Source organism: Spirillospora sp. NPDC047418 (assembly GCF_040643275.1).
Classification (GTDB): Bacteria; Actinomycetota; Actinomycetes; order Streptosporangiales; family Streptosporangiaceae; genus Spirillospora.
The window spans coordinates 1-115,055 of record NZ_JBEYTW010000007.1 but is presented as its reverse complement, the minus strand read 5'-3'; the positions used below and the strand labels follow the sequence as shown (position 1 = coordinate 115,055).

Sequence of the window (115,055 nt, the reverse complement as noted above, 5' to 3'; positions counted from 1 at the left end):
ACTGCCACAGCAGGAAGTTGGACGTGCGCTGCTCCCCCGACGAGCGCAGGAACAGGTCGACGTCCGGGATGCCGGGCTCGTCCAGGTAGCGGGCGAAGACCTTCTCGCTGATCTTGTCCGGGTTGAGCCGCCCGTCGCGGACGTCGCGCGCGATCGCCGCGGCCGCGTCCGCGATCTCGGCCCGGCCGCCGTAGTTGACGCAGAACTGCAGCGTGAGGACGTCGTTGCCGCGGGTCATCTCCTCGGCCGTCTCCAGCTCGCTGATGACGCTGCGCCACAGCCGCGGCCGCCGGCCCGCCCACCGGACCCGGACGCCCATCGCGTGGAGCTGGTCGCGGCGGCGGCGGATCACGTCCCGGTTGAAGCCCATGAGGAAGCGGACCTCGTCCGGCGAGCGCTTCCAGTTCTCGGTGGAGAACGCGTACGCCGACAGGTAGGGGACGCCCAGCTCGATCGCCCCCATGATCACGTCGAAGAGCGAGTCCTCGCCGCGCTTGTGCCCCTCGGTGCGCGGCAGCCCGCGCTCCTTCGCCCAGCGGCCGTTGCCGTCCATGACGATGGCGATGTGCCGCGGCACGAGGTCCGCGGGGATCGCGGGCGGGGTGGCGCCGTCGCGGTGCGGCTCCGGCGGCGATACGGCCCTTCTCAAACTCGCTCCCTGTCGGTGTCGTCGGTGCTCGGCGCGGGATGCGCGTCCCGCTCCACATGGCGCAGGGAGCGGATCCCGTGCTCCAGATGCCACTGGAGGTAGGCGGCGACCAGGCCGCTCGTCTCGGCCCGGTGGCGCTGCTCGCTGCCGTCGGCGTACTCCCAGTCGCCGCGCAGCAGCGCCAGCATCAGCGCGAACGTCGGCGGCGCCGGGGTCGCGGCGCCCGGCTGCCGGCAGTTCGCGCAGACCGCGCCGCCCGCCGCGATCGCGAACCCGCGCAGCCCGCCGCGGGTGCCGCAGCGGCAGCACTCGTCCAGCGCGGGCGCCCAGCCGGCGACCGACAGCGAGCGCAGCAGGAACGCGTCCAGGACGAGCCGGGCGTCGTGGCCGCGCTCGGCGAGCGTGCGCAGCCCGCCGACCAGCAGCAGGAACTGCCGCAGCGCGGGCTCGCCCTCCTCGCTCGTCAGCTTCTCCGCCGTCTCCAGCATCGCCGTCCCGGCCGTGTAGCGGGGGTAGTCGGCGACGAGGGCCTCCCCGTAGGGGCGGATGGTCTCGGCCTGCGTGACGAGGTCGAGGGACCGCCGCTCGTACAGCTGGAGGTCCACGTGCGTGAACGGCTCCAGCCGCGCGCCGAACCTGGACCTGGTCTTGCGGACCCCCTTCGCCGCGGCGCGGATCCGGCCGGTCCGCCGGGTCAGCACCGTCACGATGCGATCGGCCTCGCCCAGCTTCTGGGTGCGCAGGACGATACCTTCGTCGCGGTAGAGGGTCACCCGTTCATTCTGGCGCACGCGGCGCGATGCCTCGGCGCGGTAGCCGGACATCTCCCCAGTGTCTCCATATAACGCCCGAACGGTGCCGCTGCGCTGTGCTGCCATCACCTACCGTGACCGGATTCGGCCGTGCCGTCCTGCCGAAAGCTGTGGCCCGGACCCTACCGAGCTGGCAGCGTTGGGGCATGAGATGCCACATCGTGCCACCGCACATGCTGGAGCGGCTCGCCCGCGACGCCGATGACCCGGCGCTCCGCGCCCGGGCCCGCCGTACGCTGGCGCTCACCTCGGCGCAGTTCACCGACCGGGCGACGACCGCGGCCGGGGCCCCCGCCCCGTCGCAGGACTACGTCCCCGCCCGGACGATCGGCGACGCCGGAGGGCGCGAGGAGCTGCCCGGCCGCACCGTCCGCGCCGAGGGCGCCCCCGCCTGCGGCGACGAGGCCGCCGACCAGGTCTACGACTGGCTCGGCGCGACGTTCGACTTCTTCGAGGCCGCGTACCGGCGCAACTCGATCGACGGCGCCGGGCTGCCGATGGTGTCGACCGTCCACTACGGCGAGCGGTACGACAACGCCTTCTGGAACGGCGAGCAGATGGTGTACGGGGACGGCGACGGCGTCATCTTCACCTCGTTCACCAGTTGTCTCGACGTCACCGGGCACGAACTCGCCCACGGCGTCACCCAGCACACCGCGAACCTGGAGTACTACGGACAGGCGGGCGCGCTCAACGAGTCCGTGTCGGACGTGTTCGGCTCGCTGGTCAAGCAGTGGCATCTCGGGCAGGCCGCCGACCGCGCCGACTGGCTCATCGGGCAGGGCCTGCTCGCCCCCGGCGTCGGCGGCGTCGCGCTCCGCTCGATGAAGGAGCCCGGCACCGCCTACGACGACCCCCGGCTCGGCAAGGACCCGCAGCCCGCCCACATGGACCACTACGTCGACACCTACCGCGACAACGGCGGCGTCCACATCAACTCGGGCATCCCCAACCACGCCTTCTACCTCGCGGCCACCGCCATCGGCGGCAACGCCTGGGAGAGGGCGGGGCGCGTCTGGTACGACACGCTCACCGGCGGCTCGCTGGCCGCCGACGCCGACTTCGCGGGGTTCGCCGCCGCGACCGTCCAGGCCGCGACCCGGCTGTACGGCGCCGGCTCCGTCGAGGAGAAGGCGGTGAGCCGCGGCTGGACGGGGGTGGGGATCCCCACGGAGGCGAACGGATAGCGCAGTGAGAGTGACAGTCGTCCGCAGCGGAGGGTTCGCGGGGATCGAGCGGCGCGCTCAGTCCGACAGCGCCAGCGACCCCATGCTGACGAGGCTCGTCCACCGGGTGGACCTGAAGACGGTGCCGCCACCGGGCCGGATCCCCGATCAGTTCCTGTACGAGATCGACATCGACGGCGACCGGACCACCGTCGGCGAGGCCCAGCTCCACGGCCCCCTCCGCGAGCTGGTCCACCACGTCCTCGGCCCTTGAGCCCGCCCCGTCGCCCCCGGCCCACCGCCGGCCGGGGGCGACGGGCCGGTGCCGGAGGCAACGGGCCAGTGCTGGAGGTCAGGGCCGGGGGCGTCGGGAGGCTAGGGCGTCGGGGCGTCCTTGATGGAGACGATTCCGTCCATCCCGGCCAGGTGGGCCGGGTCCAGCGGGGCGTAGCCGAACCAGGGCGATGCGCGGAGCGCGGGCTGTGCGGCGCCGAGGGCGATGGCCAGCCGCGGGGCGTCGATGAGGCAGCGGTCCTCCGGCAGCGCGTACAGGAGTCCTTCGAGGGTGTCCGGGGGCGGCGTGTCCACGCCGTGGTGCCGAATCGTGCCGAGGGCCGTGGCCAGGAAGGCGTAGTCCCGGCCGAGGCGGGCGCCGGCGAGCGCGCCGGCGCTCCACCACTCCAGCCGCCGCCCACCCATCCGCATCGAGCTCTCGGCGCGCTGGAGGTGGCCGTTGTGCGCGTGCACCAGTGTCGGGCCCCGGTCGGCCGCCGCCAGGAGGTTCCCGGCCATCATCGCGTCCCGGATGCTCACCAGCCACGTCAGGCGGGCCTGCGAGGTGTCGGCCATCCAGTGGTGGTAGCGCAGCAGGCCGGTGGCGGTGCGGCCGTACAGGCGCGCCCGTGCGTCGTCGTCCCCCGAGGTCTGCGGCTGCGCGTCGAGCAGCGCCGCGAGGTCGTCCGCCAGCAGCCGCAGTTCCCCGGCGTCGGGTGACCGCCCCACGGACTGGGACGGGTCCATCATCGCCGCCGGATTCGTCCAGCGGGCGTCGTCGCCGATCAGGCGGTCCAGGGCTTCGGCGGTGCAGGGCAGGAGAGCCGCGTCCACCCGGGAGGCGAGGTACTCGTGGAGCGCGGTGAGCACCTGCCGGGGGCTCGCGGCGTGGGTCATCTCCAGCGGGCCGTCGAATCCGGCGAAGCGGACCCGGTCGGACGTCGGCCGGCCCTCGTTGTACGCGCGCATCCAGCGGACGAGCTCGCGGTTGGCCGCGGAGGCGCCCCACCCGTGGCTGAACCCGCGCTCCATGACATCGTCGAGAGTGCCCCTGCCCGAGGCGACGTAGTCGTCCACGGCCAGGCCCATCAGGCAGTCGCTCTCGATCGCGATCGTCCGGTAGCCCTCCTGCTCGACGAGCTGCCGGAAGAGGTCGTTGCGGACCTCCAGCAGGACGTCCTCGCCATGGGTGGGCTCGCCCAGCGCGAGCATCCTGGGCCGGTTCGGGAGGAGGCTCATGACGGCGGCGGCCTCGACGGCGTGCACGGTGTCCTTGATGCCAGTAACAACCATGACTTGAACAGTATCTTTGAACAGACGAGTGAAGCTTTGTAGCAATATTGGGTGCTTAGAGAAGCAAAAGCTTCAAATGCGGAGATGAGCCACGCCGGTTGACCTGGTACGGGGGCGGGGACCGCGGGCGCCTCCCAACACCCGCGGTCCCCGGTCCTCGGTCAGTTGCGGTCGATGGTGAACGTGGTGGTGGTGTTCTTGATGTCCTGGTAGTTGTCGTGCAGGTCCAGGCCGTTGAAGGTCACCGAGCCGACGGCCGGGCCCTGGCCGGCTTCGGGCTGCTCGTTGACCCAGATTCCGAAGCCGGACTTGGCGTCGAACTCGTCACCGCTCTTGCGCGCGCCGGAGATGCCGACGTTCGTCAGAACGGTGTCGGTGATGGGGTTGAGCGGCTGCCCTCCGGTGTACTTGGTCTGGAACATGATTCCGGAGTAGGTCGGGTCGACGATGTCGACGTCGTTGATGCGGATACCGCGGAACGGGAATTCGCCGGAGAACAGCCACAGGGCCGGGAACGTCTGCTGTCCCCAGAAATGGCCGCCGTCCCGGACGAGGGAGATGTTCTCGAACTTCGTCTGCGGGTCCGATTCGAAGCCGAGGGCCGGAATGCCCCCGAACTGCAGCGTCCCGACCGTGATGCCGGAGTAGACGAGGGTGTCGGCGATGTGGATGTTGCGGAACGTGTTGCCGCCTCCTCCGTAGACGGCCAGGCCGGCGGCCCGCCAGGTCAGCAGCGAGGTCAGGTCCTCGAAGACGTTGCCGGTCTCCTGCTCGTTGTGGTTGTCGATCGCGGGGAACAGCGCGAAACTGTCGTCGCCGGTCGTGCGGGTCTCGACGTTCGCGACGTGGTTGCCGCTGCTGCCGTTGGTGAAGTTGAGGCCGTCCGCCCAGGTGTCCCGGATCCGCGAGTTCCTGATCGTGGAATCGTCGACGTTGGTGCCCCAGAACAGGCAGACGACGTGCTCGACCCAGATGTCGTCGATCGTCATGTCGCCGACGTTCGAGAAGTCGAACACCTTTCCCGGCCCGTCGATGCGGGACGTGTAGTTGCCGAAGAACCCGAACCCGGAGAACGTCGAGCCGTTCGCGGACGCCTCCGTCCGGAATCCGGCGTCGGTGTTCTGCTGGTTCGGCGGCGTGCGGAAGCGGGTGAACCACGGCCCCGCCCCGACGACCTTCACGGCCTTTCCGTAGACCTGGAACTTCTGCGCGGTGTCGTAGGTCCCGGGCGGAAGGTAGACGCCGGTCAGGGTGGAGTCCTGGCGCACCTTGTCGAGCGCGTTCTGGACGTCCTGGTGCGTGAACCCGGCGGGCACCGCGTAGGTGGCGGGGTCGGGGTTCGGCGCGGCCGCCGCCAGTTCGGTGTTGACGAAGTCGATCGCGTAGGTGGTGGTGTTGGCGGCGTCCTTCCGCAGTTTGATCTTGTGGCCGGCCGGCACGGTCGTGCCGAGCATCAGGTTCGCCTCGTCGTAGATGTGCCGGGCCGGTCCGGCGCCCGGCGAGTCGCTCGGGCTCGCCTCGGCCCCGTACACCCACGTGTACCGGGACGTCAGGTCGATGGCCTTGAGGAACGTCCCGTCGACGTAGACGTTGAGCGTCGAGTCGATGCCGCCGCCGCCCGCCGCGTCCGGGATGGAGTACCGGGCCACGAGCGTGTTGGTGGCCGCCTTGGTCGTGAACTCGACGCTGCTGCCGGTGGAGTCGAGCGTGACCGCGCGGCGCCCGGACGCCTCCCCCGCCAGGTCGCCGATCGTGCGGTTGGGCCCGACGACGGACGCGCCGCCCGCGAGCACGCCGTCCTCCGCCTCGTACATGTCGAACGGCAGATGTGCCCCGCGACCGACGAACAGGGCCTGCGTGGACGTGTTGTTCCCGCGTTTGACCGGCACCTCGTTGGCGTCGTCCGCGATGACGGTCTGCACGGTGTACCGGCCGTTCGCCGCCGTCCACGTGCCCAGGCCGATCGGGGTGGTGGTGGCGCCGGGCGCGAGTGAACCGCTGTAGGAGCCGGTCAGCGTCTTCACCGTGGCGTCGCCGTCGAGCACCTTCAGCGTGATCCCGTGCTCGCCGCTAGCGGTCGGCTGCGTCCCGTTGTTGCGCAGGGCCACCGAGAAGGTCACGGTGTCGCCCTGCCTCGGGTTGCCGGGACTCCACGTGACGGCCTGCGCCACCAGGTCGGAGCTGGGCACCTGGCCGACGTTCAGCGTGGCACTCGCCGTGTTGTTGGTCTCGTTGAGCTCGATGTCGTCGCCACCGGCGTCCGCCTTGGCGGCGACGGTGCAGGAGCCCGCGCCGCGCGTCCCGATCGACGCGGACACGGTCGTGGACGCACCGGCGGCCAGCTCGCCGACCTGCGCGGACGCCGCCTTCTGGGTGCCGACCAGGAAGTCGAGGCCGCTCGGGTCGGCCGTGCCCGTCCCGATGTTCTCGACGGTCGCGCGCAGCGTGACGTCGTCCGTCTCGTCCGGGGACGCCGGCGTCCAGGCGAGATCGGTGACGGTCAGGTCGGGTGTCGGCGCGGGAGTGCCGATGACCTGGAACTCGGCGGCCTGCCCCCCGGGCGCGCCCGAGTTGGACGTGAACTCCAGCCGCACCTCGGCGGCGGTCGCCACGACCGGGATCGTCACGGTGTTCCCGCCGGACGGGTCGAACGTGTACGTCGCGGACGGCTTGATCGTCGTGAAGGAGCCCTTGGGGCTGCTGCGTCCGAGCACTTCGATCGTCTGGGTGCGCGTCGCCCATGCCGGGTCCGGGTTCAGCTTCACCACGACGAACGTCAGGTCTGCCTTAGCGCCGAGGTTGACGGTGAGCGCGGCCGGATAGGCGCCCGACCCCGATTCCCAGTACGTCGCCACGTCGTTGTCGTTGGCGTTGGTCTCGGCGAATGTGTACACGTGCGACGAAGCGGTGATCGGTTTCCCTGCGGCCAGGTTCGTTCCGCCGCCTCGGCCCTGCCGGGTCACGACGTTGCTGTCGGACGAGACATTGCCGGCCGCGTCCCGTGCCCGCACGTAGTAGGAGACGGTCGCCGTGTCCGGCTGGCCGTCGGTGTAGGTGAGCACGCCGCCCGCGACGCTCGCGCGCTTCTCGCCGTTGGCGTAGATGTCGTACCCGGTCACGCCCACCGCGTCGGACGAGGCGTTCCAGGTCAGCCTGACCTTTCCGGCGGACGGCTCGCTGAACGCCAGCCCGGCCGGCGCGGTCGGCGGCGTCCGGTCCCCGGTGGCCGGCCCGTAGACCTCCAGCTCCGACAGCTGCCCGGCGGGCCATCCGGTGTTGGCGGTGATGCGGACCCGCAGGTAGCGGGTGGGCGTGGACGCGTAGGTCAGCGTCACGGTGTTCCGCGCCGCCGGGTCGAACACGCGCCCGGCGGAGCCGGCCAGGTCGGTGTAGGCCGTCCCGTCCGTGCTGCCCTGCACGGAGAGCGTCTGGGTGCGGGTCCCCCAGTTCGCGGCCGGGAGCTTGAGGACGACCTTGCTCGTGCCGACGGAGGCGCCGAGGTCGACCTGGATCCACTGCGGGAACGCGTTGTTCGCGCTCTCCCAGTAGGTGGCCTGGTCGCCGTCGTTGACGTTCGGCGCGGCGTACCGGCCGTTGGAACTGCTCGCGGAGACGGTCCTGCCTGCGGCCAGGTTCGGCTCGGCCGCCGCCGCGGGCGCCGCCGCCGGGCCGGTCAGCCCGGCGGCGGCGAGTGCGGCGGCCAGTGCGGCGGCCGGCAGGATGCGGAGGGACTTCGGTCTCATCGCTGGTGATCTCCCTACTGGTGGGGGTGGGGGCACCTGCCTGGGAGGAGCGGCAGAGATCTGGGGTCAGCGCAGCCAGGCGGCCGTGTCGGGCGGGAGCAGGCCGCCCGGCAGCGGGCCGCTCGCCAGCAGCACCTCGCCGGTGAGCGGGACGGGTCCGGCGCCGAGGTTCACCACGCAGGTCAGGCCGGAGTCGCGGGTGAACGCCAGGACGCCGTCATCGGACGGGAGCCAGGTGAGGGAGCCGTCGCCGAGGTGCTCGCGGCGGAGCGCGAGGGCGTCCCGGTAGAGGTTCAGCATCGAGCCGGGGTCGGCGTCCTGCGCCTCGGCGGTGAGGTCCTTCCAGTCGGGCGGCTGCGGCAGCCACGGGTCGCCGCCGAACCCGAACGGCGGCTCGTCGCCCGACCACGGGAGCGGGACGCGGCAGCCGTCGCGGCCGGGGTCGGTGTGGCCGGATCGGCTCCAGATGGGGTCCTGGCGCAGGTCGTCCGGTAGGTCCTCGACCTCCGGGAGCCCGAGCTCCTCGCCCTGGTAGATGTAGACGGCGCCGGGCAGCGCCATCGCCAGGAGCGCGGCCGCCCGTGCCCGCCGGACGCCGAGGGCGCGGTCGGTCGGCGCGCCGTGCCGCCGGTCCTGCAGGTCGAACGAGGTGTCGGCGCGCCCGTACCGGGTCACCGGGCGGACGACGTCGTGGTTCGACAGCACCCACGTGGGCGGCGCGCCGAGCGGGACGTGCGTCGCGAGCGTCGTGTCGATGACCCGCCGCAGCGCGTCCGGTTCGAGCGCGCAGTTCAGGAAGTCGAAGTTGAACGCGGTGTGCATCTCGTCCGGGCGCAGGTAGCGGGCGAACCGCTCCTGGTCGGGCAGCCACACCTCGCCGACGAGCATCCGGCCCGGGTAGGCGTCGGTGACCTTCCGCCAGCCCCGGTAGATCTCGTGGACGCCGTCCCGGTCGGTGAACGGGTCGAGGCCGTCGGGTTCGGCGTCGGGGTCCTTGACCAGCAGCGCCGCCGAGTCGATGCGGATGCCGTCCACGCCCCGCCCGTACCAGAACCGCAGGACGTCGTGGAACTCCTCGGCGACGTCGGCGGAGTTCCAGTTGAAGTCGGGCTGCTCGGGCGCGAACAGGTGCAGGTACCAGTCGCCGTCCGGCAGCGGGGTCCACGCCGGCCCGCCGAAGATCGACTGCCAGTCGTTGGGCGGGCCGCCGTCCCGGCCGTGGCGGAACCAGAACCGCTCCCGCTCCGGCGAGCCCGGCCCGGCCGCGACCGCCTCCCGGAACCAGGCCGACGCGTGCGAGGTGTGGTTCGGCACCACGTCCAGGATGATCCGCAAGCCGGCGGCGTGCGCCGCCCCGATCAGCGACTCGGCCTCGGCGAGCGTGCCGAACACCGCCGCGACGTCCCGGTAGTCGGCGACGTCGTAGCCGCCGTCCGCCATCGGGGACGGGTACCACGGGTTCAGCCACAGCGCGTCCACGCCGAGCCCGGCGAGGTAGGGCAGGCGGTCGCGCAGGCCGGCGAGGTCGCCGACGCCGTCGCCGTTCCCGTCGGCGAAACTGCGCGGGTAGACCTGGTAGATCACCGCGCCGCGCCACCACGTTTCGGGCATGCTGACAACTCCTTAGAGAGAAAGGTGCGGGACGGGGAAGGGGGTCAGCCCTTCAGCCCGCCCGCCGTGAGACCGGCCATGATGTGCCGCTGGAAGGCGAAGAAGACGACGATGGTGGGCAGGCTCGCGATCACCAGCGAGCCGATCAGCACGTTCTGCGGGACCTGGACGGCGAGCGAGGAGATCGCGACGCTGATCGTCGTGCGGCCGGTGTCGGGCAGCACGAGCAGCGGCCACACGAAGTCGCGCCACACGTTCACCACCGTGAAGATCGACACGACGCCGAGGATGGGCCGCGACACCGGCAGCACGATCGCCCACAGGATCCGGGCGGGCGAGGCGCCGTCCACCTCGGCCGCGTCCAGCAGCTCGGCGGGGATCGAGTCGAAGAACCGCTTCAGCAGGAAGATGTTGAACGCGTTCGCGGCGGCCGGCAGCCAGATCGCCCACGGGGTGTTGAGCAGGTTGACGTGGAGGATCGGCAGGTCCTTCACGGTCAGGTAGGCGGGCAGCAGGATGACCATCGGCGGGATCATCAGCGTCGCCAGCATCCCGCCGAGGATCGCCTTGCCGAGGATCGGCCGCAGCTTCGACAGCGCGTACGCGGCGGTGACGTCCACGCCGAGCGTGAACAGCCATGCCCCGAACGCGTACACGGTCGTGTTCCACAGGTATCTGCCGAGGTCGAGCTGCCGCCACGCCTCCCGGTACCCGCTCAGGTCGATGCCGTGCGGGAACAGGCTCGGCGGGACGCCGGCCAGCTCGTCCGGCGACTTCATCGCGCCGGTGACCATCCAGTAGAGCGGGAAGACGAACACGAACGTGAACGTCACGAACACGGTGCCGAACACCGTCCAGTAGACGGCCTTCCCGCGCCGGGTGCCGAGGGTGTGCGGCGAGACGAGCGTCCGCGTCTCCGACATGGCGCCTACCTCGCTTCCTCGCGCGAGACGCGCAGGTAGATGACGGAGAACACCATCAGGACGAGCATGAGCATCAGCCCGAGCGCGCCGCCTCCGCCGAAGTTGGTGAAGTTGAACGCGTACTGGTACATCAGGTACGCGACGGTGACGGTGGCGTCCTCGGGCCCGCCGCCGGTGAGCAGGAACGGCTCGATGAACACCTGCATCGTCGCGATGATCTGGAGCAGGAGCATGACGAGCAGGATCAGCCTCGTCTGCGGGACCGTGATGTGCCTGATCCGGCGGAACAGCCCGGCCCCGTCCAGCTCCGCCGCCTCGTACAGCTCGCCGGGGATCGTCTGCAGGGCGGCCAGGTAGATCAGCGTGCCGCTGCCGAGGTTCATCCACGTCGACACGATCACGAGGGAGACCAGCGCGGTGCCGGTCGAGTCGAGCCAGCTCAGCCCCGGCAGCTGGAAGAACCCGAGGATCTGGTTGAACAGGCCCGGCCCCGGGTCGTAGAACCACTTGAACAGCAGCACCGCGACCGCCGGCGGCAGCATCACCGGCAGGTAGACGACGAACCGCAGGTAGCCGCGGGCGTGCTTCAGCTCGTTCAGGACGATCGCGACGGCGAACGGGACCACGTACCCGATCACCAGCGCGAGCAGCGTGAAGATCGCCGTGTTGACCCAGGCGTCCACGAACACCGGGTCCGCGATCACCGTGCGGAAGTTGTCCAGGCCGACCCAGCGGGCGTCCCCGACGAAGTTCGTCTGCTGGAAGCTGAGCAGGACCTCCCGGACGATCGGGTACCAGGAGAAGAACGCGAAGCAGATCAGCGCCCCGCACAGGAACCCGTAGGCGGTCAGGTTGCGCCGCGCGGTCCGGCGCCGGCGGGTGGGCGCCGGGCGCCGCGGCTCCGCGGGCCGCGGGCGCGTCCGCGCAGTGATCATGGTCGGTGTCCCCTCGGTCGGGCGGTCCCGGGGCGGCGGCGCGGCCGGCGCCGGCGCCCCGGGCGGGCGGGCGGGCGTCAGGTTCCGGACCGGGCGAGCACCGCGTCGGCCTTCTTCTGCGCGTCCGCCAGCAGGTCGTCGACGTTGGCGTCGCGCCTGGTCAGCACCGCCGACACGACCGAGTCGAGGATGGCGTAGAGCTGCTGCGCCTGCGGCGGCTCCAGCTTCCCGGGGACCGAGGTGTAGGCGTCCTCGTACGGCTTGAAGTTCTGGACCGGCAGGTTCGCGGACGCGGCGCGCAGCTCCCGGTCCCGCTGCCCGACCGCGTTCTGCCCGAACAGCTTCGGCTGCGGGATCCCGACCGGGCGGCCGTCCTTCGCGGCCCGCGCGTAGTTCAGCTGCCCCTGCCCGGGTGTGAGGGCGTAGTACTCCAGCCACATCAGCCCGGCCTTGATCTTCTCCGGCGGCGCCTTCGGGTTGACCATGTAGCCGTCACCGCCGAGCAGCGTGCCCGTCCCGCCGGGGATCGGGCCCATGCCGTAGTCCGCGTAGTCGCCCCTGAACTGGTCGACGAGCGCGGTCGCGTTGTCGGGGGCACCGAGGTACATGCCGAGCTTGCCGGACGCCATCATCCGCTGGATGTCGGCGTCGACGAGGAGCTGCTTGGCGCCCATCGAGTCGTCCGTCCAGCGCATGTCCTTGAGGTTCTGCAGGACGGCCCTGCCCTGCGGGCCGTTGAACGCCGACTTCCTGCCGTCGGGGGCGACCATCGCGCCGCCCTGGCTGTAGAGCGAGGTGGTGAAGTGCCAGCCGCCCTGGTTCTTGGCGCTCAGCTCGGCGTACCCGACGACGCCGTCGCCGAGCGCGCTGATCTTCTTGGCCGCGTCGCGGACCTCGGCCCACGTCTTCGGCGGCGCGTCCGGGTTCAGGCCGGCCTTCGTGAACAGCTTCCGGTTGTAGAACAGGCCCATCGTGTAGTTCTGCCGGGGCAGCCCGTACACCTTGCCGCCGTTCTTGAAGACCTTCATGACGGTCGGGTCGAGGCTCGGGTACTGCCCGACCCGGCCGATGTAGGGGGTGAGGTCGGCGGCCTGGCCGCGCCGGACGACGTTCTGGACGTCGGTGAAGTAGACGTAGAAGACGTCCTCCATCTGCCCGCCGGCCAGCTTCGCCTGGAAGGTCTGCGGGTCGATGCAGGGGAAGGCGTCCTTGCCCTCGACCGTGATGTTGGGGTGCAGCTTCTGGAACGCGGCGACGTCCTCGTTCCACTCCTTGCGCTGGGCCTCCTGGCTCTTGGCCGGCATGCAGCCGACCGTGATCGACACCTTGGTGCCGGCGTCCAGGGGTGCGCTGTCCTTGCCGTCCGGGCCGTCCCCGCCGCAGCCGGCGGCGGTCGCGCCGAGAACGGCCGTGAGCAGGGTGGCCAGAATCCGGGATCTCATGGGGGTTCCTCCTGGGCCGTCGGGTCGGCCAATTGCGAGGAACATACATAGCCCGACAACTCAATGCAATAGCTGAATTAAGATACGCAAGAACTCGACAATAGGAACGGTCCTGGACGTAAGCCGAGGTCGGAAACGCGAAAGCCGCCTTGCGCGAAGGCGGCTTCCGGACGGTCCGGAGTCAGGCGGGGCGCACGGGCGCGGTCGAGGCGCGGACGACCAGCTCCGGCTCGTACAGCAGTTCCTCGGCGGTCACCGAGCCGCCCTCCACCTGGCTCACCAGCAGCATCACCGCCGCGCGGCCGATGGCCTCGATCGGCTGCCGGACGGTGGTCAGCGGCGGGTTCACGCAATTCATGAACGCCGAGTCGTCGTAACCGACGACCGAAACGTCGCCGGGCACCGACTTCCCGAGCCGCCGGACCGCGCGGATCACCCCGAGGGCGAGCGGGTCGCTGGCGCAGATGATGCCGGTGACACCGTCCCGGATCAGCCGCCCGGTGACGGCCTGGCCGCCCTCCAGCGAGAACATGCTGCGCCTGATCCAGGCGTCCGGCAGCTCGACGCCCGCGCGCTCGGCGGCGGCGCGGACGGCGGCGAGCTTGCGGCTGGACGGCACGTGGTCGGCCGGGCCGAGGACGGCCCCGATCCGCTCGTGCCCGAGCGACAGCAGGTGCGCGAACGCCTGCTCGGCGGCCACCGCGTCGTCGGTGGAGACCTGCGGGAAGCCGAGCTCGGCGGCGGCCGCGTTGACCAGCACCACCGGCAGCCGGACGTCCAGCAGCCGGTGGTAGTGGTCGTGCGGCGCGTCCGCCTCGGCGTACAGCCCGCCGGCGAACACCACCCCGGACGCCTGCTGCTGCAGCAGCATCTCGACGTAGTCGGCCTCCGACAGCCCGCCCGGGGTGAGCGTGCACAGCACCGGGGTGAACCCGCGCTGGGCGAGGGCGCCGCCGACGACCTCGGCCAGCGCGGGGAAGATCGGGTTGCCGAGCTCGGGCAGCACGAGGCCGACCAGCCGGGCCCGCTCGCCCCGCAGCTGGGTGGGGCGCTCGTAGCCGAGCACGTCGAGGGCGGTGAGGACGGCCGCGCGGGTCGCGTCCGACACGCCGGGCTTGTCGTTCAGGACCCGGCTGACGGTGGCCTCGCTGACCCCGACCTTCTTGGCGACCTCGGCCAGTCGACGTGTCATGCCGCAACTATACGACGGGACCGCGCAAGCGGCTTACGCTTCTTGCGTCCGGGACACCCGGTTCACGGCGGACAGGATGGCCTTGAGGGAGGCGGTCACGATGTTGCCGTCGATGCCGACGCCCCATACCGTCGCGCCGTTCACGTCGCACTCGACGTAGGCGGCGGCGCGGGCGTCGCCGCCGGCGCTCATCGCGTGCTCGGCGTAGTCCAGCACCCGGACGTCGACGCCGACCGTGGCGAGCGCGTCCTCGAACGCCGAGACGGGGCCGTTGCCGACGCCCTCGATCTCGCGGATCTCGCCGTCGATGCGGACGTCGCAGCTGAGCGCGTCCTTCTCGTCCACCCGGGACGTGGTGCGGTGCGCCAGCAGCCCGGCGCGCGGCCCGTTGCCGAGGAACTCGGCGTCGAAGATCTCCCACATGCGCTCGGGCGTGACCTCGCCGCCGGCGCTGTCGGTGTGCTCCTGCACCACCCGGGAGAACTCGATCTGCAGCCGGCGCGGCAGCTCCAGGGAGTGCTCGGTCTTCATGACGTAGGCGACGCCGCCCTTGCCGGACTGGCTGTTGACCCGGATGACGGCCTCGTACGTCCGGCCGACGTCGTGCGGGTCGATCGGCAGGTACGGGACCTCCCAGCGGTACTCCTCCACCGGCGTCCCGGCGGCCTCGGCGTCGCGCCGCAGGTGGTCGAAGCCCTTGTTGATGGCGTCCTGGTGGGAACCGGAGAACGCGGTGTAGACCAGGTCGCCGCCGTAGGGGTGCCGCTCGTGGACGGGCAGCTGATTGCAGTACTCGACGGTCCGCCGGACCTCGTCGATGTCGGAGAAGTCGATCTGCGGGTCGACGCCCTGGGTGAACAGGTTCAGGCCCAGGGTGACCAGGCAGACGTTGCCGGTGCGCTCGCCGTTGCCGAACAGGCAGCCCTCGATGCGGTCGGCGCCCGCCATGTAGCCCAGCTCGGCGGCGGCGACGGCGGTGCCGCGGTCGTTGTGCGGGTGCAGCGACAGGACGACCGAGTCGCGGTAGGCGAGGTTGCGGTGCATCCACTCGATCTGGTCGGCGTACACGTTCGGCGTCGCCATCTCGACGGTCGCCGGCAGGTTGACGATGACCTTCCGGTCCGGGGTCGGCTTCCACACGTCGTTCACGGCGTTGCAGACCTCGACGGCGTACTCCAGCTCGGTGCCGGTGAACGACTCCGGCGAGTACTGGAAGTAGATCTCGGTGTCGCCCATGTCCTCGGCGAGCTTGGCGCACAGCTTGGCGCCCTCGACGGCGATCGCGGTGATGCCGTCCCTGTCCTGGCCGAACACGACGCGGCGCTGCAGCGTGCTGGTCGAGTTGTACAGGTGGACGATCGCCTGCTTGGCGCCGCGCACCGACTCGAAGGTCCGCTCGATCAGCTCGGGGCGGGCCTGCGTCAGGACCTGGATCACGACGTCGTCGGGGATCCGGCCCTCGTCGATGATCTGCCGGACGAAGTCGAAGTCGGTCTGGCTGGCCGCCGGGAACCCGACCTCGATCTCCTTGTAGCCCATCCGTACCAGCAGCTCGAACATCTGCAGCTTGCGGTGGGCGTCCATCGGGTCGATCAGGGCCTGGTTGCCGTCGCGCAGGTCGACCGCGCACCAGCGCGGCGCCTCGGTGGTCACCTGGCCGGGCCAGGTCCGGTCGGGCAGGGTGACCGGCGCGAACGGCCGGTAGCGCTGGAAGGGCATGCCCGAAGACTGCTGTTGCGGATACATCCGTTGAGATCTCTCTGCTCGAACCTCGCGGCCGACGTCCACGTCAAAGTCCCGCAGCGAGGGAGCCGACCTGTCTTACAGGCCCCCGCTGCGGCCGCTAAGGAGGAGCAGCTCACGCAACACGTTCGCCACGTTAACAGATGCCATCCGGGTTCCGGAAACAAGCGTCCGGATGATGAGACGACAAGGGCCTCCTCCGTCTCATCGAACGCGCCGCGGCGCCGCCGGCATTCCCCTCCGGGATCAGGGGACGAGCACGGACAGGCAGGTCACACAGCCGTCGAGCGCCTCGAACTCGCCGATGTCGACGCTCGTGACGCGCAGGCCGTCCGCCGCCAGCTGGGCCGCCGTGCGCGGCGCCGAGGCCGCCATCAGCACGTGGCCGGGGCCGAGCGGGACCACGTGCGCGCCCGCCGGCTCGGGCGCGACCCGCAGGCTCGGCAGCGCGGAGGTGTCCACCAGCTCGGGCAGCCCGATGAGGTCGCCGTCCGGCAGCGCGGTCAGCGCCGACTTCAGGTGCAGGCAGCCGCGGGTGTCGACCGGGACCACCTTCCGCCCGCCGAGCAGGTGCGCGAGCTGGCAGATGCCCTCCTCGTTCGTGCGGGCGCCGCGGCCCACGTAGACGGTGTCGCCGACGCTCAGTACGTCGCCGCCGTCCAGGGTGCCCGGGTCCTTGATCCGCTCGACTCGCAGGCCGAGGCCGCGCGCCGCCCGCTCCGCCCCCGGCAGCTCCCCGCGGCGGCGCTCGGCCCCCGACCGGCACACGATCGCGAGGTCGCCGGCGACGACCAGCGCGTCCTCGACGAACACGGCGTCGGGGCAGTCGTCGGCGGGCGGCACCGCCCGGACCCGCCAGCCCGCCGAGCGCAGCGCCCCGACGTAGGCCGCGTGCTGGCGCGCCGCGAGCGCGGCGTCCACGGGGCGGCGGGCGGCGTGCGTGACGATGCCGCCGGCGATCCGCGGGCCGGGTGCGCGGACGAGTGCCGTTCCGGCTGCGGCGGTCATGTCAGCGCGACGCCCCCTCGGTGGTCACGATCACGCCGAGCGCGTAGGCGGGCGACATGCCGAGCAGGTCGGCGACGCCGTGCAGGGCCTGCCGCTCGCCGTCGCCGAGGGGCCCGTCCGCCAGCCCGATCCGGACGGCCTGCGCGAGGAACCACTCCTTGGCCTCCACCGCGAGCTGCGCGCCCGCCCGCACGACCTCCTGCTCCAGGAAGACGCGGCGCAGCGCGAGGTCGGCGTCCACGGCGGCGTCGTCGTAGCCGGGCTCGCCGTATCCGGTGACCGTCGCGATCGCGCGGGCGCGGGCCGCCGCGTCGGACGGGTCGCCGGCGCGCAGCACCAGCGCGGCCGCCGCCCGCATGCCCGCCGCGAGGGTCTCGGCCATCTGCTGCGCGGTCGGCGTCCGCAGCGCGGAGACGGGGAGGCGGCCCCGGCAGGTCCGGCACACCACGGCGTCGCCGAGCCGCCACAGCGGCACCATCGGGACGAAGAACACCGAGAGCCAGCGTCGCCCGGCGCGCCTGCGGTAGGCGCGGTCGCCGCCGCACTGCGGGCAGTGGAACGTCCCCTCGCTGACCGTACGGAACACCGCCGTGAGGCCGAAAACGAGCAACACCGGGGTTCTCCTCCCATAACGGACTTCGTCCAAAGTACCCATCCGCGGACCCCGACGTGGCCGTCCCGGTCAATGCCGCTCCTGCCTTTACGCTGGGTTCATGACCGGTGACCTGGGTTCCGACGCGGGCCGCGCGCGCTCGCGCCCGTCCTTCCTGCCGCCCGTCGACGGCTACCCGCCGCCGGCCGGCGAACCGGCCGCGACCGCCCCGCAGCCGCCCGCCGCGGCCCCGGCCCGGCGCGGCGTCCCCTGGATCCTCGCCGTGCTCGCCGCCGCCTCGCTGCTGCTCGTGTCGGCGTTCCTGCCGTGGGCGCACGCCGAGGTCGTCGCCGAGCTGTTCGGCCGCACGCTCAGCCGCGACCTCGGCAGCGTCGCCGGGATCGACGCCGACGACATGGTGCTCGCCGTCCCGGTGCTCGCCGTCATCGCGATCGCGCTGGCCTGCTGGGACCTGATCGGCCGGGACGCGCGGATCGGCGGGCTCGCCGCCGTGCCCGGCGCGCTCGCCCTGCTGGTCTGCGGCATCTTCATCCTGCGGCTCGGCGACGTCCGCGACGACCTGCCCGACACGGGGCTGGACCTCGGCTACCAGATCACCGTCCGCTACGGCTGGTACCTCGCGGTGGTCGCGTCCCTGTTCGTGATCGGCTTCAGCCTCGCCCGCCCCATCGGCGCGCGGGTCGCGCGGCCGCGGCGGCCGGAAGGCTACGGGTACGAGCCGCAGTACGCCTATCCCGACCAGCCCGGCGGGGGCGCCGCCTGGCCCGACCAGTCCGGCGGTGGCGCCGCCTGGCCCGACGAGGACCGGGCCTGGGGCCGCACGCCGGACGACCCGCAGGCGCCACCTGGACCTGAGCCCGAGCCGAAGCCCGAACCGGAGCCCGAGCCCAAGCGGGATCAGTCGTAAAAACCCAGGCGGCGCAGCTGCTTCGGGTCGCGCTGCCAGTCCTTGAGGACGCTGACGCGCAGGTCGAGGAAGACCTTGGTGCCGAGCAGCGCCTCGATCTGCCGCCGCGCCGCGGCGCCGACCTCGCGGAGCCGCGAGCCCTTGTGCCCGATGATGATGCCCTTCTGGCTCGACCGCTCGACGTACAGGTGGGCGTAGACGTCGACGAGGTCGTCGCGGCCCGCGCGCGGCGCCATCTCGTCCACCACCACGGCGATCGAGTGGGGCAGCTCGTCCCGGACGCCCTCCAGTGCCGCCTCTCGGATCAGCTCGCCGATCATGACCTGCTCGGGCTCGTCGGTGAGGTCGCCCTCCGGGTACAGCGGCATGCCCGCGGGCAGGCGGGAGATCAGCAGGTCGCCGACGAGGCCGACCTGGAAGCCGCTCTCGGCCGAGCACGGCACGATGTCGGCGAACTCCCCCAGCCGGCCGACGGCGAGGAGCTGCTCGGCGACCTGCTCGGGCGCGGCCAGGTCGGTCTTCGTCACGATCGCCACCACGGGGGTCTTCTTCACCCCGGCCAGCTCGCGCGCGATGTACTTGTCGCCGGGCCCGACCGGCTGGTCGGCGGGCACGCAGAAGCCGATCACGTCGACCTCGGTCAGCGTCGACCGGACGAGGCTGTCGAGGCGCTCACCGAGCAGCGTCCGGGGCTTGTGCAGGCCGGGCGTGTCGACGACGACCAGCTGCGCGTCCGGCCGGTGCACGATCCCCCGGATGGCCCGCCGCGTCGTCTGCGGGCGGCTGCTGGTGATCGCGACCTTGGTCCCCACCAGGGCGTTCATCAGCGTCGACTTGCCCACATTGGGCCGCCCGATGAAGCACGCGAACCCCGCGCGGTGGCCCTCAGGCGTCTCATTCCCCAGACTCGTCACCCCCCAATTGTCGCCCACCCGGCCGTGCGCCTCGGCACGCCCGCTCACGCGGCGGGGGTGCCGAGGCGGGCGGCGGCCTCGCTCGCCTGCTCGGCCCAGCGGGCGGCGCCGAGGCGCTCTGCCACCTCGGCGGCCTTGCGGTAGTGGGCGGCGGCGGTCTCGGCGGGGCGTTCCAGGAAGGCGGCCAGGTCGCCGAGGACGTGCGCCACGGGCCCGAGGGTCGCGACGGCGGTGGCACCGCCGCTGACGTGTCCCTCATACGGCAGGAGCGCCGTGTAGGTCTGCTCCGCGAGGTCGCGGTCGCCGAGGGCGGTCGCGCGCAGCGCCCGGATCGCCAGGGTGAGGTCGTGGAAGTAGTCGAGCCGGACGGGACCGGCGCCGGCGGCGACGCGCCGCGCCTCCGCCGTGCGCCCGGCGGCGGCGAGCGCGAGGGCGTACACGTCGGCGGTGGCCTCGACGTGGCCCCACTGCCGGTGCAGCCACGCGGCGCCGTCCACCAGCTCCGCCGCGCGGCCCTGGGCGAGCCGCAGGCAGAACAGCCCGACGAACACCATGCCGCGCTCGCTGAACCAGATGCCGGTGCGGCCGATGGCGCCGCCGACCTCCTCGTAGGCGCGTTCGGCCTCCTCGAAGCGGGCGGCGAAGGCGTGCGTCAGCGCGGCGTGCCAGCCGGCGATCTGGGCGAGCAGCGGCAGGCCGTACTGCTCGGCGAGCCGGCGTCCCTCGGCCAGGTGGCGGCGCGCGGCCGGCGGGTCGAGCGCGGCGACGGCGACCTGCTGGAGCTGCAGGTGCGCGAGGACCAGGTAGGTGCCGAGGTCGTGCCCGGCGGCGAGGTCCAGCAACTCGGCGGCGAGCCGGTGCCGACGGTGCAGGCCGTCCGCGCCGCGGTAGCCGTTGACGTAGCCGCCGTTCAGCGCGGCGGCGAGCAGCTCGGGGGCGCCCAGGCCGCGGGCCGTCGCGATGGCCTCGTCGGATGCGGTGAGGCCGCGGTCGTGCTGCTCGCCCTCCAGCTCCATGGCGAGCGTGGTCAGCAGCCGGACGCGCAACTCCGGCTCGCCGTCCGGGAGCAGTGCGAGCGCCTCGTCGGTGGCCTCGACGACGAGGTGGTCGACGGTGCCGTACTCGCGGCTCGTCCACAGCGTCGGGACGTCGAAGCTCGCGATGACGCGGGCCAGCAGCCGGACGTCGCCGAACGCACGGGCGTCGGCGATGGCGGCGAGCCGCCGCTCCCGCGCGGCGACGACCTGCCCGGCGAGCGCGCCCGCCCGGATCGCGGCGATCTCCGCCTCCAGCCGGTCGCGGGTCGCGCCGGGCCCCTGCGCGCGGAGCGTCTCTACGGCGCGGGCCCACAGCTCGGCCGCGGCGCCGTGCGCGAAACGAGCCTCGGCCGCCGCGGCGGCGCGGCGCGCGTAGCGGACGGCGCCGTCCGGATCGGTGCCCGATTCCAGGTGGTGGTGCGCGATCGCGGCGACCTCGCCGGGCGTGTGCCGTTCGAGGGCGGCGGCGACGCGGCCGTGCAGCCGGGTGCGGCGGGCCCGGGACAGGCCCGCGTAGAGGGTGTCGCGGACGAGGGCGTGCGCGAACCGCATCCGGCCGGGCGCGGGCTCGGTGACCAGGCCGCTGGCCAGCCCGGCCTCGACGGCGTCGATCACCGTCTCCTCGTCCCCGGCCAGCTCGGCCAGCACGCGCAGGTCGGCGTCCCGGCCGAGGACGGCGGCGTCCCGCAGCACGGCCCGGGCGGGCTCCGGCAGCCGCGCGATCCGGCGGCGCAGCACGTCGCCGACGCCGGCGGGCACCCGGCGGGTGGCGGCGGGCAGGCCCTCGGCGTCCAGGAGGCGGGCCGTCTCGCGGGTGAAGAACGGGTTGCCGCCGGTCCGCTCGGCGATGGCGGACAGCTCCGCGTCGTCCAGGCGGGTGGCGCAGGTGGCGCGGACCAGGGCGGCGACCTCGTCCGGTGACAGCCCGCCGAGGTCGATCCGCGCGGGCTCGTGCCGGGCGAGGGCGGCCAGCGCGGCGCCGAGGCCGTCGGCGACCTCGGTCCGCCGGAACGTGGCCAGCAGCAGGACGGGGCGGTCGCGCAGCCGCCCGGCGAGCCGGACCAGCAGCGCGAGGGTCTCCTCGTCCGCCCAGTGCAGGTCGTCGAGGACGAGCAGGAGCGGCGCCGTGCCGGCGAGCCCGGTGAGGTAGTCGCCGGCGGCGAGGTGGAGCCGGAACCGTCCCGTGCGGACGTCGGCGCCGCCGATTCCGGTGGCGGCGTCGTCCAGCAGCGGGGCGAGGCGGCCGGCGAGTTCGGGCGCGGGCGGCGCGCCGGCGGCCAGTTCGCGCAGGATCTCTGCCCAGGGCCAGGCCGCGGGCGCGCCGCCGGTCTCGGCCGCCCGCCCCCACGCCGACGTCCAGCCCTGCTCGGCGAGGCCGGCGGCGAACCGCTCGGCGAGCGCGGTCTTGCCCATGCCCGCGTCGCCGCCGACGAGGACGAGGCCGCCGCGTCCGGCCGCGGCGGCGCGGGCCGCCTCCGCCAGCCGGGCGAGTTCACCGACGCGTCCGACGAAGCCGGAATGCTCCACGGGGACGGGCGCGACCCGCAGGACGGGCCGCACGGGCTCCGGCTCCCCGAGCGCGGGCGCCTGGGCCAGGATGTCGGCTTCCAGGCGGCGCAGGCCGGGGCCGGGGTCCACGCCGAGTTCCTCGGTGAGGGCCGCGCGGGCGCGGCGCAGCGCGCCGAGGGCGTCGCCCTGCCGTCCGGCGCGGTAGAGGGCGAGCGCGAGCAGCCGCCACGCCTCCTCGCGCAGCGGGTCGGCGGCGGCGTGCGCCTCCAGGTCCGGGACGACCTCGGCGGCGGCCCCGAGCCGCAGCGCGGCCTCGGCGCGGCGCTCCACGGCGAGGCGGCGGCGCTCGTCCAGCCGGGCGGCCTCGGCGGCGGCCCACGGCAGGCCGGCGAACTCGGCGTAGGCGGGCCCGCGCCACTCGGCCAGGGCGGCGTCCGCGCTGCGCCGGGCGCCCGCCGGGTCGGCCGCCAGCAGCGCGCCGGCCGCGTCGATCAGCGCGTCGAACCGCCACGCGTCGACGGCGCCGTCCGGCAGCCGGAGCGCGTAGCCGGGCGGCTCGGTGACCAGGACCCGCGCGGGCGTGCGGGGCGGGCGGTCCGGTTCGAGGGCGCGGCGCAGGTGCGACACGAACGACTGGAGGCCGGCGGCGGCGCGCGGCGGGGCCACCGCCGCCCAGAGGTCCGCGACGAGCCGGTCGGCGGGCACCATCCGGCCCCGCGCGGCGGCGAGCCGCGCCAGCACCGAGCGCTGCCGGGGCCCGCCGAGGTCGGCGGGCTCCCCCGCCACCTCGGCGCCGAACGAGCCGAGCACGCGTACGACAGGCGACATATCCCGGTCAGCCTAACCGGGACATGTCCGACCATCGTGATCACTCCCGCCCTAGGCGCGGCTGGGTTCGGGCTCCCGCTCGGCCACCGCGGCGGGCTCGGCGCCGCCGTGCAGGTCGATCTCCGGCAGGACGCGGGCGAGCGGCTTCGGCAGCCACCAGTTGGCCCGTCCGAGCAGCGCCATCGTGGCGGGCACCAGCACCAGCCGGACGACGGTGGCGTCCAGCGCCACCGCGACCGCGAGCCCCACCCCCATCTGCTTGATCACCAGGCCGGGGTCGGCGGCGAAGCCGAGGAACACCGCGACCATGATCAGCGCGGCGCTGGAGATGACCCGGCCGGTCGCGGCGAGGCCGGAGGTGACCGCACCCCTCGCGTCACCGTGCCGCAGCCACTCCTCCCTGACCCGCGACAGCAGGAAGACCTCGTAGTCCATCGACACGCCGAACAGGACCGCGAACAGGAGCAGCAGGATGAACGACGACACCGGAACGCTGTGCGGGAGCCCGAGCAGCTCCGCGCCCCAGCCCCACTGGAACACGGCCGTCAGCACCCCGTACGCGGCGGCGATCGACAGCAGGTTCATCGCGGCGGCCTTCAGCGGCGCCAGCAGCGACCGGAAGACGATCATCAGCATGACGAAGGACGTGGCGACGACCACGCCGATCACCGGCCACAGCCGGTCGGACAGCATCCGGGACAGGTCCACGTAGGTGGCGGTCAGCCCGGTGATCTCCGCGCCGGGCGGCAGCGCGCCGGCGCGGATCCGGTCGACGAGGCCGGTGACCCGCTCGTCCTGCGGCCCGTACTCCGGGGTGACCATGATCACCGCGGCGTCGCGGTGCGGGGACGGCAGCGGCGGCGCGACGGCCGCGACGCCATCGGTCCGGGCCAGCCGCTCCCCGAGCCCCGGCAGCACGCCCTGATCCGCCTTCTCCAGGTCGACGGCGACGAGCAGCGGCCCGTTCGCGCCGGGCCCGTAGGCGTCCGCGACCAGGTCGTACGCCTGCCTGACCGTGTTGGACGCCGGCTCGCTGCTGGCGTCGCTCGGCCAGGTCCGCATGCCGAGCGCGGGCGCGGCCAGCGCGAGCATCAGCACCGACGCGGCGAGCAGCCACGGCCACGGGTGCCGCCCGACGTGCCCGGCCCACCGCCGCACCCGCGGCGACTCGACCGTGATCGTGGTGCCTTCGGCGCGGTCGCGGCGGCGCAGCACCCGCCGCCCGGCGAGGCCCAGCACCGCCGGCAGCAGGGTGAGCGCGCTCAGCACGGTCGCCGCGACGACGAGGCCCGTCGTGAACCCCATGGTCATGAAGACCGGGATGCGGGACAGCACCAGCCCGCACAGCGCCAGCAGCACGGTGAACCCGGCGAAGAGCACCGACAGGCCCGCCGTGGCGATGGCCCGGCCCGCCGCCTCGGGCACGTCCAGCCCCGCCGCGAGCCCCTCCCGGTGCCGGGTGAGGATGAACAGCGCGTAGTCGATGCCGACGCCGAGGCCGACCATGGTCGCCAGCGTCGGCGCGGTCGTCGCGACGTCGGTGACCGCGGCCACCAGCGTGATGCCCGACACGCCCGCGCCGAGCCCGGCCAGCGCCACCGCCAGCGGCAGCCCCGCCGCCACCACCGACCCGAACGCCAGGAAGAGGATCACCAGCGCGGCCACGATCCCGATGGCCTCGGCGACGCCGCCGGGCGCCGTGACGTTCTCGGGCACCTGCCCGCCGAACTCCACCTGGTATCCGGCCAGCCCCTCCGTCGCCGACCGCAGCCGGTCGAGCGTCTCGCCGGGGGCGAGATCCGTGACGGGCACCGAGTACCGGACGGTCATCAGCGCGGTCGCCCCGTCCGGGCTCGGCTGCGCCGGGCTCACCTCGCTCACGTGCGGCAGCTTCCGCAGCTCCCCCGCCGCCGCGGCCAGCCTCGCCCGGTCGACCGTGCCGGACTCCGCGTGGACGACCACCCGCGCGTCCGCGCCCGACAGCGCCGGGAACCGCTCCCGCAGCAGGTCGGTGGCCTGCTGCGACCCCGTCCCGGCCATCGTGTAGTTGTCGTGCAGGGAGCCCCCGGCCACCCCCGCGAATCCGGCGGCCGCCGCGACGAGCACCAGCCACACCACGACGAACCGCCAGGGCCGCGCGGCGGCGGCCCTGCCCAGGCGGTACAGCAGACGGGACATCACTTCTCCCCCGGATCGGCACTCTGACCGTCCGAGGATCGCCCCGGCCCCTTGGCACCCACTTGCCGGTGACTTGCGGCCCGCCCCGTACGCTGGGCGGCGTGAGCGAGCTGAACGCCGAGGACGCGAAGATCATCACCCTGGCCAGGTCGGCGCGGGCCCGCACGGGCGCCGCCGAGGGCGCGGCCGTGCGCGACGAGACGGGCCGCACCTACAACGCCGTGAGCGTGGACCTGCCGTCCCTCAAGCTCTCGGCCCTCAAGGTCGCGGTGGCCATGGCGGTCTCCAGCGGCGCCGGCGACCTGGAGGCCGCCGCCGTCGTCACGGCCGCCGAGACCCCCGACCCGTCCGACGTCCAGGCCGTCCGGGACCTGGGCCCCAAGGCCCCCGTCCTGGTCGCCGCCCCCGACGGCAGTGTTCATGGCGTCATCGGTGTGTGAGGCGCCTGGGGGCGCCTGACACACCGACAACGCGTGCGATCGCTGGCATCGCTCCGACTCGCCCAGAGGCTCGCTGCGCGATCAGATTCTCGCAAGCTCGAATCCGGCTTCGCACGCGATCGCGACGGCTCAGGTCGCTGACGGCCGAGATGCAGGCAGGGCTCAGCGGGTCTTGTCAGAGTTGCCAGTTGCGGGCACATCCGCTGCGCTGGCGCGGAGCCTAGTCACCAGCACCGTGCCGATTCTGTTGCGGCGGCCGGCGATGGTCTCGGCCTTCAGGGTGAGGACGGGGGCGTCGTCGCCGCCGGAGCCGACCTCGGCGGTGGAGCCCTCGATCGGGACGCGGCCGAGGGCGTGGGCGAGGAGGCCGCCGACCGTCTCGACGTCCTCGGCGTCGAGTTCGACGTCGAACAGCTCGGCGAGGTCCTCGACGGGGAGCCGGGCGGTGACGCGGGCGGCGCCGTCCGGGAGCCAGGTGACCGGCGGGATCTCGCGGTCGTACTCGTCGGTGATCTCGCCGACGATCTCCTCCAGGATGTCCTCGATGGTGACGAGGCCGGCGGTGCCGCCGTACTCGTCGATGACGATCGCGACGTGGATCTGCCGGGCCTGCATCTCGCGCAGCAGCTCGTCGATCGGCTTGCTGTCGGGCACGTAGGTGGCCGGGCGCATGACCGAGTCGACCGTCTCGACAGATTCGCCCTCGTGGTGCTCCTGGGAACGGCGGACGACGTCCTTCAGGTAGGCGATGCCGACGACGTCGTCCTCGTTCTCGCCGACGACGGGGATGCGGGAGAAGCCGCTGCGCAGCGCGAGCGACATCGCCTGCCGCAGCGTCTTGGTCCGCTCGACGAACACGATGTCGGTGCGCGGCACCATCACCTCGCGGACGAGCGTGTCGCCCAGCTCGAACACCGAGTGGATCATCTCCCGCTCGACCGGCTCGATCAGGTCGCGCTGCTCGGCGAGGTCGACCAGGTCGCGCAGCTCCGCCTCGGAGGCGAACGGGCCCTCCCGGAACCCCTTGCCGGGCGTCAGCGCGTTGCCGAGCGCGATCAGCAGCGCCGGCAGCGGCCCGAGCACCCGGGTCACCGGGTGGATCACCGCGGCGCCGGCCAGCGCGATCCGGTCGGCGTGCTGGATGCCGAGCGTGCGGGGGCCGACGCCGATCACCACGTAGCTGACCACGATCATGATCGCGGCGGCGGTGACGTAGGCGCGCCACGTCTCGTCCAGCCAGGAGATGCACAGGTCCGCCACGATCACGGTCGCGACGAGCTCGCAGCCGATCCGCAGCAGCAGCACCATGTTCACGTAGCGGGCCGGGTCGGCGACGACCTCGGCGAGCCGCTTCGCGCCGCGCCGACCCTCCCGGACGACCTCGTCGACGGTCACCCGCGACACCCGGGCGAGCGCCGTCTCGGTGCCGGCCAGCAGGCCCGCCAAGAGGACCAGGCCCACCGCCAGGGCCGACAGCCACGCCTGCGCGGTGCTCATCAGCCCCCGCGTTTCTCCCGCCAGGAGCCGAGGAGCTCGGCCTGCAGGCCGAACATCTCCTTGTGCTCGTCGGGCTCGGCGTGGTCGTAGCCGAGGAGGTGGAGGATGCCGTGCGCGCACAGCAGCTCCAGCTCGTCCGCGGTGCTGTGCCCCGCCGTCCGCGCCTGCCGCTCGGCGACCGGCGGGCACAGCACGACGTCGCCGAGCAGCCCCGGGTCGGTCTCGCCGTCCTCGTCGGCGCCGCCCGACATGTGGCCGGGGCGCAGCTCGTCCATGGGGAACGACAGCACGTCGGTCGGGCCGGGCTCGTCCATCCACTTCTCGTGCAGCTCGGTCATCGCGGCCTCGTCGACCAGCAGGATCGACAGCTCCGCCAGCGGGTGCACGCGCATCCCGTCCAGGACGTGCCGCGCCAGCCGCGCGACGGCCTGCTCGTCGACCGCGGCGCCCGACTCGTTCAGCACCTCGATGCTCACTGCCGCCCCCGCTTGCGGGACCCGCCGCGCGCGCCCTGCTTGAGGTCCGGCACGCGCGTTTCGTCCCAGCGGTTGTAGGCGTCGACGATGTCGGTGACGAGCTTGTGCCGGACGACGTCGCGGCTGTTCAGCCGGCAGAAGTCGATGTCCTCGACGCCCTCCAGGATGTCCTGGACGACGCGCAGCCCGCTGCTCTGCCCGCTCGGCAGGTCGACCTGGGTGACGTCGCCGGTCACGACGACCTTCGACCCGAAGCCGAGCCGGGTGAGGAACATCTTCATCTGCTCGGGCGAGGTGTTCTGCGCCTCGTCCAGGATGATGAACGAGTCGTTCAGCGTCCGGCCGCGCATGTACGCCAGAGGGGCGACCTCGATGGTGCCGGCGGCCATCAGCCGCGGGATCGAGTCGGGGTCGACCATGTCGTGCAGCGCGTCGTACAGCGGCCGCAGGTACGGGTCGATCTTCTCGTAGAGCGTTCCGGGCAGGAACCCGAGCCGCTCCCCCGCCTCGACCGCGGGACGCGTCAGGATGATGCGGTTGACCTGCTTGTCCTGCAGCGCGCGGACGGCCTTGGCCATCGCCAGGTACGTCTTTCCGGTGCCGGCGGGCCCGATCCCGAACACGATCGTGTGCTTGTCGATCGCGTCGACGTAGCGCCGCTGGTTCAGCGTCTTCGGGCGGATCGTGCGGCCCCGGCTGGACAGCACGTCCAGGGTCAGGACCTCCGCCGGGCGCGCGTCGCCCTCGCCGCGCAGCATCGCGAGGCTGCGCTCGACCGCGTCGGGGGTGAGCTGGGTGCCGCCCTTCAGCAGCTCCAGCATCTCGGTGAAGAGCCGGGACGCGAGATCGGTGTCGGCCCGCGGGCCGGTCACGGTGATCTCGTTGCCGCGGACGTGGAAGTCGATACCGCTGCCGAACGCCTGCTCGATCGCGTGGAGCAGCTCATCCCGGGAGCCCAGCAGGCTCACCATCGAATGGTCGTCCGGCACCACGATCTTGATCTGCGAGCGCGAGTCGTCGCGCCCGGTGCGCGCTGCCCTCGTGTGAGTTGATTCGACCATCAGCCGGGCCTTGCGGCCTCTCGGACCTGCCTTCTGTGTGCTCCGGGTGTCCAGGTATGCCGGTTCCATGGTACCGACCACCCCCGGCGGAGCGGCGAAAGGTTTTTCGCGTGGCGCGATGCCCGGCCGGGACCCGGCGGGCGGCTCAGCCGGGAGGCCAGTTGAGGCCGCGTCCGCCCAGCACGTGCGCGTGCACGTGGAAGACGGTCTGGCCGGCCTGCGCGCCGGTGTTGAACACCACCCGGTAGCCGGCCTCGGCGACGCCCTCGTCGACGGCGACCTGGTGCGCCTCGCGGACGACCTCGGCGAGCAGCCCGGCATCGGCCGCGGCGAGCTCGGCGGCGGTCGGGTGGTGGTCGCGCGGGATGACCAGCACGTGCGTGGGCGCCTGCGGGTTGATGTCGCGGAACGCCACCGTCCCCGCGGACTCGCGGACGATCGTGGCGGGCACGTCCCCGGAAACGATCTTGCAGAACAGGCAGTCGGTCATCTGTCTCCCCTCGCGGCGGCCCCGGACCGTCCCGGCAGCCTATCGGGGCCGGGCGGCCGTGGCCCGCCGAGCCCCGCGCTGGATAGGGTTTCCGGGTGATCAACCTCCCGTTGCCGGCACCATCGCGGGCGGTCACTGGTTATGGTTGTCAGCTCAAGGCGACCCCCCGGTCCGCACGGCGCTGCGGCGCGCCATCGGCCGGGCGGGGCGCCGGATCATGCCACCCCGAGGGCGCCCGTCCGTGTGGACGGCCGGGGCCGGCGAAGGCGGCGGACAGGTGACCGAGGCAGACCAGGACATGCCCCTTCGTAAACCGGGCGAGGAGGGCGCGCGTCGAACTGACGTGACCGAGACCCTCGTGGCCAGGGGCGCGGCAGGGGCGGTGGCCGTCGCCTGGGACGCCGACCAGGCGGTGACGGCGCTCTACAGCGCCAACTACCGCTCGCTGGTGCGCCTGGCGGCCATGCTCGTGCGGGACGCCGGGACGGCCGAAGAGGTCGTCCAGGACGCCTTCGTCGCGATGCACGGCGGATGGCGCCGCCTGCGCGACCCCGACAAGGCCCTGTCGTACCTGCGCCAGTCCGTGGTGAACCGGTCGCGATCGGTGCTCCGGCACCGCGCCGTCGTCGAGAAGTACGCCCCGAAGGGCCTGCCGGACGCGCCGAGCGCGGAGGCCGGGGCCATCGGGGAGCTGGAGCGCTCGGCCGTCATCGACGCGCTGTCCCGGCTTCCCGCCCGCCAGCGGGAGGCACTCGTCCTGCGCTACTACGCCGACCTCTCCGAAGCGGAGATCGCGGGCGCGATGGGCATCTCCCGCGGTGCCGTGAAAAGCCATACGGCGCGCGGGATGACCGCGCTCCGCAACGTCCTGGAGCAGTTCACATGACCACCGACCCCCACGACGAGCACGGCGAGATCCTCCGCCGCGCCCTGCACGCGGAGGCGGACTCGGTCGACCCCGCGGGCGACGGCCTGCAGCGCATCCGGGCCCGCATAGCCGACGGCCAGAGCCGCCGGTCCGGCCTCGGGCGGTTCACCGGCCCCGCCCGGTTCGGGGTGGACCGGTTCACCGTCGGCTGGGCGCGGCCCGTCCTCGCCGTGGCCGCCGCCGTGCTGATCGCGGCGCTCGGCGTGACGGCGCCGCAGACCATGAACCTCATCCAGCAGACGGTCGGGAACAACGGCCCGTCGGACACGGGGCGGAACGACACCGACGGCGACCGCGCCCACGCCCAGGGCAATCCGGAGTTCCCCGACCCGTCGTCACCGGGGGCCAGCACGTCCGGCTCGCCGTCGCCGTCCTCGACCGCGAGCCCCAGTTCCTCGCCCGGCCTGTCGTCGTGCAGCATCCCGCGGCCGGGCGCCGCCTCGGCCTCGCCCGGCACCACGGCGACCCCGACCCCGTCGACCGCGCCGTGCCCGAGCCAGACGCCGACCACGGCGCCGACCTCCCCGCCGCCGGCGACGCCGAGCAGCCCGCCGGCCTCGCCGAAGCCCTCCGACACGCCCTCGCAGACGCCGACGAGCGAGTCGGTGAACACCGCCGAGCAGGGCGCCGGAACCGCGCCCTGACGGGCGGCGCTACCAGCGCCCGGTGGCGGCCAGCAGCACGGCCGCCGCCGCGACCCCGGCCGTCGACGTGCGCAGCACGGTCGGGCCGAGCCGGGCGGGGCGACCGCCGGCCGCGGCGAACCGGGCCAGCTCCGCGTCGGTGATCCCGCCCTCGGGGCCGACGACGAGCACGATGTCGCCGCCCGCGGGCGGCTCGGCGGCGCTCAGCGGCGCGTCCGCCTCCTCGTGCAGGACCAGCGCCAGGGACGCGGCGCCGAGCCGCGCGGCGACGTCCTCGGTGGACGCCAGGTCCGGCACCTCGGGCAGCCTGCTCCGGCGCGCCTGCTTGGCGGCCTCCCGGGCGGTCGTCCGCCAGCGTCCGAGGGCCTTGTCGCGGCGCTCCGGGCGCCAGCGGGTGACGCAGCGGTCCGCGGCCCACGGGACGATCACGTCCACGCCGACCTCGGTCATGGTCTCGACGGCGAGCTCGCCCCGGTCGCCCTTCGGCAGCGCCTGGACGACCACGAGCCGCGGCGCCGGCGGCGGCTCCCGGTGCCGGGCCCGGACGTCCAGCGTGAGGGACGCCCGGTCGGCGGCGGTGACCACGCACTCGGCCAGCAGCCCCGCGCCGTCGGTCAGGTCGACGCGCTCACCGGGCCGCAGCCGCCGCACGGCCGCCGCGTGCCGGCCCTCGGCCCCGTCCAGGACGACGACATCCCGCTCCAGCGCGTCCGCCCCCGCAAGGAACACCGGCGGACTCACACCCCCACCCCCGGGTTCGCTGCGCTCATGCGTGCACCCTGTGGGAGGCGACCCCCCACACCCCCCGGTTCGCTGCGCTCATGCGTGCACCCTGTGGGAGGCGACCCCCCACACCCCCCGGTTCGCTGCGCTCATGCCTGCGTTGTCCTCCCGGGTCACCCATGCTCGTCGCCGTCGCCGCGGCGGCCTTCCTGATAGGCCGCCGCCACGGCGCTTCAGTGCTGGTTGAAGACGTCCTTGATGCGGGAGAACATGCCGTTGCGCTGCCCGGGGGCGAACTTGCCGGGCGGGCGCTCCTCGCCGCGCAGGACCGAGAGGCGGCGCAGCAGCTCCTCCTGCTCCTCGTCCAGCCGGTTCGGCGTCTCCACGTTCACGTGGATCATCAGGTCGCCGCGGCCGCTCTCGTTGAGGTGCCGGACGCCCCGGTTGTAGAGCGTGATGACCTGCCCGGACTGCGTGCCCGGCTTGATGTCGACGCTCTCGGCCGCGTCCAGCGTCTCGATGGTGACGCTGGTGCCGAGCGCCGCCGCGGTCATCGGGATCTCGACCGTGCAGTGCAGGTCGTCGCCCTCCCGCTCGAAGATCGGGTGCGGCTTCTCCACGATCTCCAGGAACAGGTCGCCGGGCGGGCCGCCGCCCGGGCCGACCTCGCCCTCGCCGGCGAGCTGGATGTGGATGCCGTTCTCCACCCCGGCCGGGATCTTGACCTTGACGGTGCGCCGGGTGCGGACCCGGCCGTCGCCGGAGCACTCGGTGCACGGGTTGCGGATCACCGACCCGAAACCGCCGCACGCCGGGCACGCCCGCGCCGTCATGACCTGGCCGAGGAACGAGCGCTGCACCTGCTGCACCTCGCCCCGCCCGTGGCACGTCTCGCACGTGTCCGGGTGGGTGCCGGGCGCGCAGCCCGACCCCTCGCAGGCCGCGCAGGCGACCGCGGTGTCGATGGACAGCTCGCGGGTCGTGCCGAACGCGGTCTCGCCGAGGTCGAGCTCGACCCGCAGCGTCGCGTTCCGGCCGCGCCGCGCCCGCGACCGCGGGCCGCGCGACGTCGACGTCCCGAAGAAGGCGTCCATGATGTCGCTGAACGGGAACCCGGCGCCGCCGAACCCGCCGGCGCCCGCACCGGCCCCGGACGCGAACGGGTCCGCGCCGAGGTCGTACATCTCCCGCTTCTTGGGGTCGGAGAGCACCTCGTACGCCTGGGTGATCTCCTTGAACTTCTCCTGGGTCTCCGGATCCGGGTTGACGTCCGGGTGGAGCTCGCGCGCGAGCCGGCGGTAGGCCTTCTTCACCTCGTCGGCGCTGGCGTCGCGCCGGACGCCCAGGGTCGCGTAGTAGTCGTTCGCCACTTTCACGACCCCGCCAGGATCTGTCCCACGTAGCGTGCCACTGCCCGTACCGCTCCCATCGTGCTGGGGTAATCCATGCGTGTAGGCCCGAGCACTCCAAGCCGGGCCAAGGTGAGGTCGCCCACCCCGTAGTCCGCGGCGACGACCGAAGTCGATCTGAGGCCCAGGTCGGGATTCTCGGTGCCGATCCGCACCGTAACTGTAGAGGAGTCTCCGGTCTCGCCGAGCAGCCGCATGAGGACGACCTGTTCCTCAAGGGCCACCAGCACCTCCCGCAGGCTCGCGGAGAAGTCCACGGCGGCGAGGTTGGCCGCCCCGGCGAAAACGATCTTCTCCTCGTGGTTCTCGACGAGCGTCTCCAGCAGGACCGACAGCACCGACGCCGCGACCGGCCGCTCGTCCGGGCCCACCTTGTCCGGCAGGTCCGCGACGGCGGTCGGCACGTCGCCGAGGCCGAGTCCGTCCAGGCATGTGTTGAGCAACGCCCGCAGGTGCCCGATCGATTCCTCGGAGATGCCGGCGGGCGTCTCGATGACCCGCTGCTCGACCCGGCCCGTGTTGGTGATCAGCACGAGCAGCAGCCGCTGCTCGGCGACCGGGACGAGCTCGACGTGCCGCACCGACGAGCGCGTCAGCGACGGGTACTGGACGACGGCGACCTGCCGGGTGAGCTGCGCGAGCAGCCGCACCGTGCGGCCGACGACGTCGTCGAGGTCGTAGGCGCCGGACAGGAACGTCTCGATCGCGCGCCGCTCGGCGACCGACAGCGGCTTGATCGTCGACAGCCGGTCGACGAACAGCCGGTAGCCCTTGTCGGTGGGGACGCGCCCGGCGCTGGTGTGCGGCTGGGCGATGTAGCCCTGCTCCTCCAGCACCGCCATGTCGTTGCGGATGGTCGCCGGCGACACCCCGAGGTTGTGCCGGTCCGTCAGGGCCTTCGACCCCACCGGCTCGTTGGTGGAGACGAAGTCCTCGACGATGGCGCGCAGGACCGCGAGTTTCCGGTCGTCCAGCACGGCGTCACCTCCCTCGTCCGGCCGGCCTCCCGCCGCTGGCACTCCTTACTCCTGAGTGCCAAGTGTACGGCCCCGGAGGCCGATCGGCGTGCCCGCGCACTCCCCGCACGGCTGCGTGATCCTATCCACATCGGGCGCGGGCGCCACGCCGAGGGACGAGGGGCGACGCCGCGCGGCCGCCGCGCCGGGTTAATGTGCGGACCCGTGCGCAGTAAGAACTACGGAAACGACGTGCTCGCCGGCGACTGGCGCAGGCCCCGCAAGGGCCAGATCCCCGAGATCCCGGCCGAACCCGGGCTGGTCGCGGAGGACCCCGGCAGCGGCTTCTGCGGCGCCGTGGTCGGCTGCGACAAGTTCGGCGTCACCCTGGAGGACCGGCTCGGCAAGCGCCGCGTCTTCCCGCTCACCAAGGCGGGCTTCCTCATCGACGGCACGCCGGTCACGCTGGTCAGGCCGGCCGCCGGGCCGCAGGGGCCGGCGCGGTCGGCGTCCGGCTCCGTCGCCGTCCGGGGCCTGCGCGCCCAGGTGGCCAAGGAGAGCCGCATCTACGTGGAGGGCCTCCACGACGCCGAGCTGGTCGAGAAGATCTGGGGCCACGACCTGCGCGTGGAGGGCGTCGTCGTGGAGTACCTCGAAGGCGTCGACGACCTGCCCGCCATCGTCGAGGAGTTCGGCCCGGACGAGGACCGCCGCCTCGGCGTCCTCGTCGACCACCTGGTGGAGGGCTCCAAGGAGTCCCGGATCGCCGCCCGGGTGTCGTCGCCGCACGTCCTCGTCACCGGGCACCCGTTCATCGACATCTGGGAGGCCGTCAAGCCCGCCGCCGTCGGCATCCGCGCCTGGCCGCGCATCCCGCGCGGCGTCCCCTGGAAGGAGGGCGTCATCGCCGAGCTCGGCTGGGGCGACAACACCGGCGCCGCCTGGAAGCGGATCCTGAACTCGGTGAACACCTACACCGACCTGGAACCCGCCCTCCTGGGCCGGGTAGAGGAGCTCATCGACTTCGTCACGGTCTAGGTCAGGTCGCGGACGACGGCGTCTCCCAGGAGGCGGCCCTTGAGGGTCAGGACGGCTCGGCCCTCGGCGTAGTGGGCCGGGTCCAGCAGGCCCTCGTCTACTGCTCTGCGGGCCGGCTTGTCGGCCAGGAGGTCGGTGGGGCAGCCCTGGGCCAGGCGCAGTTCGAGCATGATGCGCTCGATGTGGCGGTCTTCGTCGGTGAGGATCTCCCTGGCGTGGGCGGGCGTCGTGCCCCCGGCCAGGCGGGAGGCGTAGGCGGCGGGGTGCTTGACGTTCCACCAGCGGGTTCCGCCGACGTGGCTGTGCGCCCCCGGGCCGACGCCCCACCAGTCGGCGCCCGTCCAGTAGAGCATGTTGTGGCGGCAGGCGGCGGAGGGGTCGGCGGCCCAGTTGGAGATCTCGTACCAGTGCAGGCCGCGGGCGCTCAGCGTCTCGTCCGCGATGAGGTAGCGGTCGGCCATGGCGTCGTCGTCGGGGGCCGTCAGTTCGCCGCGCCGCACCTGGGCGGCCAGCCGGGTGCCCTCCTCGACGATGAGCGCGTAGGCCGAGACGTGGTCGGGTTCGCAGGCCAGGGCCGCCTCCAGGGAGGCCCTCCAGTCGTCGTCGGATTCGCCCGGCGCGCCGTAGATCAGGTCGAGGTTGACGTGCTCGAAGCCCGCCCTGCGCGTCCAGTCGACGACCTGCGGGACGCGTCCGGGGGTGTGCGTGCGCTCCAGGACGGCCAGGACGTGCTCGCGCGCGCTCTGCATCCCGTACGAGATCCGGGTGAACCCGGCCTCGCGGAGCCCCGCGATGGAGGACTCGTCCACCGACTCGGGGTTCGCCTCGGTGGTGACCTCCGCGCCCTTCGCGAGCCCGAACTCGGCGTCGACGGCGGCCAGGATCCGGCCGAGATCGCCCGGCGGGAGCAGCGTCGGGGTACCGCCGCCCACGAAGACCGTGTCGACCGGCAGGTCGGCGTCCCCGAGGACGCGCCGCGCCATCCGCACCTCGCCGATGGCGGTGTCGGCGTAGGAGTCGCGGCTCGCGCCGGGGCCCAGTTCCGTCGCCGTGTAGGTGTTGAAGTCGCAGTAGCCGCACCGGGTCACGCAGAAGGGCACGTGGACGTAGAAGGCGAAGGGCCGGCTCCCCAGGCCGGTCAGGGCACTGGCGGGCAGCGCGCCGTCGAGGGGGACGGGATCACCGTCGGGAAGCGTGGAGGGCACCCGTCAAGTCTGCCCCCTCCCGGCGCCTGCTCAGACCTCGTCGAGCTTCGCGCGGAGCCAGGCGGGGATGTGGGCCTCCGTGCGGGGGAAGCGGTCGAGGTCCAGGGCGTAGGCGGACGGGGTGAGGGGCGGGTTGAAGTCCGGTTCCCCGTCGTAGTCGAACTCGGCGCTGAACCGGCCCGAGCGCTCGATCTGCAGGCGCGCGGTGAACCAGGCGCCCTTGCCGCCGCGGTACATGACGCGGCGCAGCTCGTCCATCCGGCCGATGGCCTGCCCCGGCGGGATGGCGGTGCGGCGCCCGCCGGCGGCGTCCTCGACCTCGAACGAGGCGCTGTCGATGCCGACGGTCGCGCGGAACTCGAAGTCCAGCCGCTCCCAGCCGTCGGGGGCGGCGGAGCGCAGCGCGCGGACGGCGCCGTTCACCGTCTCCCGCTCCTTCGCGGAACGCAGAACCTGCTCGGGGTGGGTCACGCTACCTCCGGGAGGTCGGGTCGGGACCGGCTGGCCGCTGCCTCCGACCGTACCGACATGAGGGCCGAGGTCGAGCAACCCCCGCCGTGTCGTCCGGAAACGGGCCCCCGGGCGGCCGGAATGGAGCGTGCCGACCCTCTTGGGCGGATAGTGTCGTCGTGATGGTGGACGAGGGCGGGACGGAGCGGGGACGCGCACCGGCGCGGGTGCTGCTGCAGGGCGAGCCGGACGGCTGGCACTGCGTGGTGGTCGACGGCGCGGGCGGCGAGCGGCGTGCGGACCTCCCCGGCGCGGGGACCCGCTGGTCGACGGGCGGGCGCGCCGACCCGGAGCCGCCGTGGTGGTACCGCAGGCTCGCCGAGACGGCCGAGGGGCTGCGGGAGGCGGTCGCCGAGCGGCTGACCGACACCACGTTCCGGACGCTCGGCGTCGAGGCCGTGATCACCTGGTTCGCGGTGGACGAGCCGGTCGTCTGGGAGGGGCTCGTCACACTGCGGGAGGCCGATCCCGCGCGGTTCCCCGGCCGCGTCGCCCCGTTCGTGATCACACTGGAGCCGGGCCGCGGGGCGCTGCTGCCGGACGCGAGCCTGCTGTTCTCCACGCAGGCCCCCGACACCTGGACGACGCTCGCCGCGGTCGCCGAGCGCTGCGGCACCGGCGCGCCGAAGGCGTCGCTGCTGTGCGGCTGGGCCGACCACCGCAGCGTGCGGGTGGGGCGCGGGTCGCTGGCCCTGTCCACGGACCGCGGCGAGGACGGCGTGGAACGGCTCGCCGAGATCTGCGGGACGCGCTCGCCCGGCTGGAGCGGCAACCCGGAGATGCGGTTCCGCCTCGACGGCGTCGACCTGCTCGACGAGCCCGCCGGCGACGTGGTCGCGCTGCTGCGGGAACTGGGGCACGAGGTGGTGCGGCGGGGCCGCACGGTCCGGCTGGCGGACTCGGGCCTCACGCTGTACGGGCCCGACCGGACGCTGCATGGGCCCGGCCGGCCCGGTGACACGGACCCGCCGGGTGGCGCGGAGCGGTTCACGGCCGTGTCGCTGCAGCCGCCGGCCGCGCTCGCCGCGCTCCGGACCCCGCACCGCAGCCGCGCCTGACGCTCACGAAGCCGACGCCCAGCGGCTATCGCGCCGTCACCCGAACGCGACCCCGCGGCCCTAGGTTCCCCGATCATGAGAAGCCGTGCGCGTCATGCCGTGCTCGCCGTGACCGGCGCCGCCCTCGCCGGCGCTCCCCTCGCCCTCACCGCTCTCACCGCCGCTCCCGCCCGCGCCGCCACGGGGTCGATCACCGTCCACCGCGGCGGACCCGCCAGGTCGCTCCCGTTCACCGCCGGCCGCGACGGGGAGGCCGTGATCTCCTTCGCCGCGTCCGCGCCCGGCGTCTCGTGGGTGCGCGCGGGCGCCGAGTCCGCCGTCGTGTCGATCGCGGTGGACGGGCGCCACGCCACCGACCTCGTCGTCCCCTCGTCCGACCCGATCCCCCGGAGCCTCGGTCTCGGGCATGTCGGGAAGGGGCGCCACACGGTGGCGCTGCGCTTCGCGAAGGGCAGCGCGGCGGACGCCCGCAGCGTCACACTCCAAGACGCCGGGGTCCGGATGTCGGACGCGGTCGCGTTACGGCACGCGCCGATCGTCGTCGGCCGGACGGGCTGGCCCTTCGGCGACCCTTACCAGAACGCCACCACCGACACCCCGCTGGTGGCCTGGCACGAGACGCGGCCGGCCGCCACTCCGGGGCACAGCGTCATCGAGTACTCGCTGGTGTGGAGCAACGAGGACGGCGGCACCGACACGCCCGCGCTCATGGCCCGCTGGGGCCGCACCACCGACATCGAGTGGGTCTACCGGGTCGAGGTGGACGCGTCCGGGAACCGGGTGGACGGAACCGCCGTGTACCAGGCGCCCCTGCACCTCACACTCGGCTTCACCGGACGGTACGAGGGCGACCATCCGGTCCTCCAGACGTGCACGTCCAACAACAACATGTGCGACGTCGTCTCCCCCGAGCCGCCGCTGCGCTTCCTCCTGGACGCGTCCGCGACCCGGCCGGGCGGGCGTGCCCGCGAGATCGTCATGGACCGCGAGCCGTGGACGTACCGGGTCGCGGCCCAGGAGATGGTGCGGGAGGGGAAGATCGAGGACCCGTCCGATCCGGCGACGCGGGAGGTCGGCGACCAGCGCTCCTACCTGTTCGTGGAGTTCGCCAAGACCACGGGTGCCGCGACCGCCTGGGGGGCGGTGCCGGGTGTGGCGCTGGGGGTCAGGCTGAAGGACGACCCGTCCACGCTGTACCGGTCCGACCATGACGAGCCGACCTGGTCGATCGACCGGGACGGCGCCGTCGCCACCACCGTCGAACTGCCGCGGGGGACGAAGGTCTCCGATATCGCGAGCATCGAGGCGATTCGCCGTCCGACCGGGTTCGGGGACAACGGCGCGCCCGCCACGGTCACGTCGATCAACCGGGGGTTCTTCCTGGACGAGTCGTTCCTGCCGCAGCCGTCGTCCATCGGCTGGACGGGCTCGGTCACGCTCACCCGGGCGAGCCCATCCGCCGTCATCTGGCGTCCCTGACCCGCGTATCGCGGTCCGTGGCGCGAAACGGCCACGGACCGGGCGGATGAACGGAACCCGTCCGAACTTCTCACGCGTCGAAGGAGTCATACACTTCGCGCAATAGCTCGCACGGCGAACGCGCAGCGAACTACTGGAGAGGACGTCCGCCATGGCCTACGGGCCTCCCCCGTCGCCCGGCCAAGGGCAGCAGCCTGGATGGCAGGCGCAGCCGCAGCAGCAGTCCCCCTGGCAGCAGCCGGGGAACATGTGGCAGCAACCCCAGCAGCCTCAGCAGGCGCAGCCTCCGCAGGCGCCGCAGCCCAACGCGGGCTGGCAGCAGCCCCAGCAGGACCAGCAGGGCGGGGGCACCTCGCAGATGCCCGGCCACTACGGACCCGTCAGCGACGACGACCGCACCTGGTCGCTGATGGCGTACGTGGGCCAGTTCCTCGTCGGCGCGGTGGCACCGGCCATCGTCTACTTCGGCAAGGCGGGGTCGCCGTTCGTCCGCCGGCACGCCGCGCAGGGCCTCAACATGGGCATCGCGGCGATCGCCGTGTGGTTCGTGTTCGGCCTGCTGTCCCTGGCCGTCGAGATCCTCGTCTGGGTACCGCTGCTGTTCACGGCCGCCGTGATGTTCTTCCTCGTCTACGCGGGACGGGCCGCCAACCGCGGCGAGTTCCGTCGCGTCCCCGCCGTAGTGGCGTGGCCCATCCTCAAGTAGCGGTCCCCGGGCGGGTCTACTTCTTGCCCTTGTCGGCGTCGCCGCCGCCGCCACTGGTGGAGAGGGCGGCGACGAAGGCCTCCTGCGGGACGTCCACCCGCCCGATGGTCTTCATCCGCTTCTTGCCCTCCTTCTGCTTCTCCAGCAGCTTGCGCTTACGGGAGATGTCGCCGCCGTAGCACTTGGCGAGGACGTCCTTGCGGATCGCGCGGATGTTCTCCCGCGCGATGATCCGGGCGCCGATCGCGGCCTGGATCGGCACCTCGTACTGCTGCCGCGGGATGAGCTCCTTGAGCTTGGACGTCATCATCAGCCCGTACTCGCGGGACTTCTCCTTGTGGACGATCTGGCTGAACGCGTCCACCGACTCGCCCTGCAGCAGGATGTCGACCTTCACGAGGTCGGACTCCTGCTCGCCGCTGGGCTCGTAGTCGAGCGAGGCGTACCCGCGGGTCCGCGACTTCAGCTGGTCGAAGAAGTCGAAGATGATCTCGGCGAGCGGCAGCGTGTAGCGGATCTCGACGCGGTCCTCGGAGAGGTAGTCCATGCCGAGCAGCACGCCGCGGCGGCCCTGGCACAGCTCCATGATCGCGCCGATGTGCTCGGACGGCGACAGCAGCGTCGCCCGCACCACCGGCTCGTACACGGTGCCGATCTTGCCCTCGGGGAACTCGCTGGGGTTGGTGACGGTGTGCTCGGTCCCGTCCTCCATGACGACCCGGTACACGACGTTCGGCGCGGTCGAGATCAGCGACAGGTTGAACTCGCGCTCCAGCCGCTCCCGGACGATCTCCATGTGCAGCAGGCCGAGGAACCCGCAGCGGAACCCGAACCCGAGCGCCGCCGACGTCTCCGGCTCGTAGACCAGCGCGGCGTCGTTCAGCCGCAGCTTGTCGAGCGCGTCCCGCAGCTCCGGGTACTGGTCGCCGTCCACCGGGTAGAGGCCGGAGAACACCATCGGCCTCGGGTCGCGGTAGCCGCCGAGCGCCTCGGTGGCCGCCCGGGACGCACCGGTCACGGTGTCGCCGACCCGCGCCTGCCGGACGTCCTTCACCCCGGTGATCAGGTACCCGACCTCGCCGACGCCGAGGCCCTGCACGGGCTTCGGCTCCGGGGCGATCACGCCGACCTCCAGGGTCTCGTGCGCGGCCCCGGTCGACATCATCAGGCTCTTCTCGCGGCGCGACAGCCGCCCGTCGATGATCCGGACATAGGTGACGACGCCCCGGTAGGTGTCGTACACCGAGTCGAAGATCAGCGCGCGGGCCGGGCCGTCCGGGTCGCCGACCGGCGCCGGCACCTCGGCGACGATCTTGTCGAGCAGCTCGCGGACGCCCTCGCCGGTCTTGCCCGACACGCGCAGCACGTCCGACGGGTCGCAGCCGATGATCCCGGCCAGCTCCTCGGCGTACTTGTCCGGCTGCGCCGCGGGCAGGTCGATCTTGTTCAGCACCGGGATGAGGTGCAGGTCGGCCTCGAGCGCCAGGTACAGGTTCGCCAGCGTCTGCGCCTCGATGCCCTGCGCCGCGTCCACCAGCAGGACCGCGCCCTCGCACGCCGCCAGCGACCGCGACACCTCGTAGGAGAAGTCGACGTGGCCGGGGGTGTCGATCAGGTTGAGGACGTGGTCGGCGCCGCCGGACGTCCAGGGCAGCCGGACGGCCTGGCTCTTGATCGTGATGCCGCGCTCGCGCTCGATGTCCATGCGGTCGAGGTACTGGGCGCGCATCTGGCGGTCCTCGACCACGCCCGTCAGCTGCAGCATCCGGTCCGCGAGGGTCGACTTGCCGTGGTCGATGTGCGCGATGATGCAGAAGTTGCGGATCATCGCGGGATCGGTCTTGTCGGGCTGAGGCGCTGGCACCGGGGTCCGTTCGCAAAACTCACTGGTGGGCATGGATAGGTGTGCTTCCATAGTCCCATGCCGTGCTCCGTGCTCCGTGCACGGCCCGGTTTGGGGCAGGCCCCGGTGATTGGTAGGCTGTGCGACTGCGTGTGGCGTAGCGTCGTGCCCCGGGGGCACCGTCCCGCCCCCGTTCAGACATTCCGTTGGAGCCTGCCGGTGAGCAGGCGTGGATCGCAACCAAGCTGAGGCACTACGACGTGGCTAACATCAAGTCCCAGATCAAGCGCAACAAGCAGAACGAGAAGGCCCGGCTGCGCAACAAGGCCGTCAAGTCCGAGCTGAAGACGGCGATCCGCAAGTTCCGGGAGGCCGCCGAGGCCGGCAACGCGGACGACGCCGCCGCCGCGCAGCGCACCGCCGCCCGCAAGCTGGACAAGGCCGTCAGCAAGGGCGTCATCCACAAGAACCAGGCCGCCAACCGCAAGTCGGCGATCGCCAAGCAGGCCGCCGCCCTGCAGGCCAAGTAGCACCGCACGCCCGGGGCCGGCCGTCTCGCGCCGGCCCCGACGCATGTCCGGGCCCATGCCCATGGACGAGCGCCGCGTGGTGAAGATCTCGAAGTATCTCGCCAGGCACCTGCGGCACCGCCCCGAGCGGATCGGCCTCGCCCTCTCGCCGGAGGGCTGGGCGGACGTCACCGAACTCCTCGCCGCCGCGTCGCGGCACGGCTTCGCGTTGACCCGTTCCGAACTGGAACACGTGGTGGACGTCAACGACAAGAAGCGCTACGAAATGGACGGGAACCGGATACGGGCCGTCCAGGGCCATTCAGTCCCGGTCGAACTGGATCTGCCGCCGGTGGACCCGCCGGAATTGCTGTACCACGGCACCGTCCGCCATTCCGTCGCGTCGATCCTGCGCGAGGGGCTGCTGCCGATGGGACGGCACGCCGTCCACCTCTCCCCCGACCGTGAGACGGCCCGGCGCGTCGGCGCCCGCCGCGGCCGGCCGGTCGTCCTCACGGTCGCGTCCGGGCGCATGGCCGCCGACGGGCACGAGTTCCGGGTCAGCGCGAACGGGGTGTGGCTGGCCGGTTCCGTCCCGCCGGAATATCTCCGCGAATGATCTCGGCGGCCCGCCAGCCGGGCAGGTGCCGCACCCATTCGGGCCCTTCCTCCGGCCCGAACAGATACCGGTAGGGGACGGTCTCCCGGATGGCCCGGTGCACGTCCAGCCGGTCATCGATCATGTGCGTGATGCCGAGTTCCGCGCAGTGCCCCGCCTTCTCCGCCCGCTTCCGGCAGAACCGGACGTTCTCTTCGGGCAGCCCCGTCCGGGCGTAGAAGTCGTGATGGTGCAGCCATGCCAGCGTCCTCTTCCGTATGCGGTCGCCGCACTTGGAAATGATCCAGGCGCGCCCTTCGAAAGCTTCGACGAGCCCCGGAAGCACGTCGTAGACGCCCTCGGTCGCGGGCGATGCGAGCGCCTCCTCGAAGCTGCCGTCCAGGAACACGGTGTCGTCGTCGCCGGGAGCCAGCAGGCCCCCGTGGATGACCCGGCCGAAATCAACGCCGAGCCGATGTTCGATGTCCATGCGTCAACTCTCGGGCCCTCATTCTTAAAGCAGAACTATCAACGACCACCATCGCTATAGTTCGTGCCTATGGACCTGAGCCGCCTGTCCACGACGCGCTCGCCTCGTTCGCCGTCTTCGCCGAGCACCTGAACTTCACCCGCGCCGCCGGCGAACTGCACATCTCGCAGCCCGCCCTGCACGTCAAGGTGCGCAAACTCGCCGAGACCCTTGGGCGCCCCCTCTACACCAGGCAGGGGCGCCGGCTGGCCCTGACACCCGCCGGCGAGCAGGTCGCCCGGTTCGCCCGCGACCTCGACGCCCGCATGACGGCGTTCCTCGCGGACGTCGGCGGCACCGCCGCGTCCCGCGTCCCCACCCTCGCCGCCGGGGAGGGTGCCTACCTGTACCTTCTCGGCGGCGCCGTCCACCCCGGCGTCCGGCTGATCAACGGCGACCGCGCCCGCACCCTCACCGCCGTCCGCACCGGCCGCGCCGACGTCGGCGTCGCCGTCCTGGACGTCCTGCCGGCCGACGTGGAGGCCGAGCTCCTCGCCTCCTACCCGCAGACCCTCGTCATGCCGGACGGCCACCCGCTCGCCGCGCGGCGGCACCTCGCGCTCGCCGACCTGGCGGGCACCGCCCTGATCGTCCCGCCCCCGACCGGCCCGCACCGCGTCACCCTCGAACGCGCGCTGCGCGCCGCACAGGTGCCCTGGTCGCTCGCGGTCGAGGCCGCGGGCTGGCCGCTGATGCTGCACTTCGCGTCCCTGCGCATCGGCCTGGCCGTGGTGAACGGCTGCGTGCCCCCGCCGCCCGGCCTGACCGCACGCGAGATCATCGACCTACCGGCCGTCCCCTACTACGCTCTGCACCTGCCGGGCCGCAGCGACGACCCCCTGGTCACCGATCTGCTGACCGCCGTCCGCACCGCCGTGAGGAGCACGCCGTGCATTTCGAGATCTCCGTCGACATCGACGCCGCCCCCGAAACCGTCTGGGCCCTTCTGACGGACGTCGAACGCTGGCCCGACATGACGGACTCGATCGACCGCGTCGAACTCCTCGACAAGCCGTTCGCGCCGTCCAGCCGGGCCCGCATCCACCAGCCGAAGATTCCCGCCGCCACCTGGACGGTCACCGAGGTGAAGGAGGCCGAGTCCTTCACCTGGGAGTCCCGCTCCCCCGGCGTGACCACCACCGCGACCCACGCGATGGCCCCCGCCGGGAACGGCGTCACCGTCCGCCTGACCCTCGATCAGAAGGGGCCCCTCGCCGGCCTGTTCTCCCTCCTGACGGGCCGCCTGACCCGCCGCTACGTGACGATGGAGGCCAACGGCCTGAAGAACAAGGCCGAACGATAACCCGCCTCCACCGAGCCCCTCCCCCACCCGAGCCGTCCGCCCAAAAGCAGCGGCGGACGGTTCCCTCGCGGCAGCGGCCGGGCCTACCGGATGGCGGGCTCGCCGTAGCGTTCCTGGTCGGACGGCCGCGGGCCCTCGGGACCGTCCCGGCCGAGGCGCATCATCCGTGAGATCCGCACCGTGCGGAACGAGCGGCCCAGCGCGGCGAACTCGTACCCGTCCGTCGCCGTGATCTGCTCCGCCGCCCGCTCCCACTCCGCGAGTTCGGCGTCCGAGGGCGGGTCACCCTGGTGGCGGCGGAACAGCGGCATCAACTGGGTGAAGTGGGCGGCCAGGTTGCCGCGCGCCTCACCGGGCCCGTCACCGCCGCTGAACGGCTGCCAGGACCCGTCCTCCTTGATCTCCACGACGGTGAAGGTCGGCGGCAGCAGGATCACTCCCGGATGCGACTGGATCGCGTGGACGGCCTCGGTCTGCACGATCTCCGGAACGGTGCCGGGTATCGGCCGGAACCCCGCTAGGTTCAGCCTCAGCTGCGTCTCCCAGTGCCCGGCCGGCGCCAGTGGCTCGACGGGGTGGTCGCGCAGCAGCTTCGGGCCGCCCGGATCGGTGTCGGTGGACCTCGGCGGCTCCATCGCACCGCCGCCGATCAGCGTGAACCGCTCGATCCGGATCACCCGGTAGCGCCGCTCGCCGATCTCCCACTCGTCCTTCGCGAGGCCGCCCACCTCGGGGTCCATCCGCCCGGCGGCCTCCATCATCGCGCGCGCCAGGTCCGGGGCGGGGTGCTGCTCGGTCACGGTCCTGCGCAGATGCGCGGCCAGGCTCCGCCGGGCGCTCTCCGGGTCGGACGTGCCGACGCTCCCGATGCGCCAGCTCGTCCCGCTCTGCACCGCGAACCCGAAATCGGGCGATCCGGCCGGGAAGAGCTTGGGGAACTCCCGGATCCGCTCGCCGAGTTCCCTGTCCCGCACCGCCGCGACCGGGTCGAGATCGGCGACCAGATCGATGCGGTCGTACCCGTGCATCGGGGGGAAGCTCATACCCCATCATCGTCACAGAAACGATCCGCCCGCACACGTTTCGTGAAACTCACCCCACCGGAAGCCCCGGACGCGCCGGACCCGGGCGACGACCGCGAAGACCGCGGCGATCGGCCTCGCCGCCACCCGGAAGCGCCAGGCTTGGGCGACGACCGCGAAGACCGCGGCGATCGACCTCGCGGCCACCCGGACGCGCCGAGCCCAGGCACCACCACGCAGGCCCGGAACCGTCGGCCGGCGGGCCACTGGCCGTCGGCCGATGGGCCGCTGGCCGGCGGGCTCTCCCACCCGCCGCCCGGGTTCAGCCGCGGGCGGCGACGATGGTGGCGACCGTCTTCTCCAGCGCGTACGCGGGATCGGCGGCGCCGCCCTTGACCGCCTCATCGGCCTCGGCGACCGCCGCGAGCGCCCGCGCGACCCCGTCTCCGGACCAGCCCCGCAGCTGCTTCTGCACCCGCTCGATCTTCCACGGCGGCATGCCCAGCTCCTTCGCCAGCGCCGCGCCCCGCGCACCCCGCGGAGCCCCGCCCACCTTCGCCAGCCCCCGCACACCCTGCGCGAGCGCGCTGACGATCAGCACCGGCGCGACCCCCGTGGCGAGCGCCCACCGCAGCTGCTCCAGCGCCTCGGCGAGCCGCCCCTCGATGGCCTTGTCCGCCACCGTGAACCCGCTGACCTCCGCGCGCCCCCGGTAGTACCGGGCGACGGCGGCGTCGTCGATCTTCCCCCCGGTGTCGGCGACCAGCTGGCTGCACGCCGCCGCCAGCTCCCGCAGGTCGTTGCCCACCGCGTCGATCAGCCCCCGCGCACCGTCGGCGGAGATCTTCCCGCCCGCCCGGCGGATCTCGGCCCGCACGAAGTCGACCCGCTCCCCCACCTTGGTGACCTTGGGACACGAGATCCTGCGCGCCTTGAGCTTGGTGAGCCCGTCCACCAGCGCCTTGCCCTTGGCCCCACCCGGGTGGACGGCCACGAGCACCACTTCATCCGCCGGGTTCCCGGCGTATTTGAGCACCTCGGCCGTCAGGTCCTTCCCCAGATCCTGCGCCGACCGGATCACGAGCACCTTCCCGCCGCCGAACAGCGACGGCGACGTCAACTCCGAGATCCGCCCGGGCTCCAGCCCGCCCGGCGCCAGGTCAATGACCTCCGCCTTCGGATCCCCCGCCCGCACGGACGCGACGATCTCCCCGATCGCCCGCTCCGCGAGCAACTCCTCGTCCCCGACCACCAGCACAATGGGCTCAACCGACACCCCAGCAGCATGCCACGCTCAACAAGGCCCCGCGCCGTCCACCAGCACAGCGGCCCCCTCCGCCGCGCTCCGCTCGGACGTCCCGCGCCGCAGCCGGTAGAAGACCCCGGGGATCTTGGGCCCGTCCCGGCGCGCCAGGTAGGCGGCGTCCTGGACGCGGCGGCAGCCGGCGGGGTCGATGCCCGCCGGATCGGCGCGGTGCGCGTCCCACAGGTCCTGGATCTCCCGCAGCGCCTCCTCCCGGCGGGCGGCGTGCCGCCAGTGGGCACCGGCCAGCTCCACGCAGTCCAGCAACGCGGGGCAGACCGGCAGGAACAGCTTGACCAGGTAGTCCGCCAGGCTCATGTCACGGTAGAGCGCGAGCGCCAGCCCGAGAACGAACCAGCCCAGCCCCGCGGCCACGAGCGCACCCGCGTAGGCGCGGTGGTCGCGCAGGCTCCACACCATGCTCTGGCGCTGGCACAGCAGCACGTCTCCAGGCCACGGGACGTCCCGCACATCGATGCCGAACCACCCGCGGTACCGGTCCGCGCGGCGGATGCGCCCGGCGGCCGCGGCGACCTCCTCCGGCGCGGGGGGCGCACCGGCCAGCGCGGCGTTCCACGGCAGCCCGAACAGCCCGGTCTCGTAGAGCTCCTGGACCGCGGCCGCACGGCGCACCGCTCGCTCCTCCAGCCACGCCAGCCCCGTGCGCGACGCCACCAGCCACGCCGCGCCCAGGGCGGCGAGCGTCTCGCTCCCCGCCGGGAAGAACACCACCGCGACCGGCGCGACCGCCGCGATGAGCAGCGTCCCGGCCATCCGGGCCCGCCGCCACCGCTGGGACCGGTGGTACAGGTCGCTGTAGGCGAGCAGCCGGCGCAGATGCCGCGCCTCGTCCTGCCGCCGCCCGATCCGCGACGGCTCGCCGCGCGGGACCGGACGCGGCGCGTCCGCGGCCACCGCTCAGCCCCCCGCCGGGCACAGCGGCCGGTCCCGCAACCGCTCCGGCGCGCGCGGCACCGCGTCCCCGACTGTGGGGCGCGGCCCGCTCCAGCCGCCCAGGCGGCAGGCGTGCGCGGCGAGCGCGGCCGGGTCGATGAGCATGTCGAGCCGCAGCGCGCTGAGGCCGAGCGCGAAGTGCAGTCCGCCGGGGTCCTGCCACGTGGTGAACGGCGGGTTGCTCAGGTCGGGGAACTCCGTGCGCAGCAGGCGTTCGCCCGTGTCGGCGTCGATGACGCCGAGGTAGCCGGTCCGGGCCGAGATCACGACATCGTTTCCCACGGCGGTCAGCGTGAAGACGTATTGCGACTCTCCGGGGAGAGTCCGCTCCGTCACGTCCGTCCCGCTCACCTTGTAGGCGAAGGTGTCCCCCTCGGGGCCGACGCCGACCACGGTGCCGTTCGCCGTCACGACGGTGCGCACCGCGGCATGCGAGCCGAGCCGGACGGGCGGCCCGGCGCGGCCGTCCGCGTCCAGCGGCCACATGCTCATGCCGGCCCCGGTGCAGCCGACGACCCGGCCGCGCCGCGGGTCGACGGCCATGCAGGTGATCGGGCGCTCCAGTCGTCTCTCGGAGATCCTCCGCGGCGGCGCCGTACCGTCGTAGGCATAGCCGGTGAGCCGGTCGGACCACGCGACGAAGAGCCGACCGTGGTCCTCGTCGAGGGCGACCACGGGACGCTGCGAGCCGGACGGCCCGGTCAACTCGGCGAGCTGTTCCAGTTCATCGGCGCCGTCGTAGCGCCACACCCGGACCCGCCCGTCCGCGGTGACCATGGCCGCCGACCTCAGGCGGGCGCTGAGGACGCCCGGCGCCAGACTGAACTTCGACGGGTAGGAGTCCTGGCCGTGCACGCGCCGGGTTCTCGGGTCGTACACCGTCAGCCATGCCCGTTTCGCCTGCAGCCCCGTCAGGAGGAGCATTGTGCCGTCGGGGAGCACGGCGACCCCGGAGACCCCCGACACCCACTGGTTGAACATGCGGTGATCGGCCGCGTCGTGCACCGCCAGGACGCCCTCGTCCCCCGGCGTGATGGTCGTGGCACCGTCCGCGCTGACCGCCGCCATGCTCCGGGTGCGGCCTCCCTCTCCGATGATCGCGTTGCCGATCGAAGGGCTCCCGTCCAGGAGCGAGTCGGTGGCGAATGCCTTGAGCCCGTTCAGGGAGGCGATCCACAGCCCGGCCGACGTCACCGCCACCGGGCGGCCCCCCGCCCCCACGAAGAAGGGTTTGCCGAGCCGTTTCCCAGTGCGGGGGTTCAGGGGGGTGATGAAGCCGTTGACGGTCACCGCGAACGCGGTCTTTCCGTCCAGGCCGTAGGCGATCCCGCTGCCGGGGGCCTTCAGGTCGACGGCGCCGGACCGCTCGGCCTTCTTGCCGTCCACCCGCCAGAAGGACGTCTCGCCCGCGGTCCCGATCAGCGCCAGCGACCGGGCCTTGGGATCGAACGCGACCCCGGCGACGCCGGTGCCGTCCGCGACGCGCATCGGCGGTCTCTCCGCGGCGCCGTGCCACAGCAGTCCGCCACCGCTCGTGGCGGCCGCGACGTCCCGCCCGTCTCGGGAGAACGTGAGGGCGCTGACGCCGGTCTCCTTCTCCGGGAGCGGAAGGGCGCCGGAGCGGCCCGAGGGCGCCAGGGCCACCGTCCGGGCACCCGCGGAGCGGCCGGCGTAGGCGAGCGTCCCGCCGTCCGGGGCCAGGGCCAGCGCCGTCACCGCGCCCCGCGTAGGGATCTTGCGCGGGGTCCGCGCCGCGCCCGGTGCGAGCGACCACACCACGATCTCGGGTGCGTCTCCGGCCGCGGCAACCGTCCGGCCGTCGGCGGCCATCACCAGCGACCGCAGCGGGCGAGGAGCGCCCTGCAGCAGGCCCTGCAGGCGCACGTCGGCGTAGACGGCGTTCAGCAGCGCCGAACGGGCGCCGGTACCGCCCGGGGAGATCCGCTGCGCGGCCAGCGCCTCGCGCAGCGCCCTCTCCGGCTCCGCCGCCGCACGCTCGCGCACCTGCCCGGCGAGGGTCCGTGCCAGCCGCGCGCTCTCCTGCCGCTGAGCGTCCCTGACGGAGTCGCCCCGCTTGTCCAGCGCGTACCCGCCGGGGACGGCGAGCAGCGCGCCCACCACGCCCACCGTCGCCCACCTGAGCCTGCGGTTCGGCCGCCGCCTCACCAGCCGGAGCGCCGCGGCGACGTCGGGGGCGGGGGTCTCCACCGGCGTCCGGACGCGGAGCCGCGGGACGCGCCACGGCGAGGGTCCGGCCTCCGGGACGTGCTCCATCCCGAGCACGACCCGCTTGCCGTTCTCCTCCGCGAAGCGGACGAGTTCGGCGGTGTCCCCGACCGGCAGGAGGCGGCCGTCTCCGCCCAGCCCGGCGACGACCATCGATGACGGGTCGATGGGTGTTCCGGCGGCGAGCGACTCGGCCAGCACGGCGAGCGGTGCCGCGAGCGGCGTCCTCGGCACGGCGGGCAGCCCCCTGCCGCTGGCCGCGACGAGCCGCCAGCGCAGGCCCGCCCGCGCGCCGCCGGGAGACGCCACCGTGGTCCGCGCCATCTCGGCGCACGTCTCCGGATCGATCTCGGTGAAGGCCATCTCACGCGGGCACGGCCACGCTCCGGGCACCTGCTCCTCGCCGCCCCCGACGGCCTCCGCGACGAGCGTCACCGCCTCGTACCCGTCACGGACGCGCACCGGGACGCTCATCAGCGCCGAGCGCGGCACCGGTCCGTCCAGCCCGGCGAGCAGGGACGCGATCAGGTCCGCGACCTGCGCGGGCGCGACGGAACCGACGGCGGGGTCGGCGTCGGTCCACTCGGTGAGGGCCCGTTCCCGGCAGCCTTGCGCCTCGGCGTCCCGTCCGTGGCGGTGGTGCCGGGCGGCCTCGGCGGCGTACAGGACGCCATGGAGCCGCCGGACGAGGAAGGGGTAGGGCGACCCCGCGCCGTCCAGCTTCGCCCGGACCTCCTCGGCGAACGGCCCCTCGCGCAGCCGGGCCAGAAGATCGGCGTCGACGCGGACCGCACGCTCGGCGGTCAGCAGCACCCAGGAGACGCCGATCAGCTGCGTCGCGACCTCGCTGGCCGGCTTCAGCGCACCTCTCGAACTCTTGGGGCCCTGAGTGACAAGGCACTTCCGGATGGCCTCGGTCAGCCTGTCCGGTTCCTGCTCCCGCTCCGTCAACGACATGCGTCCAGCACCTCCCGCCGTCCCATGTGCGCCTCGGCCGGGACGGAGATGTCCGGATCGGCGGCGGCCCCCGCGGGCAGCAGCGCGCACACCCGGCTCAGGAGCGCCGTCCCGGTCAGCCCGAGCACGGCGAGGCGCCCGCTCGCCGAGCCGAAGACCCCGTACCGGCCGTCCCCGGTGAAGGCCGCGGTGTAGAACGGCACCACCGACGCGGTGCCCGCGCCATCCGCCGGCATGGCGTTCACAGCGGCGATCTCCCGTCCCCCGTTCGCGGCGATGACGTGGACCGCCCCGCTCAGATCGGGCACCAGCCAGCTCCGCCGGTCCGGCGACACCGCGATGTTCATCACGGTGGTGGCGAGTCGTGCGGAGGGCTGAGCGCCGGCAGGCCGCAGACCCGGGCCGGTGACGTGCAACTCGCCGTTGTTCTCGCCGGTGAGCAGCGTCGATGCCGACAGGGGAACGGCCACCGCCAGCCCATCCGGGAAGTCGACCCTCCTCGCGGTTCCGCCGCGGAGCGGCACGACGCTCGCGTGGTCGCGGTCGTAGCCGATGACCAGCTCATCGCCGCGGGCGAGGAACAGCAGGGCCCGCACGGCCTCGCTGTCGGCGGACGGGATCTCTTCGAGCAGCCGCCCGTCCCGCGGGTCCCATACCTCGACGGTGCCCCGCAGGTCGCCGATCGCGACCCGGCCCGCCCGCTCGTCGAAGGCGACCGACAGGATCCGCCCCAGGCCGTGCGGTGTCGGCTCGCCCAGCACGCGCACGGCCTCGCCCCGGGCGAGGTCCGACACCACGGCGCGGCCGTCGATGTGACCGGTGACGATCGTGCGCCCGCCGGGTGCGACGGCCATCGAGATGATCGGACCGTGCTCCGCCAGGTCGATGGTCTGCGCCACCCGCAGGCTCGGTACGTCGACCACGCGGACCATCCCGTCCATGCCCACGGTGATCACTCGCCCGGGGGACCGCGGATCGGTGACCACCCGCGTCAGCACGCCGCGGTGCAGAGCGGGCCCGGACGGCATCGACCAGTCCGTCGCATGCCAGCCGTCGGTGAGCGCCGCCAGCCGGCCGCCCGCGGAGTCGAACTGCGGTTCCGCCCGGAACATCATGCCGGGGCCGCCGAGCTCGGGCCCCCGCCACTCCCCGGTGTTCAGATCGAGGACCTTCAGCGTCGTCGGGGCGTCTCCACGCCCCGCACCCGAGGAACCGACCACCAGCCGGTCGCCGTCCCTGCCCGCCGCGAGCCGTATCACCGACCGCCTGTCCTCGACCTGCCGCACGACCTTCCAATGCCGCGTCTCCCACACGACGACGCGCCCGAGTTCCGGGTCGTCCGGGGTCGAGGCCACGTGCCGGCCGGCCGCCAGCACGCGGCGGCCGTCGGCCAGCCGCGCCATGGCCAGCGAGTACGCACCGCGGAAGACGGTGCGGTTGGCCGGGAGGAGGGTCCGCTCGCGACTGCCGGTCGAGGCGGCGTACACGCCCGCCTCCACCTCCCCCTTGCGCGCGCTCGTCACGGCGACCGAGTCCTCGTCGACGAACACCATGTCGGTGGGATCGGTCACCGGCAACCGCGCGATCGCGACCGTCAGCAGCGGGCCGGACCCGAGCGGGCGGCGCGGCACCGCCAGCGGCCAGACCGATATCCGCCTGCCGGCCTGCTGGAGGGCGAGCAGCCTCCCGCCGGGCGACACCGCCAGGCGGTCGACGCGTCCGCGCGAGAAGCCCTCCTGGACCGGCCGCGGAACCGGACCGGAGATGTCCCAGCGGATGAGGAGACCCTCCTCGTCCCCGCTGATCAGGGCCTTTCCGTCCGGGGTGAAGGCCAGCGCGCTGATCCCGGCGCCGCCGCCGGCGGCCGCCCGGTAGCGGCCGCCGCCGGGCTCCTGGACCCGGACGCGTTGCCCCGGCCCGCCGACCGCGATCCTGCGGCCGTCCGGCGACACCGCGACCGCGGTGGCGGGCCGTCCGCTCGACGCGACGCCGCGCAGCCGAGGGTCCACCGCCGCCACCCGCAGCAGCGCGTCGCGGGCGTCGCCCTTCCCCGCTCCGAGACGCTGCGCCGCCAGCGCGGCGATCGCCGCCCGGCCGGGGTCGGCATGGGCGTCCCGCGCCACGATCGCGGCCAGTTCGCGCAGTCGCCTGGCGTCCCGCTCGCCGTGCGCCCGCCCGACCGCGTAGGCGGCGACCCCTCCGAGGAGGATCACGACGAGCAGGGGCGCCATCCAGTACGGATGCCGGGACTGGTGGATCCGCATCACCGCCAGGGAGGCGGGGACGTCCTCGACCACCTCCGCCCGCAGGTCCGGCCCCCGCTCCTGCGCCTCCGCCCGGGCCTTGGCCCCGTTGGCGGGGGACACCAGCAGTGTGAGCTCCCGCTCCGCCACCGCGAGCATCTTGCGGTCGATCTCGGTCACCCCGAGGAGCGTGCCGTCCCGGGTGACATTGGCGGTCAACACCGTCCGGCGGTTGTAGGGGGCACGGGCGTCCGGCGTGAGGCCGTGGAGGTAGGCCAGCGCCAGCGCCATCGCCCCGCCCGCCGATCTCCCACCGACCGGCGGGACGTCGTCGCCGTCCCCGTCATACGGGAGCAGATCCCAATGCGTCACCGAACGAGAGTGGAAACGCGGATGACTCTTCGCCCAGGCGAACGCCTCGGCGAAGGACTCGCGCATCCCTTGGTCGTCCCGGGTCGCGGTCGGCCCCTTCAGACCGGGCCGCTCCGGACGCCGGAACCTCCTGCGCCGCACCTCCAAGAGGAGCAGCCTGCCGGCGTCCCCGTGGGCGACGACGATCGGCAGCCGCACGACTCGCCGTCGGCGGCGCCGGGGCGGCTGCGACCAGCCGCCGAACAGCTTCGCCCGCAGGCCCCGCCGCGCGGGCGCCCGCCGCGGTGATCCCGCCGTGCGCCCGATCACACCGCACCGTCCGGACCCGCGAGGGCGGCCAGCAGGTCGCGCAAGGCGTCACCCGTCCGCGCGTCCGCCGCGTGCTCGGCCGACCAGCGCACTGTTTCGCGGTCGAAACCGGACGGATCGTCGACCAGGTCGGGGCCCACCGCCACGGCCAGCCGGTCGCGCCAAGCGCCCACCTTCAGGGTGCCCTCGGCCGCGTTGTACGCCCAGCGCAACGGGATCACGCACTCGCGTGCGGAACCGTCACCGAGGTCGTTGAGAACGAGCTCGAGCCATCGGCCGTCGGCTTCCCGAGAACCCACGGACGCGCTGACAAGGAGCTGCCCGCCGTCGTTCTCGTAGAGGGTCACCGCCAGTTCGAGGTCGGGAACCACCAGCAGCCTTTCGTCTCTCGGCTCCGCCTCCTCGTCGCTCGCCAGCGCGGTCTCCAGCTGCCGCGGCTCTGAGATGTACACCTCGACCGGAGCGCTCGGGGAGTCCCGGCGACGCGCCGCCGGACGCACCTCGTAAGGCGGCGGGGAGCCGATCTCGAGACGCATCCGCCCGGCGGTGAGCCACCCGAGGTAGGTCACGGCGCCCCGGTCGGCCTCGGGGCGTACGAGGACCGCCACGTCCTCGACCGGCGGCGTCACCTCCAGCGCGACCTCGCCCGCGTCGTCCTCGGCGATGACGCTCAGGTGCAGGCGGAGCCCGCCGCTGTCGGCCGTCCGCTCGCCCGGTCCGGTCGCCGGCAGCTCCGCCAGCCAGTCGGCCACGGCCGCCGCGAACTCGGCGGAGGCGTCGCCCTCGTCCGGCACGGACGCGGCATCGTCCGGCACGGACGCGGCATCGTCCGGCACGGACGCGGCATCGTCCGCCAGCCGGCCCGTCGCCACCCGGGCGGCCTCCCGCATCGCGGGGTCCACGGCGCCGAGCCGGCGGGTCAGCAGCGCCAGTGCCCACCGGGCCTCCGCCGGGAAGCGTGCGAGGTCGGTGGCGGCGAGTTCCTCGCACAGCGCGATGCCGCCGTGGGCGGCCAGGCCGGACGTCCCCTGATCGCGAAGCCATATGTTCATCTCGTCCATCGCGTCGCTGAACAGGGAGCCGGTGGGCGCGAACCAGTGGGCCAGCACCACGCGGGAGCCCCCGCCGCCCGCGTCGATGGCGCCGCACAGGTCCGCGGCGAGCCGCGCAACGAGTTCCCACGGCAGCAGATGGAACAGTTCCGCCGCCGGGTCGCCCTCCTGGAGGAGCCGGTCGACCAGCGACCACCGCAGCGCCGGGGATTCCGACTCCAGCACCCGGACGTCGTCCGGCCCCGGGCGCACGTCCGGCCAGGTCTCCTCCAGCCGCTCGACGACCGCGACCGCCGCCTCGCTCACCGGCACCGGCACGCCCGCGTCGGTGAGCTCCACGACCGCCTCGGGGGCCGTTCCGCCGCGGCACAGACCCAGCGCCCCCACCCGGGTGCCCGACGACTCGAGCAGGATCCGGCGGCGCAGCCAGCCGTCGCGGAAGCGGGACTCGCCGCGGGCGTCGGAGTTGCGCCTGCCCCGGTTGGGCTCCGCCCAGGGATCCCAGGAGCCGGTGCCGTCCCGGTCGAGGGCGACTTCCGCGACCCATTCGCTCAACGGCCTGTGCGGGGCGTTCATCGTCCGCTCCTGACGTCCAGTTCCGCCAGCAGCCGGACGGCCGCCGGGCCGATCTCGCGGGCCGCCGCGTTCCTGGCCTCCGCGGGATGGTCCTTCAGGTAGTCGTCGCGGATCTCCCGGAGTTTGTCCCACTCGCCGACCGAGACCCTCGCGAACAGGTCGTCCGGCAACTCGGCAGCCCACGTCACCGACTGGGCGACGCGGAGCTCCATCCCCTCGCCCCGCCACCGCGCGACGAACTTCACCAGCCGCAGCAGGATGGCGACCTGCTCGAACGGCACATCGAACCGGTAAGGAACCCACAACTGCCGCACGGACTCGCCGTCGCGCAGGTCCGCCAGGCCGCGCAGCGTCGGGTCGAGGACCAGCCCGTGGCGCGGGTCGTAGTGGATGCTGTTGACGGTCAGATCCCGTGTCTCGGCGTCGCGCTCGAGGTCGCCGCCGGACACTCTGAACGGGAACCCCCGGAGATCGAGCGCCTTGTACTCGAGCAGTACGTCGTCCTCGCCCCGGAACTGGGCGGAGCAGACCCGTCCGGACGACACCTTGATCCGGACCAGCCGCCTCATCCGCATGCCGGCCAGCACCTCGTGCACCAGTGAGGCCATCAGCCCCGGCGGCACCGTCCCGGAGAAGTCCAGGTCGTTGACCTTCGCCTGCGGCCCCGCTGCGATCAGGTCCCGGACCGACCCCCCGGCGGCCCAGATCAGGTGCCCGAGACCCCACACCCGGTCGAACAGCCGCGCGAAGAAGGTGCCGGCCGGGTCGGGGGCCCGGTCGGTCAGCCGCCCGATGAGGTCCGGCAGTTCCGCCGCGACCGCCGCCACGTCGCAGATCATCTGCGGGCGCCGCCGCGGCGGCAGCGGCCCGAGCCGCTCGGCCCGGCCCCCGCATTCGGGCAGCGGCCGCACCGGGACCCCGCCGTCCCCGTCGAGCAGCACGTGATCGCAGAACATGTCCGGCGTCAGCCCGCCGGGCGGAGGGCTGTAGACGAATCCGAGAATCCGCCTGCCGTCCAACGTGTCGCCGACCATGACTGCCGCCGTGTCGCCCCGCACATAGCGGCCCGAAAGGTCGGGCGCCCCACCTTCCGGCTCCGATACGAAATCCTGCATGCGGCCACCTCGCTATGCTTTTGGACAGTAAGGCCCATCCATCTCTGCGGGACGCCCGGTCCCCGTGAGCACGTCGAGCGCCCACTTCCCCCGTCCCCGACCGAATCCACGCCCCCGCCCGTGGCCGACATGGATCCGATGACCCCATCAGAACGCCCCCTTGTCGCAGATATGTCGCATACGGCCTCCGGAAGTCCCGACGGCGTGCGGGCCACCGGCCGGTTACTCGTCTCATTGCTCGTCCAGTCCGGCCCGTACCGGCGGCGCTGGGAACGGCGGCTCGGCCGTTCCCAGCCGGACGGAGCGCTCAACAAGGCCGCCGTCGCGAAGGTGATCGCCGAGCACCTGTGGGACACCGGAGAGCGCCCCGACACCGATTCGCGCCTCGCCCGCAAGATCAAGGACCGGGTCTACCGGGCTCTCTCCGGGGACCTCATCAGCGCCGAGACCCTGACATGGTTCGTCGAGGCCTTCGGCATGACCGACAACGACCGCGAGCGGCTGTGGACGCTGCGGTTCCCCCCGGTCCGCGGGTCCGTGGGCGGCCCGGTCGTGAACACCCTGCGCCACCCCCAGTTCGTCCCGGTGCCGCAGCGCCACCGCACCGTGGCCGTCTTCGAACGCCGCATGATCGGCCCCGCCGGGACGGTCGTCGGACACCAGACCACCTCGGCGATCCTGGCCCGCGAGGACGGCGTCACCGGCTACCCGTACCGCCTCGTGCGGGGCGCCCGCGCGGTTCGCGTGCGGCACGGCGGGCGCGTCACCGCGCGGCACGAGTTCTCCGGTGCCTCACCGGTACTGGAGATCACGTTCAACACCCCTCTGCGCAAAGGGCAGGTGGCGTCTCTGGAGTACGACGTCGAGTTCGCACCGCAGGCACACCCCGCCGGTGAGTACCGCCGCGTCGCCCACTCCCGCTGCGAGAACGTCAGCATCACCGTGCAATTCGCCCCGGAGCGGCGCCCCGCACAATTATGGTGGACGGTCTGGGACGACTACCGCGGCGGCGAGATACTGCATGAGGAATCGACCCGCTTGGACGTCGAGAACTGCGCCCACCGCTTCATCCCCTATCTGGAGAACGCGGCCGTCGGCTTCCGCTGGACCTGGTGAACAGGACATCCCCTCCTCTCCCCTCGGCCACCCACGGCCAAGATGACACCCCAGTGGCAGCAATCACACCATCCGGTCACTCCAGTACCACCCCACCTCACCCCACCGAATGAGACGCAGCACGGTAGGCCGCCAATCCCCAAAAAGCGCTGGGGTTATTCGCTCGAGCGACCATCTCGGATCGCAGGGCAACTCGTTGAAGGAACATTCTTACTCCTCCCCGATCACCGCCCCGCATGGCGCGGAGACCGCCCTTACCAGGCGGCCCTCCCCCAACGCCGCTCGTTGACGGGCTTGTGATTTGGCACGGGACGGGCAGATCACCACAGCACCATTTCCGGTCGCATCCTGCTCAGCGACACTTGACGTAGACCCCGTTCGCTCTGGACAGCCCTGCACAGGACCGCCCGTGACCCCACGGCGAGTCGCCGTGGGGCGGTCAGTAGCGGGGGACGGCGGCCACAGAAGTGGCGGTGCGGATTATGGCTATGTCTCCTTCCTGGTCGGTGCGGTGGACTTGGGTGTGGAGGCGGCGGAGCAGGGTGATGGTCGCTGGCGACGGGTGGCCGTAGTCGTTGTCCTCGCCCACGGAGATCAGGGAGATGGACGCGTGGGCGGCGGCGAGGAAGCGGGGGTCCTGGCTTGGGGAGCCGTGGTGCGGAACCTTGAGGACTTGGACGTGGGGGACGGTCGTTTCCAGCACGCGTTGGGCCTCCGGTTCGATGTCGCCTGCGAGGAGTGCGCTGAAGCCCGGTTTGCGGGCGATGAGGACGACGCTGGCGTTATTGATCGTGGTGCCGTCGTCCTTCGGTGAAAGGGCCGGGCCGGCGCCGAGCGGAGCGAGGACGGTGAGGGTCAGGTCGCCGACGCGCCATTGCTGGCCTGGTTCGGCGCGGCGGGATTGGATGCCCGACGTGTAGCGCGCCTCGCGACCTGAACTGAGGGGTGTCGTCAGTACCTCGTGGACGGTGCGGTGGTGGCGGACGCCGGACGTGCCGTTGATGTGGTCGGCGTGCGGGTGGGTCAGGATCAGGAGCGGGACGTCCGTCACGTGGAGGCGCCGCAGGCACCGGTCGACGGGGCGCGGTTCCGGGCCCGTGTCCACGACGACGGCCTGGCCGGGGCCGGCAGCCAGCACCAGCGCGTCGCCCTGGCCCACGTCGCAGGCGACCATCTGCCAGCCGGGCGGCGGCCAGCCGGGAGCCATCACCCGTATGGCGATAACGGCGATCAGCACGCCGGCCATGGCCGCGGCGGCGACCAGGCGCAGGCGGCGGCTGCGCAGGATCAGGACCGCGACCACGCCCGCCGCCAGGAGCGTCGCGGCGCCGATGGCTCCGCCCGTCCAGGGGAGGGTCGCGTAGGGCAGCGCCGCGGCGGTGCGGGCTATCCAGATGATCCAGCCGACGGCCAGGCCGGCGGGCCAGATGATCAGGCGGGCGACGGGCGGTGAGACGAGGGCGGTCACGGCGCCGAGCGCGCCGAGGAGGGTGGCGGGGGCGACGGCGGGCGCGGCCAGCAGGTTCGCGAAGACGGACACGACGCCCACCTCGCCGGACAGCATCACCAGGACCGGGGCCACGGCGACCTCGGCGGCGGCCGTGACGGCGAGGGCGTCGGCGACGGGACCGGGCAGCCGGTGCGCGAGGCGTTCCCGCCACGACGGGGCCAGGACCAGCAGCCCGGCCGTGGCGAGGACGGAGAGCGCGAACCCGTAGGAGCGCGCGAGCTCGGGGTCGATCAGGACGAGGAGAAGGACGGCGGCGGCCAGCGCGGGCAGCCCCTGGCGTTCCCGGCCGGTGACCAGCGCCAGCAGGCCGATCATGCCCATCACCGCCGCCCGCAGGACGCTCGGTTCCGGCCGCGCGACGACCACGAAGGCCAGGACCGCGAGGACGGCCACGGGCGGGGCGCGGCGGCGGCCGAGGCCCGCGAGGCGGCACAGCCCGAGGACCGCGCCGACGACGATCGCCAGGTTCGCACCCGAGACGACGAGGAGGTGGGTGAGCCCGGCGGTGCGGAAGTCCTCCGCCAGCGCGGGGTCGAGGCGGGAGGTGTCGCCGACGACCATGCCGGGCAGGACGCCGCGCCGGTCGGGCGGCAGCCGGTCCACCGCGGCCCGCAGCCTGGCCCGCACGTGCTCGGCGGCCCGCTGCGGCGCGGACGGCGGGCCGAGGACGGCGGGCGGCCCCCGGACGATCACGACCGCGGCCAGCAGACCTCCTCCCTTGGGCGGCACGAACCGTCCGCGCAGCCGCACCCGCTGGCTGGGAACGAGGCGCAGCCAGCGCGGATCGGCGGCGATGAGCAGCACCGGGACACGAACCTTCACCCGCCGCACCGCCTCCGCCCGCGCCCTAATGGTGATCATCGGACGGGCATGCCCCGGCTTCGCCTGCGGGTCCCCGGTCACCACCGCTTCGGCTGCGGCGAACCGCCCGGCGCGTGCCAGGTCGTGCACCGGCCCGCCGGCCACGGCCGTCATCCGAAGCGCCACCCCGCACGCCGACGCCGCCGCACACGCCAGCACGATCCCGGCGACCCGCCGCCTGGCCGCTGCGCGCGCGCCATAGCCGCGATGGCGCCGCCCGCCAGAATCGGCGCCCCGCCCACGCGCACTCGACGTTCCCGACCGTCCAGGCCACGGGAGGACCGCACGTAAGGCCGCTCTCCCCTGCCCCGCTCGCCGCCCGCCGGGCACGCCCCCGCCCACGCCGCAGTAGCGATCTCGCGCTGTGCCGAGATGAAGGGACGGTGTGCCGCCGCTCCCTCCGCCAGGACGACCGCGCGCAGGCGCCACACCGTGTGGCGAGGCGGCGTCACCCGACTCGTCGGGCCGGCAGCGCTGAGCCCGCAGCCCGTCAGGCTGCGGGGAACCGCACGCTCCGACAGGGCCACGTGCGGGTAGCGCGGCGCGAGGGCGGGTGGTGTCGCTTGAGTCGCAACAGCGGCGAGGCGGGGACGGCGCGTCCTCCGATGGCAGGGGGGCGCCCGGCTCGTTGGGACGGTCCCGTTCGGGGCGGGTGGCGCGGGGGCGGGTGGTGTTGTTTGGGTCTTGAGGGGCTGGGTGTGGTGATTGGTGGCGGCGGGGGGCCAGTAGGTAGAGGGATGTCAGGGCTGCTGTGGCGGCCAGTGCGTAGGTGAGTTGTGGAGGGAGGGCCAGGGTTGTCGCGGCCGTCAGCCAAGTTGCTAGCGCGGGGAGGAGTAGGCGGATGTCGTGGGTCATACGCGGACCAGGGGTTTCAGGTCGGCGAAGCGGTGGGCGCCTATGCCGCTGACCTCCTGGAGTTGCCCGACCGAGCGGAAGCCGCCGTGCTGGGTGCGGTAGGCGACGATGCGCTGGGCGAGGACGGGGCCCACGCCGGGGAGGTCGTCGAGCTGGTCGGGGGTGGCAGTGTTGAGGTCGAGCGGTGTGCCGGGCGCTCCGGAGGCGGACGCGGCCGGTGCCGGTGCCGAGGTCGGGCGCGGGATGCCCACCGGGATCTGTTCGCCGTCGACGAGTTTGCGGGCCAGGTTGAGCGCGCCGGTCTTGGCGCCCCGGCGGACGCCGCCTGCGGCCTTGATCGCTTCGGCGACCCGGGAGCCGGACGGGAGGGTGACCACGCCCGGGTGCTTCACCTTGCCGAGGACGTGGACGACCACCGAGGAGGAGGCCGCCGCCGGAGTCGCGGAGACGGCGGGGCGGGGGTCGGTGAGCGTGGCGCTCGCCACCGGGGCCGCGGACGCCTGCGGGCGCGGGCGTGCGAGCCAGAGATAGCCGGCCGCGACCAGGGCCGCGACCACGCCGATGAGGACGAGCGTCCGGACGTGGGACCGTTCGGGCGTGGCGCGCAAGCGGGCCGCCGGCGGCGCGTCGGGCGGTGCGTCGGGTGGTGCGTCGGGTGGTGCGTCGGGTGGTTTCAGCCTCCCCATGAGGGTGTGCAGGCGGTCCTGCGTGTCGGGTCTCATGCCGTCCGACGCTAGGGAGGCGGGAAGGGCGTTCGCCGCACCTGCGGGAATTGTGGATAACTCGGCGCTGCGGCGAAGCCCGCCGTGTACGGGACGGATGCGTCGTCAGAGGTGCGGGGCCACCACTACGCCGAGCATGCCTGGGCCCACGTGGGCGCCGATGACCGGGCCCACCTCGCCTACGTAGACGTCCTCCACGTGGGGGATGCGTTCGCGGAGGCGGGCGGCGAGGGTTTCGGCGCGGGCCGCGGCGAAGAGGTGCTGGACGCCCAGGTCGACCGGGCGGTCCCCTGCCTCGGCGACGGCGAGTTCTTCGAGGCGGGCGAGCGCGCGGGAGGACGTGCGCACTTTCTCCAGCGGCGCTATCCGTCCACCGGCGATGTCCAGGAGGGGCTTCACCATGAGCGCCGAGCCCAGGAGCGTGGCGGCGGCGCCGATCCGGCCACCGCGCCGCAAATGCTCAAGGGTGTCGACGTAGATGAGGGAGCGGGTCAGTTCGGCCCGGCGGACCGCGGCGGACGCGGCCGACTCGGCGGTGCCTCCCGACAGGGCGGTGGCGGCGGCGGAGAGGGCGGCGAAGCCGAGCCCCATGCCGATGGTGCCGCTGTCGATGACCGTCACGGGCACGGGTGCGTCGCGGGCCGCGAGACGTGCGGCCTCGACCGTCCCGGACAGGGCTGACGAAAGATGCACGGAGACGATGTGGCCGGCGCCCGACGAGGCGGCGGCCTTGTAGACCTGGGCGAAGCGTTCCGGCGCTGGACGCGAGGTCGTGATGGGCCGCCATTCCTTCAGCGCCTGCGCGGCTTCGGCGGCGCTGATGTCCCCTTCGTCGCGGGTGGCGCCGCCCACGGCGATCTGCAGCGGGACGACGGTCAGCCCGTGCCGTTCGGCGAGCCCGGCCGGGAGGTAGGCGGTGGAATCCGTGACCACCGCGACCGCACTGCCCATGGTGGCGACCCTACCCGCCGCCGTGGCGGGAGGTCAGGGCTGGACGGGCACGCCGCCGCGCCAGATGCGCAGCGCCCGCAGGCCGAACGCCCATGCGAACGCGCCCTCGTGGTCGGCGTCCCACAGGACGATGTCGGCGAGCATCCCGGGCGCGAGCGAGCCGCGGTCGCCGACGCGCAGCGCGGCGGCGCCGCCGAGCGTGGCGGCGCGCAGGGCCTCGGTCACGCTGAGCCCGAACATGGCGACCGACAGCCCGATGACGAGCGGCATCGAGGTGATGCCGCACTGCCCGGGGTTGTGGTCGGTGCCGAGGGCGACGGTGACGCCGCGGTCGAGCATCTGCCGGACGGGCGCCGGCGCGCGGCTGCTGTTGAGCGAGCTGCCGGGGCAGACGGTGGCGGTGACGCCGGCGTGCGCGAGGGCCTTGATGTCGTCGTCGTTGGCCTGGGTGAGCAGGTCGGCGGAGGCGCAGCCGACCTCGGCGGCGACCTGCGCGGCGCCGACGCGCTCGTTGGCGCAGGCGTGCATGCGGGCCTTCAGCCCGGCGCGCTTGCCGGTGAGCAGCAGGGCGCGGGCCTCCTCGGCGGTGAAGTGGCCCTCGTCGCAGTAGACGTCGATGGAGTCGGCGCCGGCCACGGCGGCGTCGCCGGCCCACAGCCGGACGGCCTCGATGTAGTCGCGGCGGCGGCCGAAGAACTCGGGCGGCAGGATGTGCGCGGCGAGGAACGTCGCGTGGATGCGCGGCATGGACGGCTCGCCCTCCAGCGACCGCAGCATCCGGATGTCGGCGAGCTCGCCGTCGCGGGTGAGGTGGTAGCCGGTCTTGGCCTCGACGGTGGTGGTGCCGGCGAGGATCCACTGGCGGAGGCGCTCGCGGACGCCGTTGCACAGCGTCCAGGGGTCGGTTCCCCGGGTGACGGTCACGGTGGAGTTGACGCCGCCGCCCGCCGCGGCGATGGCGGAGTGGGACGACCCGCTGGTGCGCATGGCGAGCTCGGCCCACCGGTTGCCCGCGTAGACGGGGTGGGAGTGCGCGTCGATGAGACCGGGCGTGACGAGGCCGCCGCCGAGGTTCTCGACGTGGTCGACGTCCACGATGTCGTCGATGATGCCGGGGACGCTCTGCGGGAGGTCGGACGCGGGCCCGGCCCAGACGATCCGGTCGTCGTGGATGAGCACCGCGGCGTTGCTGCAGACGTCGGTGCCCGTCCAGAGCCTGCCGATGTTCGTCAACAGCCGTACCGTCATAGGGTCACCGACCTGCGTGGAGGCGTGCGCGCTGCCGCGCGGAATGGCGCTGGAGCGGGCCGACCGCCCTCGTTCCAGTGTTCGGACCTGCCATGGCCACCTGCTCTCGATCCGAAACACCGACTGGGTGCCGGCGGTCATGCTCACCGTGGGAGGGTCGCGTGGCCGGGCGGCCACCGCTGGCGACGAGACCGGAGATATCGGTTTCGTCACGGTAGTGCACCGGACGCCCGTCCGACAACCTCTCGTCGTACCGCATCGCCGACCATCACCCCGCCCCTAGCCCTTAGACCGTACGGGTTTCAACCGGTCCGTCAAGCGGATTGGACAAGCTGTCACCGTTCGGCGACCCGGATGGCCCTCCGGCCGCTTTCAGGGCGTCCCACAGACGCAATTTAGGCCACGACGAAACGTCTGGCCTCCGGGTTTCCCCGGAGGCCGGACGATTTCGAGCCGCTTCCGGCTCACTGGCGAGCCGCTTCAGGCCGCCGGCGAGCCGCTTCAGGCCGCCGGCGAGACGGTTCAGGCCGTGGGCGAGACCGTCTCGTACTGCGCGAGTTCCCCCGCGAGCCCGGCCGGCACGCGCGCGTGCAGGACGGTGCCCTCGGCGATGTGCTCCTGCTTGAGCACCTCGCCGCGCTCGTGCATCTGCGCGACGAGGTCGCCGCGCTCGTAGGGCACCAGGACGTGGAGTTCGCTCTCCAGCCCCGGCAGGTCGGCCTCGACGGCCGCGCGCAGCTCCTCGATGCCGAGCCCGGTGCGGGCGGACACGACGACGCTGTGCGGCTCGCGCCGCTGCAGCCGCGCGATCGTCAGGTCGTCGGCCGCGTCGGCCTTGTTGATGACGATCAGCTCGGGGATCTGGTCCGCGTCGATCTCGCGCAGCACCTCGCGGACGGCGTCGATCTGCGCCTCGGGGTCGGGGTCGGAGCCGTCCACGACGTGCAGGATCAGCCCCGCGTCCGTGACCTCCTCCAGCGTCGACCGGAACGCCTCGACGAGCTGGTGCGGCAGGTGCCGGACGAACCCGACCGTGTCGGCCAGCGTGTAGACGCGGCCGCCGGGCGTCTCGGCGCGCCGGACGGTCGGGTCGAGGGTGGCGAACAGCGCGTCCTCCACCAGCACCCCGGCGCCGGTCAGCCGGTTGAGCAGGGACGACTTGCCCGCGTTGGTGTAGCCGGCGATGGCGACGGCGGGCACGGCGTTGCGGCGGCGCTCGCCGCGCTTGGTGTCGCGGGCCTTGGACATCCCGGCGATCTGCCGGCGCAGCTTGGCCATCCGGGTGCGGATCCGCCGCCGGTCCAGCTCGATCTTGGTCTCGCCGGGGCCGCGGCCGCCGATGCCGATGCCGCCGGCGGCGCGCCCGCCGACCTGCCGGGACAGGTTGCCGCCCCAGCCGCGCAGCCGCGGCAGCAGGTAGTTGAGCTGCGCCAGCTCGACCTGCGCCTTGCCCTCGCGGCTCTTGGCGTGCTGGGCGAAGATGTCGAGGATCAGCGCGGTCCGGTCGATGACCTTGACCTGGACGGTCTCCTCCAGGTGCCGCAGCTGGCTCGGGGCCAGCTCGCCGTCGCAGATGACGGTGTCGGCGCCGGTGGAGATCACGACGTCGCGCAGCTCCGCGGCCTTGCCGGAGCCGATGTAGGTGGCGGGGTCGGGCCGGGACCGGCGCTGGACGAGCCCTTCGAGCACCTCGGAGCCCGCGGTCTCGGCGAGCAGCGCCAGCTCGCGCAGTGAGTTGTCGGCCGCCTCGGCCGTGCCCTCCGTCCAGACGCCCACGAGGACGACCCGCTCCAACCGCAGGGCGCGGTACTCGACCTCGGTGACGTCGGTCAGCTCGGTGGACAGCCCGGCGACGCGGCGGAGCGCCCGGCGGTCCTCCAGGTCGAGCTCGCCCGTCAGGGGCTCGTGCTCGAACTCGTCCTGGGTGGTCTGGAACTCGGTCTGGTCTGAAGAGAAAGGTTGAGTCATATGTCCTCGGTAGAACGCCGCCTCGCGGCCGTATCTTCCCGGCGATCGTCTCACGCACCGTCCCCACTGGTCACCCGGTTATCACCATGGTTTCCGCCCTGGGTTGACCCATGCGCGCGCGGGGAGGTCCTCCGGTGGCACCCGCTTTGACCGGGCCGCGCACCGCCGAGTACCGTTCTCCACATAACAGAAGTCGAATTTCACCAGACGAAAGGTCAGGGACGATGGCTGGACTGGAAGGCATCGAGGTCACCGGACCCCTCGGCGATCGGTACGCGGAGATCCTGACCCCCGAGGCGCTCGGCCTGCTCGCCGCCCTCCAGCGCGAGCTGGGCGCCCGCCGCAAGGAGCTGCTGGAGGCCCGCGCCGAGCGCCAGCGCAGGCTCTCGGCGGGCGGGACGCTGGACTTCCTGCCGGAGACCGCGAGCGTCCGCGGCGACGACTCGTGGCGTGTCGCCGACCCCGCGCCCGGCCTGGTGGACCGCCGTGTCGAGATCACCGGCCCCACCGACCGGAAGATGACGATCAACGCGCTGAACTCGGGCGCGAAGGTGTGGCTGGCCGACTTCGAGGACGCCAACACCCCGTTGTGGAACAACATGATCGAAGGGCAGCTCAACCTGCGGGACGCCCTCGACCGCACCATCGACTTCACCGACGACAAGAGCGGCAAGACCTACGCGCTCAAGGCCGACGAGGAGCTCGCGACCGTCGTCGTCCGGCCGCGCGGCTGGCACATGGACGAGAAGCACCTCCTCGTCGACGGCGAGCCCATGTCGGGGTCGCTGTTCGACTTCGGCCTGTACTTCTTCCACTCGGCGCGCCGGCAGCTGGCCAAGGGCAAGGGTCCCTACTACTACCTGCCGAAGATGGAGAGCCACCTCGAGGCGCGGCTCTGGAACGACGCGTTCAACCTCGCCCAGGACCACCTGGAGATCCCGCGCGGCACGATCCGCGCGACCGTGCTGATCGAGACGATCCCGGCCGCGTTCGAGATGGAGGAGATCCTCTACGAGCTGCGCGACCACTCGGCGGGCCTGAACGCCGGCCGCTGGGACTACCTCTTCTCGGTCATCAAGAAGTTCCGCGACCGGGGCGCCGAGTTCGTCCTCCCCGAGCGCAACGCCATCACGATGACCGCGCCGTTCATGCGCGCCTACACCGAGCTGCTCGTCCGGACCTGCCACAAGCGCGGCGCGCACGCGATCGGCGGCATGGCGGCGTTCATCCCGTCCCGCCGGGACGAGGAGGTCAACAAGGTCGCGCTGGAGAAGGTCCGCGCCGACAAGACCCGCGAGTCGGGCGACGGCTTCGACGGCTCCTGGGTCGCGCACCCCGACCTCGTCCCCGTCTGCCGCGAGGTGTTCGACGGCGTCCTCGGCGACGAGCCGAACCAGCGCGGCCGGCTCCGCGAGGACGTGTCCGTCTCCGCCGCGGACCTGCTGAACATCAAGGCCACGCCCGGCGACATCACCGAGGCCGGCGTCCGCAACAACATCGACGTGGCGCTGCGCTACCTGGCGACCTGGCTGGACGGCGCCGGCGCCGTCGCCATCCACAACCTGATGGAGGACGCGGCCACCGCCGAGATCTCCCGCTCCCAGGTGTGGCAGTGGATCTACAACGGCGTCTCCACCGCCGAGGGCAGGAAGATCACCAAGGAGTGGGTCGAGCAGCTCCTGGACGAGGAGCTCGGCAAGATCCGCGCCGAGCTGGGCGCGGCGTACAACGAGCCCCGCTACGACCAGGCCGTGACCCTCTTCAAGGAGGTCACCCTGGCCGACGAGTACTCCGAGTTCCTCACCACCCCGGCCTACCAGCAGTTCCCGTAGGACCCGGAGCGGGGCGGGGCTTCCGGCGGGGGCTTCCAGGCGGGATCTTGCGGCGGATCCGCGTGCGGGGGATCGTGGAGAGGATGGAGACGATGCTCACGGCGCTGCAGGCCCGGCTCGCGGCGGTGCTCGGTGCGGAACGGGTGATCACCGACCCGGTGCGGCTGCGCACCTACGAGTGCGACGGCCTCACCAACCACCGGTCGACACCCGGGATCGTCGTGCTGCCCGAGACCGCCGGGCAGGTCGCGGCGATCGTGCGCGAGTGCGCGGCGGCGGGCGTGCCGTATGTGGCGCGCGGGTCGGGGACGGGCCTGTCCGGCGGGGCGCTCCCCCGCACGGACGGCGTGCTGATCGTCACGTCCCGGATGCGCCGCATCCTGGAGATCGACATCCCCGGTCAGCGGGCGGTGGTGGAGCCCGGCGTGATCAACCTGGACGTGACGCGGGCCGTCCGGCCGTACGGGTACTACTTCGCGCCGGACCCGTCCAGCCAGCAGATCTGCTCGGTCGGCGGGAACGTGGCGGAGAACTCCGGCGGGGCGCACTGCCTGAAGTACGGGTTCACCGCGCACCACGTCCTGGCCTGCGAGGTCGTCACCCCCGACGGCGAGTTGGTCGAGCTTGCGGCGGACGCGCCCGGCTACGACCTGCTCGGCGTGTTCGTGGGGGCCGAGGGCACGCTCGGCATCACCACCAAGATCACGGTGCGGCTGACGCGCGTCCCGGAGACCGTGCAGACGCTGCTGGCGGCGTTCGACTCGGTCGAGGCGGGCGGCACGGCGGTGTCGGCGATCATCGGGGCGGGCGTCGTCCCGGCCGCGATCGAGATGATGGACGCCCTCGCCATCGAGGCGGCCGAGGCGGCGGTGCGCTGCGAGTACCCGGCGGGCGCCGCGGCGGTGCTGATCGTGGAGCTGGACGGCCCGGACGCCGAGGTCGCCGCCCAGTTCGCCGACGTGGAGCGGCTGTGCCGGGACGCGGGCGCGTTCGAGATCCGGATCGCCGCCGGCGACGAGGAGCGGGCGCTGATCTGGAAGGGCCGCAAGTCGGCGTTCGCGGCGGTCGGGCGGATCAGCCCCGCCTACCTCGTCCAGGACGGCGTCATCCCGAGGACGGTGCTGCCGCAGGTCCTGGCGAGCATCGACGCGCTGTCGGCCGAGTCCGGCGTCCGGGTCGCGAACGTGTTCCACGCGGGCGACGGGAACCTGCATCCGCTGGTGCTGTTCGACGACGCGGAGGAGGGCGCCGAGGAGCGCGCCGAGACGGTGTCGGGCGCGATCCTCGACCTGTGCATCGAGCACGGCGGCTCGATCACCGGTGAGCACGGCGTGGGCGTCGACAAGGCCCGGTACATGCCGCGCATGTTCACCGACACCGACCTGGACACGATGCAGATGGTCCGCTGCGGGTTCGACCCGGCGGGGCTGTGCAACCCGGGGAAGGTCTTCCCCACGCCGCGACTGTGCGGCGAGGTTCCCGGCAAGCGCAAGGGCCCCCACCCGTACGAAGGAAAGGCGGACATCTTCTGATGCGCCCCCTGGACGCCCTCGCGAAGCTCTGCGCCGACGTACGCCCCGGCGAGCCCGCGGAAGGCGTGCTCGGTGTCGAGCCCGCGCTGGTCGCCGCCCCGAAGGACCTCGCCGAGGCCGCCGACGTCATGCGCGTCGCCGCCGAGAAGGGCCTCGCCGTCGTCCCGCGCGGGGCCGAGACCCGCCTGGACTGGGGGACGCCCCCCGAGCGCTGCGATCTGCTCGTCGACACCCACCGGCTGGACGGGCTCGTCGAGCACACCGCCGGCGACCTCGTCGCCAAGGCGGAGGCGGGGCTGCCGATGGACGTGCTCGCCGAACGGCTCGCCGAGCACGGCCAGCGGCTCGCACTGGACGTCCCGCTGCCCGGCTCGACGGTCGGCGGGACGATCGCGAGCGGCGCAGCCGGCCCGCTCCGCACGCTGTACGGGACGCCCCGGAGCCTGGTCATCGGCCTCACGGTCGTCCGGGCGGACGGCCAGGTCGCGCGGTCGGGCGGCAAGGTCGTCAAGAACGTCGCCGGGTACGACCTCGGCCGGCTCTTCTCCGGCTCGTTCGGCACCCTGGGCCTGATCGTGGAGGCGACGTTCCGCCTGCATCCCGTGCCCGCCGCGTCCACGCACGTGACGTGTGCCGTGAGCGGCCCGGAGGATGCGCACGACGCCGTCCAGAGCGTCCTGCACTCCCCTGTCGCGCCCAGCGCGGTCGAATACATCGGACCGGGAACGGTCTCGGTGCTTCTGGAGGGCGTACCGGAGGGTGTCGCCGCGCGCGCTCGGCAAACGGCAGAGCTGCTCGGCGAGAACACCGAAATCGCCGAATCCGCACCAGACGGGTGGGGACGCTACCCCGAGGGCACCACGCTTATCGACATCGGCGCCCCGCCGCCGTCCCTCCGCGAGTTGCTCACCCTGCTGGGACCGGACGCCGCCATCACCTGGAGTGGAAGCGGGCACGGTCATGTGGGTCTCGCCCCTGAGATGACGCCGGACGAAGTGGCGGACGTCCTAGGGCGACTACGTGACGTACTGGGCCGGCATCGCGGCCACGCCGTCGTCCGCTACGCCCCCGAAGAGGTGCGCGGCGAGATCGACCTGTGGGGGCCGGTTCCGGCGCTCACGCTCATGCGGCGTGTGAAAGACCAGTTCGACCCGGATCACAGGCTGTCCCCCGGCCGCTTCGTGGGAGGTATTTGATGGGCACCCAGGACGACCTCCCGAATCTCCTCAACGACTGCGTCCACTGCGGTTTCTGCCTGCCCACATGCCCGACGTACGTGCTGTGGGGCGAGGAGATGGACTCCCCCAGGGGCCGCATCCACCTGATGCAGCAGCACGTGGAGGGCGAACCGCTCAGCGGGCCGATGGTCGAGCATTTCGACGCCTGCCTCGGCTGCATGGCATGCGTGACGTCCTGCCCGTCCGGCGTCCAGTACGACCGTCTCATCGAGATCACCCGCGCCAACGTCGAGAGCGAGCATCCGCGCTCGCTGAAGGAGCGGGCCATCAGGGAGATGGTCTTCCATCTGTTCCCGTACAAGCGGAGGCTGCGCGCTCTGCGCGGACCCCTGCGCGCGTACCAGAAGTCGGGTCTGGAGCGTCTCGTCCGGCGCAGCGGGATCCTGGAGCGCCTGTCGCCGTCGATCGCGGCGATGGAGCGGCTCGCGCCGCCGCTTGGCAGGGCCCCGCGGCTGCCCGAGCGGGTCGCCGCCCGCGGCGGGCGCCGTGCCACGGTCGGGATGCTGACCGGCTGCGTGCAGAGCGAGTTCTTCCCCGGCGTCAACGCCGCCACGGCCCGCGTCCTGGCCCTGGAGGGCTGCGACGTCGTCATCCCGCGGGACCAGGGGTGCTGCGGGGCGCTGTCCATGCACTCCGGGCGCGCCGGCGAGGCCCGCGCCTTCGCCCGCCGGACGGTCGAGACGTTCGAGGCCGTCGACGTGATCGTGGTGAACTCGGCGGGCTGCGGCTCGGCGATGAAGGAGTACGAGACGCTGCTCACGGACGACCCCGCGTGGGCGGAGCGCGCGAAGGCGCTCTCGGCGAAGACCCGGGACCTCGCCGAGTACCTCGTGGAACTCGGGCCCCGCGCGGAACGGCGGCCACTTCCGGTCACCGTCGCCTACCACGACGCCTGCCACCTCGCCCACGCCCAGGGCGTGCGCAGCCAGCCCCGCGCGCTGCTGGCCGCGATTCCCGAGCTCACCGTCCGGGAGATCGCCGAACCGGACATCTGCTGCGGCTCCGCGGGAACCTATAACCTGTTCCAGCCGGAGGCCGCCGGTGAACTCGGCGACCGCAAGGCGGTGAACGTGGACGCCACCGGAGCCGAACTACTGGTCGCCGCCAACCCCGGCTGCTCGATGCAGATCGCCACCGCGCTGCGCCGGCGCGGCGCCGGCATCGCGGTCGCGCACACCGCGCAGGTGCTGGACGCCTCCCTGCGGGGGCTCGGCCGCGACGCCCTCGTCGCGCGCCCTTCGTAACCCGCAGGCCCCGACCACCGCCGATCCGGGGGGCCACGCCGATCCGGGCGTCCTGTATCGTGTGCCCGCCGTCGCCGACCACAGCACGACAGGACGCGCTTACTGAGCCTGGAGAGGGCCCGAGGGAGCACGCACCATCATGTCCAACAGCTATCAGCCGTACCGATCGCACCGCCGGAGAAGGAAGACCAGCGCGGGCAGGCTCGGCCTCGCCGGGGCCGTCACCGGGGCCGTCGGGATCGCCGCGATCGCCGCCGGGATCGTCGTCCTGCGCCCCGGCGGGGGCGGCGCCGAGGAGTCCGCCCAGCCGTCCCTCGCCAGCCAGGGCGACAGCGCCCAGCCGGGCTCCGCCGTCCCCGCGCCGAAGGCCGGCCCGCCGGTGAACTTCACGACGCCGGAGGGCTACGGCTACAGCCTGGCCGCCGTCCGCGCCGGGACCGACCGGCAGCCGCTCGGCGCCACGGAGGCGCCGCCGTCCGGGACGACGTACGCCTACGCCGACTACGTCCTGACGAACACCCAGCGCCGGGCCGTCCTGCTGGACTACCCCGCCGACCTGTTCATGCCGAAGGCGCAGATGCCGAAGGCGGCGCAGGAGCGGTGCATGCCGCAGGCGGGCATCCCCGACGACATGTGCACGCTGCCCAATCACAGCAAGGTCACCGCCCGGATCGACGGGGCGAAGGCGCCGGTCGAGGACAGCGGCAGCACGATGATGCCGGCGGGCGCGTCCTACGTGGTCCGGATCGCCTCCGACCTCCCGGTCAACGACGACCTCTCCGCCGACGACCTGCGGTTGTACGTGTGGAACGCGCGGTACACGAGCGACCGCAAGGGCATCCGGCTCACCTTCCCCTGACCCGCTTTCCGGGGGCTCGGGGTTCGGAGCCCGGAGCTCAGCGGCTCGTGAATCCGATGTCCTGGTAGGCGGGCTCCAGGAAGCCGCAGGCGCCCAGGTTCGCCAGGTTTGAGCGCGCGGCAACCAGTTGCGGACGCTGGTACAGCGGCAACACCGACGCCTGGCGCCAGATGAGCCGGTCGGCTCTGTTCACAAGGGCGTGAATTCTCACCGGGTCGGTTTCGGCTATGGCCCGGTCCATGGTCGTGTCTATGGCGACTGTTCCTGTGCGGGAGTAGTTCTGCTGGACGCGGCCGCTGCGCGGGCGTGCGAACACGGCTCGCATGGGCGAGACGGGGAACGACGTGCCCAGCCACGAGAACGGGACGATGTCGAAGTTCCCCTGGGTGACGTAGGTGTCCAAGGCTTCGTCGGCGGGGATCGGCCGTATTTCGAGGCGGACGCCGATCCGTTCGAGCAGCGCGCCCGTCAGTTCCCCTTCGCGCTTGCTCACCGGGACCCCGGACGGAATCACGAATCGGAGCGTCAGTGTGCGTCCGGCCTTGGCGCGGTACTTGCCGTGGGGTCGCCAGCCTGCTTCGTCCAGTAGTCGCTTGGCGCGTGCGGGGTCGTAGCCGCCGAGCATGGACGAGTTGTCCTGGTAGCCGTCCTGCGTGTTGACGTAGAAGTGGTTCCCGAGGGTCTGGACGGGGACGCCGAGTCCGGCCAGGTCGGACCGTGCGATGACTCGCCGGTCGATGCCGAGCATGACCGCACGCCGTACACGGACGTCCGTCAGGGCGGGGGCGGCGGCGTTGAACGTGAAGTGCCGCCAGTCGGGGCCGCCTGCGCGGCGGACATCGGTGTTGGGGACATTCTGAACGCGTTGCATCGCGCCTGCGTCGAGGCCGATGTCCATGAGGTCGATCTCGTGGTTGGCGAACGCGCCGGGCATCGCGGTGGTGTCCATGGTGCGGTAGACGATGCGGTCGAGTTTGGCGGGCGGGCCCCACCAGGATGGGTCGCGAACCAACGTGACGGTCTTCTCTGTGCGGTCGATCCGCTCGACTTTGAACGGGCCTGCGGTGACGGGCAGCCGGTTCGTCCAGGCGGTGTTGAACGCGCGTGGGGTGGAGTAGGCGGCGGCCGGGTAGAGCGGGCTGAACAGGCTCCGCCAGTCGGCGTACGTCTGGGCGAACGTCACCTTCACCTCGTTCGGGCGGGCGCCCTGCTCGATGTGCTTGATCAGGCGGTATCCGGAGACGGTGGACACCTCGTAGTGCGGATCTCGTCCGGAGAGCGCGCGGGCCTGGGCTGCGAAATCGGCGTATGCGAGGGGACGGCCGTTGGACCATCTGGCCCGCGGGTTGAGCTTGTAGGTGACGGTCTGGCCGTGCTTGGCGCGCTTCAGCGTGGCCGATTGCAGGTATTCGGCGACGGGGTGCGGGACGGATTTCTCGTCCGCGCGCATCAGATACGGCAGGACGCCTTGGATGACATGCTCCACGGCGCCCTTGGTGCCGTTCACGTGGTTGAAGTTCCACTGGGACGGAAATTCCGGCAGCGGCCAGCGGAGCGTCCCGCCGTTCACGATCCGGTCGCGCGGAGTGGGGTTGACGTCGGAGGCGGGCAACTGCGTGGGTGCATCGTTCTGCTCGTCGAGGTCGCCGCATCCGGTCATCAGGACGACGCCCAAGAGAGCTGCGGCGAGCATCCGTTTCACTGGTTGGCCTCGGCTCCGACGAGGGGATGATGGCAGGCGACCGACCGATCTGGGTCTTTCGAGGGCTCCGGATCCTGTTCATCGCACAGGCGGGCGTCCTGTCCGGCGAGCGTGACGTAGCGGGGGCACCGGGTACGGAAACGGCATCCAGCGGGCGGTGACATCGGGTCTGGTGGGTCTCCTCGCAACGGAACGCGTTGTAGCAGTGCGCGCGTGTAAGGGTGAGCGGGTGTGTCATACACGTCGTGGGTCGGCCCCACTTCGACGATGCGGCCCATGTGCATGACGGCGATCCGGTCGGCGATGCGTCGGACAACGGCCAGATCGTGGGCGACGAGCAGATATGCCAGGCCGAGACGGTCACGGAGGCTTTCCAGCAGGGTCAGGATGCCTGCCTGCATGGACGCGTCCAGGGCCGACACGGGTTCGTCCAAGAGGAGCAGACGTGGTTCCAGGGCGAGTGCTCTGGCAATGGCCACACGCTGCTTTTGTCCGCCGGAGAGCGCGTGCGGGTAACGCCGTGCGTGGTCGGCTTTCAAGCCCACCAGCTCTAACAGCCCTGTTACGCGGCTTCCGGTCAGCGAGGACGGGAATCCGTGCGCGGTCAGGGGCTCGGCGATGATGTCGGCCACGCGCATCCGAGGGTTGAGTGATGCGACCGGGTCCTGGAACACGACCTGGACGTCGCGCCGCAGGGCCTTTCGCCGGGCCGCGCTCAGGGACGCTGTGTCCTGGCCGAGGACGACCACCCGTCCCTTCTGCGGCTGCGACAGTCGCAGGATCTCCATCAGGGTCGTGGTCTTACCGCATCCCGATTCGCCGACCAGCGCGAGAGTCTCACCCTCTCGGACGTCGAAGGCGACGCCGTCCACGGCGCGTACGCTTCCGACGCGGCGACGCAGCAGCGTCCCCTGGAAGACGGGGTAGTGCCGGACAAGGCCGTCCACCCGGAGCACGGCAGGACGTTCAGGTCGGGGCCGGGACACGTTTTCGCCGTCCATGCGAGGGATGGATCTCAGCAACTCGACCGGCCCGGTCTCGGCTATTCGCCCCGCACGCATCACCATCACACGATCGGCGAAGCCCTCGACCAGCCCCAGGTCATGCGTGATCAGCACGATCGCGGCACCGGTGGTGTCCTTCGCGGTTCGGAGGACGTCCAAGACCTGCGCCTGGACGGTCGCGTCCAGCCCGGCCGTCGGCTCGTCCGCCAGGATCACTCCAGGGCTGTTCGCGATGGCCATGGCGATCATCACGCGCTGCCGCATCCCGCCGGAGAATTCGTGCGGATACGAGCGCGCCCGCCCTGCCGCGATCCCCACCAGGTCGAGCAGTTCCACAGCCCGCGCACGCGCCGCCGCCCGCGTGACTTTGGCGTGGGCACGGACGGCTTCGGCGACCTGGTCGCCCACCGTGCGAACGGGCGTGAGCGCCGACTCCTGGAACACCATCGCCAGGTCCTTGCCGCGCACGCGGGAGAGTTCGGCATCAGATCGCCCGATCAGTTCGTCGCCGCGCAAGCGCACCGATCCCGTGACGTCGGCGCCGTCCGGGAGAAGCCCCATCACGGCGAGTGCGAGCGCCGTCTTGCCCGCTCCGGATTCACCGACGACCCCGAGGACCTCGCCCACGCCGACCGTGAAGCTCACCCCTCGCACGGCGCGCACGCCACCCGTGTAACCGACTGTCAGGTCGGTGACCTTCAGCACCATCAACGCCCGTCCTGGAGGGGGTCGAGGACGTCCCGCAGCCCGTCGCCGAGCAGGTTCACGGCGAGGACGATGAGGACGAGCAGTCCGGCCGCGGCCATGAAGGGCCATGTGGCCACCGCGCCCCGGCCGTCCGCGATGACCGTGCCGAGCGAAACGTCCGGCGGCCGGACGCCGAGGCCGAGGAACGACAGCCCGCCCTCGGCGGTGATCGCGACGCCGGCGGTCAGGCTCGCATCCACGATCAGCAGCGACGCGACCTGCGGCAGGACGTGCCGGACGATCGCGCGGGGAGCGCCCAACCCCGCGAACCGCGCGGCGAGCACGTACTCGCGCTCCCGCGCCGACAGCGTCATCGCCCGCACCACCCTGGCGGTGAGCATCCACATGAACGCGGCGAGCACCGGTGCGAGCATCGGCCATCCCCCACCCGGCGCCAGAACGGCGACGACGAGCAGCGGCGGCAACACCAGCAGGAGATCGGCGCCCCACATCAGCGCTTGATCGAGCAGCCCGCCGACGAACCCGGCGATGGTGCCGACGACAGCGGCGAGCCCGGTCGAGAGCAGGGCGGCGAGAAGGCCGATCACCAGCGACTTCTGCGCCCCGCGCAGCGTGAGCGCGAACACGTCACGGCCGCTCTGCGTCGTCCCGAGCCAGTGCCGCGCGGACGGCCCCTGGCCGAACGCCGTGAAGTCGATCTCGTCCCAGCGCCACGGCGACACGAGCGGCCCCGCGAACGCCAGCGCGAACACCGACACCAGGAGCACGAGGCCGACGGCACCTCGCCGAGTCACGACGCGACCCCGAGCCGGACGCGCGGGTCGAGCAGGCCGTTCAGGACGTCGGACAGCAAACCGGCCGCCACCACCGCGCAGGCGGCGACGCAGTCGATCGCCGCGACCGCGTTGACGTCACCGCGCGCGATCGAGTCGACCAGCCACTCCCCCATGCCATGCCGCCCGAAAGCCTTTTCGACGAACACCCCACCGAGGACGAGGAGCCCCGAGGCGTAAGCGAAGTACGTCGTCATGGGGACGAGCGCAGCCCGCAGCCCATGTCGTAGCAGCGCGCTCCGCCGCCGAAGCCCTTTGGCCCGCGCGGTCCGGACGAAGTCGGCGTGCAGGACGTCCAGTACCAGGGCGCGCTGGTAGCGGCTGTAGAGGGCGACCTGGGCCAGTGCGATGACGACCGCCGGAAGCAGCAGATGCCGAGGCGTGGAGTCTCCGACCCACACGAGCATGCGCACACCCAGGGCATCGTTGACCATGACGGCGATCGTCTGTAAGAGCACCGCCAGGACGAACACGGGGACGGCCAAGAGAAGATAGGACCCGCTCGTGATGAGCCGGTCGGCGCCCCGTCCACGCCTGGCCGCCGCAAAGGTGCCGAGAAGAACTCCCAGGACGCCTCCGAGGATGCCTCCAGGAACGAGCAACCGCAGGCTCACACCAAGACGACGCCATAACTCGGCGTTGACGGGCTCGCCTTCCTGCGTCCGGCCGAAGTCACCGTGCAGGACGCTCCAGGCCCACACGCGGTAACGGTCGGCCAGGGGCGTCCGGTCGTTGAGGTTGAGCGCACTGAGCCGGGCGTCGATCACGGATTCCGGCGGACGCGGCGTGCGCCCCTCGAACGGGGCCCGCGGATCGAGCGCGGCGGCGGCGAGCAGGTAGGCGAGGCTTCCGGCGAGGACGACCAGCACTCCACGACTCACCAGCCGCCGCAGCAGAAACCCCGCCAATGCCCTACCTCCCGGACCACCCAGCACAGAGCACGGAATGCTACCGATCGATCACACACTGCGTAGGAAAATCACCGGAGTCGGCAGAACGACGGCCCTTCCGGTCACCAGGCGTTCCCCGGGTACATCTTGTGCTTGAGGAGCTTGTCGGCCTGCTCGGCCGCCGCCTTCACGTCACCGCAGGGGAAGAGGTAGCCGTACCGTCCACGCTGAGCCTCGTGGTAAGCCCACGCGCCGCCGGCGACGGCCCGGGCGCTCACAACGAGACCTACGTGACCGTCAGGGCCGACCGCGCAGACCCAGAGCAGTGGCAGCGGGATGGGGAACTCATCCGTCCGGTAGAGCCGGACGAAGCGATACCCCTTCGGCTTCAGCGCGACGGCGAGAAGATCGAGATACCGCACCGCCGTGGAACGACCGAAGTGCGTGCGCACTCGCAACAGGTGCCGCTCCGCGCGAACGGTCAGCGGGCGAACGTCGCCCATACGATTTTTCCTCCCTCGTTCGTCGGGCGCGTGCCCCAGTCGTGGACGAGCCGAGCCATCAGCAACAGGCCACGCCCGTCAACCTCGTCGTAGTTCTCGTCTCTGACGAGTGGCTTTCCTTCGCCTTCGTCCCAGACCTCGACGACCACCAGACCGTCGCGCTCGTCCTCGAAGATCCGGACGACGATCTGTCCGATTCCGACGTGCTTATAGGCATTGGTCACCAATTCAGTGACCACGACCCGCCCCGTGTAATCGTCGGAGATTCCGAGAGCGCGAAAGCAGTCCGCGAGGAATCTGCGCGCGAGGCCGGGAGCCTCCCTGTCGGGGTCGAGAACGAGTGTGGGGCGGGCCCCTGGGGCAAGCGTTGTGGCTGACATTGGTACGACCTCCTGTTCCGATTGACGGAGACATTCAGCCACCGGGCATGTACGGTGCGTAACAAACCGGCGGAGTCTTGGCCCCAAGCCGTGCGGTCAAGCCCCGTCTCGGTTGTGTTCGGTTGAGTCGCGCTTGTGCGGACACCCCCCGAGGAGAGACCATGGCCACGCGCCGCAGGCGAAGCACCACGAGCCCAACGCTCATCGCGTTCGGAAGGCGCTTTCGACGCTTTCGAGACGCCAAGAACTGGACCCAGGAAAGCCTCGCCTCACGCGCACACGGTGGCGCGGGCGTCAAGCCGCAGTACATCGGAGCAATCGAGAACGGCCGGGCCAGGTGCACCGAGAAGTTCGCCGCCGAGATGGACGAGTTGCTGGCAGCACACGGCGAACTGATCGGCCTCTGGCACGACCTCGCAATGGACTCGGCGTTCCCCGCATGGTTCGACTGGGTCGCCGTCGAGGGTGACGCGATCCTGCTCGTGTCCTACAGCCTGTCGGTCGTCCACGGCCTGCTCCAGGTGCCCGCCTACGCCGAGGCGATCCTGCATGGGGACAAAGACGCGGTGACGGCTCGAATGTCTCGGCAGGCGATCTTCACTCGTTCTGACCCACCACCACCAGATGTCTCATTTCTGTTGGACGCCCAGATACTCGACCGCCCGGTGGGGAATCGGGACGTCATGGTGGAGCAACTGGAGCACCTCGCCACCAAGATCGAGGAAGGAATGCAGATTCAGATCGTCTCCGCTGATGGAACGCATCTGGGCAACACCCACTCCTTCACGATCGCGACACTGGAGGACATGCAGCAGGTTGCCTACGTCGAGACCCTGGCGCGCGGGTTCACGATGGCCGAACCAAGTGACCTTGTAGCCTTCGGCAAGGCGCTACGGCAGGTTCAGGGACTTGCGCTCCCCGTGGCGCAGTCGTTGGACGAGATCCACAGGAAGGCAAGGTCGTGGAAGCAGACAAGATCGTCTGGCGAAAGGCCACCCGCTCGACTTCCACCGGAGGCGAGTGCGTAGAACTCGCCGCGATCCCGGAAGGAGTGGGCGTCCGTGATAGCAAGGACCCCCACGGCCCCAAGATCCTCGTGAGTCGCGGGGACTTCCGGCGCTTCACCGAGACCCTCAAGCAGCTCTAGTTCCGCTAGAAGCCCCCGGACCCGAGGCAAAGATGCCGTGGGCCGCCGGGGGCTTTTGTGTTTGCCGGGGCGGGGCGCCGAGTCTGGGGCGCGGGGGTGGAGTTAGGGCCAGACGCCGTTGAGGGCCAGGTGGAGTAGGCGGTGGGCGGCCGGCGGGTCGCCTTCGGCTATCTGGGAGACGGTGCTCGCCGGGACTGGCCGCCGACATCGCGCCCCCGGCGGGGCCGGACCAGGTGCCCGCGGAGGGGCCGTGGCGGCCGGTCATGACCTGCGGCCGGCGGGGGCGTACCGGGCGGTAGGGGTCACAGGTTGGGGCACACCGGGCACGGAGCGTGCGGAAATGTTACGAAAGGTGCTCTGACCTGGGACTTCTGTTCACCTGAGCGGGATCGGCGGTTACCATCACCGCACGCCGGGTGCAGCATGCCCGCCGACGGCGCGGGGCGAACCGCGCCGGGGTGTCCTGAGGCGGACGCCGCCGGTACTGCGAGACAGGGAGCTGGACGCTTTAACATTCCATTACTTTCGGGCGGGGAGTGATAGATGGAGACGGCAGGACACGGCCGCGCGGCGGCACGGATCGGCGTCCTGCTGGCGCTGACCGCGGTCGGATTCGTCGCCGCCTCGCTCACCCTCGGCGCCGAACTGCCGTCCGACGTGCGGATGGTGTGGTGGCATCCGGAGATCCTCGTCGCGCTGGCGTGGACGCCCGCCGGCGCCGTCCTGCTGCGGTACCGGCCGGGGCTGAAGGTCGCCTGGCTCATGGTCGGCGCCGGTGTCAGCGCGGCGACGTACGTGCTGGTGCTGAACCTCGGGCCGTGGGCGGAGCGGCACGGGTGGGGCGCGGCCGGGTTCATCGACTGGGTCGGCACCTGGCTGTGGGCCGTCGACACCTACGCGCTGACGCTGGTCCTGCCGCTGATCTTCCCGGACGGGCGGCTCGTCTCCCGGTGGTTCCGGCCGGTGCTGGCGCTGGCCTGCCTCGTGCCGGTGATCGTGTGCGTGCACCTGACGATCGACCCCGATGTGCGGCGGTGGCACAACGGGGTGTCGGTGTACCCGTTCGACGAGATCCCGCTGCCGATCACCGTCGTCATCATCGGCACCCTGGCCGGGGGGCTGTTCTCGGTGCTCGTCCGGTTCGTCCGGGCGACGCCGGACGTGCGGCGGCAGATCGCCTGGGTCGTCTACCCGGGCATCCTCGCCGAGGCGGTCATCTACATCGGGGAGAACAGCCCGATCGGTGATCCGCTGCGCAACATCACGATCGTCGCGGTCCCGATCTGCATCGCGATCGCGATCACCCGGTACCGGCTCTACGACATCGACCTGGTGGTCAGCCGGACGCTGGTGTACGCCGGGCTCGCCGCCGTCATCACCGGCGTGTACTTCGCGCTGGTCGGCGCGGCGAGCGTGCTCGCCCACGGCAGGGGCACCCTCGCCGGGCTGGCCGGGGCGATCGTCGCGGGTGCGGTATTCGAGCCCGTCCGGCGGCGCCTCCAGCGGACCGTGGACGGGTTCATCCACGGCGAGCGCGACCCGTACCGGATCGCCGACCGCCTCAACCGGCGGCTGCAGACCGCCGCCGACCCCGCCGCCGCGCTCGCCGTCGCCGCCGAGGTGGCGCGCTCGGCGCTGCACGCCACCGGCGTGGTGATCGAGGTGCTGGACCGCGACGGCCGGACGGTCTCCGCCGAGGACGGCGTGCTCGGCGCGAAGCCGCAGCTCATCCCGCTGGTGTGGCACGGCGAGCCGGTCGGCCGGCTGCTGTTCGGCGTCACCCGCACCCCGGACGCGCGGCTGTCGGGCGTCCTCGCCCGCAACCTCGCCGAGCTGGCGAACGCGGCCCGCCTCGCCGCGGACGTCCAGCGCTCCCGCGAGCACATCCTGCGCACCCGCGAGGAGGAGCGGCGGCGGCTCCGCCGCGACCTGCACGACGGGCTCGGCCCCACCCTGGCCAGCCTCGCCATGACGGTGGACGCGGCCCGCATCACCCTGAAGACCGACCCGGAGGCGGTGGACGTCCTCCTGGAAGACCTCCGCACCACCATGGGACGCACCATCGGCGACATCCGCGACCTCGTGTACGGTCTGCGCCCGCCCGCGCTGGACGACCTGGGGCTGGAGGGCGCGATCCAGGCGCTCGGCGGTGTCGTCGCGACCGGGGACGGCCCGAAAGTCGACGTCCGCGTGGAGGGCGACCTGACGGGCCTGCCGGCCGCCGCCGAAGTCGCCGCGTACCGGATCGTCCAGGAGGCGCTGACGAACGTGCACCGGCACGCCGGTGCCGGCTGCGCCGAGGTCACGCTGTGCCTGAACGGCGATCTGCACGTCACGGTCGGCGACGACGGTGTCGGGCTGCCCGAGCAGCTGCGCTCGGGCGTCGGCATGTCGTCCATGCGCGAACGCGCGGCCGAACTCGGCGGATCCTGCACGGTGGGGCCCGGGCCCAAAGGCGGGACGCTCGTCCGGGCGAGGCTCCCGGTGACGGTCAACGGCGTCCATCCCTGACGCGCTTTGCCGTGTGGCCCTCGGCCTCACCCTGGTGGGAGGGCCGGTGACCGCCCCCCGCCAAGAAGGTCGCCACCGGCCCTCGGGCTCCGTACGGCGTCGGGGCTCCCATCCCGATCCGTACGGGCCATTCACCAGAGGGTGTGCAAGTAAGAAGTTATGCGGCACACGGTCCCGTTGGAGAGGGACACCTGTCCCGTTCAAGCCGGGACGACTCTGGAATCGCCACAATACCTGGTGGGACGGGCATTTCAGATCCAGCCCGGCCGGGTCTCGCCCTCGGCGACCAGGACTGCCGGGCCCCGCAGAAACGCGGTCTCCCCGTCGAGGGTGACGGTCACCCGGCCGCCCGGGACGTCCACCGTCCACGCGGACGTGCCGGAGATCCCCAGGGCGGCGGCGGCCGCCACCGCGACCGTCCCGGTGCCGCAGGAGCGGGTCTCGCCGGAGCCGCGCTCGAACACCCGCATCTCCACGTGCCGCTCCCCGACCGTGCGGAAGAACTCGACGTTCACACCGTCGGGGAACACCGCCGCGTCGAAATCGGGGGCGCGCGACAGGTCCAGCGCGGCGACCGGCTCGTCCACGCGGCACGCCAGATGCGGGTTCCCCACCGACACCCGCCGGCCCTGGAACGTCGTCCCCGCCAGGGACGCCTCGCCGTAGCCGAGCAGCTCGGGCAGGCCCATGTCCACGCTCACGTCGCCGGACGGGCCGAGCTCCACGCGGCGCAGGCCCGCGCGCGTCGCCACTTCCCACGCGCCGGGCGCGGCCAGGCCGGCGTCGACGAGGTAGCGGGCGAAGACGCGCGCCCCGTTGCCGCACATCTCGGCGACGCTGCCGTCCGCGTTGCGGTAGTCCATGAACCACTCGGCGTCGGCGTCATGGCCGGCCGCCTTGGTCCGGACGGCGCGCAGGACGCCGTCCGCGCCGATCCCGGCGCGCCGGTCGCACAGCCGCGCGACGGCCTGCGGCGTCAGGTCGAGGACGCCGTCCGGGTCGGGCAGGATCACGAAGTCGTTCTCGGTGCCGTGGCCTTTGACAAACCGCATCCCTCGATCGTATTGCCCGATCGAGATGCTGCGTCAGCTGTCCCGCCCGGGCTCCTCCGCGATCAGCGCCAGGGCGCGTTCGACCAGGTCGGGGGCGTCGTAGGGCAGCCATCGGACGCGGGGGTCGCGGCGGAACCACGACTCCTGGCGGCGGGCGAACCGGCGGGTCGTCCGGACCGTGTCCTCCTTGGCCTGCTCCTCGGTCCACTCCCCGGCGAGGAACCGCAGCACCTGCGCGTAGCCGAGGGCGCGGCCGGCGGTCAGGCCGTCCCGCAGGCCCCGCTTCTCCAGCTCCCGGACCTCGTCGACCAGGCCCGCGTCCCACATCCGCTGCACGCGCAGCGCGATGCGCCCGTCCAGCGCCTCGCGCGGGACGCCCACCCCGATCTGCAGGGCCGAGCCGTAGCGGTACCGGTGCTCGGGCAGCGTCGCGGTGAAGGGGCGGCCGGTGATCTCGATGACCTCCAGGGCCCGGACGATCCGGCGCCCGTTGCTCGGCAGGATCGCCTCCGCGGCGGTGGGGTCCAAGCCGCGCAGCCGCTCGTGCAGCGCGCCGGACCCGACCCGTGCCAGCTCCTCCTCCAGGCGCGCCCGGACGGCCGGGTCCGTCCCGGGGAACTCCAGGTGGTCCAGTGCCGCCCGCACGTACAGGCCCGACCCGCCGACCAGCACCGGCAGCCTTCCCCGGCCCCGGACGTCCGCGATCACATCGGCGCTGAGCCGCTGGTACTCGGCGACGCTCGCCGTCCTCGCCACGTCCCAGACGTCCAGCAGATGGTGCGGGACCCCGCGCATCTCGGCCGCGGACAGCTTCGCCGTGCCGATGTCCATGCCGCGGTAGAGCTGCATCGAGTCGGCGTTGACCGCCTCCCCGTCCAGCCGCAGCGCGAGTTCCACCGCCAGGTCGGACTTCCCGGCGGCCGTCGCGCCGACGATCGCGATCACATAGGGAGCATCTGGTGAGGTCACGGGATTGATTGTGGCAACAGAACGGGTATGGCCGTGCTTGTACGGGTGCCGCGCGGGCCTCGCGCCGCACCGATCGGCACGACGGATCGGGGGGATGGGCGATGTCCATCGTCGACAAGGTCAAGCAGATGCTCGGGCAGAACGCCGGCAAGGCCAAGGAGGGCGTCGAGAAGGCCGGGGACATGTTCGACCAGCGGACCGGCGGCAAGTACTCCGACAAGGTCGACAAGGTCCAGGAGAAGGCCGGCGACTACCTCGAACGCGAAGGCGGCCAAGGCGGCCAAGGCGGCCAGAGCGGCCAGGCCGGCCACAGTGGCCAAACCGGTCAGAGCGGTCAGGGCCGGGACCCCGGCGCGGGCGGGCGCCCCGACGGCGGCCAGACGCCCTAGCCCCGCCGGAAACCGGACCGGCCGCGGCCACCCGCCTCAGGAGCAGCCCCGCGCGGGGGACGCGGGCTGCGCCGGGCGTCCGATCGACGGCATGCCCAGCGACACGCCGGGGGCACCGCCGTTCCCGCCCTGGCGGGCCTCCCACGCGTCGCCCGCCCGCGTCCGGCGGACGTCCAGGACGGGCTTGTCCGCGACGAGGTGGTGCGGCGCGGCGTAGGTGACCTCGACGGTGACCATGTCGCCGGGCCGGACGGTCTCCTCCGGGACGGTGAAGTGCACGAGGCGGTTGTCGCGCGCCCGCCCCGACAGCCGGCGGGTCGCCTCGTCCTTGCGTCCCTCGCCCTCCGCCACCAGGACCTCCAGGGTGCGGCCGAGTTGCTTCTTGTTCTCCGCCCAGGAGATCTCCTCCTGGAGGGCGACGAGCCGCTCGTACCGCTCCTGGACGACCTCCTTCGGGAGCTGGCCGTCCATGGTCGCGGCCGGGGTGCCCGGACGCTTGGAGTACTGGAACGTGAACGCCGACGAGAACCGGGCCTCCCGCACCACGTGCAGGGTCTCCTCGAAGTCGGCGTCGGTCTCGCCGGGGAACCCGACGATGATGTCGGTGGTGATCGCCGCGTCCGGGATCGCGGCCCGGACCTTCTCGATGATGCCGAGGTAGCGCTCCTGCCGGTACGACCGGCGCATCGCGCGCAGCACCGCGTCCGACCCCGACTGGAGCGGCATGTGCAGCGACGGCGTCACGTTCGGCGTCTCGGCCATCGCGGCGATGACGTCGTCGGTGAAGTCCTTCGGGTGCGGCGAGGTGAACCGGACCCGCTCCAGGCCCTCGACTCCCCCGCACGCGCGCAGCAGCCCCGCGAACGCGGACTGGCCGCCCTCGGTCATCGCGCGCACCTCGTCCGGCGCCGCGGACAGGGCGCCGAAGCCCGAACCGTAGGCGTTGACGTTCTGCCCCAGGAGCGTGACCTCCAGGACGCCCTCGGCGACGAGCGCCTCGACCTCGGCGAGGACTTCCCCGGGGCGGCGGTCCTTCTCCTTGCCGCGCAGCGACGGGACGATGCAGAACGTGCACGTGTTGTTGCAGCCGACGGAGATCGACACCCACGCGGCGTACGGGGACTCGCGGCGCGTCGGCAGCGTCGAGGGGAAGGTCACCAGCGACTCTTCGATCTCGACCTGCGCCTCGCTCTGCACGCGGGCCCGCTCCAGCAGCGCCGGCAGCGACCCGATGTTGTGGGTGCCGAACACGACGTCCACCCAGGGCGCGCGCTTGACGATGGTGTCGCGGTCCTTCTGCGCGAGGCAGCCGCCGACGGCGATCTGCATGCCCGGATGACCGTCCTTGACCGGCCGCAGATGGCCGAGGTTCCCGTAAAGCCGGTTGTCGGCGTTCTCACGCACCGCGCAGGTGTTGAACACCACCACGTCGGGCTCGGCACCCTCCGCGCGGACGTACCCGGCCGACTCCAGCAGCCCGGACAGCCGCTCTGAGTCGTGGACGTTCATCTGGCATCCGTAGGTACGGATCTCGTACGTACGGGAGGCCGTCTCCATTGGCGTACTCATGACGGTTACCAAGGGTACGGGCCGCCGCGCCCGGGTGGAACGCCCGCCGGCGACCGATGATCACTCTCTGCCACGACGTACCCCGTCCGACATGGGGAGTCGTGATCGGATCGGTACCGCTCGGCGACTTTCGCGGGTCAGAGCATGACGTAAAGTCCGACCGCATGACGGACAGCGAAGGCGGGCTCGACCTCACCAAGGACGAGCCGGAGGACTCCGTTCCGGAGCCGGCCCCCGCGGCCGGCCGGCCCCTCGTCGTGGTGGAGAACGTCAACAAGCACTTCGGCGAGCTGCACGTCCTCAAGGACATCAATCTCACGGTGAACTCCGGCGAGGTGGTCGTCGTCATCGGCCCGTCCGGGGGCGGCAAGTCGACCCTGTGCCGGTCGATCAACCGGCTGGAGCCCATCGACGGCGGCAGGATCCTCGTGGACGGCAAGGAGCTGCCCAAAGAGGGCAAGGAGCTGGCGAAGCTCCGCGCCGACGTCGGCATGGTGTTCCAGTCGTTCAACCTGTTCGCCCACAAGACGATCCTCGAGAACGTCACGCTCGGGCCGGTGAAGGTCCGCGGGCAGGGCAAGCAGGAGTCGCACAAGCACGCGATGGAGCTGCTCGACCGGGTCGGCATCGCCAACCAGGCCGGCAAGTACCCGGCGCAGCTGTCCGGCGGGCAGCAGCAGCGGGCGGCGATCGCGCGCTCCCTCGCCATGCGGCCCAAGGTGATGCTCTTCGACGAGCCGACCTCGGCACTGGACCCCGAGATGGTCAACGAGGTGCTGGACGTCATGACGGGCCTCGCCCGGGAGGGCATGACGATGATCGTCGTCACCCACGAGATGGGGTTCGCACGGCGGGCCGCCCGGAAGGTCGTGTTCATGGCGGACGGCCAGATCGTCGAGGAGAACACCCCCGACGAGTTCTTCACCAATGCGCGCACCGACCGCGCGAAGGACTTCCTTTCAAAGATCCTCACGCACTGAGCCGCGGGGCTCCGGCAGAGAGCAGAGGTAGGACGAGCAATGCGAGTACGTCGTTTCGGCGCCCTCATCGGGGCGGGGATGGCGCTGTCCCTGGCGCTCAGCGCGTGTGGCAGCGACACCGAGAAGACCGAGGCCAAGACCGTCGTCCAGAAGGCCAAGGACGACAAGAAGCTGACCATCGGCATCAAGTTCGACCAGCCGGCGCTGGGCCTGAAGAAGCCCGACGGCACCTATGACGGCTTCGACGTGGACGTCGCCAAGTACGTCGCCAAGAAGCTGGGCGTCCCCGAGAGCGGCATCACGTTCAAGGAGACGACGTCCGCCAACCGCGAGTCGTTCATCGGCGGCGGTCAGGTCGACCTGATCTTCGCCACCTACTCCATCACCGAGGCGCGCAAGAAGCAGGTGACCTTCGGCGGTCCCTACTACGTCGCGCACCAGGACACGATGGTCAACGCCGACGACACCGACATCAAGAAGACCGCCGACCTCAAGGGCAAGAAGCTCTGCAAGGCCGCCGGGTCCAACTCCTTCCGCCGCATCACCGAGGGCCCGCCGGACGGCAAGCTCAACATCAAGGGCGTCACGCTGGTGGACGCCAGCAGCTACTCCGAGTGCGTGAGCAAGCTGAAGTCCGGCGCGCTGGACGCGGTCAGCACCGACGACCTGATCCTCGCCGGCTTCGCCAACCAGCAGAAGGGCTCGTTCAAGGTCATCAACGACCCCTTCACCGACGAGAAGTACGGCGTCGGCATCAAGAAGGGCGACACCGAGACCTGCGAGGCCGTCAACAAGGCCATCACCGACATGTACTCCGACGGCACCGCCAAGACGCTGCTGGAGAAGCACTTCGCCGGCACCGGGCTGAAGCTCGTCACGACCGCCCCGCAGATGGAGGGCTGCTCCTGATCCGGGGCCGCGTCTGAGCCAGTCACGCCGGTGCGTCCTCCACGGGAGCGCTTCCCGGGACGCACCGGCGTGGCCCGACACCGCTGGAACGCCATGAAACAGCTGAGCAATGTTTGATTTCAGCCCGTTCTTCGACAGCTTCGACGAGATCCTGCAGGGGTTCTGGGCGACGATCCGCCTGGCGGCCGCCGCCTCGGTGCTCTCCCTCGTCATCGGCACGCTGCTGGCGAGCTTCCGCGTCGCCCCCGTCCCGGTGCTGCGCGCCTTCGGCACGGGCTACGTCAGCGTCGTCCGCAACACGCCGCTGACGCTGGTGCTGCTGATGTGCAGCCTCGGCCTCAACGACATCCTCGCGCTGAAGTTCTCCTCGAACTCGTCGGTCACCTACTACTGGTGGGCCGTGCTCGGCCTGTCCGCCTACACCGGCGCGTTCGTCTGCGAGACGCTCCGGTCGGGGATCAACACCGTCCCGCTGGGGCAGGCGGAGGCGGCGCGGTCGGTCGGCCTGACCTTCACCCAGTCGCTGCGCATGATCATCCTGCCGCAGGCGTTCCGCGCGATCATCGCGCCGCTGGGCAGCGTCTTCATCGCGATGATCAAGAACACCACGGTCGCGTCCGCGGCGAGCTACGCCGAGGTGGCGCTGGTCACCAAGACGATCGTCGACAAGCCCACGTTCGCCAACGGCGTCATCCCGCTGTTCCTCGGCGTGGCCGTCGGCTTCCTGATCCTCACCCTCCCGACCGGCTACTTCTTCGGCTGGCTCGCCAAGCGGATGGCGGTGGCGCGGTGAGCAAGGAAGCGACCGTCCTGTTCGATATTCCGGGGCCGCGGGCACGGGCGCGGAACAACGTGCTCACCGCCGTCGTGACGGTGCTGCTCGCCGCGATCTTCGCCGCGCTCATCTGGCGGCTGGCCGACAAGGGCCAGTTCGCGGAGAAGCTCTGGACGCCGTTCACCAAGTGGACGGTCTGGCGGCACCTGATCATCCCGGGCCTGCTGAACACGCTGAAGGCCGCCGCCGTGGCGACCGTCCTGGCGCTGTTGTTCGGCATCGTGTTCGGCCTGGCGCGGCTGTCGGACCACTGGTGGATCCGGCTCCCGGCGGGGGCCGTCGTGGAGTTCTTCCGCGGCATCCCGCTGCTGATCCTGATCTTCCTGGCGTTCTTCGTCCCGAACAAGATCAGCCCGGAGATCGCCGAGTCGCAGTTCGGCCAGCTGCAGCGCATCTCGGTCGACTACTTCTTCTCGCTGTTCGGCGTGGAGAGCAACGCCGGCGTCGTCACGGTGCCCGCGTTCGCGGCGGTCGTGTTCGGCCTCACCATGTACAACGGCTCGGTGCTCGCCGAGGTCGTCCGCGCGGGCGTCCTGTCGATCCCGAAGGGCCAGTCGGAGGCCGCCTACTCGATCGGGCTGCGCAAGAACGGCGTCATGCGGCTCGTCCTGCTGCCGCAGGCCATCACCGTGATGATGCCCGCGATCGTCAGCCAGATCGTCGTCCTGCTCAAGGACACCGCGCTCGGGTTCATCATCGCCTACCCCGAGCTGCTGCAGGCCGGCTTCAAGCAGGTGCCCGCCAACTACAGCAACAACGTCCTGCAGGCCGGGATCGTCGTCGCGATCATCTACATCGCGATCAATATGTCGGTGAGCCGGCTGGCGACGTGGCTGGAGGCGCGCAGCCGCCGCAGCCGCAAGACGGAGGCGAAGACCATGGGAACGGGCGGGGCGCCGCCCGTCGCCGGGGTCGGGACCGCGCAGCAGTCCGTCCCGTCGACCTGACGCCCCCCGCACGCCCGCTTCGGGGGCGCCGCCGGTCTCCGGTGGCGCCCCCGTCGCCGTCCGGGGCGGCTGCCACCGGTGAGTCTCCTGGTGGCCGCCTTGTATCTTTCCGAAGTCAAACGGGGCGTCATGGCCCCAACCGATCCCCGTATGCGGGACGATTCCTGTTATGACCGCTCGTGCGACCCTCCCCTACGGCTCCTGGCCCTCCCCCATCTCCGCGGCCGATGTCGCCCGCGCCCGGCTGCGCCTCAGTTTCCCCACCGTCGCGGGCGATGACGTCTGGTGGCAGGAGACCCGGCCCGAGGAGGACGGGCGGACCACGGTCATCCATCTCGAGGGCGGCCACCGCACCGAGCTGCTGCAGTCGCCGTGGGACGCGCGCACCCGCGTCCACGAGTACGGCGGCCGGTCCTACCTGCCGATCCGCACCGCCGAGGGCTGGTCGGTCGTGTTCTCCAACTACGACGACCAGCGGCTCCACCGGCTCGACGAGGGCGACCCGAAGCCCTACCCGCTGACGCCCTCGCCGGCCGTCCCGGCGGGGCTGCGGTACGCCGACTACGTCCTGTCCCCGGACGGGACGGAGGTCTGGTGCGTCTGCGAGGGCCACATCGCCGCGCCGCCGGAACCGGCGCCCGCCGAGGGCGAGGAGGGGGCCCCGGCGCCCGCCGAGGAGCCCGCGGTGACGGGCATCCGGCGCGCCATCGTCGCCATCCCGCTGGACGGCCGCGCCGCCGAGGACGCCGGCGCCATCCGCGAGCTGGTCACCGGCGCGCAGTTCTACGCGAGCCCCGTCCCGTCGCCCGGCGGCGGGCACCTGGCGTGGGTGCAGTGGAACCACCCCCGCATGCCCTGGGACGGCACCGAGGTGCGCGTGGCCGCGATCGAGGACGGCCGCACGGTCGCGCCCCGGACCGTCAAGGGCGGGCTGAAGGAGTCGGCCCTCGCGCCGCTGTGGCGCGACGACGAGTCCCTGTACGTCATCTCCGACTGGCCCGGCTGGTGGAACATCTACCAGGTCGGCCTGCACGGCGAGTCCCCGCAGGCGCAGTACCCGGCGGAGGAGGAGTTCGCCGGCCCGCTGTGGCAGCTCGGCGGCATGCCGTACGCGCTGCTCGGCGACGGGCGCCTCGCCGTCCTGCACGGGGAGGGCGACCTGCGGCTCGGCATCTACGACCCGGAGACGCTCGACCTCGTCGACCTGGAGGTCCCCTACGAGCACTGGGCGACGCAGCTGTCCGCGGACGGGACGACGATCGTCGGCATCGGCGGCGGCCCCGACCTGCCGGCCTCCGTGGTCCGGGTCGACACCACCACCGGGCGGGTCGAGGGGCTGCGCCGCGAGCTGGCCGAGCTGCCGAACGTCGCGTACCTGTCCAAGCCGCGCGCCGAACGCCTCGAAGGGCCGTTCGGGCGTCCGGTCCACGCCTACGTGTTCCCGCCCACGAACCCGGAGGCGGCCGCACCCGAGGGCGAGCTGCCGCCGTACGTGGTGTTCGTGCACGGCGGGCCGACCGGCCGGGTCTCCAAGGTGCTCGACCTGGAGCGGGTCTACTTCACCAGCCGCGGCATCGGCGTCATCGACGTCAACTACGGCGGATCGACCGGCTACGGCCGCGCCTACCGCGAACGGCTGCGCCGCCAGTGGGGCGTGGTCGACGTAGAGGACGCCATAGCCGCCGCCCAGGCGCTCGTGGACGGCGGTATAGCCGACCCGGCGCGGCTGGCCATCCGGGGCGGTTCCGCGGGCGGCTGGACGACGCTGGCGGCGATCACGCAGACCGACGTGTTCAAGGCCGCGACGTCCTACTTCGGCATCAGCGACCTGCAGAGCTTCGCCGAGGCCACCCACGACTTCGAGTCGCAGTACCTGTTCGGGCTCATCGGCCCCCTGCCCGGCTTCGAGCGCGCCTACGAGGAGCGCTCGCCGCTCGGCCACGCCGACAAGACGGCGTGCCCCGTCCTGCTGCTGCAGGGGCTGAACGACCCGGTGGTGCCGCCGGACCAGTCCGAGCGGTTCGCGCTGGCGCTGGCCGACAAGAAGATGCCGTACGCCTACCTCACGTTCGAGGGCGAGTCGCACGGGTTCCGGAAGGCCGGCACGGTCGTCCGGTCCCTGGAGGCCGAACTGGCCTTCTACGGCCAGACCCTCGGTTTCGAGCCGCGCGGCGTGGAACCCATCAACCTGACCGTGGGCTGACCCTCAGGGGACTATGTAGGAGTGGACGTCGAGCAGGGAGTGGCCCGCCCCGAAGAACGACACCGTGTCGCCTGAGGTGTTGTTCAGGAACCCGACCGCCAGCCCGTTGTAGTAGGCGTCGGGACGGTTCGTGCCGGGACCGACGTGGACGCGCAGCAGGCTTCCCGGCGGGATCACGTACCCGTCGCCGATCCTCATGAGGTTGCCCGCCTGGTCGCGCAGGTAGGCGCCGCCCACGTCGACCGGACGGGACGTGGTGTTGCGCAGGACGACGTGCTCGCTGTTCTCCGGCTGGACGTCGTCGCCGCTCGGGTTGGGGAAGACGCTGTCGACGACCACGCCGCGCGCGGAGGGGAACGGCGTCCTGCCGCCGAGGATCCGGCGTGCCGTCCCGGCGAAGTTCGAGGTGACCCAGTCGTACCCCTGGTTCGCGGCCATCGCGACCTCCGCGGGGCTGTCGACGGGGTCGCTGATGACCTTCAGGCCCTTGGCGTGCGCGCGCTCGACATCGGCGGCGCTCGTGACGCGGGGGTGCGCGTACACGCCGATCGTCCAGCCCGCCAGGGACGCGAGTTCGCCGTCGGCGAGCATGCGCCCGCCGGTCAGGTAGGAGAGCTGCACCTTCGGCGCGGACGCGTGGAACTCCTTGAGCGCGGCCTGGTCGCGCGAGTGCACCTGCACCCGGTACGCGCCCGACCGCAGCGTCGCCCCGTCGGTGAGCCTCGCGGCGTTCAGCTCCTTCGCCAGGAGGGCGGCCACCCCCGGGCTGTTGGCGGGCGCCTTCAGCTCCAGGCTCAGGCCGGTGTCACGGCCCGCGACCTTGAGCAGCTCCGTCAGGGTCGGCACCCGCTGCCCCGCGTAGCGCCGGCCGAACCAGGACCCCGCGTCCAGCTTCTTGATCTCGGCGAGCGTGAACTGGCCGACCTTCCACGGCGCCCTGCCGGGGTAGACCTCCTCCACGTCGGTGGTCCGCGCGAGGGTGTCGTCGTGCAGCAGGACGATCTGCTTGTCGGACGTGAGCTGCACATCGCCCTCCAGGACGTCCGCCTTCTCCCGCATGGCGTTGCGGTAGGACGCGAGCGTCTCCTCGGGCGCCTGCCCCGGCGAGCCGCGGTGACCGACGATCACCGCGTGCGTCCGCTTCGCCGCCGCCCGGTCGGGCGCGGCCTGGGCGATGCCCGTGAAGGTGAGCGCGGCACCGGCGACGGCCGCGCACCCGAGCATGGAAACCTTGTTCACGAAGATCCTTCCGCCGTCGGATGACCTGATCATCACGGCGGAGGATGTCGCCGGCCGGACGGGACGCTGAACTCTCGCCGAACGCCGGGGCGGCGCTCAGCGGGCGAACTCGATGGCGCGGGACTCCCGCACGACGGTGACGCGGATCTGGCCCGGATAGGTCAGCTCGTCCTCGACCTGCTTGGCGATGTCGCGGGCGATGACCTGGGCCTGGATGTCGTCGACCGCGTCCGGCTTCACCATCACGCGGATCTCCCGGCCCGCCTGCATGGCGAAGACCTTCTCCACGCCCTCGTGCTTCTCGCGGGCGATCTGCTCCAGCCGCTCGAGGCGCTTGACGTACGCCTCCAGCGACTCCCTGCGCGCGCCGGGGCGGCTGCCGCTCACCGCGTCCGCCGCCTGCGTCAGCACCGCCTCGACCGTCCGGACCTCGACCTCGTTGTGGTGCGCCTCGATCGCGTGGACGACGTCCTCGTGCTCCCCGTACCGGCGGGCGATCTCGGCGCCGATCAGCGCGTGGCTGCCCTCCACCTCGTGGGTGAGCGCCTTGCCGATGTCGTGCAGCAGCGTGCAGCGCTTGGCGACCTCCACGGGCAGCCGCAGCTCGCTCGCCATGACGCCCGCGATGTGCGCGGACTCGATCAGGTGCTTCAGCACGTTCTGCCCGTAGGACGTCCGGTACCGCAGCTGCCCGAGCAGCGCGATCAGCTCCGGGTGCATGTCGGCGATGCCGACCTCGACCAGGGCGTCCTCGCCGGCCCGGACGCACAGCTGCTCCACGTCGCTGCGGCTGCGCTCGTAGATCTCCTCGATGCGCTGCGGGTGGATGCGGCCGTCCAGGACGAGCTTCTCCAGCGTCAGCCGCCCGACCTCCCGGCGCACCGGGTCGAAGCAGCTCAGCAGCACCGCCTCCGGCGTGTCGTCGATGATCAGGTTCACGCCGGTCGTCGTCTCGAACGCCCGGATGTTGCGCCCCTCGCGCCCGATGATGCGGCCCTTCATCTCGTCGCTCGGCAGATGCAGCACCGACACGACCGACTCGGCCGTCTGCTCGCTGGCGACCCGCTGGATCGCCAGCGTCACGATCTTGCGGGCGCGCTTCTCGCCCTCCGCCCGCGCCGTGTTCTCGATCTCCCGCACGATCGGGATCGACTCGCGCTTCGCCTGGTTCTCGATCGCCGCGACCAGCTCGCCCCTGGCCTGCTCGGCGGTCAGCCCGGCCGCCCGCTCCAGCACCTTGCGGCGCTCCTCGGCGACGCCGGCCAGCTCCTCCTTGCGGGCGTCGAGGGCCCGCCCGGCCTCGGTGAGCCGCCCCTGCCGCTCCTCCAGCCGCCGCACCTCGCCGTCGAGCCGCTGCTCGCGCTCGGCGAGCCTGGTCTCCCGGCGCTCCAGGTCCTCCCGGACGGTCCGCAGGTCGTCGCGCAGCCCGCGGCCCTCCTCCTCGACCTCGGCACGCGCCGCGGCCGCCATCCGCCGCGTCTCCCGCTCGGCCTTCGCCACGGCCTCCCGGGCGTCCCGCTCCGCCTTCGACCGGATCTCGTCGGCCTCGCTCTGCGCACGCGCGATCTCCGCCGCGGCTCTGCCGGGCATGCCGGGACGCCGCAGGATCACGATGACGAGAGCGACCAGGGTCACCAGCAGCGCTGCACCCAGCAGGACGCTCTCCATGAGGCAGATCCTTCCTCGCCGCGGGCCCGTCCCGACTTCGGGGCCCTGCCTAGCGAGGATTTACTCGCGCGCGGATGCACGACAGCGCGGGACCGCGCGCGGCGCGCCCCCGGCGATCCGGCCGAATCCGGTCGACGAACGTGTCCTGTATGCCTCTCAGCTGCTGGAACGTGCTCCGTCGTATGGCAATCCGCGAGACGCGGAGTAACTCCTCACTGCCGTAACGGTAAGCGGCATGGAGGTAATGAGCAAGCAAACGAGGGGCATTCCGGGCTAACCGTACGTCCGCGTGAGTCCTTCCTTACCACCTTTCCTGACCAGGCGCACCCCCTCCCACCTGCCCACCGACCCCGCAGTCAGAGCCGCCCCCACAGCCGCCCCGCCCCCGGCATGTCACTCTCGCCAGCCCACCCAACCCCCAACCCCCAACCCGAACAAACACACCCCGAACACCCTGGTCGACCGGCGCGGGCGTGGTCGGCGGGTGGGGGTGGGGGTGGTCAGTCGAAGGGGGTGGGGTCGGGGATGGTGTCCGGGTCGGTGCCCTCTTCGGCGAGGGCCTCTTTGACCACCCGGTAGGAGAGGCCGGGCGGGTAGCCCTTGCGGGCGAGCATGCCGACCAGGCGGCGCATGCGCTTGGCGGGGTCGGCGCCCCGGGTGGAGGGGAGCCTGCGCAGCACCAGGGCGCGGGCCGTCTCCTCCTCCTGGGCCGGGTCCAGGGACTCGACGGCCTCGTTGACGGTGTCGGCGGCCACGCCGCGCCGGCGGAGTTCGGCGGCCAGGGCGCGCTTGGCCAGGCCCCGGCCGGTGTGGCGGGACTGGACCCAGGCCTGCGCGAACGCCTCGTCGTCGATGAGGCCGACGTCGGTGAAGCGCGCGAGCACCCGGTCGGCGACGTCGCCGGGGACGTCCTTGCGGCGCAGCGCGTCCGCGAGCTGCGCGCGGGTGCGCGGTGATGCGGACAGCAGCCGCAGGCAGATCTCCCGGGCCTTGGACTCGGGGTCCGCGGCGGCGCCCCGACCGTGCGGCGGCGCGGTCATGCGGCCTCCGTGGGAGCGGCGGCGCCATCGGGGAAGGTCCGCGCACCGATCGTGCGGTGCCCGGTAAGGCGCCGCCGCCCTGCATACGAGATCATCGCTCACTCTTCGTCAAGCGTCACCCACATCAGGGGATTCTCTGTCAGGAATCACCCGTCTTGGCGGCCTTGGCGGTCTTCCTCGGGGCGGCCGTCTTGGTGGCGGCGACCGGGGCCGCCGGGGCCAGGGGGGCGGCGTCCGGCGCGGCGGGCTCGGCCTCCTTGTCGACCTTGGGGCCGATGCCGAGCTTCTCCTTGATCTTCTTCTCGATGCCGTCCGCCAGGTCGGGGTTGGCCTTGAGGAAGTTGCGGGCGTTCTCCTTGCCCTGGCCGAGCTGGTCGCCGTCGTAGGTGTACCAGGCACCGGACTTGCGGACGAAGCCGTGCTCCACGCCGAGGTCGATCAGGCCGCCCTCGCGGCTGATGCCGTGGCCGTAGAGCAGGTCGAAGTCGGCGACGCGGAACGGCGGGGCCATCTTGTTCTTGACGACCTTGACCCGGACGCGGTTGCCGACGGCCTCGGTGCCGTCCTTCAGGGTCTCGATGCGGCGGACGTCGAGGCGGACGGAGGCGTAGAACTTCAGCGCCCGGCCGCCGGTGGTCGTCTCGGGCGAGCCGAACATGACGCCGACCTTCTCGCGGAGCTGGTTGATGAAGATGGCGGTGGTCTTGGTCTGGTTGATCGCGCCGGTGAGCTTGCGCAGGGCCTGCGACATGAGCCGGGCCTGGAGGCCGACGTGGCTGTCGCCCATCTCGCCCTCGATCTCGGCGCGGGGGACGAGCGCGGCGACGGAGTCGATGACGACGATGTCGATCGCGCCGGAGCGGATCAGCATGTCGGTGATCTCCAGGGCCTGCTCGCCGGTGTCGGGCTGGGAGACCAGCAGGGCGTCGATGTCGACGCCGAGCTTGGCGGCGTACTCGGGGTCGAGCGCGTGCTCGGCGTCGACGAACGCGGCGATGCCGCCCTTCTTCTGGACGCTCGCCACCGCGTGCAGCGCGACGGTCGTCTTGCCGGAGCCCTCGGGCCCGTACACCTCGACGACCCGGCCGCGGGGCAGGCCGCCGATGCCGAGCGCGATGTCGAGGGCGATCGCGCCGGTCGGGATGACCTCGACGGGCGCGCGCGCCTCCTCGCCCATCCGCATGACCGACCCCTTGCCGAACTGCCGCTCGATCTGGGCGAGTGCGGTCTCGAGAGCCTTCTCCCGGTCGTTCGCTGCCATTGAGATGTCCTTCTCGTCGTGACTGCCGGCTCTCGGCCGCCGATTGCGATGTCGAGGGCGACGTTACGGCGGGCCACCGACACTTTCGAGCCGCCGCCGCGATTGTGGATGACGCCGCGTGCCGGGCACCAGCCTACCGAACATCCGTTCGATCATCGTCCGGTATGGCGATTCGGGTGGGAATCGCCGTGCGCTCGATGGTCCGGGCCCCGTACGCTGGCCCCGTCCACGGAGGGCTCCAATCATGACGCTGACCGTCCTTTTCTGCGTCGATCCGCTCCATCCCCGGCGCGTTGACCCCCACTTCTCCCGCGAGGCCGCGGCCGTGGCCGACCACTACGGCGAGACGGCCCTGATCGACCACGACGCGCTGCGGCGCGGCGACGTGGAGGACGCGGTCGGCGCGGTGCCCGCCGGCCTGGGCCCCGTCTGGTACCGCGGCTGGATGCTGTCGGCGGACGAGTACGCCGGCATGGCCGCGGCCCTGAAACGGCGCGGGACGTTCCTGCTGACGCACCCGGACGACTATAGGCGCGCGCACGAGCTGCCGGGCTGGCACGAGACGTTCGCCGGGCTGACGCCGACCAGCGTGTGGCGCCCGCTGGGCACGGGCCAGGATCCGGGCGATCTCGGCGAGCTGGCCGAGCTGGTCCGGCCTCTGCGCCCCGGGCCCGCCGTGGTCAAGGACTACGTGAAGTCCTGCAAGCACGAATGGGAGGAGGCGTGCTTCGTCCCGGACGTGAAGAACCCGGCCCAGTTGCACGACATCGCCTCCAAGATGGTCGCGCTGCGGGACGACCACCTGGCGGGCGGTCTCGTCGTGCGCGAGTTCGAGGAGTACGACGGCGACGGCGAGGCGCGCGTGTGGTGGGTGGACGGTGAGCCCGCGCTGGTGGGCCCGCACCCCGACAGCCCCGGCGTGGAGCCCGAGCCGGACCTGGACGCGGTGGCCCCGGCCGTCCGCATCCTGGGCTGCCGGTTCATCACGACCGATCTGGCCCGCCGCACGGACGGCGCCTGGCGCGTGGTGGAGGTCGGCGACGGACAGGTCAGCGACCTGCCGTCGTCCGTGGACGCGATGGACCTCTACGCGCACCTGCCCGTCCCGGACTGACCGGGCCGATCTCCTACTGGAGGGTCGAGGGGACGTCGAAGGTGGCGACGACGGCCTGCCAGACGTTCTTGGCCGGCTCGCCGTCGGCGAGGGCCTGCTCGATGGTGCGGCCGCCCAGCTCCGCTATGACATAGTCCTTGGCCACGCTCTGGGCATAGCTCTCGCCGAACTGCTGGTTCATTCGATCCCAGAAAACTGTGAGCCGCACGTCCTCCACGCTATCCGACGGAGGGTTCCTCCAAGGACCGCACGACCTCGTCGGGGACGGCGGGTCCGGTGCCCTTCCGGTACTGGCGGTGCAGCCCCGTCAGGTAGCGTTCGACGCCCTCGACGACGCGGGCCGTCCGGTAGGAGGGGAAGACGTCGAACCCGTGCTGGGCGCCCTTCATCTCGGCGTAGACGACGGGTGACGCGGAGACGTCCCGGAGCCGTTCGACGAAGCGGCGGGCCTCCGCCACGGGGATGAGCGAGTCGCGGCTTCCGTGGATGACGAAGAAGGGCGGCGCGTCCTCGCTGATGTACGTGACGGGGGACGCCTGTGCGTACACCTCGTGGTTCTCCGCGAAGGGCTTCTTCACCACCATCTTCTCCATGATGCGGGTGGCTCCCATGGGGACCGGCCATGGCCCGGCTTCGAAGAGATTGTAGACGCCGTAGAACGGGACGGCGCCCTGCACGCTGGTGTCGGCGTCCTCGAAGCCGGGCTGGAACGCGGGTTCGTTGGCGCTGAGCGCCACCAGCGCGGTGAGGTGCCCGCCGGCCGAGCCTCCGGTCACGCAGAGGAAGTCCGGATCGGCGCCGTACTCCGCCGCGTGCTCCTTGTACCAGGCGACGAAGTGCTTCAGGTCGATCAGGTGCTCGGGCCAGGTGGCGCGGGGGCTGAGCCGGTAGTTGACGTTGAAGCCGACCCATCCCTGCAGGGCCATGTGGTTGAGCAGCGGCAGGCCCTGCTCGCGCTTGTCCCCGATGACCCAGGCGCCACCGTGGATCTGCATGAGACCGGGACGCAGCTCACCGTCCCCGGCGGGACGGAAGACGTCCAGTTTCAGGCGCAGCCGGCCTTCCTCCCGGTACACGATGTTCCGGTCGACGCGCACGCCCTTGCGCGGGATCAGGCAGAGCGGCGGGACGAAGAGCGGCGCCAGCGGGAAGCGGGGAGCGCCCTCCGGGTCCAGGTCGAGGGGCGTGCCGCAGTCCCGCAGGGTGACGACCGTACGGCGGGACGCGGCGACGGTGGCCGCGACGCCCGCCATGCCGACGAGCGCCAGGACGAGCCCCGTCCAGCCGGCCCAGCCGTCCAGCCCGCCGAACGCGGCCGCGAGAGAGGTGGCGACGGCCCACGTGACGAGCACGTGCGGCGCCATCTCGATCGTCAGCCAGCCGAGGAAGAAGCCCGGCACGAGGAGGAGGCCGCCGCTTCGGGGAGCGTGCGCGTTGGCCGCGGTCAGCGCGAACAGGATCCCGAGTGCGAGCAGGACGTAGGGCATGGAGAACTCCCTCGGGGGTGTGCGTCCTACCCGTAGACTATGCCCGGACAAGCGCTTGCTTACAACGTGACGCACACCACAGCGCCGCGTTCTGTCGGACCCGCGAGGCAGTATGGCGCCATGGGCGATGACGTGCTCGAACGCTTCTCCCCGGCGACCCGTGCCTGGTTCGCCGGGGCGTTCGCCGCGCCCACGCCCGCCCAGGCGGGCGCGTGGGAGTCGATCGCGGGCGGCGACAGCACGCTGGTCGTGGCGCCGACCGGGTCCGGCAAGACCCTCGCGGCGTTCCTGTGGTCGCTCGACCGGCTCGCCACCGAGCCCGTCCCGGACGAGCCGCTGCGGCGCTGCCGCGTCCTGTACGTGTCGCCGCTGAAGGCCCTCGCCGTCGACGTCGAGCGCAACCTGCGCGCCCCGCTGACCGGCATCCGGCAGGCGGCGCGGCGGCTCGGCCTGCCGGAACCGGGCGTCCGGGTCGGCATGCGGTCCGGCGACACCCCGGCCGACGAGCGCCGCCGGCTCGCCGTCAAGCCGCCGGACATCCTGATCACGACGCCGGAGTCGCTGTTCCTGATCCTCACCTCGCGGGCGCGCGAGTCGCTGCGCGGTGTCGAGACCGTCATCGTGGACGAGGTGCACGCCGTGGCGGGCACCAAGCGCGGCGCGCACCTGGCGCTGTCCCTCGAACGGCTCGACGCCCTCCTCGAACGGCCCGCGCAGCGGATCGGGCTGTCGGCGACCGTCCGCCCCGCCGGCGAGGTGGCCGCGTTCCTCGGCGGCGCCCGGCCCGCGACGGTCGTCCAGCCGCGCTCCGACAAGGTCTTCGACCTCGACATCGTCGTCCCCGTGGAGGACATGGGCGAGGTCGGCCAGTTCGTCGACGACGCCGGTGCGGCCGATCCCCGCCAGCGCAGCATCTGGCCGCATGTCGAGGACCGCCTCCTCGACCTCATCCAGGCGCACCGGTCGACGCTCGTCTTCGCCAACTCGCGCCGGCTGGCCGAACGGCTGTGCGGGCGCCTGAACGAACTCGCCTACGAGCGCGCGACGGGCGGCCCCCTGCCCGAGGACCACTCCCCCGCCGCCATGATGGCGCAGGCGGGAGCGGCCAGGGGCGCGCCCCTGGAGATCGCCAGAGCGCACCACGGCTCGGTGTCCAAGGAGGAACGGGCCGGCATCGAGAACGCCCTGAAGGAGGGCCGGCTCCCGGCGGTCGTGGCGACGTCCAGCCTGGAACTGGGCATCGACATGGGCGCCGTCGACCTCGTCGTCCAGGTGGAGTCGCCGCCGTCGGTGGCCAACGGGCTCCAGCGGGTCGGGCGCGCGGGCCACCAGGTCGGCGCCGTGTCCAAGGGCGTGATCTTCCCCAAGTACCGGGGCGACCTCGTCCAGACGACCGTGGTGGCCGAACGCATGCGCGGCGGCGAGATCGAGGAGCTGCGCTACCCGCGCAACCCACTGGACGTCCTCGCGCAGCAGATCGTCGCGATGGTCTCCATGGACGAGTGGACGGTCGACGACGTCGAATCACTGGTCAAGCGCGCCGCCCCCTACGCGACCCTCCCGCGCTCGGCGCTGGAGGCGACCCTCGACATGCTCGCCGGGCGCTACCCCAGCGACGAGTTCGGCGAACTGCGCCCCCGCCTCGTCTGGGACCGCGTGACCGGCGTCCTGCGCGACCGCCCCGGCGCGCAGCGGCTCGCCGTGACCAGCGGCGGCACGATCCCCGACCGCGGCCTGTTCGGCGTGTTCCTCGTCGGCGAGAAGTCCTCGCGCGTCGGCGAGCTGGACGAGGAGATGGTCTACGAGTCGCGCGTCGGCGACGTGTTCGTCCTCGGCGCCAGCTCGTGGCGCATCGAGGACATCACGCCCGACCGCGTCCTCGTCTCCCCCGCCCCCGGCCAGCCGGGCAAGCTGCCGTTCTGGCACGGCGACACCCTCGGGCGACCCGCCGAACTGGGCCGGGCCCTGGGCTCGTTCACCCGCGAGCTGGCCGGCCTGCCCGCCGAAGCGGCGCAGGAGCGGGTCTCCGCCGCCGGGCTGGACGCGTGGGCGTCCGCCAACCTCGTCTCCTACCTGGGCGAGCAGCGCGAAGCGACCGGGCACGTCCCCGACGACCGCACGATGGTCGTCGAGCGCTTCCGCGACGAGCTCGGCGACTGGCGGATGGTCGTCCACTCCCCGCTGGGCGCGCGCGTGCACGCGCCGTGGGCGCTCGCCATGGCGGGCCGCCTGCGCGAACGGTACGGCGTCGACGCGCAGGCCATGCACGCCGACGACGGCATCGTCATCCGCATCCCCGACATGGACGAGCCGCCCGGCCTCGACCTCGCCGTCTTCGACGCCGACGACATCGAGCGCGTCGTCGTGGACGAGCTGGGCGGCTCCGCGCTGTTCGCGGCACGCTTCCGCGAGTGCGCCGCGCGTTCGCTGCTGCTGCCCCGCCGCCGCCCGGACAAGCGCATGCCGCTCTGGCAGCAGCGCCAGCGCGCCGCGCAGCTCCTCGCCGTCGCGAGCAAGTACCCGTCGTTCCCGATCGTGCTGGAGACGATGCGCGAGTGCCTGCAGGACGTGTTCGACGTCCCCGGCCTGGTGCAGCTGATGCGCGACCTCTCGGGACGCAAGGTCCGCATGGTCGAGGTGGAGACGCCGGAACCGTCGCCCTACGCGCGCTCCCTGCTGTTCCACTACGTCGGCGCGTTCATGTACGAGGGCGACTCGCCCATCGCCGAGCGCCGCGCCCAGGCGCTCGCGCTCGACTCCGCGCTGCTCGCCGAACTCCTCGGGCAGGCCGACCTGCGCGAGCTGCTCGACCCCGACGCCGTCGCCGAGACCGAGCGCGAACTCCAGCGCCTGGCCGCCGACCGCCGCGCCCGCGACCTGGAGGGCGTCGCCGACCTCCTGCGCACCCTCGGCCCCCTCACCACAGCGGAGGCCGCCGCCCGCACCCTCCCCGCCGACGCCCCCACGACCGACGCGACCGACGCGACCGACGCAATCGACATCAGCGCCTACGACGTCCCACCAGACCACGCCCCACAAGCCGACCTCCCACAGGGCGACGTCCCACAGGGCGACGTCCCACAGGGCGACGTCCCACCAGACCACGCCCCACAAGCCGACGTCCCACCAGACCACGCCCCACAAGCCGACGTCCCACCAGACCACGTCCCGCAAGCCGACGTCCCACCAGACCACGTCCCGCAAGGCGGCGGCTCGCAAGGCGGTGGGGCGGCGGTTGGGGCGGGGGCGGTCGCGCGGGTGGCGCGGTGGCTGGTGGAGCTCGAGGAGACGCGGCGGGCCATTCGCGTCCGGGTCGCCGGGCAGGAGCGCTGGGCCGCGATCGAGGACGCCGGGCGGCTCCGCGACGCGCTCGGCGCGCCGCTGCCCGTGGGCGTCCCCGAGGCGTTCCTCGAACCGGTCGGCGACCCGCTCGGCGACCTGGTCTCCCGGCACGCGCGCACGCACGGTCCGTTCCGGGCGGACACGGCCGCCGCCCGCTTCGGGCTGGGCGTCGCCGTGGTGACCGAGACGCTGCGCCGGCTGGCGGGCGCCGGGCGCGTCGTCGAGGGCGAGTTCCTGCCGGTCGAGGCGGTGGCGGGCCCGCTGACGACCGAATGGTGCGACAGCGGCGTCCTGCGCATGCTGCGGCGCCGCAGCCTGGCCCGGCTGCGCGCCGAGGTGGAGCCGTCGCCGCCGGAGTCGCTCGGCCGCTTCCTGCCGGTCTGGCACGGCATCGCGGGCGGGTCGCGGCTGCGCGGCATCGACGCGCTCGTCCAGGCGGTCGAGCAGCTGCAGGGCGCGGCCGTCCCCGCGTCCGCGCTGGAGTCGCTGATCCTGCCGTCCCGGGTGGCCGGCTACACCCCGGCGATGCTGGACGAGCTGACGTCCGCCGGGGAGGTCGTGTGGGCCGGCCAGGGCGGCCTGCCGGGCGGGGACGGCTGGGTGGCGCTCTACCTGGCCGACACCGCGCCGCTCCTCATGCCGGCGCCCGCGGAGATCACCGTCACGCCCGTGCACCGGGCCGTCCTGGACGCGCTGGGCGACGGCGGCGCGCACTTCTTCCGCACGCTGTCCGACCGGGTGAACCAGGAGGTCACCGCCAACGACGCCGATCTGGTCACCGCCGTCTGGGACCTCGTCTGGTCGGGGCACCTCACCAACGACACGATGGCGCCGCTGCGCGCCGCGCTCGGGTCCGGCCGGCCGACGCACCGTTCCCGGACGACGCGCCGCGGGCGTCCCGTCCTGCCGTCCCGGACGGGCCCGCCCACGGTCGCCGGGCGCTGGTGGCCGCTCCCCGAACGCGAGACCACCGCGACGCTGCGCTCGCACGCGCTGGCCGAGGCGCTCCTGGAGCGGTACGGCATCGTCATCCGCGGCGCCGTCGCCGCCGAACGCACCCCCGGCGGGTTCTCCGCCGTCTACCCGGTGCTGCGCGCGTTCGAGGAGACGGGCCGCTGCCGCCGGGGGTACTTCGTCGAGGGCCTCGGGGCCGCCCAGTTCGCGCTGCCGGGCGCCGTCGACCGGCTCCGCGCGCTCCGCCCCGCGGCCGCTCCCCCGGACGACGTCTCCGCGCTCTGGGAGACACCCCGCAGACCCGATGTCCGCGCCCTGGTCCTGGCCGCCGCCGACCCCGCCAACCCGTACGGGGCGGCCCTGCCCTGGCCGGGCCGCGACGACGAGGTCGCCAGCGGCCACAAGCCCGGCCGCAAGGCGGGCGCTCTGGTCGTCCTGATCGAGGGCCGCCTCGTCCTCTACGTGGAACGCGGCGGCCGGACCCTCCTCACCTGGGACGACGCCCCGGACGTCCTGCAACCGGCGGTCGACGCCCTGGCCCTCGCCGTCCGCGAGGGCGCGCTCGGCAAACTGACCGTCGAACGCGCCGACGGCGAGTCGATCAACGACTCCCCGCTGGCCGCCGCCCTCGAGTCGGCCGGCTTCCACCCCACCCCCCGCGGCCTCCGCCTCCGCTCCTGACTTAGAAGCCCCTTAGCCATGGCAGCGCGGGCCACGGCGGGTGGGTGGGCGTCGGTTCGGGGTCAGCGGCGTTTGAACATGTTGATCAGGCCGCGGAGGGCGCGTTCGTCCAGGGAGCCGAAGGGGTTGTCGTGGACGAGGTAGGTCCAGGTGGCGGACGGGCGTTTCAGGTCGGCGGCGTCGAGGTCGATGCCGTCCTCGGTGGCCGTGAGGGCCTCGAAGGTCTCCACTGACCGTTTCCGGGCGTCGGCGAGGAGGCGCTTGCCCGCCGGGACGGCCTCGCGGTTGAACTCGACCAGCGGGTCGAGGCCGCGGCCGAGGGAGCGCAGGTGGATGCCCTCGCGCAGGTCCGCGAGGTAGGCGAGGTGCTCGGCCCAGCAGCGGTCCAGCTGGTAGAGGACGATCTGGCGCGCGGCGGCGGCCACCGCGGCCGCGCCGGCGATCTTGGTGAGGTCGGCGTGCCTCCCGGGGGCGGACGCGGCCATGGCCTTGTCGGCGGCGTCGCCGCGCAGGACGGCGTCGCGTTCGGTGAGCATCTCGCGGCGCTGGAGCCCGATCAGGTGGTTGTAGCGCCAGGTGTTGCGGTGCAGTTCGAGGTCGACGCCTTCGGCGACGCGCTGGGCGTGGCCGACGGTCCAGTGCGCGCCCTTGTCGGTGATGAGGCCGTCGTCGCCGGACGGGGCCCGGTGGTTCGAAGCAGGGCTCTGCTCGTCGGGGGCGTAGCGGGTGACGAGGCCGTCCTGGAGGCTGGTGAAGAAGACGGAGGCGCCGGGGTCGCCCTGGCGGCCGGAGCGGCCGCGGAGCTGGTCGTCCAGGCGGCTGCTGTGGTAGCGGCCGGTGCCGATCACGAGAAGGCCGCCGGCGTCGGCGACGCGGTCGTGGCCCGCGCCGGGGGTGTCGGCGGGCGCGGTGCCGGGTGCGGCGGCCGGGCTGCCGCCGAGCCGGATGTCGGTGCCGCGGCCGGCCATCTGGGTGGAGACGGTGATCGCGCCGTACGCCCCGGCCTCGGCGATGATCGCGGCCTCCTCGGCGTCGTTCTTGGCGTTGAGGACGACCCGGTCGAGCCCGGCGCGGGCGAGGCTGCGGGCGAGACGCTCGGACTCGGCGACGTCGCCGGTGCCGATCAGCACCGGACGGCCGGCGGCGTGCGCGGCGGCGACCTCCTCGACGATCGCGACCTCCTTGTCGGCGGTGGTCGCGTAGAGGCGGTCGGGCCGGTCGTCGCGGACGCAGGGCCGGTTCGGCGGGACCACCGCGATCTGCAGCGCGTAGAACTCGGTGAGCTGGCCGGAAACGGCCATCGCCGTGCCGGTCATGCCGCACCGGACGGGGTAGCGCCCGATCAGCTCCTGCACGGTGATCGAGTCGAGGATCTCCCCGCTCGGGGAGGCTTCCAGGGCCTCCTTCGCCTCGACCGCGGCCTGCAGGCCGTCCGGCCAGCGCTGCAGCAGCGCGACCCGGCCGCGCGACTCGCTGATCAGCTTCACCGCGCCGTCCCGGACGATGTAGTCCACGTCGCGGTGCAGCAGGACCTCGGCGTGCAGGGCCACGTTCACGGCGGTCAGCGTGCGGAGGTTGCCGGGGGCGTAGAGGTCGACGCCGAGGACGCGCTCGACCTCGCGGGTCCCGGCCGGCGTGAGCTGGACGTTGCGGGCCTCGTCGTCGGTCGCGTAGTGCAGGCCGGGCCGCAGCCGCCGGACGAGGTCGGCGTACCGGGGGTCGGCGGCGTCGAGGTCGGCGGCGCCGGCCAGGACGAGCGGCACCATGGCCTCGTCCACCAGCACCGAGTCGGCCTCGTCGACCAGCGCGACGGACGGCTCCGGCTGGACGAGGTCGGCGGCGTCGGTGCAGAGCCGGTCCCGCAGAAGGTCGAACCCGACCTCGCTGACCGGCGCGTACGTCACGTCGGCCCGGTACGCCGCGCGGCGCTCGTCGGGCGTGGACGACTGCCCGACCCAGCCGACGGTGACGCCGAGCATCGTGTAGAGCGGGCGCATCCACTCGGCGTCGCGGCGCGCCAGGTAGTCGTTGACCGACATGACGTGGACCCGCCGGCCGCGCAGCGCGTACCCGGCGGCGGCCAGCGCGCCCGACAGGGTCTTGCCCTCGCCGGTGGCCATCTCGGCGACGTGCCCGGACAGCAGCGCCAGCGTCCCGATCAGCTGGACGTCGTAGGGCCGCTCCCCCAGCGTCCGGCGGGCGGCCTCGCGGCCGAGGGCGCACAGCTCGGCGAGGTCCTCCTTCTCGCGGAGGGCGGAGGCGGCGGCGGTCAGCTCGGCGTCCGGCAGGTCCCGGACACGAGGCTCGCGCTCGCCCGCCTCGTCCACCAGCGCGCGCAAGGGCGCGAGGTCGACGCTGCCGGGCTTCTGCACGAGCCGCCGCAGCCGGTCACGCAGCGCCATGGCGGCCCCTCGGTTCTTCACTCACGGTTCCCCCAACGGCGGATACGCGACGGTCGTTCCCCCATGATCTCAGGGGGAACCCCGGCGGCGGCACGGGCGTTCTACGCTGATGGTCTGACCTCGAATTCATCCCTCGGACGGACCCCCCGCACCCGTCTCGTTTGAGAGCATGGAGGCATCACGGGGTTTGCGGTGGCCAAGGGGAAAGCGCCACCGCGGAACGGGGTTTCGTCATGACACCTACGGCACGGAAGGCCGCCGCGCTCAAGCGCAGGCGCCAGATCATCAGTCAGACCGTCATCGACCGCGCGCTGAACGACCCGCGGCGCCACAAGGAGGCCGCCGTCGCGGCGGCGTCCGCCAAGTAGGCGCGATAGCGCGCGGAACGATCCACGCGATGCGGGAGCCCCCGGCCGCACCGGCCGGGGGCTCCTCCCGTTCTCAGGACGCCCCGTCCGCGGAGAAGACGTCGTCGCGGGCCTTCTGCAGCGCGGCGTACAGGGCGCCGCGCAGCACCGGGTTGCCCTCCACCTCGGTCACGGCCACGGTCGGCCGGGTCGGGGTGATCCGGCCGACGATCCGCTCTATGCGGGCGGCGAGCGGCCGGCCGCCGGCCCGGCCGAGGCTGCCCGACAGGACGACGAGCCCCGGGTCGAGCACGATGTTGACCGAGGTGACGCCGTAGGAGATGCGGTTGGCGAGCTCGTCCAGGAACGCCCCGCCGCGGTCCTCGTCGGCGGCGGCCGCGCTGACGCAGTCGTAGGCGGTCTCCCCCGCGATCCCGTGCCCGTGCGCGAGCTCGCGGACGGCGTCCGCGCCGACCAGGGCCCCGTAGCCGCCGGACAGGGTCGGGATGCCCCACGACCTCGACTCGGTGACGCCCTCGTCCTTCGGGCCCCGCCGGGCGGCCCCGACCGGCAGCGGCGCCCCCGGGACGGGCAGGTAGCCGATCTCCCCGGCGCCGCCCCACCGGCCGCGGTGCAGCCGGCCGCCCAGCATGACCGAGAGGCCCATGCCGCGGTCGAACCACATCAGCGCGAAGTCGTCGGCGGCGCGCGCGGCGCCGTAGGCCCGCTCGGCGACGGCGGCGAGGTTGACGTCGTTCTCGATGGTCACGTGCCGGCGCAGGTCGGTCCGCAGCGCGGCGAGGACGCCCTCGTGCCAGGTCGGCAGGTCGAAGGCGAACTGGACGTCGCCGGACCGGGGGTCGACGACGCCGGGCGACCCGATGACGAAGGCGCTCAGCCGCGACAGCGCGACCTTGGCGGAGCGGCACGCCTTGACGACGGCGTCGTGGACGATCTTGACCGGCTCGTCGGCGCCGTTCGGGTCCACGGTGACCTGCGCGGTGATGTGCCCGGTGATGTCGGCGACGCCCGCGGTGACCCCGTCCGGCCCGACCTCCAGCCCGGCGACATAGGCGCTGGACGGCACGACGGCGTACAGCGCGGCGTTGGGCCCGCGCCCTCCGGCCTGCTCGCCGACGACCGAGACCAGTCCGCGGTCCTCCAGTCTCGACAACAGCTGCGAGGCGGTTACCTTCGATAGCCCGGTGTGCTCGCCGATCTGGGCACGGGTCAGCGGGCCCCGCTCGACGAGCAGGTCCAGCGCCGCACGGTCGTTGAGCTCACGCAGCAGCCTCGGCGTTCCCGGGCGTCTGGCCATGCCGGCCCCCTAGATGTCTCAATCCGCTAACGAGCAGTTTTGTTTAGGAAAGTTTCTTGTTAGTTTACGCCCAAGCGCCGACCGGCCCGGTACCCCGGACCGGAGGCGCGCGCAGAGCGCGGACTGGCGAGCAGGGCGCCCGCGAGCGATGCGAAAGCGAGAAGGACATGGCCAGGACCTTAAAGGGTCGGCGCCGTCTCCCTCGCACGCAGGCCATAAGGCCGCGCGAGGCGACGCCGGAAAGGATCCCCCAGTGAAGTACATCAAGGTTGCGGCCGCAGCGGCCGCGATCGCCCTGGCCGCTACGGCCTGCGGCGGCGACAGCAAGGACGACAAGGCCGACGCGGGCAAGGACCCCGCGCAGCTCAAGGTCTGGATGATGGGAGACGGGACGCCCGAGCAGACCAAGTTCCTCGACACCGTCGAGACCGACTTCAAGCAGAAGCACCCGGGCACCGACGTCCAGATCAAGTACGTGCCGTGGCCGCAGGTCGCCACCACCTTCCAGAAGGCGGCGGCGGGCGGCGAGGGGCCGGACGTCACCGAGCTCGGCAACACCGACGTCCAGTCCCACGTCGAGCAGGGCAGCCTGGCCGACGTCACCGACCAGTTCAACGGCTGGGCGGACGGCAAGACGCTCAACAAGACCGCCCTCGGCAACGACACCGCCGACGGCAAGATCTACGCGGTGCCGTGGTACGGCGGCGTCCGCGGCGTCTGGTACCGCACGGACTGGTTCCAGGAGCTCGGCATCCAGCCGCCGAAGACCTGGGCGGACCTGACCGCCGCGGCCAAGAAGGTGCAGGACTCCAAGAAGGTGCCCGGCATCGGCATCCCGAGCGACCAGACCAACGCGCTGCTCAGCTTCATCTGGGGCAACAACGGCGCGGTGGCCGTCGAGGACGGCAACGGCGGCTGGAAGGGCCAGCTCGACCAGCCCCAGGCCGTCGAGGCGGTCAAGTACTACGCCGGTCTCGTCAGCACCGAGAAGGTCGCGCCCGAGAAGTACATCGGCAAGAACGAGCTGGAGGGCCCGCAGCGCGACTTCGCGCTCGGCAAGCTCGGCATGTACATCGACGGCAGCTGGGCCCTGAAGGAGATGAAGAAGGTCTCCGACAAGGACTCCGACAAGTGGGGCGTCTTCCCGATCCCGACCAAGACCGGCGGCAACGCGCCGGTCATGGCGGGCGGCTCCGATCTCGCCGTCTGGAAGGACAGCAAGGCCAAGACCGCGGCGTTCGACTACATCACCGTCCTGAACAACGCCAAGAACGCCAAGGCGTGGGCCGACTACAGCGGCTTCTCGTCCATGCGCTCGGACGTGAAGTTCTCCGACCCGAAGCTGGAGATCTTCACCGAGATCGCCACCAACACCAAGTTCCCCCCGATCGGCCCCGGCTGGGCGGAGTTCGAGCAGGCCAAGAAGGTGCTGCCGAACACCGTCAAGGCGATCATGCAGGGCAAGAACGCCGACGAGGAGCTGAAGAAGGCGAACGAGCAGGCCAACACGCTGCTGAACCCGTAGTACCCAGCTGATCGGAACGTCCATGCTCGACACCGCTCCCGCGGTGCGGAAGTCGCCCGGCCGGAGGTCCTCCGGCCGGGCGCGTCCCCGCCGCCGGCCCCGTTTCGGGCCCTACCTGCTGATCGCGCCCACCGTGCTCGTGATCGCCGCCCTGATGTTCTGGCCGATGATCCAGATCGGGATCATGTCGTTCCAGAAGGTCGGCAACCGCCAGTTGCGCGGCGAGCCGGCCGAGCAGGTGGGCACCGGGAACTTCACCAAGATCCTCAATGACCCGTTCTTCTGGCAGACCTTCAAGCACACCGTCCTGTTCGCCGTCGTGGCGGTCAGCCTGACCATGCTCATCGGGACGCTGATCGGGCTGCTGCTCCACAAGCTCGGCAAGAAGATGTCGGGCTTTGTGGCCGGCGGCGTGATGGTCGCCTGGGCGACCCCGCCGGTCACCGCCGCGATCATCTTCAGCTGGCTGTTCGGCACCACCGGCGGCCTGGTCAACTGGTTCCTCGACCTGCTGCCGGACTTCCTCGTCGGTGGCGGCTGGCTCGACTACAACTGGTTCGCCACGCCGCTGTCCACCTACACCGTTCTCACCGTCTGCGTCGTGTGGCAGGCGTGCCCGTTCGTCGCCGTGTCCGTGCTGGCGGGGCTGAAGAGCGTCCCGGGCGAGCTGTTCGAGGCGGCCCGGGTGGACGGTTCCGGCCCGTGGCGGACGTTCTGGAGCATCACCTACCCGATGCTCAAGCCGATCTTCATGGTGCTGCTGGTCATGTCGATCATCTGGGACTTCAAGGTCTTCACCCAGCTGTTCATCATGTCCGGGCTGGCCAACCGCGACGCGTTCAACCTGTCGCTCTACGCCTACTCCGAGGCGTTCGGCTCGCTCAATCCGAAGCTCGGCATGGGCTCGGCGATCGCGCTCGTGCTCACGTTCATCCTGCTCATCGTCACCGCCCTGTACGTGCGGGTCATGGTCCGTCAGGGGGAGACGCGATGAGGTCGTCGCTGCCGCGCAAGATGATGCTGAACGGGACGGGCCTGCTCGTCTTCGTCCTCGCGGTCTTCCCCGTCTTCTGGATGGCGTCCACCGCGTTCAAGCCGAACACCGAGATCTTCAGCACGACGCCGAAACCGCTGCCCGCCCACCCCACGCTCGAGCACTTCGACCTGGTGCTGAACGGCGGCATCGCCGAGGTCTCCTTCTGGGAGTACTTCGCCAACAGCGCGATCCTCGCGATCGTCACCGTCGTCGTGTCCGGCCTGCTCGCGCTGCTGGCCGCCACGGCCGTCGCCCGCTTCCGCTTCCGGTTCCGCACGACCTTCCTGGTCATGCTCCTGGTGGTGCAGATGGTGCCGCTGGAGGCGCTGGTCATCCCGCTGTTCCTCGACCTGAAGCAGCTCGAGCTCTACAACAGCCTGGCGGGGCTCGCGCTCGTCTACATCGGCTTCGCCGTGCCGTTCGCGATCTGGATGCTGCGGGGCTTCGTCGCCGCGGTGCCGCGCGAGCTGGAGGAGGCCGCCGCGATCGACGGCGCCGGCCCGGTCCGGACGTTCTTCACGGTCATGCTCCCGCTGGTCGCGCCCGGACTCGTGGCGACCAGCATCTTCTCCTTCATCACCGCCTGGAACGAGTTCATCTTCGCCTACACCTTCCTGGAAGACCAGGACAAGTACACCCTGCCGATCATGCTGCAGTTCTTCTTCGGCCGCAGCGGCAACGCCTGGGGGCCCATCATGGCAGCGTCCACGCTGCTCACCATTCCCGTCATCGCCTTCTTCCTGATCGTCCAGCGCCGCATGGTGTCCGGCCTCACCGCCGGGGCGGTGAAGGGGTGACGACCGACGACATCGCGACCACGGCGGAGATCGCCCGGCTGGCGCGCGGCACGCTGCTCCCGTCGTTCCCCGGGGCGACCGCGCCGCGCTGGCTGCTGGACGAGCTGGAGGCCGGCCTCGGCGGCGTCACGCTGTTCGCCCTCACCGGCAACGTGCCGAGCCCCGAGTCGCTCGCGGCGCTCACCGCGCAGATGCGCAAGGCGGGCGACCCGTTCGTCACGATCGACGAGGAGGGCGGCGACGTCACCCGGCTCGGCGGCCACGCCACCGGCAGCCCCTACCCCGGCAACGCCGCGCTCGGCGCCGTGGACGACCCGGAGCTGACCCGGCGCATCTACCGCTCCCTGGGCGCCGAGCTGGCCGAGGTCGGCGTCAACTTCAACTTCGCGCCGTCGGTGGACGTCAACACCGCCGACGACAACCCCGTCATCGGGACCCGCTCGTTCGGCTCCGACCCGGAACTGGTCGCCCGGCACGCCGCCGCCTCGGTCACCGGGACGCAGGAGGCGGGCGTCGCGGCCTGCGCGAAGCACTTCCCCGGCCACGGCGCCACGGTGGACGACTCGCATCTGTCGATCCCGCTCGTGGACGCCGACCTCGCGCTGCTGGACCGCCGCGAGCTTGTCCCGTTCCGGGCCGCGATCGCCGCCGGCACCCGCGCGGTGATGACCGGCCACCTCAACCTGCCCGCGATCACCGCGGGCGTGCCCGCCACCCTGTCGCACGCCGCGATCACCGGGCTGCTCCGCGAGCACCTCGGCTACCAGGGCGTGATCGTCACCGACGCGCTGGACATGCAGGGCGCGAGCGGCGCGATCGGCATCCCGGAGGCGTCCGTGCGGGCCCTCATCGCAGGCGCCGACCTGCTGTGCCTCGGCCCGCACGAGCACGCCGAGACCGTCGAGGCGACGCTCGCCGCGATCGACGAGGCGGTGCGGGAGGGGCGGCTGCCGCCCGCGCGGCTGGCCGAGGCGGCCGAGCGGACCGCGCGGCTGCGGGAGTGGCTCGCCGGGCACAGCCCCGCCGCCGTGGACCGGGCCGCCGGCCTGGCGGCCGCCCGCCGCGCGCTGCGTGTCACGGGAGCGCTCCCAGGCTGGGACGGGCCGCCGCTGGTCGTCGAGACGGAGTCCACCGGCAACATCGCCGTCGGTCCCACGCCGTGGGGACTGGGGCCGTGGGCGCCCGACGCCGTCCGGACCGACGGCGCGGACGGGGCGGTCGACGGGCTCCTGGACCGCGCCAAGGGGCGCGGCCTGATCGTCGTCCTGCGGGACGCGCACCGGCACGCGGGCCAGCGCGCCCTCACCACGGCGCTGCTGACGGCCCGCCCCGACACCGTGGTCGTGGAGATGGGTCTGCCCGTCTGGCGCCCCGGATCGGCCGTCTACCTGGCCACCTACGGCGCCGCGGCCGCCAACGCGCAGGCCGCCGCCGAACTGCTCGGCCTGACCGGCTCCCCGGCCGCGGCCGGCTAGACCCGCGGCGCGCCCGCCGGACTCAGAGCCCGGTTCCAGCGGGCGCGCCGCGCCACACCCCGGACGCAGCCCGACGCACACCGCGTCGCATATCGGTCGTACACCGCGTCGCACACCGAGCCGCGAGGGGTGCCGCGTGCCAGGTCGCGGGCGGCGTCCGGTCCGTGGCCGGGCCCGACCGGTCCGGGCGGCGAGGGATAATGCGTATATGCGACTGTCCGCCCGGGTCGACTATGCGTTGCGCGCCTCCGCCGAACTGGCGGTCGCCGGGAGTCACCCGGTGACCGCGGTCCAGCTCGCCGAGGCCCAGCAGATACCGCCCAAATTCCTCGAGAACATCCTCGGCCAGCTGCGCCGGTCCGGCATCATCCGGAGCCAGCGCGGCCCCGAGGGCGGCTACTGGCTGGCGCGGCCCGCCGAGCGGATCTCCCTCGCCGACATCATCCGCGCCATCGACGGGCCGCTGCTCGGCGTCCGGGGCGAGCGCCCCGAGCACGTCGGCTACCAGGGGCCCGCGCGGTCCCTGCAGGAGGTGTGGATCGCGCTGCGCGCCAGCGAGCGCGCCATCCTGGAGCAGGTCACGCTCGCGCACATCGCGGCCGGGGAGCTGCCCGCGCCCGTAGCCAAGCTCACCGAAGACCCGTCCGCCTGGGAGAGCCCCACCCTGATCTGATCGCCCGGGATCCGCCCCGGAGGGGAGAGGCCAGTGCCGGAAGGGGACACCGTCTGGTTGACGGCCCGGCGGCTGCGCGAGGCGCTCGCCGGGCGGGCGCTCACGCGCTCGGACTTCCGCGTCCCCCGGTTCGCCACCGCCGACCTGCGCGGGCGCACGGTCCTGGACACCGTGCCGCGCGGCAAGCACCTGCTCACCCGGGTCGAGGACGGGCTGACCGTGCACACGCACCTGCTGATGGAGGGGCGCTGGCAGATCCGCCGGCCGGGCCCCGCCCCGCGCGACCACCGCGTCCGGCTGGTGCTGGGCAACGCGGACTGGCAGGCGGTCGGCTACTCGCTCGGCATCGTCGAGCTGCTGCGGACCGCCGAGGAGGACCGGGCGGTCGGCCATCTCGGGCCCGACCTCCTCGATCCGTCCTGGGGGCCGGAGCCGGCGGCGGAGGCCGTCGCGCGGCTGGCCGGGCAGCCGGCGCGGCCCATCGGCGATGCGCTGCTCGACCAGGCGCTGCTCGCCGGGATCGGCAACGTCTACAAGGCCGAGGTCCTGTTCCTGCGGGGCGTGAACCCGTGGGCCCCTGCCGGGGACGTCCCCGACCTCGCGGCGCTCGTGGAGCTGTCTCACCGGCTCCTGGACGCCAACAAGGAGCGGCACGGCCACATCACCACCGGCGACCGGGGACGCGGCCGCGAGCACTGGGTGTACGGGCGGGCCGGGCGCCCGTGCCGGCGCTGCGGGACGCGGATCGAGCGCGCGGAGCAGGCCGGCGAGCGCGTCACCTTCTGGTGCCCCCGCTGCCAGCCCGCCCGGCACTAGGTCCGTACAGCCGTGGGGGGGGGGGGGCCCCCCCCCCCCGCCCCCCCCGCGCCGGGGGGGGAAAGCGAGGGGGGGGGGGGAAACACAAGAGGGTAGAGACAAAGGC

93 protein-coding genes (1 of these 93 running past the window's edge) are annotated in these 115,055 nt (G+C 72.5%); 38 read left to right on the top strand and 55 right to left on the bottom strand.

The window, feature by feature from the left end:
- Positions 1-649: the 5' portion of an isoprenyl transferase gene (locus ABZ806_RS06520; RefSeq protein WP_500215820.1), read on the bottom strand. It extends 152 nt beyond the left edge of the window; only the first 649 of its 801 coding nucleotides appear in the window; the start codon lies at positions 647-649; its stop codon lies beyond the left edge, outside the window.
- Positions 646-1,422: a DNA repair protein RecO gene (recO, locus tag ABZ806_RS06515; protein WP_500215819.1), complete on the bottom strand. Its 777-nt coding sequence runs from the start codon at positions 1,420-1,422 to the stop codon at positions 646-648. Before recO ends, ABZ806_RS06520 begins: the two co-directional genes overlap by 4 nt.
- Before the next feature lie 185 nt (positions 1,423-1,607).
- Between recO and ABZ806_RS06510 the strand changes: the two genes are divergently transcribed.
- Together ABZ806_RS06510 and ABZ806_RS06505 are read left to right on the top strand one after the other, a co-directional pair.
- Positions 1,608-2,648, top strand: a complete 1,041-nt coding sequence (locus tag ABZ806_RS06510) for a M4 family metallopeptidase (protein ID WP_500215818.1) — start codon at positions 1,608-1,610, stop codon at positions 2,646-2,648.
- A 4-nt stretch (positions 2,649-2,652) separates the two neighbouring features.
- Positions 2,653-2,901 carry a protealysin inhibitor emfourin gene (locus ABZ806_RS06505; RefSeq protein WP_500215817.1) on the top strand — a complete coding sequence of 83 codons (249 nt, stop codon included), beginning with the start codon at positions 2,653-2,655 and terminating at the stop codon, positions 2,899-2,901.
- A 101-nt stretch (positions 2,902-3,002) separates the two neighbouring features.
- On the opposite strand, the gene ABZ806_RS06500 is transcribed toward ABZ806_RS06505, so the two are convergent.
- The 10 genes from ABZ806_RS06500 to ABZ806_RS06455 all read right to left on the bottom strand — a co-directional run bounded on the left by ABZ806_RS06500 (position 3,003) and on the right by ABZ806_RS06455 (position 17,403).
- A complete protein-coding gene (locus ABZ806_RS06500) occupies positions 3,003-4,193 on the bottom strand; it encodes an erythromycin esterase family protein (RefSeq protein WP_500215816.1) in 1,191 nt (396 codons plus the stop codon).
- A gap of 161 nt (positions 4,194-4,354) precedes the next feature.
- Positions 4,355-7,936: a discoidin domain-containing protein gene (locus ABZ806_RS06495; RefSeq protein WP_500215815.1), complete on the bottom strand. Its 3,582-nt coding sequence runs from the start codon at positions 7,934-7,936 to the stop codon at positions 4,355-4,357.
- 66 nt (positions 7,937-8,002) lie between these two features.
- The gene (locus ABZ806_RS06490) at positions 8,003-9,547 is read right to left on the bottom strand and encodes a glycoside hydrolase family 13 protein (RefSeq protein WP_500215814.1); all 1,545 of its coding nucleotides are present in this window, start codon (positions 9,545-9,547) and stop codon (positions 8,003-8,005) included.
- A 44-nt stretch (positions 9,548-9,591) separates the two neighbouring features.
- Positions 9,592-10,470 (bottom strand): carbohydrate ABC transporter permease, encoded by an 879-nt coding sequence (locus tag ABZ806_RS06485; protein WP_500215813.1) that lies wholly within the window; start codon positions 10,468-10,470, stop codon positions 9,592-9,594.
- A gap of 5 nt (positions 10,471-10,475) precedes the next feature.
- Positions 10,476-11,405 carry a carbohydrate ABC transporter permease gene (locus tag ABZ806_RS06480; protein WP_500215812.1) on the bottom strand — a complete coding sequence of 310 codons (930 nt, stop codon included), beginning with the start codon at positions 11,403-11,405 and terminating at the stop codon, positions 10,476-10,478.
- 77 nt (positions 11,406-11,482) lie between these two features.
- Positions 11,483-12,847, bottom strand: a complete 1,365-nt coding sequence (locus ABZ806_RS06475; RefSeq protein WP_500215811.1) for an ABC transporter substrate-binding protein — start codon at positions 12,845-12,847, stop codon at positions 11,483-11,485.
- A gap of 181 nt (positions 12,848-13,028) precedes the next feature.
- Positions 13,029-14,039: a LacI family DNA-binding transcriptional regulator gene (locus ABZ806_RS06470; RefSeq protein WP_500215810.1), complete on the bottom strand. Its 1,011-nt coding sequence runs from the start codon at positions 14,037-14,039 to the stop codon at positions 13,029-13,031.
- A gap of 33 nt (positions 14,040-14,072) precedes the next feature.
- Positions 14,073-15,785 (bottom strand): 2-isopropylmalate synthase, encoded by a 1,713-nt coding sequence (leuA, locus tag ABZ806_RS06465; protein ID WP_500215809.1) that lies wholly within the window; start codon positions 15,783-15,785, stop codon positions 14,073-14,075.
- Between the two features lie 243 nt (positions 15,786-16,028).
- The gene (ddaH, locus tag ABZ806_RS06460; RefSeq protein ID WP_500215808.1) at positions 16,029-16,790 is read right to left on the bottom strand and encodes a dimethylargininase; all 762 of its coding nucleotides are present in this window, start codon (positions 16,788-16,790) and stop codon (positions 16,029-16,031) included.
- Position 16,791: 1 nt separating this feature from the next.
- A complete protein-coding gene (locus ABZ806_RS06455) occupies positions 16,792-17,403 on the bottom strand; it encodes a hypothetical protein (RefSeq protein ID WP_500215807.1) in 612 nt (203 codons plus the stop codon).
- 100 nt (positions 17,404-17,503) lie between these two features.
- Here ABZ806_RS06455 and ABZ806_RS06450 point away from each other — a divergent pair, with 100 nt between their 5' ends.
- Positions 17,504-18,310 (top strand): hypothetical protein, encoded by an 807-nt coding sequence (locus ABZ806_RS06450; protein ID WP_500215806.1) that lies wholly within the window; start codon positions 17,504-17,506, stop codon positions 18,308-18,310.
- Here the strand turns inward: ABZ806_RS06450 and era are convergent.
- The 3 genes from era to ABZ806_RS06435 are packed head-to-tail and all read right to left on the bottom strand — an operon-like array spanning position 18,301 to position 24,776.
- Entirely contained in the window at positions 18,301-19,224 is a 924-nt protein-coding gene (gene era, locus ABZ806_RS06445) for a GTPase Era (protein ID WP_500215805.1), read from the bottom strand. The genes ABZ806_RS06450 and era overlap by 10 nt on opposite strands.
- Before the next feature lie 44 nt (positions 19,225-19,268).
- Positions 19,269-22,598 carry an ATP-binding protein gene (locus ABZ806_RS06440; RefSeq protein ID WP_500215804.1) on the bottom strand — a complete coding sequence of 1,110 codons (3,330 nt, stop codon included), beginning with the start codon at positions 22,596-22,598 and terminating at the stop codon, positions 19,269-19,271.
- A 51-nt stretch (positions 22,599-22,649) separates the two neighbouring features.
- Positions 22,650-24,776 carry an MMPL family transporter gene (locus tag ABZ806_RS06435; RefSeq protein WP_500215803.1) on the bottom strand — a complete coding sequence of 709 codons (2,127 nt, stop codon included), beginning with the start codon at positions 24,774-24,776 and terminating at the stop codon, positions 22,650-22,652.
- 101 nt (positions 24,777-24,877) lie between these two features.
- Here ABZ806_RS06435 and ABZ806_RS06430 point away from each other — a divergent pair, with 101 nt between their 5' ends.
- Positions 24,878-25,216, top strand: a complete 339-nt coding sequence (locus tag ABZ806_RS06430; protein ID WP_500215802.1) for a cytidine deaminase-like protein — start codon at positions 24,878-24,880, stop codon at positions 25,214-25,216.
- Between the two features lie 162 nt (positions 25,217-25,378).
- Here ABZ806_RS06430 and ABZ806_RS06425 read toward each other — a convergent pair whose 3' ends face one another.
- From ABZ806_RS06425 to ABZ806_RS06410, 4 genes are all read right to left on the bottom strand, one after another.
- Positions 25,379-26,713 carry a hemolysin family protein gene (locus ABZ806_RS06425; protein WP_500215801.1) on the bottom strand — a complete coding sequence of 445 codons (1,335 nt, stop codon included), beginning with the start codon at positions 26,711-26,713 and terminating at the stop codon, positions 25,379-25,381.
- Positions 26,713-27,189, bottom strand: a complete 477-nt coding sequence (ybeY, locus tag ABZ806_RS06420) for an rRNA maturation RNase YbeY (protein WP_500215800.1) — start codon at positions 27,187-27,189, stop codon at positions 26,713-26,715. Before ybeY ends, ABZ806_RS06425 begins: the two co-directional genes overlap by 1 nt.
- Positions 27,186-28,250 (bottom strand): PhoH family protein, encoded by a 1,065-nt coding sequence (locus ABZ806_RS06415; protein WP_500215799.1) that lies wholly within the window; start codon positions 28,248-28,250, stop codon positions 27,186-27,188. The genes ybeY and ABZ806_RS06415 overlap by 4 nt, the downstream gene beginning before the upstream one ends.
- Positions 28,251-28,395: 145 nt before the next feature.
- Entirely contained in the window at positions 28,396-28,740 is a 345-nt protein-coding gene (locus ABZ806_RS06410; protein ID WP_500215798.1) for a histidine triad nucleotide-binding protein, read from the bottom strand.
- A gap of 343 nt (positions 28,741-29,083) precedes the next feature.
- Between ABZ806_RS06410 and ABZ806_RS06405 the strand changes: the two genes are divergently transcribed.
- A complete protein-coding gene (locus ABZ806_RS06405; RefSeq protein WP_338071032.1) occupies positions 29,084-29,626 on the top strand; it encodes a SigE family RNA polymerase sigma factor in 543 nt (180 codons plus the stop codon).
- Complete coding sequence (locus ABZ806_RS06400) at positions 29,623-30,312, top strand: hypothetical protein (RefSeq protein ID WP_500215797.1); 690 nt, start codon at positions 29,623-29,625, stop codon at positions 30,310-30,312. Before ABZ806_RS06405 ends, ABZ806_RS06400 begins: the two co-directional genes overlap by 4 nt.
- Before the next feature lie 9 nt (positions 30,313-30,321).
- Here the strand turns inward: ABZ806_RS06400 and ABZ806_RS06395 are convergent, their stop codons facing one another.
- The 3 genes from ABZ806_RS06395 to hrcA all read right to left on the bottom strand — a co-directional run bounded on the left by ABZ806_RS06395 (position 30,322) and on the right by hrcA (position 33,421).
- Entirely contained in the window at positions 30,322-31,053 is a 732-nt protein-coding gene (locus tag ABZ806_RS06395) for a 16S rRNA (uracil(1498)-N(3))-methyltransferase (protein ID WP_500215796.1), read from the bottom strand.
- Positions 31,054-31,268: 215 nt separating this feature from the next.
- Positions 31,269-32,405 (bottom strand): molecular chaperone DnaJ, encoded by a 1,137-nt coding sequence (gene dnaJ, locus ABZ806_RS06390; protein ID WP_500215880.1) that lies wholly within the window; start codon positions 32,403-32,405, stop codon positions 31,269-31,271.
- 2 nt (positions 32,406-32,407) lie between these two features.
- Positions 32,408-33,421 carry a heat-inducible transcriptional repressor HrcA gene (hrcA, locus tag ABZ806_RS06385; RefSeq protein ID WP_500215879.1) on the bottom strand — a complete coding sequence of 338 codons (1,014 nt, stop codon included), beginning with the start codon at positions 33,419-33,421 and terminating at the stop codon, positions 32,408-32,410.
- A 204-nt stretch (positions 33,422-33,625) separates the two neighbouring features.
- Here hrcA and ABZ806_RS06380 point away from each other — a divergent pair, with 204 nt between their 5' ends.
- Positions 33,626-34,438: a DUF3097 domain-containing protein gene (locus ABZ806_RS06380; RefSeq protein WP_500215795.1), complete on the top strand. Its 813-nt coding sequence runs from the start codon at positions 33,626-33,628 to the stop codon at positions 34,436-34,438.
- Here ABZ806_RS06380 and hemW read toward each other — a convergent pair.
- Complete coding sequence (hemW, locus tag ABZ806_RS06375; RefSeq protein WP_500215794.1) at positions 34,435-35,643, bottom strand: radical SAM family heme chaperone HemW; 1,209 nt, start codon at positions 35,641-35,643, stop codon at positions 34,435-34,437. The genes ABZ806_RS06380 and hemW overlap by 4 nt on opposite strands.
- A gap of 30 nt (positions 35,644-35,673) precedes the next feature.
- Positions 35,674-36,114: a hypothetical protein gene (locus ABZ806_RS06370; RefSeq protein ID WP_500215793.1), complete on the bottom strand. Its 441-nt coding sequence runs from the start codon at positions 36,112-36,114 to the stop codon at positions 35,674-35,676.
- Positions 36,115-36,275: 161 nt separating this feature from the next.
- On the opposite strand from ABZ806_RS06370, the gene ABZ806_RS06365 reads away from it, so the two are divergent.
- From ABZ806_RS06365 to ABZ806_RS06355, 3 genes are all read left to right on the top strand, one after another.
- Positions 36,276-37,211 (top strand): hypothetical protein, encoded by a 936-nt coding sequence (locus ABZ806_RS06365; RefSeq protein WP_500215792.1) that lies wholly within the window; start codon positions 36,276-36,278, stop codon positions 37,209-37,211.
- Between the two features lie 75 nt (positions 37,212-37,286).
- Positions 37,287-38,690 carry a hypothetical protein gene (locus tag ABZ806_RS06360; protein WP_500215791.1) on the top strand — a complete coding sequence of 468 codons (1,404 nt, stop codon included), beginning with the start codon at positions 37,287-37,289 and terminating at the stop codon, positions 38,688-38,690.
- A gap of 151 nt (positions 38,691-38,841) precedes the next feature.
- On the top strand, positions 38,842-39,396 hold the full coding sequence (locus ABZ806_RS06355) for a DUF4870 domain-containing protein (RefSeq protein ID WP_500215790.1): 555 nt from the start codon (positions 38,842-38,844) through the stop codon (positions 39,394-39,396).
- Between the two features lie 16 nt (positions 39,397-39,412).
- Here ABZ806_RS06355 and lepA read toward each other — a convergent pair whose 3' ends face one another.
- The gene (gene lepA, locus ABZ806_RS06350) at positions 39,413-41,293 is read right to left on the bottom strand and encodes a translation elongation factor 4 (protein WP_500215789.1); all 1,881 of its coding nucleotides are present in this window, start codon (positions 41,291-41,293) and stop codon (positions 39,413-39,415) included.
- A 206-nt stretch (positions 41,294-41,499) separates the two neighbouring features.
- Between lepA and rpsT the strand changes: the two genes are divergently transcribed.
- Entirely contained in the window at positions 41,500-41,769 is a 270-nt protein-coding gene (rpsT, locus tag ABZ806_RS06345) for a 30S ribosomal protein S20 (RefSeq protein WP_500215788.1), read from the top strand.
- A gap of 55 nt (positions 41,770-41,824) precedes the next feature.
- Entirely contained in the window at positions 41,825-42,367 is a 543-nt protein-coding gene (locus ABZ806_RS06340; protein ID WP_500215787.1) for an RNA 2'-phosphotransferase, read from the top strand.
- Here the strand turns inward: ABZ806_RS06340 and ABZ806_RS06335 are convergent.
- On the bottom strand, positions 42,309-42,836 hold the full coding sequence (locus ABZ806_RS06335; RefSeq protein WP_500215786.1) for a hypothetical protein: 528 nt from the start codon (positions 42,834-42,836) through the stop codon (positions 42,309-42,311). The two genes, ABZ806_RS06340 and ABZ806_RS06335, sit on opposite strands and share 59 nt — an antisense overlap.
- Before the next feature lie 20 nt (positions 42,837-42,856).
- On the opposite strand from ABZ806_RS06335, the gene ABZ806_RS06330 reads away from it, so the two are divergent.
- Positions 42,857-43,825, top strand: a complete 969-nt coding sequence (locus ABZ806_RS06330) for a LysR family transcriptional regulator (RefSeq protein ID WP_500215878.1) — start codon at positions 42,857-42,859, stop codon at positions 43,823-43,825.
- Positions 43,765-44,178 (top strand): SRPBCC family protein, encoded by a 414-nt coding sequence (locus tag ABZ806_RS06325; protein WP_500215785.1) that lies wholly within the window; start codon positions 43,765-43,767, stop codon positions 44,176-44,178. Before ABZ806_RS06330 ends, ABZ806_RS06325 begins: the two co-directional genes overlap by 61 nt.
- A gap of 83 nt (positions 44,179-44,261) precedes the next feature.
- On the opposite strand, the gene ABZ806_RS06320 is transcribed toward ABZ806_RS06325, so the two are convergent.
- The 7 genes from ABZ806_RS06320 to ABZ806_RS06290 form a co-directional block, all read right to left on the bottom strand.
- On the bottom strand, positions 44,262-45,221 hold the full coding sequence (locus ABZ806_RS06320; protein WP_500215784.1) for a DUF5954 family protein: 960 nt from the start codon (positions 45,219-45,221) through the stop codon (positions 44,262-44,264).
- A 301-nt stretch (positions 45,222-45,522) separates the two neighbouring features.
- A complete protein-coding gene (holA, locus tag ABZ806_RS06315) occupies positions 45,523-46,476 on the bottom strand; it encodes a DNA polymerase III subunit delta (RefSeq protein WP_500215783.1) in 954 nt (317 codons plus the stop codon).
- Between the two features lie 18 nt (positions 46,477-46,494).
- Positions 46,495-47,418: an S-4TM family putative pore-forming effector gene (locus ABZ806_RS06310; RefSeq protein ID WP_500215782.1), complete on the bottom strand. Its 924-nt coding sequence runs from the start codon at positions 47,416-47,418 to the stop codon at positions 46,495-46,497.
- A 3-nt stretch (positions 47,419-47,421) separates the two neighbouring features.
- Positions 47,422-50,640: a hypothetical protein gene (locus ABZ806_RS06305; RefSeq protein ID WP_500215781.1), complete on the bottom strand. Its 3,219-nt coding sequence runs from the start codon at positions 50,638-50,640 to the stop codon at positions 47,422-47,424.
- A complete protein-coding gene (locus ABZ806_RS06300; protein WP_500215780.1) occupies positions 50,631-53,564 on the bottom strand; it encodes a WD40 repeat domain-containing protein in 2,934 nt (977 codons plus the stop codon). Before ABZ806_RS06300 ends, ABZ806_RS06305 begins: the two co-directional genes overlap by 10 nt.
- Entirely contained in the window at positions 53,561-55,192 is a 1,632-nt protein-coding gene (locus ABZ806_RS06295; protein ID WP_500215779.1) for a hypothetical protein, read from the bottom strand. Before ABZ806_RS06295 ends, ABZ806_RS06300 begins: the two co-directional genes overlap by 4 nt.
- Positions 55,189-56,307 (bottom strand): hypothetical protein, encoded by a 1,119-nt coding sequence (locus tag ABZ806_RS06290; RefSeq protein ID WP_500215778.1) that lies wholly within the window; start codon positions 56,305-56,307, stop codon positions 55,189-55,191. Before ABZ806_RS06290 ends, ABZ806_RS06295 begins: the two co-directional genes overlap by 4 nt.
- A gap of 171 nt (positions 56,308-56,478) precedes the next feature.
- Here ABZ806_RS06290 and ABZ806_RS06285 point away from each other — a divergent pair, with 171 nt between their 5' ends.
- Positions 56,479-57,423: a hypothetical protein gene (locus ABZ806_RS06285; protein ID WP_500215777.1), complete on the top strand. Its 945-nt coding sequence runs from the start codon at positions 56,479-56,481 to the stop codon at positions 57,421-57,423.
- Positions 57,424-57,862: 439 nt separating this feature from the next.
- Here the strand turns inward: ABZ806_RS06285 and ABZ806_RS06280 are convergent, their stop codons facing one another.
- From ABZ806_RS06280 to hflX, 5 genes are all read right to left on the bottom strand, one after another.
- Complete coding sequence (locus tag ABZ806_RS06280; protein WP_500215776.1) at positions 57,863-59,908, bottom strand: ComEC/Rec2 family competence protein; 2,046 nt, start codon at positions 59,906-59,908, stop codon at positions 57,863-57,865.
- Positions 59,909-60,645: 737 nt separating this feature from the next.
- Entirely contained in the window at positions 60,646-61,371 is a 726-nt protein-coding gene (locus ABZ806_RS06275) for a ComEA family DNA-binding protein (RefSeq protein WP_500215775.1), read from the bottom strand.
- Positions 61,372-61,476: 105 nt separating this feature from the next.
- Positions 61,477-62,322: a DegV family protein gene (locus tag ABZ806_RS06270; protein ID WP_500215774.1), complete on the bottom strand. Its 846-nt coding sequence runs from the start codon at positions 62,320-62,322 to the stop codon at positions 61,477-61,479.
- Between the two features lie 33 nt (positions 62,323-62,355).
- The gene (gene hutI, locus ABZ806_RS06265; RefSeq protein WP_131939124.1) at positions 62,356-63,570 is read right to left on the bottom strand and encodes an imidazolonepropionase; all 1,215 of its coding nucleotides are present in this window, start codon (positions 63,568-63,570) and stop codon (positions 62,356-62,358) included.
- 522 nt (positions 63,571-64,092) lie between these two features.
- Entirely contained in the window at positions 64,093-65,538 is a 1,446-nt protein-coding gene (gene hflX, locus ABZ806_RS06260) for a GTPase HflX (RefSeq protein ID WP_500215773.1), read from the bottom strand.
- 224 nt (positions 65,539-65,762) lie between these two features.
- Between hflX and aceB the strand changes: the two genes are divergently transcribed.
- From aceB to ABZ806_RS06235, 5 genes are all read left to right on the top strand, one after another.
- On the top strand, positions 65,763-67,370 hold the full coding sequence (aceB, locus tag ABZ806_RS06255) for a malate synthase A (RefSeq protein ID WP_500215772.1): 1,608 nt from the start codon (positions 65,763-65,765) through the stop codon (positions 67,368-67,370).
- Between the two features lie 83 nt (positions 67,371-67,453).
- A complete protein-coding gene (locus tag ABZ806_RS06250; protein ID WP_500215771.1) occupies positions 67,454-68,902 on the top strand; it encodes an FAD-linked oxidase C-terminal domain-containing protein in 1,449 nt (482 codons plus the stop codon).
- Positions 68,902-70,098 carry an FAD-binding oxidoreductase gene (locus tag ABZ806_RS06245; protein WP_500215770.1) on the top strand — a complete coding sequence of 399 codons (1,197 nt, stop codon included), beginning with the start codon at positions 68,902-68,904 and terminating at the stop codon, positions 70,096-70,098. Before ABZ806_RS06250 ends, ABZ806_RS06245 begins: the two co-directional genes overlap by 1 nt.
- Complete coding sequence (locus tag ABZ806_RS06240; RefSeq protein ID WP_500215769.1) at positions 70,098-71,384, top strand: (Fe-S)-binding protein; 1,287 nt, start codon at positions 70,098-70,100, stop codon at positions 71,382-71,384. The genes ABZ806_RS06245 and ABZ806_RS06240 overlap by 1 nt, the downstream gene beginning before the upstream one ends.
- Positions 71,385-71,523: 139 nt before the next feature.
- Positions 71,524-72,243: a hypothetical protein gene (locus ABZ806_RS06235; protein ID WP_500215768.1), complete on the top strand. Its 720-nt coding sequence runs from the start codon at positions 71,524-71,526 to the stop codon at positions 72,241-72,243.
- A 37-nt stretch (positions 72,244-72,280) separates the two neighbouring features.
- On the opposite strand, the gene ABZ806_RS06230 is transcribed toward ABZ806_RS06235, so the two are convergent.
- The 6 genes from ABZ806_RS06230 to ABZ806_RS06205 all read right to left on the bottom strand — a co-directional run bounded on the left by ABZ806_RS06230 (position 72,281) and on the right by ABZ806_RS06205 (position 78,263).
- Entirely contained in the window at positions 72,281-73,936 is a 1,656-nt protein-coding gene (locus ABZ806_RS06230; RefSeq protein ID WP_500215767.1) for an ABC transporter family substrate-binding protein, read from the bottom strand.
- Positions 73,937-73,941: 5 nt separating this feature from the next.
- The gene (locus ABZ806_RS06225; protein WP_500215766.1) at positions 73,942-75,657 is read right to left on the bottom strand and encodes a dipeptide ABC transporter ATP-binding protein; all 1,716 of its coding nucleotides are present in this window, start codon (positions 75,655-75,657) and stop codon (positions 73,942-73,944) included.
- Positions 75,657-76,451 carry an ABC transporter permease gene (locus tag ABZ806_RS06220; protein WP_500215765.1) on the bottom strand — a complete coding sequence of 265 codons (795 nt, stop codon included), beginning with the start codon at positions 76,449-76,451 and terminating at the stop codon, positions 75,657-75,659. Before ABZ806_RS06220 ends, ABZ806_RS06225 begins: the two co-directional genes overlap by 1 nt.
- Complete coding sequence (locus ABZ806_RS06215; RefSeq protein WP_500215764.1) at positions 76,448-77,398, bottom strand: ABC transporter permease; 951 nt, start codon at positions 77,396-77,398, stop codon at positions 76,448-76,450. The genes ABZ806_RS06220 and ABZ806_RS06215 overlap by 4 nt, the downstream gene beginning before the upstream one ends.
- Before the next feature lie 104 nt (positions 77,399-77,502).
- Positions 77,503-77,883, bottom strand: coding sequence for a hypothetical protein (locus ABZ806_RS06210; protein WP_500215763.1), 381 nt, complete (start codon positions 77,881-77,883; stop codon positions 77,503-77,505).
- Positions 77,862-78,263 carry an ATP-binding protein gene (locus tag ABZ806_RS06205; protein WP_500215762.1) on the bottom strand — a complete coding sequence of 134 codons (402 nt, stop codon included), beginning with the start codon at positions 78,261-78,263 and terminating at the stop codon, positions 77,862-77,864. Before ABZ806_RS06205 ends, ABZ806_RS06210 begins: the two co-directional genes overlap by 22 nt.
- A gap of 161 nt (positions 78,264-78,424) precedes the next feature.
- Here ABZ806_RS06205 and ABZ806_RS06200 point away from each other — a divergent pair, with 161 nt between their 5' ends.
- From ABZ806_RS06200 to ABZ806_RS06190, 3 genes are all read left to right on the top strand, one after another.
- Positions 78,425-79,291: a helix-turn-helix domain-containing protein gene (locus tag ABZ806_RS06200; RefSeq protein ID WP_500215761.1), complete on the top strand. Its 867-nt coding sequence runs from the start codon at positions 78,425-78,427 to the stop codon at positions 79,289-79,291.
- Positions 79,225-79,410, top strand: coding sequence for a DUF397 domain-containing protein (locus ABZ806_RS06195; RefSeq protein ID WP_500215760.1), 186 nt, complete (start codon positions 79,225-79,227; stop codon positions 79,408-79,410). The genes ABZ806_RS06200 and ABZ806_RS06195 overlap by 67 nt, the downstream gene beginning before the upstream one ends.
- A 543-nt stretch (positions 79,411-79,953) precedes the next feature.
- The gene (locus tag ABZ806_RS06190; protein ID WP_500215759.1) at positions 79,954-81,921 is read left to right on the top strand and encodes a sensor histidine kinase; all 1,968 of its coding nucleotides are present in this window, start codon (positions 79,954-79,956) and stop codon (positions 81,919-81,921) included.
- 251 nt (positions 81,922-82,172) lie between these two features.
- On the opposite strand, the gene dapF is transcribed toward ABZ806_RS06190, so the two are convergent.
- A complete protein-coding gene (gene dapF, locus ABZ806_RS06185) occupies positions 82,173-82,973 on the bottom strand; it encodes a diaminopimelate epimerase (RefSeq protein WP_500215758.1) in 801 nt (266 codons plus the stop codon).
- Between the two features lie 33 nt (positions 82,974-83,006).
- Complete coding sequence (gene miaA / locus ABZ806_RS06180) at positions 83,007-83,918, bottom strand: tRNA (adenosine(37)-N6)-dimethylallyltransferase MiaA (RefSeq protein ID WP_500215877.1); 912 nt, start codon at positions 83,916-83,918, stop codon at positions 83,007-83,009.
- A gap of 125 nt (positions 83,919-84,043) precedes the next feature.
- Between miaA and ABZ806_RS06175 the strand changes: the two genes are divergently transcribed.
- Positions 84,044-84,331, top strand: a complete 288-nt coding sequence (locus ABZ806_RS06175) for an antitoxin (protein WP_500215757.1) — start codon at positions 84,044-84,046, stop codon at positions 84,329-84,331.
- 36 nt (positions 84,332-84,367) lie between these two features.
- Here ABZ806_RS06175 and miaB read toward each other — a convergent pair whose 3' ends face one another.
- A complete protein-coding gene (miaB, locus tag ABZ806_RS06170; RefSeq protein ID WP_500215756.1) occupies positions 84,368-85,900 on the bottom strand; it encodes a tRNA (N6-isopentenyl adenosine(37)-C2)-methylthiotransferase MiaB in 1,533 nt (510 codons plus the stop codon).
- Between the two features lie 257 nt (positions 85,901-86,157).
- Here miaB and ABZ806_RS06165 point away from each other — a divergent pair, with 257 nt between their 5' ends.
- The 5 genes from ABZ806_RS06165 to ABZ806_RS06145 all read left to right on the top strand — a co-directional run bounded on the left by ABZ806_RS06165 (position 86,158) and on the right by ABZ806_RS06145 (position 91,774).
- Positions 86,158-86,880, top strand: a complete 723-nt coding sequence (locus ABZ806_RS06165) for an amino acid ABC transporter ATP-binding protein (protein WP_500215876.1) — start codon at positions 86,158-86,160, stop codon at positions 86,878-86,880.
- A gap of 39 nt (positions 86,881-86,919) precedes the next feature.
- On the top strand, positions 86,920-87,789 hold the full coding sequence (locus tag ABZ806_RS06160; protein WP_500215755.1) for a glutamate ABC transporter substrate-binding protein: 870 nt from the start codon (positions 86,920-86,922) through the stop codon (positions 87,787-87,789).
- A gap of 109 nt (positions 87,790-87,898) precedes the next feature.
- Positions 87,899-88,582, top strand: coding sequence for an amino acid ABC transporter permease (locus tag ABZ806_RS06155; RefSeq protein ID WP_500215754.1), 684 nt, complete (start codon positions 87,899-87,901; stop codon positions 88,580-88,582).
- The gene (locus tag ABZ806_RS06150) at positions 88,579-89,571 is read left to right on the top strand and encodes an amino acid ABC transporter permease (protein ID WP_500215753.1); all 993 of its coding nucleotides are present in this window, start codon (positions 88,579-88,581) and stop codon (positions 89,569-89,571) included. The genes ABZ806_RS06155 and ABZ806_RS06150 overlap by 4 nt, the downstream gene beginning before the upstream one ends.
- Positions 89,572-89,740: 169 nt before the next feature.
- Entirely contained in the window at positions 89,741-91,774 is a 2,034-nt protein-coding gene (locus tag ABZ806_RS06145) for an alpha/beta hydrolase family protein (RefSeq protein WP_500215752.1), read from the top strand.
- Between the two features lie 3 nt (positions 91,775-91,777).
- Here the strand turns inward: ABZ806_RS06145 and ABZ806_RS06140 are convergent, their stop codons facing one another.
- The 4 genes from ABZ806_RS06140 to recA all read right to left on the bottom strand — a co-directional run bounded on the left by ABZ806_RS06140 (position 91,778) and on the right by recA (position 96,982).
- The gene (locus ABZ806_RS06140; protein ID WP_500215751.1) at positions 91,778-93,013 is read right to left on the bottom strand and encodes a glycerophosphodiester phosphodiesterase family protein; all 1,236 of its coding nucleotides are present in this window, start codon (positions 93,011-93,013) and stop codon (positions 91,778-91,780) included.
- 96 nt (positions 93,014-93,109) lie between these two features.
- Complete coding sequence (gene rny, locus ABZ806_RS06135) at positions 93,110-94,669, bottom strand: ribonuclease Y (protein ID WP_500215875.1); 1,560 nt, start codon at positions 94,667-94,669, stop codon at positions 93,110-93,112.
- A gap of 512 nt (positions 94,670-95,181) precedes the next feature.
- Positions 95,182-95,721: a regulatory protein RecX gene (locus tag ABZ806_RS06130; protein WP_500215750.1), complete on the bottom strand. Its 540-nt coding sequence runs from the start codon at positions 95,719-95,721 to the stop codon at positions 95,182-95,184.
- Between the two features lie 139 nt (positions 95,722-95,860).
- Entirely contained in the window at positions 95,861-96,982 is a 1,122-nt protein-coding gene (gene recA, locus ABZ806_RS06125; protein WP_500215749.1) for a recombinase RecA, read from the bottom strand.
- Positions 96,983-97,226: 244 nt separating this feature from the next.
- On the opposite strand from recA, the gene ABZ806_RS06120 reads away from it, so the two are divergent.
- A complete protein-coding gene (locus ABZ806_RS06120) occupies positions 97,227-98,096 on the top strand; it encodes an ATP-grasp domain-containing protein (RefSeq protein WP_500215748.1) in 870 nt (289 codons plus the stop codon).
- Positions 98,097-98,109: 13 nt separating this feature from the next.
- Here ABZ806_RS06120 and ABZ806_RS06115 read toward each other — a convergent pair whose 3' ends face one another.
- Together ABZ806_RS06115 and ABZ806_RS06110 are read right to left on the bottom strand one after the other, a co-directional pair.
- Complete coding sequence (locus ABZ806_RS06115) at positions 98,110-98,304, bottom strand: DUF3046 domain-containing protein (RefSeq protein WP_500215747.1); 195 nt, start codon at positions 98,302-98,304, stop codon at positions 98,110-98,112.
- Positions 98,305-98,314: 10 nt separating this feature from the next.
- On the bottom strand, positions 98,315-99,583 hold the full coding sequence (locus tag ABZ806_RS06110) for an alpha/beta hydrolase fold domain-containing protein (protein ID WP_500215746.1): 1,269 nt from the start codon (positions 99,581-99,583) through the stop codon (positions 98,315-98,317).
- Between the two features lie 120 nt (positions 99,584-99,703).
- On the opposite strand from ABZ806_RS06110, the gene ABZ806_RS06105 reads away from it, so the two are divergent.
- The gene (locus ABZ806_RS06105; RefSeq protein ID WP_500215745.1) at positions 99,704-104,560 is read left to right on the top strand and encodes an Lhr family helicase; all 4,857 of its coding nucleotides are present in this window, start codon (positions 99,704-99,706) and stop codon (positions 104,558-104,560) included.
- Between the two features lie 62 nt (positions 104,561-104,622).
- On the opposite strand, the gene secA2 is transcribed toward ABZ806_RS06105, so the two are convergent.
- Entirely contained in the window at positions 104,623-106,962 is a 2,340-nt protein-coding gene (gene secA2 / locus ABZ806_RS06100; RefSeq protein ID WP_500215744.1) for an accessory Sec system translocase SecA2, read from the bottom strand.
- Between the two features lie 233 nt (positions 106,963-107,195).
- Here secA2 and ABZ806_RS06095 point away from each other — a divergent pair, with 233 nt between their 5' ends.
- Positions 107,196-107,330, top strand: a complete 135-nt coding sequence (locus ABZ806_RS06095) for a hypothetical protein (RefSeq protein WP_500215743.1) — start codon at positions 107,196-107,198, stop codon at positions 107,328-107,330.
- 73 nt (positions 107,331-107,403) lie between these two features.
- Here the strand turns inward: ABZ806_RS06095 and ABZ806_RS06090 are convergent, their stop codons facing one another.
- Entirely contained in the window at positions 107,404-108,627 is a 1,224-nt protein-coding gene (locus ABZ806_RS06090; RefSeq protein ID WP_500215742.1) for an ROK family transcriptional regulator, read from the bottom strand.
- Positions 108,628-108,880: 253 nt separating this feature from the next.
- Here ABZ806_RS06090 and ABZ806_RS06085 point away from each other — a divergent pair, with 253 nt between their 5' ends.
- The 6 genes from ABZ806_RS06085 to ABZ806_RS06060 all read left to right on the top strand — a co-directional run bounded on the left by ABZ806_RS06085 (position 108,881) and on the right by ABZ806_RS06060 (position 114,949).
- Positions 108,881-110,152, top strand: a complete 1,272-nt coding sequence (locus ABZ806_RS06085; RefSeq protein ID WP_500215741.1) for an extracellular solute-binding protein — start codon at positions 108,881-108,883, stop codon at positions 110,150-110,152.
- 22 nt (positions 110,153-110,174) lie between these two features.
- Positions 110,175-111,146, top strand: coding sequence for a carbohydrate ABC transporter permease (locus tag ABZ806_RS06080; RefSeq protein WP_500215740.1), 972 nt, complete (start codon positions 110,175-110,177; stop codon positions 111,144-111,146).
- Positions 111,143-111,985 (top strand): carbohydrate ABC transporter permease, encoded by an 843-nt coding sequence (locus ABZ806_RS06075; RefSeq protein WP_500215739.1) that lies wholly within the window; start codon positions 111,143-111,145, stop codon positions 111,983-111,985. Before ABZ806_RS06080 ends, ABZ806_RS06075 begins: the two co-directional genes overlap by 4 nt.
- Positions 111,982-113,460 carry a glycoside hydrolase family 3 protein gene (locus ABZ806_RS06070; RefSeq protein ID WP_500215738.1) on the top strand — a complete coding sequence of 493 codons (1,479 nt, stop codon included), beginning with the start codon at positions 111,982-111,984 and terminating at the stop codon, positions 113,458-113,460. Before ABZ806_RS06075 ends, ABZ806_RS06070 begins: the two co-directional genes overlap by 4 nt.
- A 208-nt stretch (positions 113,461-113,668) precedes the next feature.
- Entirely contained in the window at positions 113,669-114,133 is a 465-nt protein-coding gene (locus tag ABZ806_RS06065) for an RrF2 family transcriptional regulator (protein ID WP_500215737.1), read from the top strand.
- Between the two features lie 33 nt (positions 114,134-114,166).
- Positions 114,167-114,949 (top strand): DNA-formamidopyrimidine glycosylase family protein, encoded by a 783-nt coding sequence (locus tag ABZ806_RS06060; RefSeq protein WP_500215736.1) that lies wholly within the window; start codon positions 114,167-114,169, stop codon positions 114,947-114,949.
- Positions 114,950-115,055: the final 106 nt, after the last annotated feature.

What these genes read in the sequence shown, in the direction of transcription:
- ABZ806_RS06510 (WP_500215818.1), top strand. Translation starts at nt 1,608, where the DNA reads ATGAGATGCCACATCGTGCCACCGCACATGCTGGAGCGGCTCGCCCGC.
- ABZ806_RS06500 (WP_500215816.1), bottom strand. Translation starts at nt 4,193, where the DNA reads ATGGTTGTTACTGGCATCAAGGACACCGTGCACGCCGTCGAGGCCGCC.
- ABZ806_RS06495 (WP_500215815.1), bottom strand. Translation starts at nt 7,936, where the DNA reads ATGAGACCGAAGTCCCTCCGCATCCTGCCGGCCGCCGCACTGGCCGCC.
- ABZ806_RS06490 (WP_500215814.1), bottom strand. Translation starts at nt 9,547, where the DNA reads ATGCCCGAAACGTGGTGGCGCGGCGCGGTGATCTACCAGGTCTACCCG.
- ABZ806_RS06485 (WP_500215813.1), bottom strand. Translation starts at nt 10,470, where the DNA reads ATGTCGGAGACGCGGACGCTCGTCTCGCCGCACACCCTCGGCACCCGG.
- ABZ806_RS06480 (WP_500215812.1), bottom strand. Translation starts at nt 11,405, where the DNA reads ATGATCACTGCGCGGACGCGCCCGCGGCCCGCGGAGCCGCGGCGCCCG.
- ABZ806_RS06475 (WP_500215811.1), bottom strand. Translation starts at nt 12,847, where the DNA reads ATGAGATCCCGGATTCTGGCCACCCTGCTCACGGCCGTTCTCGGCGCG.
- ABZ806_RS06470 (WP_500215810.1), bottom strand. Translation starts at nt 14,039, where the DNA reads ATGACACGTCGACTGGCCGAGGTCGCCAAGAAGGTCGGGGTCAGCGAG.
- leuA (WP_500215809.1), bottom strand. Translation starts at nt 15,785, where the DNA reads ATGTATCCGCAACAGCAGTCTTCGGGCATGCCCTTCCAGCGCTACCGG.
- ddaH (WP_500215808.1), bottom strand. Translation starts at nt 16,790, where the DNA reads ATGACCGCCGCAGCCGGAACGGCACTCGTCCGCGCACCCGGCCCGCGG.
- ABZ806_RS06450 (WP_500215806.1), top strand. Translation starts at nt 17,504, where the DNA reads ATGACCGGTGACCTGGGTTCCGACGCGGGCCGCGCGCGCTCGCGCCCG.
- ABZ806_RS06440 (WP_500215804.1), bottom strand. Translation starts at nt 22,598, where the DNA reads ATGTCGCCTGTCGTACGCGTGCTCGGCTCGTTCGGCGCCGAGGTGGCG.
- ABZ806_RS06435 (WP_500215803.1), bottom strand. Translation starts at nt 24,776, where the DNA reads ATGTCCCGTCTGCTGTACCGCCTGGGCAGGGCCGCCGCCGCGCGGCCC.
- ABZ806_RS06425 (WP_500215801.1), bottom strand. Translation starts at nt 26,713, where the DNA reads ATGAGCACCGCGCAGGCGTGGCTGTCGGCCCTGGCGGTGGGCCTGGTC.
- ABZ806_RS06415 (WP_500215799.1), bottom strand. Translation starts at nt 28,250, where the DNA reads ATGGTCGAATCAACTCACACGAGGGCAGCGCGCACCGGGCGCGACGAC.
- ABZ806_RS06410 (WP_500215798.1), bottom strand. Translation starts at nt 28,740, where the DNA reads ATGACCGACTGCCTGTTCTGCAAGATCGTTTCCGGGGACGTGCCCGCC.
- ABZ806_RS06400 (WP_500215797.1), top strand. Translation starts at nt 29,623, where the DNA reads ATGACCACCGACCCCCACGACGAGCACGGCGAGATCCTCCGCCGCGCC.
- ABZ806_RS06365 (WP_500215792.1), top strand. Translation starts at nt 36,276, where the DNA reads ATGGTGGACGAGGGCGGGACGGAGCGGGGACGCGCACCGGCGCGGGTG.
- ABZ806_RS06360 (WP_500215791.1), top strand. Translation starts at nt 37,287, where the DNA reads ATGAGAAGCCGTGCGCGTCATGCCGTGCTCGCCGTGACCGGCGCCGCC.
- ABZ806_RS06355 (WP_500215790.1), top strand. Translation starts at nt 38,842, where the DNA reads ATGGCCTACGGGCCTCCCCCGTCGCCCGGCCAAGGGCAGCAGCCTGGA.
- lepA (WP_500215789.1), bottom strand. Translation starts at nt 41,293, where the DNA reads ATGCCCACCAGTGAGTTTTGCGAACGGACCCCGGTGCCAGCGCCTCAG.
- ABZ806_RS06340 (WP_500215787.1), top strand. Translation starts at nt 41,825, where the DNA reads ATGCCCATGGACGAGCGCCGCGTGGTGAAGATCTCGAAGTATCTCGCC.
- ABZ806_RS06335 (WP_500215786.1), bottom strand. Translation starts at nt 42,836, where the DNA reads ATGGACATCGAACATCGGCTCGGCGTTGATTTCGGCCGGGTCATCCAC.
- ABZ806_RS06320 (WP_500215784.1), bottom strand. Translation starts at nt 45,221, where the DNA reads ATGAGCTTCCCCCCGATGCACGGGTACGACCGCATCGATCTGGTCGCC.
- ABZ806_RS06305 (WP_500215781.1), bottom strand. Translation starts at nt 50,640, where the DNA reads ATGTCGTTGACGGAGCGGGAGCAGGAACCGGACAGGCTGACCGAGGCC.
- ABZ806_RS06295 (WP_500215779.1), bottom strand. Translation starts at nt 55,192, where the DNA reads ATGAACGCCCCGCACAGGCCGTTGAGCGAATGGGTCGCGGAAGTCGCC.
- ABZ806_RS06290 (WP_500215778.1), bottom strand. Translation starts at nt 56,307, where the DNA reads ATGCAGGATTTCGTATCGGAGCCGGAAGGTGGGGCGCCCGACCTTTCG.
- ABZ806_RS06285 (WP_500215777.1), top strand. Translation starts at nt 56,479, where the DNA reads ATGTCGCATACGGCCTCCGGAAGTCCCGACGGCGTGCGGGCCACCGGC.
- ABZ806_RS06280 (WP_500215776.1), bottom strand. Translation starts at nt 59,908, where the DNA reads ATGACGGCCGTGGCCGGCGGGCCGGTGCACGACCTGGCACGCGCCGGG.
- ABZ806_RS06275 (WP_500215775.1), bottom strand. Translation starts at nt 61,371, where the DNA reads ATGAGACCCGACACGCAGGACCGCCTGCACACCCTCATGGGGAGGCTG.
- ABZ806_RS06270 (WP_500215774.1), bottom strand. Translation starts at nt 62,322, where the DNA reads ATGGGCAGTGCGGTCGCGGTGGTCACGGATTCCACCGCCTACCTCCCG.
- hutI (WP_131939124.1), bottom strand. Translation starts at nt 63,570, where the DNA reads ATGACGGTACGGCTGTTGACGAACATCGGCAGGCTCTGGACGGGCACC.
- hflX (WP_500215773.1), bottom strand. Translation starts at nt 65,538, where the DNA reads ATGACTCAACCTTTCTCTTCAGACCAGACCGAGTTCCAGACCACCCAG.
- aceB (WP_500215772.1), top strand. Translation starts at nt 65,763, where the DNA reads ATGGCTGGACTGGAAGGCATCGAGGTCACCGGACCCCTCGGCGATCGG.
- ABZ806_RS06250 (WP_500215771.1), top strand. Translation starts at nt 67,454, where the DNA reads ATGGAGACGATGCTCACGGCGCTGCAGGCCCGGCTCGCGGCGGTGCTC.
- ABZ806_RS06245 (WP_500215770.1), top strand. Translation starts at nt 68,902, where the DNA reads ATGCGCCCCCTGGACGCCCTCGCGAAGCTCTGCGCCGACGTACGCCCC.
- ABZ806_RS06240 (WP_500215769.1), top strand. Translation starts at nt 70,098, where the DNA reads ATGGGCACCCAGGACGACCTCCCGAATCTCCTCAACGACTGCGTCCAC.
- ABZ806_RS06235 (WP_500215768.1), top strand. Translation starts at nt 71,524, where the DNA reads ATGTCCAACAGCTATCAGCCGTACCGATCGCACCGCCGGAGAAGGAAG.
- ABZ806_RS06230 (WP_500215767.1), bottom strand. Translation starts at nt 73,936, where the DNA reads ATGCTCGCCGCAGCTCTCTTGGGCGTCGTCCTGATGACCGGATGCGGC.
- ABZ806_RS06225 (WP_500215766.1), bottom strand. Translation starts at nt 75,657, where the DNA reads ATGGTGCTGAAGGTCACCGACCTGACAGTCGGTTACACGGGTGGCGTG.
- ABZ806_RS06210 (WP_500215763.1), bottom strand. Translation starts at nt 77,883, where the DNA reads ATGGGCGACGTTCGCCCGCTGACCGTTCGCGCGGAGCGGCACCTGTTG.
- ABZ806_RS06205 (WP_500215762.1), bottom strand. Translation starts at nt 78,263, where the DNA reads ATGTCAGCCACAACGCTTGCCCCAGGGGCCCGCCCCACACTCGTTCTC.
- ABZ806_RS06200 (WP_500215761.1), top strand. Translation starts at nt 78,425, where the DNA reads ATGGCCACGCGCCGCAGGCGAAGCACCACGAGCCCAACGCTCATCGCG.
- ABZ806_RS06190 (WP_500215759.1), top strand. Translation starts at nt 79,954, where the DNA reads ATGGAGACGGCAGGACACGGCCGCGCGGCGGCACGGATCGGCGTCCTG.
- dapF (WP_500215758.1), bottom strand. Translation starts at nt 82,973, where the DNA reads ATGCGGTTTGTCAAAGGCCACGGCACCGAGAACGACTTCGTGATCCTG.
- ABZ806_RS06175 (WP_500215757.1), top strand. Translation starts at nt 84,044, where the DNA reads ATGTCCATCGTCGACAAGGTCAAGCAGATGCTCGGGCAGAACGCCGGC.
- miaB (WP_500215756.1), bottom strand. Translation starts at nt 85,900, where the DNA reads ATGAGTACGCCAATGGAGACGGCCTCCCGTACGTACGAGATCCGTACC.
- ABZ806_RS06160 (WP_500215755.1), top strand. Translation starts at nt 86,920, where the DNA reads ATGCGAGTACGTCGTTTCGGCGCCCTCATCGGGGCGGGGATGGCGCTG.
- ABZ806_RS06155 (WP_500215754.1), top strand. Translation starts at nt 87,899, where the DNA reads ATGTTTGATTTCAGCCCGTTCTTCGACAGCTTCGACGAGATCCTGCAG.
- ABZ806_RS06145 (WP_500215752.1), top strand. Translation starts at nt 89,741, where the DNA reads ATGACCGCTCGTGCGACCCTCCCCTACGGCTCCTGGCCCTCCCCCATC.
- ABZ806_RS06130 (WP_500215750.1), bottom strand. Translation starts at nt 95,721, where the DNA reads ATGACCGCGCCGCCGCACGGTCGGGGCGCCGCCGCGGACCCCGAGTCC.
- recA (WP_500215749.1), bottom strand. Translation starts at nt 96,982, where the DNA reads ATGGCAGCGAACGACCGGGAGAAGGCTCTCGAGACCGCACTCGCCCAG.
- ABZ806_RS06120 (WP_500215748.1), top strand. Translation starts at nt 97,227, where the DNA reads ATGACGCTGACCGTCCTTTTCTGCGTCGATCCGCTCCATCCCCGGCGC.
- ABZ806_RS06110 (WP_500215746.1), bottom strand. Translation starts at nt 99,583, where the DNA reads ATGCCCTACGTCCTGCTCGCACTCGGGATCCTGTTCGCGCTGACCGCG.
- ABZ806_RS06105 (WP_500215745.1), top strand. Translation starts at nt 99,704, where the DNA reads ATGGGCGATGACGTGCTCGAACGCTTCTCCCCGGCGACCCGTGCCTGG.
- secA2 (WP_500215744.1), bottom strand. Translation starts at nt 106,962, where the DNA reads ATGGCGCTGCGTGACCGGCTGCGGCGGCTCGTGCAGAAGCCCGGCAGC.
- ABZ806_RS06095 (WP_500215743.1), top strand. Translation starts at nt 107,196, where the DNA reads ATGACACCTACGGCACGGAAGGCCGCCGCGCTCAAGCGCAGGCGCCAG.
- ABZ806_RS06090 (WP_500215742.1), bottom strand. Translation starts at nt 108,627, where the DNA reads ATGGCCAGACGCCCGGGAACGCCGAGGCTGCTGCGTGAGCTCAACGAC.
- ABZ806_RS06080 (WP_500215740.1), top strand. Translation starts at nt 110,175, where the DNA reads ATGCTCGACACCGCTCCCGCGGTGCGGAAGTCGCCCGGCCGGAGGTCC.
- ABZ806_RS06075 (WP_500215739.1), top strand. Translation starts at nt 111,143, where the DNA reads ATGAGGTCGTCGCTGCCGCGCAAGATGATGCTGAACGGGACGGGCCTG.
- ABZ806_RS06065 (WP_500215737.1), top strand. Translation starts at nt 113,669, where the DNA reads ATGCGACTGTCCGCCCGGGTCGACTATGCGTTGCGCGCCTCCGCCGAA.